The following is a 110,308-nucleotide window of genomic DNA, read 5'->3' on the forward strand; positions in this document are numbered from 1 at the left end:
CGACGCAAACTGGAAAGAACTTCAACAGGCTGTCACGGCAGCAGGTCTGCGCGTTGTGGGTATCAGCGGTTGCAGAGATGAGCGGCAGAAACGCGCAATAACCCGTGCCGGGCTGCCGTTGCTGAACGAAGGCAAAGGCCAAAAGATGGCCACACCGGAACCGGCGCCTGCGCCAGCCCCGGTGGTGGATCCCAACGCCCCCGCCAAGACGCGCATCATCAGTACCCCTGTCCGTTCCGGCCAACAAATTTATGCCCGCAACAGCGATCTGATAGTGACCAGCAGCGTTAGCGCCGGCGCTGAATTAATTGCCGATGGCAACATTCACGTCTACGGCATGATGCGCGGTCGTGCGCTTGCCGGTGCATCAGGTGATACACAGTGCCAGATTTTTTGCACGCACCTGGGTGCTGAGCTAGTCTCTATCGCAGGGCAGTACTGGTTGAGCGACCAAATCCCGTCCGACTATGTCGGGCAGGCAGTACGACTCAGCCTGTTGGATAACGCTTTAACCATACAACCTTTAAATTAAGCCCTTTTGACAAGGAATCCATTTCATGGCACGCATTATTGTTGTTACATCGGGTAAAGGGGGCGTTGGCAAGACCACTTCAAGCGCGGCCATCGCTACCGGTTTAGCCCAAAAAGGAAAGAAAACCGTAGTGATCGATTTCGATATCGGCCTGCGTAATCTTGACCTGATCATGGGCTGCGAACGCCGGGTTGTTTACGATTTCGTTAACGTGATTCAGGGTGATGCCACACTGAATCAGGCGTTGATCAAAGACAAGCGCACCGAAAATCTGTTTATCCTGCCAGCTTCGCAAACGCGTGACAAAGACGCGTTAACCCGCGAAGGCGTTGAGAAGATCCTCAACGACCTGGGCGAAATGGATTTTGATTTTGTGGTTTGTGACTCTCCGGCGGGCATCGAAACCGGCGCACTGATGGCGCTGTATTTTGCTGATGAAGCCATCATCACCACCAACCCGGAAGTCTCCTCAGTACGTGACTCTGACCGTATTCTGGGCATTTTGTCTTCCAAATCTCGCCGTGCCGAGAGAGGCGAATCGCCAATCAAGGAACACCTGCTGCTGACCCGCTACAACCCAGGTCGCGTCAGCCGTGGCGACATGCTGAGCATGGAAGACGTGCTGGAAATTCTGCGCATTCCATTGGTCGGCGTTATCCCGGAAGACCAATCCGTACTGCGTGCATCCAACCAGGGTGAACCGGTGATCCTCGACGCCGAGTCGGATGCCGGCAAAGCCTATGACGATACCGTTAGCCGCCTGTTAGGGGAAGAACGCCCCTTCCGCTTCATTGAAGAAGAGAAGAAGGGTTTCCTGAAACGCCTTTTTGGGGGATAAACCATGGCATTACTAGACTTCTTTCTGTCCCGCAAAAAGCAGACAGCCAATATAGCCAAGGAACGGCTGCAGATTATCGTCGCAGAGCGTCGTCGCGGGGACAGTGAGCCCCCGTATCTGCCTGATTTGAAACGCGATATTCTGGCGGTAATTTGCAAATATATTCAAATCGACCCTGAAATGCTGCACGTGCAGTTTGAGCAGAAAGGGGATGATATTTCGGTACTTGAACTCAACGTGACATTACCGGAATCGGAAGAAGTAACTAAATGAGTGTGACGCACTAATTACCCCCTGTATATTTTCTTGCAGGGGGTAACTGTATGCATAACCAGTTATTGAGATAAAAAGCGCCTAATAATCGTTTTTAGCCTTTGGGATTAATCTCAATTAATCTTGCGCCACTGTTGTTTAAAGTAAATGCTGTCGGTAAGTGTTGTTATGGTTATTTCTAATAAATAATCGGAGCAGCGTTTCCTTACCCTGCCCCAAGTTTTACCACTCGATTAATAATCCTTCAAAATAGCCTGCAGCGGCGCCGCCAATAAATCACCGCGCCAACCGCTGATTAATTCTGGCAGGCTGTCAGCACCCTTCAATTTCCAATGCCAATTCAGCAGTTGGTTAATCTGTCGGCGCGATGCCAGTAATTCACTGCTCAACCCGCTTTGCTCACTGACAATGACGATCGCCGCCTTGATATCCTTGAACACTTTCTTGTAGCCCGGCTGATCGATCAGGTTCGACAACGGTGCCGGCAGTGCAGCCTCATCCAGCTCATTAGCCTCTGCCACCAGCGCCAACAGCGTTTTACCGTGATAACGAATTTCCGGACCGCTCAGGCCCAGGGAGTCCAATTCCCCCAGCGATGTCGGCATATGTCGCGCCACCTGCCAAAGGTTTTCCTCACGTACCACAAAGTTTACCGCCAGATCGCGCTCACGCGCCTGACGCAGGCGCCATTCAGCCAGCTTCTGCAAGCAGCCCAACTGACGCGGACGCAGTTGCCAGGCATTGGTGATTTCACGGTAGGCCAATTCTGGCGCCAGCGTCTCGCTACGGCGTTGGCATAGCAACAGGCATTCGTTGTTAGCGGCAGCCGTCCAACCGGCCTCTTCCGTCTCCTGAACCAGCCGTTTGGCCATCGGCAGCAGATAGAACACGTCAGCCGCCGCATAAACGCACTGTTTTTCCGTCAGCGGGCGCGCCAGCCAGTCGGTACGGGCTTCGCTTTTATCCAACTCCACCTGCATATACTCCGCCACCAGGGTCGCAAAACCGCAAGACAGCGGTCGACCGGTGAAGGCCGCCAGAATTTGGGTGTCCACCATCGGAGTCGGCAGCGTTTTGAACGCGTTGAGGAACACTTCCAGATCCTCACTGCCGGCGTGCAGGAACTTCACAATCTGAGTATTACTCAGCAGCTCGATAAACGGCTGCCATTGCTTGATTGGCAGGGGGTCAATCAGGGAGAGTTGTTCACCGTCGTATAACTGAATCAGGCCTAACTGCGGATAATAGGTGCGCGTTCTGACAAATTCGGTGTCCAGCGCTATCTGGGCATGCTTTTTCGCCTGCTCGCAGACCTGCTGCAATCCGGCATCGGTAGTGATCAACTGATAGTTCAAAACGTCATTCTCTTGGTCGCTTTCATGATTCAAACACAACAACGCCGGCATTCACCGGCGTTGTTGATCTGTAAGGCGTGGATGATAACCTAGGCGGCATCGGCCGCCGCAGGTTTTTTCTGCTCATCACGCAGTTCTCGCCGCAAAATTTTACCGACGTTAGACTTCGGCAACTCGTCACGGAACTCAACAATTTTAGGCACTTTATACCCGGTAAGCTGCCGACGACAATGGGTCAACAGCTCTTCTTTGGTCAGCGAAGCGTCTTTCTTCACCACGCAAATTTTAACCGTCTCACCGGTTACCTCATTCGGCACGCCAATCGCCGCGCATTCCAACACTTTCGGATGCTGACTGACCACGTCTTCAATCTCGTTCGGGTATACGTTAAACCCGGAAACCAGGATCATGTCCTTCTTCCGGTCGACGACGCGGACAAAGCCCATCTCGTCCACTGTAACGATATCACCGGTCGCGAGCCAGCCATCTTTCAATACTTCATCGGTGGCATCCGGCCGCTGCCAGTAGCCTAACATAACTTGCGGTCCTTTGACCCACAGTTCACCCGGCTCACCAACCGGCACGTCCTGACCGTTATCGTCCACCAGCCGAATATCCGTCGAGGGTACAGGCAAACCGATACTGCCGCTGTAGTGTTTCAGATCGTAAGGGTTACCGGAGACCAGCGGCGCGCACTCCGTCAGGCCGTATCCTTCCAGCAAGTGCTTACCGGTGGTTTTCTCCCACTTGTCCGCCACCGATTTCTGTACTGACATGCCGCCGCCGACGGAAAAACGCAGCGTGGAGAAATCCAGCTTGTGGAAGTCCACGTTGTTCAATAGCGCATTGAACAGGGTGTTCACCCCACTCATGGCGGTGAACGGATATTTGCCCAGCTCTTTCACCAGCCCTGGAATGTCGCGTGGGTTGGTGATCAGCAAATTGCGCCCACCCAAATCGATAAACAGCAGGCAGTTCACCGTCAGCGCGAAAATGTGATACAGCGGCAGCGCCGTTACCACCAACTCCTGCCCTTCACGAAACAGCGGCAAATAGGCAGCTTTAGCCTGCTCCAGGTTGGCCTGCATATTACGGTGTGTCAGCATCGCGCCTTTGGCCACGCCGGTAGTCCCACCGGTATACTGCAGGAACGCCAGATCGGTGTTGATAATATCGGGTTTAACATACTGTTGGCGACGCCCGCGCTGGAGCGCACTGCGAAAAGAAACGGCAGCCGGTAGATGATATTTCGGCACTAGCCGCTTGATGTATTTGACGACGAAGTTAACCAGCGTGCCTTTGGCGGCGGAGAGCTGATCGCCCATACGCGTCAGGATCACATGCTTGACCTGGGTGTTGAACACCACTTTTTCCAGCGTATGAGCAAAGTTGGAGACGATCACAATGGCACTTGCGCCACTGTCGTTCAGTTGATGTTCCAATTCACGTGGCGTATACAGCGGGTTAACGTTCACCACCACCATACCCGCACGTAAGATACCAAACAGCGCGATGGGATACTGCAACAGGTTCGGCATCATCAGAGCAACGCGGTCGCCTTTCTGCAGCCCCAGCTCATTTTGCAGGTAAGCCGCGAAAGCCCGACTACGTTCTTCCAGCTTGCGGTAGGTCATCACCTCACCCATGTTAATGAAAGCCGGTTGATCTGCGTAGCGCTGAACCGCATTTTCAAACATTTCGACCAAAGATGAATAACGATCGGCGTCGATCTCTGCCGGAACATCCGCCGGGTAACGTTTTAACCAGACCTTATCCAAGGTATTACTCCTGAAATTATTATTCATTATCATCATCGCAGCCCCCAAATATGCAGCCAAACCATAACAATATTTTAACTCAGCAGACCAGTTTGAGTTTTAAACAATATTCAGGTTGCGATGTACGTCACTAATTGGCGGTCATTCCCTACGCCAAAAGAATAAGGCGGCCGGAGCCGCCCTATTAAAATTTAACAACAAGCAAGCATTACTCGGTAACGATGGTTTGCACCTGCACTGGGCCAGGGTTGTACCAGCCATACCCCACGCCCCAACCGGGGCCCCAGGTACCGCTACGCCAGCCCCAGGGGCCCATCGGCGCCGGTGGCATCATCACCTGTTGAGACAGATGCCAGCGTTTGTAGCCAGTGGCATTCATGGTAACAAATTTGTACGGTGTCATGCCGATCTTGCCGTCTTTCACGCCGGTGATTGGCCCAACTACCGTCACTAACTGGCCCTTAAAATCAACCGGTTCCAGGAAGCCATTAACCGAGGCTATCAGACGACCCCGTGACGGCTCACCCAATATCGGCCGGGCGCCGGAATCGAGCGGCACGGCCGCAATTTCCAGTAGCGTGCGCCCCTGCTCATTGGCAACGTTCACAACGGTACCGCCAAAGCGAGCTTCAGCCCCGACAAACAGGTTCGGCGCATTCTGTACCGAAGACAGCTGCTGCACCGGCGTTGCCGTGCTGCCTTTAATCGCATCAGGCACGGTTACGCAACCTGACAGCGCCAGCACGCTGCCGGCAATAGCCAGCAGCGACATTTTTTTACAAACAGTGCGGGTTAACATCGTCGCAATCTCCTGAAATGGCTGTAACTTTGACATCAATTCACGGAGCAAGTTGCAGATCATTCCTATCCCTATTGCCGCCAAAGCACAATAGGTTGCGGCTATTCGCGCCCCGGCAATTTTTTCCAGGTGACTTCATTACGCAAATAGGTCGGCTCGGCATTTTCTACCGCCACCGCCAAACCCTGTTGCCAGGCATGCAGCGCCAACGGCAGCATATCTTCCGCCTGCGGTAACAGCATTTGCCCATCGCTCAGGGTTAACGTGGAACCGGCAACCAAATCCGGATAGGTTTGCCAGCCGGTGCCGACATGCGCCCAGTGGCCTTGCAGACCTTGCGCGCGCACCAGCGCCTGCGCCGGGGTAAGTACCGCTTCACCTTCACTTTCAAGCCAGTTACCGTCTTGCTGACGTTCAAACTGACCCCAGTAGACTTCGCCCATACGCGCATCTATCGCCGACAGCACACGGTCAGCCCCGGTGAGTCGCCAGGCGCCCTGCGCCATGGTTTGCAGCGTGGAAACGCCCAGCAAGGGCAAGTCTGCGCCCAGCGCCAACCCCTGAGCAATGCCAATGCCGATACGCACGCCGGTAAAGCTGCCTGGCCCACGGCCAAAAGCCAGCGCATCGAGCTGGCCAAGGGTGACCCCGGATTCCGCCAGCACCTGCTGCACCATAGGTAAAATACGTTGCGTATGCTCACGTGGGCACAGCTCAAACAGGGCGTGGATTTCGCCTTGATTCCAGATAGCAACGGAACAGGCTTCCGTCGCTGTATCGATCGCTAAAATTCGCGTGGACATGCCAACCTCAGGCGGGAAAAAAACAGGGTTTTTCATACAGGGCGCGCATTGTAGCACAGCCCTGGGGTCACGCCTATCCGCTAGCGATCTGCCTGCAGGAAGGCAATCGCCTGGGCGATATCGCGGGTACGCGGCGTCGGCGGCAGGCTATTGAGGAAAACTTCGCCATAGGGGCGCATCACCAACCGATTGTCGCAAATCACCAGCACGCCGCGATCGTCGGTATCGCGGATCAGGCGTCCAACCCCCTGTTTCAGGGTAATGACCGCGTCCGGAAGTTGCACATCGTTAAACGGATCGCCACCACGTAATCGGCAGTCTTCAATCCGGGCTTTCAACAACGGATCATCGGGTGCGGTAAACGGCAGTTTGTCGATAATCACGCACGACAATGCATCGCCGCGTACATCTACCCCCTCCCAGAAGCTGCTGGTCGCCACCAACAGGGCATTGCCGGCCTCGACAAACTGAGCCAGCAACTGGCCCTTACTGGTTTCCCCCTGCAACAGCACCGGCAAGGTCATGGTGGCACGGAACTCTTCCGCCAGTTCCCGCATCATCTGGTGCGAAGTACAAAGGAAGAAGCAGCGGCCGTTATTGGCTTCAATCAGCGGCCGTAGCATGCGTGCCAATTGCCGCGCGCCGCCAGGCTGGTTTGGTGAGGGTAAAAAGCGCGGTACACACAGCAAGGCCTGTTTGGCGTAATCGAATGGGCTGGCCAGCAGCAGCGTTTTGGCCTTATTCAACCCCAGACGCTCTGTAAAGTGGCCCATCTGCTCGTTAACCGACAACGTTGCCGAGGTGAAAATCCAGCTGCCCGGTTTTTCATCCAGCAACTCACGGAAACGATCGGCCACCGTCAGCGGCGTCAACGCCAGTACAAAGTGACGCGAGTTGCACTCATACCAATAGCTGAACCCCGGTTCATTGACCTCTTTCAAACGTTTGAGACGGGCACGATATAACGTAGCGCGTTCAAAAGCCGCGTCCAACAAGGCCGAACGGCCAAGGGAAAGTTTGACCACGTCATAGCACAGCTCCAGCGCATCATCGAGCAGCAGCAAGGCACGTTGTACATTGGGCTGGCTCAGCACCTCGCGCAGGTTGCCGCGAAACCCTGGTTCTCCCAACATCAAACGAAAATCCTGCGTGCTTTGGCTGAGGCGGTCGGCGCTTTTTTGCAGCTGTGCGGCATCGCGCACTTCGGTGCGATAGGCAATGGAAATGTCTTTGGCCAGGTCCAGCAGTTGACGGCTGGTCAGTTGCTTACCGAAATATTGGCTGGCGATATCGGGGATCTGATGCGCTTCATCGAAGATCATCACATCGGCCTCAGGGATCAGTTCGGCAAAGCCGCCCTCCTTCACCACCATATCGGCCAGGAACAGATGGTGGTTCACCACCACCACATCGGCATCCATGGCGCGACGACGCGCTTTGACCACAAAGCAATCTTTATACAACGGGCAATCGCTGCCCAGGCAGTTGTCGTTAGTGCTGGTCACCAGCGGCCAAACGAAGCTGTCTTCCGCCACGTCGCTGCAACTGCTGATGTCGCCCTCTTTGGTCATGGACGACCATTTGCGCAGATGGACCAGATCGATCAGCGTTTGCCCGGCCAACTCGCCGCCAGCCATCGACTGTTGCTCCAGACGTTCCAGACACAGGTAATTGGAGCGCCCTTTCAGCAGCGCCATCTTGCCTTTGTACTTCAGTGCCTTGGCCACGGTGGGCAAATCGCGTGCATAAAGCTGATCCTGCAACGCTTTTGAGCCGGTGGAAATAATCACTTTGCGATCGGCCCGCAGTGCCGGCACCAGATAGGCGTAGGTTTTGCCGGTACCGGTACCCGCTTCGACCACCAGTTCCTGCTTGAAATTAATGGCTTCGGTGACCGCTTCCGCCATCTGCCGCTGTGCTTCACGCGGTTTGAAACCCTTGATTGCCTGCGCCAGGGCGCCGTCTGTTGCGAAATCGTCTGCCACGCTATCTCTCTGCCGATGTAATTCAGCGTTAATTATGCCTATCCTGCCGCACGGCTACCACCGACTTTATCGTCACACATTTCTGCCGATGGCTGTGTTACCCTTAACGCGATGATGATATGGAGATAATTGAATGAATATTGAACGAATTGATCCAGACAAACGTTGGTCCGAAGCCGTCGTTCACAACGACACCGTCTATTACACCAGCGTGCCGGAAAACCTGGATGATGACGCTACTGCCCAGACCGCGAACGCCCTGGCAGCAATTGACGTGATCCTGGCGCGCGTTGGGTCAGATAAAAGCCGGGTGCTGGACGCCACCATTTTTCTGGCCGACGATGCCGATTTTGCTGCCATGAACGCCGCCTGGGATGCCTGGGTAGTTGCGGGTAGCGCGCCGGTACGCTGCACCGTGCAAGCCAAATTGATGAATCCGAAGTACAAGGTCGAAATCAAAATTATTGCTGCGGTATAAACGAAAAAACCGCAGACGATAACGCCTGCGGTTTTATTTTTACCTGCTGCTTAAGCCAGCTTGATGATCACCATACCTGCCAGCAACAACACCAAACCAATCCAGCCTTTGGCATTCAGGCGCTGACCGAACAGGATCCAGCCGGCGGCGATTGTCGCGGCAATACCGAAACCGCCCCACAATGCATAAGCCACCGACAGGTCTATCCCCTTCACCGCCTGTGCCAGAGCACTGAACGCCCCCAGCACCGACAGCAATGACAGCAGGCCTAACCAGATTTTACGGAAACCGTCTGACATCTTCAGGAAGATGTTGGCGACAATTTCCAACACAATCGCCAGTCCCAAGAACCCAATGTGGTACAACTCAAGCTGTTGCATGGTTGTCACCTCGCGGGCTGGCCTGTTTTCGTGGTTTGCGGGTACCGGACTTCACCAACAAGATCCCGGCGATCAACGTCACCAGACCCAGCACCTTCAAGGTCGAGATGGGCTCATCGAACCACAATACGCTGAACAAGGTAATAAACAGGATACCGATCCCTTCCCACAGCGCGTAAGCAACGCCAAGGGCAACGCGTTTAATCGCCAATGACAGCATGACGTATGATGCAGTGATCATCACATACATCACAATGTGACCGGTCATGCCGCCGCTCACGCTGGCGTATTTCATGGACAGGGTACCGATAATTTCGGCCACGATGGCCAAGCCTAAAAAGATCCAATAAATCATAATTTCTCTCCCAAACGGCGAATAACGCACGCTAAGGCATATTTATCCCGATTTATCTCGTCAGACAGGCGCAACGAGGCGCTGACGACGCAGAGATCCCTGGGGATAAACTGACCCAAACGTAATAAAGAAGTTTGCCCGGCTACGCGGAATGACGGAGGACTGAGCCTGTCACCAGCACCGGTTAAGGGAGAAAGACGCTATAGCTCGCTGCACCAGTGATGCTCACTGGCAAGGATGGCAGACAGGAAAAGCTGGCAAGTAGAGGTTCTGAGGGTAATTCCATTAGTTGTCATCATAATTATTCTCTATTCTCAGCCGCACATTATCTTGTTACACGGAGTGCGATTTGCCCAATATCCTCATCAAGTAAAATTTTCAACTGCGATAGTTGTACCATAGCCAAAAAAAGAAAGCAAACCGCCGTTTTCACAAAAACGAATAAAAAAAAGTTTAAAAATAAGAAAGTTAAGTAATTTAAAAATAAAAAAAGGCTCAACAAGTCGTTGAGCCTTCGCTTAGCGTGGTGCGGGCAAATAATCGTCAAACCCAGACGCGGCGCGGGTTAGACCGCAGCGCCGCTGACCGCGGTACGTGCCAGTTCGGTGATGCGAGCGTAGTCGCCCTTTTCCAACGCATCGGCCGGAACCAACCAGGAACCGCCGATACACAACACGCTTTTCAGCGCCAGGTAATCACGGTAGTTGTTTGGCGTGATGCCCCCGGTCGGGCAGAAACGCACCTGCGGGAATGGACCGCCGATCGCCTGTAACGCCTTCACGCCACCGTTGGCTTCCGCCGGGAAGAATTTGAACTCACGCAGCCCGTGATCCATACCCAGCATCAGCTCTGAAACAGTGCTAATACCCGGAATCAATGGAATCGTGCCTGCGGTTGCGGCCTTCAGCAGCGCGTCCGTCAGGCCGGGGCTGATAGCGAATTGCGCACCGGCCTCGGTCACTGCCTGCAACTGCTGCGGGTTAATCACCGTACCGGCACCGATAATTGCCTCCGGCACCTCTGCCGCGATAGCGCGGATTGCCTCCATGGCGCAGTCGGTGCGCAATGTGACTTCCAGCACGCGCACACCACCGGCTACCAGCGCCCTGGCCAGCGGCACCGCATGTTCCAGCTTGTTGATCACTATCACCGGAACCACCGGGCCTGCGGTCAGGATCTGTTCTGCGCTGGTTTTCCAGTTTTTCATCGTTACTTCTCCATTACTTACGGGTTATCAATGGCACGCCCCTGCCACAGGGCCCCACGCATTAAAGCGCAGGCGTCCGGCCGTACCCCAAGTGATGTTGCGCCCCGGTACTGCGGGCAAAAAAATGCCGGCAGATAAGCTGCCGGCAGGGTGATTACTCGAACTCGTTCCAGGAACGGCCGTCACGGGTGATCATCGCCACTGAAGCGACCGGGCCCCAGGTGCCGGATTGGTACGGCTTAGGTGCCTCGTTATCCGCTTTCCACGCGTCCATAATGGAGTCAACCCACTTCCAGGCTTCTTCCACTTCGTCGCGGCGCACGAACAGCGCCTGGATGCCACGCATGGTTTCCAGCAACAGACGCTCATAGGCGTCAGCCACATGCTCCTGGTTGAAGGTTTCGGAGAAACTCAGATCCAGCTTGGTGGTTTGCAGACGGTGCTTGTGATCCAGACCCGGCACCTTGTTCAACACCTGAATTTCGATGCCTTCATCCGGCTGCAGACGAATGGTCAGTTTGTTCTGCGGCAACTGCTGGTAAGAATCGCTGAACAGGTTCAATGGCGGGTTCTTGAAGTAGACGACCACTTCAGAACATTTGGTCGGCAGACGCTTACCGGTACGCAGGTAGAATGGCACACCGGCCCACTGCCAGTTGTCGATATCAACGCGGATTGAGACGAAGGTTTCAGTATTGCTGCTTTTATTCGCCCCTTCCTCTTCCAGATAACCCGGCACCTTTTTGCCCTGCACGAAGCCAGCGGTGTACTGACCACGCACCGTGGTTTCACGTACATTGGTCTGATCGATGCGGCGCAGTGAACGCAGTACCTTCACTTTCTCGTCGCGAATACGGTCAGTCGTCAGGTCCGCCGGTGGCGACATGGCAATCATGGTCAGGATTTGCAACAGGTGGTTCTGGATCATGTCGCGCATCTGACCGGCCTGGTCAAAGTAGCCCCAGCGCCCTTCAATACCCACCTCTTCCGCTACAGTGATCTGTACGGAGTCGATGGTGCGGTTATCCCAGTTGGAGGCGAACAACGAGTTGGCGAAACGCAGCGCCAGCAGGTTCAGTACCGTCTCTTTGCCGAGATAATGGTCGATACGATAAACCTGGCTCTCGTTGAAATATTCCGCGACCTGATCGTTGATCACGCGTGAAGAAGCCAGATCGGTGCCCAGCGGTTTTTCCATTACCACGCGCGCCGGCTCGTGGTTCAACTTGGCTTCGCCCAACCCTTTGCAAATCGCGCCAAAGGTGCTTGGCGGCATGGCAAAGTAGTTAATGGTGGTGCGATGTTTCTGGTCCAGCATTTTACCCAATTTGGTAAAATTCTTGCTGTCGTTCACATCCAGGTTGCAGAAATCCAGGCGCGCACTCAGCGTCGCCCAGAGCTCGTCATCCAGTTTTTCTTTCATAAAGGTGCCAAGCGCTTCCTTGACCACCTTGATATAGGCTTCTTTATCCCACTCGGCACGGCCGACGCCGATGATGCGGGTATCCGGATGGATATGACCGGCTTTCTCTAACTGGTACAGGGAAGGCAACAGCTTACGACGCGCCAAATCGCCTTTCGCGCCGAAAATAACCAGGTCACACGCCTGGGCTGTAGAGGTTACCGCCATGTTCATCTCCTCGTTGCAGGATATTTGTAATTTTCTTACATTACTACTGTACTCTCTTTGACTACGGCCAGTAAACCCGGATCAAAAGTAGAAAAAAAGCCCCAGAAAATGCAGTGTTAAGCGCTACCGGCTCTAAACGTAGGTGCCCGAGCCAAAAACTGTAATTTTCTGTCTTTTTTGATGCTCTTTTACCATTATGAAAGTTAGACACAGGTCATGTTCTGATGAAAAAAGCCTGCATACCCTCTGTCGACACTGCCAACGGTTACCAGCACGTAGTATATTTCCATTAAACCGGCATTGATTTCTCCTTTGATTGAAATCGACATACCCTATGGATTTCAAGTTATAGCAACTGCCATCACCCCGCTGTAGCTTGAAATGCGACGGGTATAAACCATGAGTGACCCTCGTTATATGAATACGCTGGAAAAAATCCAGAGTCATCTGGAGCTGCTGAGCAAATCTGAACGGAAAGTCGCTGAGGTGATCCTGGCCTCCCCGCAGACCGCCATCCACTCCAGTATCGCGACGCTGGCCAGAATGGCAGACGTCAGCGAACCCACCGTCAACCGTTTTTGTCGCCGTCTCGATACCAAAGGCTTCCCCGATTTCAAACTGCATCTTGCCCAAAGCCTGGCCAATGGCACTCCGTACGTAAACCGTAACGTGGAGGAAGATGACAGCGTCGATGCCTATACCGGTAAAATATTCGAATCGGTGATGGCCAGTCTGGATACAGTAAAGGCAAATTTGGATATTGCCGCAATCAATCGTGCGGTTGATCTACTTACCCAGGCAAAAAAAATCTCTTTCTTCGGTTTGGGGGCCTCTGCGGCGGTCGCTCACGACGCGATGAACAAATTTTTTCGCTTTAATATCCCGGTGGTCTACTTCGACGATATCGTCATGCAACGTATGGGCTGCATGAATTCCAGCGAAGGGGACGTAGTGGTGTTAATCTCCCACACTGGTCGTACCAAAAACCTGGTGGAAATGGCGCAGCTGGCGCGTGAAAACGACGCCACGGTTATCGCCATCACCTCACGCGATACCCCTCTGGCGCACGAGGCAACCCTGGCGTTGTTGCTTGATGTTCCCGAAGATACCGACGTTTATATGCCGATGGTGTCACGAATTGCGCAATTAACGCTCATAGACGTGCTCGCCACCGGATTTACCTTGCGCAGAGGGGCCAAATTCAGAGATAACTTGAAGCGGGTCAAGGAAGCGTTGAAAGAATCGCGCTTTGATAAGGGTGTCGTTATCCCCAACAATTTCGACTCGTAACCGATGTGAAAAAACCTGTCGTTCAAGATCATCTGGACGGCGGCATTAGAGGCAGTACCCTGTTAAAACGCTCATGCGGGTAACCCAGGTGAAACATCAGTGTAGTAAAATTACATTTCACTCCAGGTTTCGTTATCCGACGTTATCGCAACACCAATAATTTGCTTCACCAGTCAACGGAGTAATACATGTCCAGACGGCTCAGAAGAACCAAAATTGTTACCACCCTGGGTCCGGCTACTGACCGCGACAATAATCTGGAAAAGATCATTGCCGCAGGCGCAAACGTAGTTCGGCTAAACTTTTCCCACGGCACGGCAGAAGATCATCAGGCTCGCGCCGACAAAGTGCGCGAAATCGCTGCCAAGTTGGGACGTCACGTCGCTATTCTGGGTGACCTGCAAGGGCCGAAAATTCGTGTTTCCACCTTTAAGGAAGGCAAAATCTTCCTTAACATCGGTGATAAATTCCTGCTCGATGCCAACATGGCCAAGGGCGAAGGCGATAAAGAAAAGGTCGGTATCGACTATAAAGGCCTGCCTGCCGACGTGGTGCCGGGCGACGTACTGCTGCTGGACGACGGCCGCGTACAGTTGAAAGTGCTCGAAGTTCAGGGCATGAAAGTCTTTACCGAAGTGACCGTTGGCGGCCCGCTGTCCAACAACAAAGGCATTAACAAACTGGGTGGCGGCCTGTCCGCAGAAGCCCTTACCGAGAAAGACAAGGCCGATATCGTCACCGCGGCAAAAATCGGCGTCGATTATCTGGCGGTTTCCTTCCCGCGCACCGGCGAAGATCTGAACTATGCCCGCCGTCTGGCGCGCGATGCTGGCTGTCACGCCAAGATCGTTTCCAAGGTTGAGCGTGCCGAAGCCGTCTGCAGCGACGAAGCCATGGATGACATCATTCTGGCCTCCGACGTAGTGATGGTTGCCCGTGGCGATCTGGGCGTCGAAATCGGCGATCCTGAACTGGTCGGCATCCAGAAAAAGCTGATCCGCCGTGCTCGCACCCTGAACCGTGCCGTGATCACCGCGACCCAGATGATGGAGTCGATGATCACCAACCCGATGCCGACCCGCGCCGAGGTAATGGACGTGGCGAACGCCGTGCTGGACGGCACCGACGCCGTGATGCTGTCTGCCGAAACCGCCGCGGGTCAATACCCGGCCGAAACCGTAGCCGCAATGGCGCGCGTTTGCCTGGGCGCGGAGAAGATCCCAAGCATCAATGTCTCCAAGCACCGCCTGGACGTACAGTTCGACAACATTGAAGAGGCTATCGCCATGTCTTCAATGTACGCAGCCAACCACCTGAAAGGTGTTACCGCGCTGATTGCCATGACCGAATCCGGCCGTACCGCACTGATGATGTCACGCATCAGCTCCGGCTTGCCTATCTTCGCCATGTCGCGCCATGAACACACGCTGAACCTGACCGCACTCTATCGCGGCGTGACCCCGGTGTACTTCGACAGCCATAACGACGGTGTTATCGCCGCCAATGACGCGGTTAACCGCCTGCGTGATAAAGGCTTCCTGGTCTCGGGTGACCTGGTGATCGTCACCCAGGGTGACGTGATGGAAACCGTTGGCACCACCAACACCAGCCGTATTCTGCGCGTCGAGTAATCTGTCCTGCCGCCGGCCGTTAACGCGGTCGGCATTTTTTCCCGCACCGCCCTTTCCCCCTGTTAAACTCGTCGCCTGTCGCCACCATGGCAAACGGAGAGGCTTCGATGCTTCATCAACACCCACAGCAAAACCGCACGGCACAAAGTCTGGATCTGGACGGTCAGGGGCTGGAAAATCTGGACGATACCTGTCTACAAGGCAACTCACTGCTAAAAATCAGTCTGTATAACAATCGGCTTCGGCAATTCCCACGGCAGATTTTGCAGCATGCCGATCTGCAGGTATTGAACATCTCTTGCAACCAACTCAGCGAACTGCCAACTGAAATAGGCCTGTTGAAACAGCTGGCCATGCTCGATTGCGGCCATAACCAGGCCAACCAGATACCGGCCGGGATCGGTGAGCTGCGTGAACTGACTTATTTATACCTCAGCGATAACGCCTTTCGCGATCTGCCCCTCGAACTGGGGCGGTTACATAAACTGCGGTATTTGAATGCGACAGATAACCAACTGAGCGAATTGCCTACGGCAATCGTGCAACTCGGCGCGCTGCAGGAACTGCGGCTTTACAATAACCAGATTGCCTTGTTGCCTGAGACGTTCGGCCAGTTGACCGCCCTGCGGGAACTGCACCTGATGAATAATCGTCTGGTTGCACTACCAGAGCAAATAGCCCAACTCTCTGCGCTGAGGGTGCTGGATGTGGAAAATAACGCTATCAGCCAGCTGCCAACCACTTTGGGTCGGCTGGCCAACCTGACTCACCTCAACCTCAGAACCAACCGCCTGCAACAGCTACCGACGTCTTTTGGTCAGCTTAAGGCACTAACCACGTTGGATCTGCGCGCTAACCGCCTAAGCGCCCTGCCTGACAGCCTGGCCGAGTTAACCCAGTTACAGCGGTTGGATCTGCGCTGGAACAACTTTGCCGAAATGCCTGCCGTGCTGGAGCCGCTGATTGCCCAAGGTTGCCTGGTGCATATTTGAACCGTCAGAAACAGCAAGGGCCAGTCACCCGCAGATGACTGACCCTTGCCTGACGCCAAAACTGAGCTTAGCGGTATAAATCGTCGCGTGAATAGGGTTCGATTTCCCCTTCTTTGCGCGTTTTCAGCAGCTTGAGGATCCAGGTGTACTGTTCCGGGTTGGGACCTACCAGATTCTCCACTTCTTCATTCATCCGGCGGGCAATGGTGCGATCGTCGGCCGTCGCCAGGTCGTCCATCGGCGGACGTATATGGATATCCAGCATGCTGGTTTTACCGTCATAGACCGGGAACAGCGGCACAATGGCCGCACGACAGACCTTCATCAGACGCCCGACCGCAGGCAGCGTAGCTTTATAGGTCGCAAAGAAATCCACGAATTCGCTGTGTTCTGCTCCGTGATCCTGGTCCGGCAGATAATAGCCCCAATACCCCTGACGCACAGAACTGATAAACGGCTTGATGCCGTCATTGCGCGCGTGCATGCGACCGCCGAACTTGCGACGTACGGTGTTCCACAGATAATCGACCAGTGGGTTGCTTTGGTTATGGAACATCGCCGCCATCGGCTGACCACGAGCTGCCATCAGCATCGCCGGAACATCCACCGCCCACCCGTGTGGTACCAGGAAAATCACGTTACGCCCTTCTTCACGGATTTTATCCAGCACCTCTTCACCGTGCCAGCGAACGCGCTTCAACACTTTCTCAGGTTGGGTACAGGCCAGCTCCGCCATCAAGATCATCGATTGCGGTGCGGTGGCGAACATCTCGTCGATGATATGTTCACGCTCGTTTTCGGGCAGCTCAGGCAGGCAGTACAATAGGTTGATGCGCGCACGACGTCGAGCGCCTTTTGCCACCTTGCCGGCCAATTTACCCACGGCGCCGAGCACAGGATCGCGCAGACGTGCAGGCACCAGTGAAATACCGGCCATTAACCCGGTTCCCAGCCAAACGCCCCAGTAGCGCGGATGGTAAAAGGCTTTCTGAAATTGCGGAATGAACTCTAGGTTCGATTTTTTCTCGTTTTGCATGCACAAGCTCTTAACATAGCGGTTCGGCTAATCATAATTGCAAAGGGTGATTTTGCAATTCACAACGGCGAAGCACCAATATAAAACAACATCGGCCCGTAATCAGGCCGATGGAATCACTGGCGCGGTAACGCGCCGGGGCAAAGGGATCAATCCAGCTGCAGCTGAGGCACCACTTCTTTCACCTGCGCCAGATAATCGCTGCGATCTTTACCGCTTAGCCCTTCTGAACGCGGCAGTTTCGCCGTCAGCGGGTTGACCGCCTGCTGGTTGGTCCACATTTCGAAGTGCAGATGCGGGCCGGTTGAGCGCCCGGTGTTACCGGATAGCGCGATGCGATCACCCCGTTTCACCTTCTGGCCTGGCTTAACCAACAGCTTTTTCAGGTGCATATAACGCGTGGTGTACTGGCGACCATGGCGGATGGCCACGTAGTTGCCCGCGGCACCGCTGCGTTTGGCGATCAACACTTCACCGTCGCCCACTGCCAGCACCGGAGTACCGACCGGCATCGCGAAGTCGACGCCTTTGTGCGGCGCAATGCGCCCGGTGACCGGATTCACACGGCGTGGGTTGAAGTTTGAAGAGATGCGGAACTGCTTCATGGTTGGGAAACGCATAAAGCCGCGCGCCAGGCCCGAGCCCTGACGATCGTAGAATTTACCGTCTTCGGCACGGATGGCGTAATAGTCTTTGCCGCCGGTGCGCATACGCACACCCAGCAGCTGACTTTGTGCGCTCTTACCGTCAAAGTGTTCGCGGGACATCAATACCGAGAACTGATCCCCTTTGCGCAGTTTGCGGAAATCCAACTGCCACTGCAGCGCTTTGATCACCGCATTGATTTCAGCACGGCTCAGACCGGCATCGCCGGCGCTGCTGACGAAACTGCCGTTCAGCCGGCCGCTGATCACATTGTTGCGCCATTCGCCCTGCTGCGACTCCTGGGTTTCTTTGAAGTTGTTACCTACGCGGTCATAGGTGCGGGTTTCACGCCGGGAAACTTCCCAGGTCAAACGCTGCAGATCGCCGGCATCGTTCACCGTCCATGACAGCTGCTGGCCAATTTTCAGATTACGCAGATCGCGGTTTTGCGATGCCAACAGCGTGACATCCGACATATCTATGCCGTATTGGGTCAGAATGCTGCCCAGCGTATCACCGGTAGAAACAACATATTCATGCACGCCATCCTCGCCGGCGACCTTTTGGTCCAGCTCATCCTGTGGGATGTCATCATCGGGGGTGGCTTGGTCGAGATCGATCGGTTCGCTGGCTTCTGGCAGCAAGGATCGTAATTGACTGGATTCTAACTCAATGCTTTTAACGATGGGGTTATGTTCTGGGTGATAAACAAAAGGCCGCCAGACGGCAACGGCCAATGTAACCACTGTCAGCGACCCCAGCATGACGCGGTGGGGCCGTGGCAGATTGTTATACGCCAGAGCGATAGTTCGGACTATCTGCTGCACTCGATTTTATCCTCATAATCTTTACTTCAGGCAGCTCACGTACTGGTTTGACAGCTGAGTCAGGAAGTTCCCGTAGCTGTCTTTCCCCAGTGCGATGCCGGTGCCCAGCGGGTCCAGCGTTCCAGAACGCACTTTGGTCCCTTTGGCAACGGCATTGATTACGGCCGGCCTGAATTGTGGCTCAGCAAAAACGCAGACTGCTTTCTGCTCAACCAACTGTGTTCGAATTTGGTGTAAGCGCTGTGCTCCAGGTTGGATTTCGGGATTCACAGTGAAATGGCCCAGCGGGCTCAAACCGAAATGTTTCTCAAAATAGCCGTAAGCATCATGAAAAACAAAATATCCTTTGCCTTGCACAGGCTTGAGCATGTTACCAACATTTTTGTCAGTTTGCGTCAGTAGATTCTCGAACTGGCGCAGGTTTGCGTCTAATTTGTCCTTATTCTGTGGCATAAGTTCCAATAACCTGTCGTGAATCGCGATCGCGGTCACTTTTGCCACTTCCGGAGACAGCCAAACGTGCATGTTATATTCGCCATGATGGTGCCCATCGCCCTCATCGTGATCGGCATGACTATGCGCATCCGTTGCATGATCATGGTCGTGTTCATGCTCATGATCGTCGTCTTCGCCCTTCATCAACAGCGGTTTTACTCCGCTCAGTTCGCTGATGGCCAATTGACGATTGGCCGACACCGGCGTTAGGGATTTGGTCAGAAAAGCTTCCATATCCGGGCCTACCCACACCACCAGATCGGAGGCACGCAGGCGTTGGATATCGGAAGGTCGCAAGGCGAAATCGTGCGGCGAGGCGCCATCCGGCAGCAGCACCTCGGTCGGCGTTACGCCATCGGCGATAGCGGAGGCGATAAAGCCCAGTGGGCGAATGGATGTCACTACCGCCGCAGAGGCGCTGCTCAGTGGTCCGGCCATCATCAGTGCGCTAGCCAGCAACGTGCGCTGCAGCCATTTATTTTTATGTGCCATTATCAGTAATCCCGTCGTTTTCATCAGCGAGGCGTGATATTATAACATTCGGTTAGTTCTGCAAAATGTAATCATGAGATGTCCACACTGACAACGCTAAAAAATATCTCCGTCTCCTTTGGTAACCGTAAGGTGCTGTCGAATATTTCGCTCAGCCTTCAACCGGGCCGTATTCTGACGCTGCTCGGCCCAAACGGCGCGGGCAAATCCACGCTGGTGCGCGTGGTACTCGGGCTGGTTGCGCCAACGGAAGGTACGCTGGAACGCGAACCGGGTCTGCGTATCGGTTACGTGCCGCAAAAACTGCACCTCGACGCCACCCTGCCACTCACCGTAAGCCGCTTTATGCGCCTGAAACCCGGCGTCAAGAAAGCCGATATTCTGCCCGCGCTGAAACGCGTGCACGCAGCGCACCTGCTCGATCAGCCGATGCAGAAACTCTCAGGTGGCGAGAATCAGCGCGTACTGCTCGCGCGGGCGCTGCTGAACAAACCGCAACTGCTGGTGCTGGATGAGCCAACACAAGGAGTTGACGTCAACGGCCAACTGGCGCTGTACGATCTTATCGACCAACTGCGCAAAGAACTGGGTTGCGCGGTTCTGATGGTGTCCCATGACCTGCATCTGGTGATGGCGAAAACCGATGAAGTGCTGTGCCTCAACCAACACATCTGCTGTTCCGGCGCACCGGAAGTGGTCTCGATGCATCCTGAATTTATCGCCATGTTCGGCAACCGCGGTGCGGAGCAATTGGCGGTCTATCGTCACCACCATAATCACCGTCACGACCTGCAAGGACGAATTGTGTTGAAGAAAACCGGGGGCCGTGAGGCATGATCGAACTGTTATTACCCGGCTGGCTGGCCGGGGTGTTATTGGCCGCCGCTGCCGGTCCATTGGGCTCCTTTGTGGTCTGGCGCCGGATGTCCTATTTTGGCGATACCCTGGCACACGCCTCTTTGCTGGGTGTGGCCTTCGGGCTGCTGCTGGACGTGAATCCTTTCTATGCGGTGATTGCCGTGACGCTGGTGCTGGCGCTGGTGCTGGTGTGGCTGGAGCGTCGTCCGCAACTTTCCGTTGACACCCTGCTCGGTATTATGGCGCACAGTGCGCTGTCGCTGGGGTTGGTGGTGGTGGCGCTGATGTCCAACGTGCGGGTCGATCTGATGGCCTATCTGTTTGGCGATCTGCTGTCGGTTACCTTCACCGATATCTGGATGATTGCCATTGGGGTCAGCGTCGTGCTGTTGATCCTGTGGTGGCAGTGGCGCAACCTGCTGTCGATGACCGTCAGCCCAGAGCTGGCACATGTTGACGGGGTCAATCTGGTCCGTGCTCGTACCGTACTGATGCTGGTTACCGCCCTGACCATTGGTCTGGCGATGAAATTCGTCGGCGCGCTGATCATCACCTCACTGCTGATCATTCCGGCCGCTACCGCACGGCGCTTCGCCCGAACTCCTGAGCAAATGGCCGCCTACGCGGTGCTGGTGGGTGTGCTGGCAGTGACCGGTGGATTGGCCTTCTCGGCATTTTACGATACCCCGGCCGGCCCATCGGTGGTACTGAGTGCGGCGGTGCTGTTCGTCCTGAGCTTGTCCAGGAAGCAGCAAGCCTGATCTCCCTCTCGTAGATAGCAAAAGGGCCGCAATTAGCGGCCCTTTTTAATGCGGATTACGGCGTAATATTTACTCTTCGCGCACCATGCCAAAGTGCTTATAGGCATGATTGGTGGCCATGCGCCCGCGCGGCGTGCGCTGGATGAAACCTTGCTGGATCAGAAACGGCTCGATCACGTCCTCGATAGTTTCCCTTTCCTCGCCGATCGCTGCCGCCAGGTTATCCAGGCCCACAGGGCCGCCGGTGAACTTGTCGATTATCGCCAGCAACAGTTTGCGGTCCATGTAATCGAAGCCTTCGGCGTCAACGTTCAACATATCCAGCGCCTGCATCGCCACCTCGCCATTGATCACGCCATTGGCGCGGACTTCAGCAAAATCGCGTACCCGACGCAGCAAACGGTTGGCGATACGCGGTGTACCGCGCGCACGGCGAGCCACTTCATGTGCGCCCTCGTCCGACAGATCCAGCCCCAGACAGTTAGCGCTGCGTGAAACGATGTGCTGCAGATCGGCAACCTGATAAAACTCCAAACGCTGCACAATGCCGAAGCGATCGCGCAGTGGCGAAGTCAGGGAACCGGCGCGGGTGGTTGCCCCCACCAGCGTGAACGGCGGCAAATCGAGTTTGATCGAGCGTGCGGCCGGGCCTTCACCGATCATGATATCCAGTTGATAATCTTCCATCGCCGGATACAGCACTTCTTCCACTACCGGAGACAGACGGTGGATTTCATCGATAAAAAGAACGTCGTGCGGTTCCAGGTTGGTCAGCATCGCCGCCAGATCGCCCGCCTTTTCCAGCACCGGCCCGGAGGTGGTGCGTAGGTTAACGCCCATTTCATTGGCAACGATGTTGGCCAGCGTGGTTTTCCCCAACCCGGGCGGGCCGAAGATCAGCAAATGGTCCAGAGCGTCGCCACGCTGCTTGGCAGCCTGAATAAAGATTTCCATCTGCTCGCGGACATGCGGCTGACCGACATACTCCGTCAGCAGCTTCGGCCGGATGGCGCGATCAAGAATTTCTTCTTCATTGATCGGCTCGGCAGAAATCAGGCGATCGGCTTCAATCATTCTCTACCCCTTATCGGCGCTTACAGCGCGGCACGCAGCGCGTCGCGGATCAGGGTTTCGCAATCTGCACCCGGCTTGGCGATTTTACTGACCATGCGACTGGCCTCCTGCGGTTTGTAGCCCAGCGCCACCAGCGCAGAGGCCGCTTCGGCTTCCGCATCCAGTTCGGCCGCTTTCGCCGCGGTGGCAGGAAGCGTGATTTCGCTGCTGCTGTTAAACAGATCGCCATTAAGCCCTTTGAAGCGGTCTTTCATTTCGACCACCAGGCGCTCTGCGGTTTTCTTGCCTACGCCCGGCAATTTTATCAGCGACGTGATCTCTTCACGCTCAACCGCGCTGACAAACTGCTGCGCTGACATGCCGGACAGAATGGCCAGCGCCAGCTTAGGGCCAACGCCGTTCACTTTAATCAGTTCGCGAAACAGCGCGCGCTCTTGTTTATCGTTGAAGCCATACAGCAGTTGGGCATCTTCGCGCACCACAAATTGGGTAAACACGATAGCCTCTTGCCCCAGCTCGGGCAGTTCATAAAAGCAGGTCATCGGCATATGCACTTCATAGCCCACGCCGTTTGCCTCCAGTAATACCAGTGGCGGTTGCTTTTCCAGAATATAACCTCTGAGACGACCTATCATTTACCCTCCTGCTAAATTCCTGAGCATGACCTTCTGCCATGCCGTGCTGCTAAAGCTTATAACATAAAAAAGGCTGGATGAATATCCAGCCTCGGAACTGATTAAGCGTTACTTTAAACGTCCACGCGCCAGGTTCAATCGCCCTTCGCTCATCCGCAGCACGTTTTGGCTGAGGTGACAGTGGGTAATGGCGATCGCCAGCGCATCGGCAGCATCGGCCTGGGGATTGGCCGACAGCTTAAGCAGCGAGCGCACCATATGCTGCACCTGTGCTTTTTCGGCCGCGCCGGTACCGACCACCGTTTGTTTCACCTGACGTGCCGCATACTCAAACACTTCCAAATTCTGGTTCACGGCAGCAACAATAGCCACGCCGCGCGCCTGCCCAAGTTTGAGCGCCGAATCCGGGTTTTTCGCCATAAACACCTGTTCAATAGCGAAAAAGTCTGGTTTAAACTGGGTAATGATTTCACTGACGCCCGCGTAAATCAGCTTTAAGCGCGTCGGCATGTCATCCACTACGGTACGAATACAACCGCTGGCAATATAGCTCAACTGGCGGCCCTGCTGACGAATCAGGCCGTAACCGGTGACGCGCGATCCGGGATCGATACCGAGTATGATCGTCATCCCTACACCCACCTTGCGTTAAGCATTAACTTCGCCAGGCGCTGCCACAAGACAGCGCCGTACTTCAACCCCATTACAGCGTCGCAGCAACCTCGTCGGAGATCTCACCGTTGTGGTAAACCTCCTGCACGTCGTCGCAGTCTTCCAGCATGTCGATCAGGCGCAGCAGCTTAGGCGCGGTTTCTTCATCCATATCGGCTTTGGTCGATGGGATCATGGAAACTTCTGCCGACTCGGCGGTGAAACCGGCAGCGGTCAGCGCGTCTTTCACTTCACCCAGGTTTTCCCAAGCGGTGAAGACGTCGATAACGCCATCGTCGTAGCTGACGATATCTTCAGCACCGGCTTCCAGCGCAGCTTCCATCACCACGTCTTCATCCAGGCCCGCTGCGTAAGTGATCACGCCCTTCTTGGTGAACAGGTAAGCCACGGAGCCGTCGGTGCCGAGGTTACCGCCACACTTGGTGAAGGCATGACGCACTTCCGCCACGGTACGGTTACGGTTGTCACTCAGGCACTCGATCATGACGGCAGTGCCGCCCGGACCGTAGCCTTCATAAATGATGGTTTCCATATTGGTATCATCATCACCGCCTACCCCACGCGCGATGGCACGGTTCAGGGTGTCGCGCGTCATGTTGTTGGACAGCGCCTTGTCGATCGCCGCACGCAGACGCGGGTTAGCCCCCGGATCGCCACCGCCCAGTTTCGCGGCAGTCACCAGCTCGCGAATAATTTTGGTGAAAATTTTACCGCGCTTGGAATCCTGCGCTGCTTTACGGTGCTTTGTGTTGGCCCACTTACTATGACCTGCCATAAAAAATCTCCGAAAAAAATTACTGGACTGAATTAATCACAAACTCTTCAATCGCCTGCTGATTGCTCCAGGACTTGGTCAACTTCACGGCTTCCGCCGCCTCAAGCCACTGGTAGGCGTGATGCTCGGTAATCACCGGATCGCGCTCTTCAGGCAAAGCCAGACAGAACCAGTGCTCTTTATTGCGCGTGGTTCCCGGGGCATAGCGATGTCGCAAATGGACAAAGAGTTCAAACTCCACACAGCGCTGGCAATCGAACAACGGCAGTTTCTCTGCTTCGATATCGATGCCGACTTCTTCCATGACCTCACGCCGTGCGGCATGCGGCGGCGACTCATCTTCCTCCAGGCTGCCGGTCACCGACTGCCAGAATTCGGTATCATCGCGCCGCTGTAACATCAGCACCCGACCACTGGATTTGGCATAAATCACTACCAGAATAGACTCGGGACGCTTGTAGTTCATTACTGGTTCTCTACATTTGAATCGTCAGTCGCTTTCTTTACCACGCTGATTGCCAGCTCCTGCAACGAAGCCGGGTTCGCGAAGCTTGGTGCTTCGGTCATCAAGCAGGCCGCAGCGGTGGTTTTCGGGAAGGCGATCACGTCACGAATGTTGTCGGTGCCGGTCAGCAGCATCACCAGACGGTCCAGACCGAAAGCCAAACCGGCGTGCGGCGGCGTACCGTACTTCAACGCGTCCAACAGGAAACCGAATTTTTCGCGTTGCTCGTGTTCGTTAATACCCAGAATGCTGAATACCGTCTGCTGCATTTCGCTACGGTGAATACGCACGGAACCGCCACCCACTTCGTAGCCGTTAATCACCATGTCGTAGGCGTTGGCGATGGCATTGATTGGCGTGTTGGCCAGCTCTTCCGGGCTCATATCGCGCGGTGCGGTGAACGGGTGGTGCATCGCTGCCAGACCACCTTCGCCGTCTTCTTCGAACATCGGGAAGTCCACGACCCACAGCGGTGCCCAGCTGTCCAGCTTGGTCAGTTCCAAATCACGGCCCAGCTTCAGACGCAGCGCGCCCATCGCATCGGTGACAATCTTGAAGCTGTCGGCGCCGAAGAACAGAATGTCGCCGCTCTGCGCGTTGGTACGCGCCAGAATTGCTTCCAGCACTTCTGCGCTGAGGAATTTAGCAATCGGGCTCTGTACGCCTTCCATACCGGCGGCGCGGTCATTGACCTTCAGCCAGGCCAGGCCTTTGGCACCATAGATGTTAACGAAAGCGCCGTACTCATCGATCAGCTTACGGGTCAACTGCGCACCACCAGGTACACAGATCGCGGCAACGCGGCCTTTGGCATCGTTAGCCGGGCCGGAGAACACCTTGAATTCCACGTCCTTCACCAGATCGGCAACGTCCACCAACTCCAGTGGGTTACGCAGGTCCGGCTTGTCCGAGCCATAGCGACGCATGGCTTCTTCGAAGGTCATGACCGGGAAATCACCCAGATCTACGCCCTTCACGTCCAGCCACAGTTCACGCGCCAGTTTCTCCATCACTTCACGCACCTGATCGGCGGTCATGAAAGAGGTTTCCACGTCGATCTGGGTAAATTCAGGCTGACGGTCGGCACGCAGGTCTTCGTCGCGGAAGCATTTGACGATTTGGTAGTAGCGGTCGAAACCGGACATCATCAACAGCTGTTTGAACAGCTGCGGAGATTGCGGCAACGCATAGAACTTGCCTTTATGTACGCGGCTCGGGACCAGATAGTCACGGGCGCCTTCCGGCGTGGCTTTGGTCAGCATCGGGGTTTCGATATCGAGGAAACCGTGGCTGTCCATAAAGCGGCGCACAAAGCTGGTGATTTTGGCACGGGTTTTCAGGCGATCGGCCATTTCCGGGCGACGCAAATCCAGGTAGCGGTATTTCAGGCGCGCTTCTTCGGTGTTGACCTGGTTGGAATCCAGCGGCAGTGGCTCGGAGCGGTTGATGATCTCCAGTGCATGGGCGAACACTTCTACTTCACCGGTAGCCATATCTTTATTGATCTGGCTGTCCGGACGGGCACGCACGGTGCCGACGATCTGGATGCAGAATTCATTGCGCAGGTCGTACGCCTTGTCGAACGCGGCCTTCTGGTCCGGATCGAAGAACACCTGCACGATGCCTTCGCGGTCGCGCATATCAATAAAGATCAGGCCGCCCAGATCGCGACGACGGTTGACCCAACCACACAAAGTGACTTCTTGGCCCACGTGAGACAGATTCAACTGCCCGCAATATTCAGTACGCATACGCTATCCTTTTGGCTTAAGCCGATGCCGCGCGGGCTTTTGGCGCCTGCCACGCGGCTGTTTTCTGATGAACTCAATACCCGTCATCTTTCAAGTTGCAGCGTTGTAATCTGCACTCTCTCACCCCAGTGACTTACTCAAGTAGGCGCCAGGGGTGAGATAGCTGGCTGGCTGCTACTCGAAAGCTATAGGGTATATTTACTTGCCCGGTTTGAAGTCGGTTGCATACCAACCGGTACCCTTTAACTGGAAACCGGTGGAAGAAATCAGCTTGGTTAACGCGGGCTGCCTACACGCCGGACAATCCGTCAGCGGCGCATCGGAAAATTTTTGCAACTTCTCTAACCGGTGGCTGCAAGCACCACATGCATATTCATAAATCGGCATAGGTCGTTGGAGTAAAGTGAGCTGAAAAAAGGCGATCATTATAAAGGAAATTCATGCGCCAGATAAGTGCGAACACAGCTTTGTTGCAGCACTAAATGGTGTGTTTTTGCCCGAAGTAACACATTGATTAACAAATTTCTCATTAACCGGTGATGCTTTTTTCACGTAGCCTGAATCGATGCTTGTTTAGCGCGCTATCTAAGCTGCGCGTATTTCATCCACCTTGTCACGAGATATTTCCATGTTGAAACTTGATGCTCACACCACCGCACTGGTGTTAATTGATTTGCAAAACGGCATCCTGCCCTTCGCCGGTGGCCCACACAGCGCCGAAAGCGTGGTGGCCAATGCCGCGCAGTTGGCGGCACATTTCCGTTCGCTGGGGGCACCGGTGATCCTGGTACGCGTCGGCTGGTCCGACTCTTTCGCCGAAGCGCTGAAACAGCCGGTGGACAAGCCGTCTCCCGCCCCTGCCGGCGGATTGCCTGCCAACTGGTGGGAATTCCCGGCATCCCTGGCGGTGAGCGACCGCGACATTCTGGTGACCAAGCGCCAATGGGGTGCGTTTTACGGCACCGATCTTGACTTGCAACTGCGTCGCCGTGGCATTAAATCGGTGGTGCTGGGCGGTATCTCCACCAATATTGGCGTGGAATCCACGGCTCGCGCGGCCTGGGAACACGGCTACGAGTTAGTGATAGCCGAAGATCTCTGCAGTGCGCAAAATGCTGAAATGCACCAGTTTGCTTTCGATAATATCTTCCCGCGGTTGGCACGTGTTCGCAGCACCCGCGAAATTGTTGCCGCACTCGACCAGTAACGCTAACTTGTAGGGGCGCCGCATGCTGCGCCCACCTTTGACTGGCAGGGAAAATTAAGGAAGATGCAAGCTTGATGTATATCGGACTCCCACAGTGGCAACACCCGGCCTGGAATCGTATCGGGCTGCGCGATCTGGCGGATTACAGTCGCTATTTTAACTGCGTGGAAGGCAATACCACCTTCTACGCGTTACCTAAACTGGAAATAGTCCAGCGCTGGCGCGATATGACCACCGATGATTTTCGCTTCTGTTTCAAGTTCCCCGCCACCGTCAGCCATCAGGCTGCACTGCGTAATTGCGCCGCCGATCTGCAGGCATTTTACCACTGCCTGGGTCCGGTGCATCAGCGCATAGGCCAGCTGTGGCTGCAATTGCCAGCGGCGTTCGGCCCGGCGGAATTACCGGCGATGTGGCAGTTCTTCGACGCTTTGCCGAAAGAGTTTACCTATGGCGTGGAAGTGCGGCATCCGGCGTTTTTCGACAAAGGCGAGGAAGAGCTGCTGCTGAATCAGGGGTTACACCAGCGGGGTATCAACCGGGTGATCCTCGACAGCCGGCCGGTGCATCACGCCCTGCCCAACAGCGCCGCCGTGCGCGATGCCCAGCAGAAAAAGCCCAAGCTGCCGGTGCATGCTCTGGTCACCGCCAACAATCCGCTGGTACGTTTCATCGGCGGCGATGTGCTGCAAGATAACCTGCGCTGGTTCGACGCCTGGCAACAGAAATTGCCCGTTTGGCAGCAACAGCACCAACCTTTTCTGTTTATACATACGCCGGATAATGGTGATTCCCCCCAGCAGGCACAGAAAATCTGGCAGCAGCTGTATCAGGCTATTCCGAATTTACCCCCACCGCCGGACTGGCCGGAGCAGGATGCGCTGTTTTGACCGATTAATCTGACCAATTACATCAGATTTTTCCTCGCGACAGTGATTGCAATGGCGGCTATGATGCTGGCTGCCAGTTTTGGTTAGGGAATGGAGTTAAAAATGGTAAGCGCGCTTTATGTAGTGCTCGGCGCATTGTTGTTGATCAAACTCTCTTATGACGTGGTTAGGTTAAGGATGCAATACCGTGTCGCCTACGGGGACGGCGGTTTTTATGAGCTGCAAACTGCAATCCGCGTTCACGGCAATGCCGTAGAATATATTCCTATCGCCGCAGTGCTGTTGGTGATCATGGAGATGAACGGCGCTGAAATATGGATGATCCATATTTGCGGTCTGATGCTGATGGCCGGCCGTTTGGTGCATTACTACGGTCTGCGTAACCGCGAGGTGCGCTGGCGTCGATCGGGCATGGCGGCCACCTACATTTCGCTGGTGTTAATGGTACTGGCCAATATTTTCTATCTGCCATGGGATCTTATTTTTAGCCTGCATTAATCCCCTGTTCGTCCTCAGGCGGCTACGCCGCCTGCTTCCGCTGCGCTTTTTGTCATTATCTGTTAGAATACGCCCCTTCGAATTCTGAACCGATTTTCCGCTATGCCAAACCGCGATACTCTTTTTTCTGCCCCGATCGCCAAATTGGGCGACTGGACCTTCGACGAACGCGTCGCTGAAGTGTTCCCTGACATGATCCAGCGTTCCGTTCCAGGCTATTCCAATATCATTTCCATGATTGGCATGCTGGCCGAGCGTTTCGTGCAGCCCGACAGTCGGGTTTACGACCTGGGATGTTCGCTGGGTGCAGCCACGCTGTCGATGCGGCGGAATATCAAGGTGGCGGGTTGCAACATCATCGCCGTCGACAACTCTCCGGCCATGGTCGAGCGCTGCCGCCGTCATATTGATGCCTTCCGCGCCGACACCCCGGTAGACGTTATCGAAGCCGATATCCTTGATACCAACATCGAAAACGCCTCGATGGTAGTCCTGAACTTTACCCTGCAATTCCTCGAACCCGCCGACCGCCTGCGCCTGCTGGAACAGGTTTACCGCGGTCTGCGCCCTGGCGGCGCACTGGTACTGTCGGAGAAGTTCAGCTTTGAAGATGCCGATGTCGGCGAATTGCTGTTCAACATGCATCACGATTTCAAACGTGCCAACGGTTACAGCGAGTTGGAAATCAGCCAGAAGCGCAGCATGCTGGAAAACGTCATGCTGACTGACTCCGTAGACGCCCACAAAGCCCGTCTGAAACAGGCCGGTTTTGAGCATGCGGAAGTCTGGTTCCAGTGCTTTAACTTCGGTTCACTGATCGCGTTGAAAGCGGGAGCCGCAGCATGATTGAGTTTGGCGATTTTTATCAACGCATCGCGAAAAGCAACCTCAGCCACTGGCTGGATACCCTGCCGGCACAGCTCAGCGCCTGGCAGCGCGAGTCACTACACGGTAAATTCAAACAGTGGTTTAATTCGGTTGAACATTTACCGGCACTGACCCCCACCCAGCTTGATTTGTTGCACGGCGTCCGTGCCGAGATGGAACCCCCTTTGTCGCCGGGCCAGTTGGAAGGCATTGAAAAGATGCTGCGCACCATGATGCCGTGGCGCAAAGGCCCGTTCTCATTGTATGGCATCGATATCGACACCGAATGGCATTCCGATTGGAAGTGGGATCGCGTATTACCGCACATTTCACCGCTGGCTGGACGCACCATTCTCGACGTCGGCTGCGGCAGCGGTTATCACTTGTGGCGCATGGTTGGCGCGGGTGCGCATCTGGCGGTGGGCATAGATCCGATGCAGCTGTTCCTGTGCCAATTCGAAGCGGTGCGTAAGCTGTTGGGCGGCGATCAACGCGCCCACCTGTTGCCGCTCGGTATTGAGCAACTGCCTGAGCTGGCCGCATTCGACACGGTATTTTCAATGGGCGTGCTGTACCATCGCCGCTCGCCGCTGGACCATTTGTATCAGTTGAAAAACCAGCTGGTTTCCGAAGGCGAACTGGTATTGGAAACGCTGGTGGTAGAAGGCGACCGCCATCAGGTTCTGGTACCCGGTGACCGCTACGCGCAAATGCGTAACGTCTACTTTATTCCGTCAGCCGAAGCATTGAAATGCTGGCTGGAGAAGTGCGGTTTCGTCGACGTTAAAATCGCCGACATGTGCGTCACCAGCACCGAAGAGCAACGCCGAACAGATTGGATGACCAGTGAGTCACTGGCCGAATTCCTTGATCCACAAGACCCGAGCAAAACTGTCGAAGGCTACCCCGCGCCCTTGCGTGCCGTACTGGTAGCCAGGAAGCCCTAGAGTGAAAAACGTCATCACCTCGTCCCTATCGGGGTGATGACGTTACGCCCGTTATTTTCGCCAGGCCTCCAGCAAGTCCTTTTCCAGCACGCCGCTGGATTTGCATTCAAAGGGTTTCACTTTGTCATTGCCATCCGCAGCCGTCAGCCCGGCAACCCCGCTAACCTGCACCATGACATGACTTCCCTCCCCGGCGCTATAAATCTGCACCAGTATTCGATATTCCTCCGTCAGATTTGACGGGGTCGCCTGGTCGGTGCAATCCAGATAAAGTCCCGCCAGTTCGGCCTCGCTCCCGGCAGCCCCGATAACGCCAAGGCGACTGTCGGTCAACGTTGGAGTTATCCCTTTCGCACTTAAAATGGCCAGGGTGCGCGTGAACAGCTCATCCGGTTTTCGGTTACCGATCAGGCTGCCGTCATCGGCTGCGGGAGGAACGGATGCATCACCTGTCGTGCCCTCTGCGGGTTGATTACCGGCTTTTGTCGGCCCATACACCGACACGCAACCTGTCAGCATCAGCAATGCAATAGCGGTTAGTCTTCTCATCGTCATTCACCTGTAATACATAGAGGCGCAGGCACTTAAACAACAAATCAGCGATACAATCATCAGATAACGCATGCCACTCTCCTTAGCGGTAATAAGCTGCGACGCAGCCGGACAATGCAAGACAGGCCATCAACAACAAAATCAAATAACACTTCATGACTCCTCCATAACCGTACAAATCCCTGTGTTTTATGCAGCCATGCGAGCTGGCTGACGACAGAGGTTATTGCACTTGTTATGGCGCCGTCATTGGACGCCATCAGTGCCAGCGCTGACAGGACAAGGTCATCGGGGATCATGGAAATAAAAAAGCCCCGGCAGGAAAACCGGGGCTTGCGGGTTAGCAATGCGTTTTAGGCGCTTTGCGCCAGGGGATCAACCAGAGCCAACGAGTTTTTCATCGCCTCTACCATATCGCCGTCTACGCAATAGTGGCTGAACTCGTCAAACTCGCTGTCTGAACACATGGTGACACCGGCTTTGCGATAGCGCATGGTCGAAGGCACCGCGTGGCCGGAGGAGCTGTGCAGCTCCTGAATACCAATATCGACAAACTTGTGCAGATTGCTGAGCCGCACGCCGGCACCGGCCATAATCACCGGTCCCTGGCTGGCCTGCACCAGATCGCGCAGTAAGGGCAATCCCAATTCCGCATTTTGCTGCTGGCCTGAGGTGAGTATCCGCGCCACGCCCAACTGCGTCAGTTGATCGAGCGCCACCAGCGGATTTTGGCACATGTCGAAAGCGCGGTGGAACGTCACCGCCATATTACCGCTCAAACGCATCACTTCTTGCATGCGCGGCAGATCGATATGCCCTTCTTCATCCAGCATGCCCACCACCACACCGGCAAAGCCCATATCGCGGATCTGGGCAATATCATGCTTGATCACGTCAAAATCCACCGCACCGTAGCAAAAATCCCCACCGCGTGGACGAACAATAGGGTGCACCGGCACACCGATCCTGTCGCGTGCCAGACGTAAAGAGCCATAGCTTGGCGTCAAGCCGCCCTCACTTTGGCTGGCGCATAACTCTATACGATCGGCACCTGCCCGCTCGGCCGTCAGCGCGCAATCGACGCTATAGCAGCAAACTTCCAGTTTAATCATTGTCACCCCCAGATGACGGCTAACTTGCGACGGCCATTGTTAATTTTTCAATTTCTCATTTAGGCTCATAGTAAGCATAAGCCAGCTCAGGGTAGTAACTATGGCATTCAATTTTGATCTATGGGTAGACCGCAGTCACAGTGACAGCGTTAAGTGGGATAAATATCGCGGCCGCGACGTTATTCCGCTCTGGGTTGCCGATACCGACTTCCCGTCACCGCCGGCAATTATTGATGCCTTGCAGCAGCGCGTCGCTCATGCCGTATTCGGCTACGGTCATCCCTCCCCTGAGCTGATTGAGGTTTTTACCCGCCGTATGCTAGAGCGCTACGGCTGGCATATCAATCCTGAATGGCTGGTTTTCCTGCCTGGCCTGGTTTGCGGCCTGAATTTATGCGTGCGGGCTTTTACCACTGAGGGAGAAGGCACTCTGGCCCCCTCGCTAATCTACCCGCCGTTTCGTAAAGCAGCGAAATTTGCCGGCCGCACACAGCTACCGGTGCCGTTGACGCTGCAGGACCGGCGCTGGCTATTGGATTTCAGCGCTGTCGAAGCACAGCTCAGCGGTGCAGAGAGATTATTGATGCTGTGCAACCCGCAAAATCCCGGCGGCACCGTCTACCGCAGACAGGAGCTGTTGCAACAGCATGAGTTTGCCAAAAACCATAATCTGATTGTTTGTTCAGATGAAATTCATTGCGATCTGTTGCTTGAACCGGGTTGTGAACACATCCCCTTCGCCACGTTGAATGATGATGCCGCTCAGCGCAGCGTCACGCTGATGTCGCCGTCGAAAACCTTCAATATCGCCGGTCTTGGTGCCTCAATGGCAATTATTCCCAACCCGGAGCTGCGCAAGAAGCTGGTCCGTGCGCGCAGCGGTATTGTGCCGGAGGTGGATGTGCTCGCATTGGTTGCTGCGCAGGCTGCTTACCAGCATGGGCAAGCGTGGCTGGACGAACTGTTGGTTTATCTACGCGCAAACCGTGATTGGGTGATCGAGCGTATTAATGCCATGCCAGGGCTGGCACTGCAGCCCATCGAAGCCACCTATCTGGCCTGGATAGACTGCAGCCAGCTGCCGGTCGATAACCCGCACGCCTTCTTTGAACAGGCCGGCGTAGGATTAAGCCCGGGTCTGGATTTTGGCAACCGGCATTTTGTTCGTTTGAACTTTGGCTGCCGGCGCGAACTGCTCAGCCAGGCGCTAGACCGCATGCTGCTGGCCACCCGCTCGCTGCAGCCCAATTAACCCTGTTCGCTGGCGACAATGTCCCGGATGGAATAAGGATGGAATTTGATCGTCACGGTGCCGTCGGTGATCGCCAGCGTTGGGTTCGGTAAACGTTCGCCTTCTCCCTTTGGTGAGCTTTGTTTCAGTTTGATGCCCGGAGCCAGCAGCGCTTCATCCGGCAAGTGGGCCAACGCACGCGCATAAAGCGTGGCCGGTTCGCCGCTAAGCACCAGCTCTACGTGTTCCCAACCTTCGTGCGGATAGCGCTTGTCTCCGGGATAAGGCAGCTCCACGCAGTCGATCTGCCAAGGCCCCACCTTAAGTGGCTGCTGAAGATCAAACAGGCAAATAGGACGGCCATTGATCATCGCCTCCGACAGCAGCGAACCACACTGCTCTAACCCCAGTCGCCAGCGTTCAGCGGTAGTGTTTTGATGGCAGCGCAGCGAAACGTGGTCTGCAGTGAACTGGGACAGATCCAGCTGCAGTTTTTCAGCAAACTGGCTCAGCGCCAGCTCAAAACGCGGCAGATCCAGCGCTAAATCGTGAAGTTCGGCAATGGCCGGAAAGCTAGTCATAGGGTCCTCGAAACAACAAAAGCGGTTTTCAGGGGGTAATTTACACGCCTGAGACGTTGCTAGCCACAGGGCCAGTCAGGCAAACTGCCTTTTTTTAGCAGAAGATGCCATCGCTGATTAACTTTTCGCTTTAGAAGACGTGAAAACGCACAAAAAATAACTTACCCTGTTCCTATTACTACACGGGTTAGCATTTCCTGAATTTTAATTTCAGATAATGGCTATGGAATTAGTTTATAGTTTTTTCTTATGAACTGAACCATGAGAGTACTACTAACTTATTAAGCCCAAAAACACATCAAAATTGGCGTTAAAAAATGCTTAATAAATAGTTAATCCTCACGTAGTAAAAACCAATGAAAAACTTAATGGAATGAACATCAAAAATACAATGCACTGTTATTATTAAAATTATTATAATAAAAGCATGAGAATCCTCCTAAACGAGGCATCGACAATTGCTTGAAAATATCAATTGAGCTACTTTAGTGAAAATTGAGCCAGAGATAATCATTCATGTTTCTTTTAATAATCTCCCTGTTGCTGGTCGTTATTGCCGTTTACGCGATCTTTCGCCACTTTAAATCGCGCCGCAATAATACGTTGGACGCTGGCCGCCGAAACAAAAAACACTAACCCTGCTATTTTATTTTCCCACAGACATCGTCTTTTTCTCGTTTTTCCCTTCAGCTTTGCCTTCCGCAACATTGGCGCTTTGCGGCGCCAGGCATAATCAAACTGCGACTTTCGCCTTCCCCCGCGCCAACTGCTGACGTCACTCATCAGATCGGTTACAATTGCAGGCTGTTTTGTGGTGGGTCGGCGTGTTGACGCGTGGCCAGTAAAACCACCTTTGAATCCCACAGGGGCATGGCATACGGCCCCTCGTTCGTCATTAAGGTAACCCGGTGAATATTCAGGTTCTTCTTTCAGATAAAGTCAGCCAGGCGCTGATTGCCGCAGGCGCGCCAGCCGATTGCGAAGCGCAGGTCCGTCAGTCCGCCAAAGCGCAGTTCGGCGACTATCAGGCTAATGGCGTGATGTCCGTCGCCAAGAAACTCGGCATGCCGCCGCGCCAATTGGCAGAAAAAGTGGTGCAACTGCTTGATCTCGGCGACGTTGCCAGCAAAGTGGAAATCGCCGGTCCCGGCTTTATCAATATCTTCCTGAACAGCGACTGGGTCGCGCAGCAAACTGATTTGGTGCTTGGCGCGCCAAAACTGGGTATTGCCCCCGTCAAACCGCAAACCATCGTGATTGACTACTCAGCGCCCAACGTGGCGAAAGAAATGCACGTCGGTCACCTGCGCTCCACCATTATCGGTGACGCTGCGGCACGCACTCAGGAATTCCTGGGGCATAAAGTGATCCGCGCCAACCACGTGGGTGACTGGGGTACCCAGTTCGGCATGCTGATTGCCTATCTGGAAAAAATGCAGAACGAAAACGCCAGCGATATGGGCCTGTCCGATCTGGAGCAGTTCTATCGTGAAGCAAAGAAACACTATGATGAAGACGCCGAGTTCGCCGAACGCGCCCGTGCCTACGTGGTAAAACTGCAAGGCGGCGATCAATACTGCCTGAAGATGTGGCGCAAACTGGTCGATATCACCATGGCGCAGAATCAGCTGACCTATAACCGCCTGAACGTCACCCTGACCGAAGACGATGTTATGGGTGAGAGCCTGTACAACGCGATGCTGCCGGGCATCGTGGCCGATCTCAAGGCCAAGGGGCTGGCGGTAGAAAGCGAAGGCGCCACCGTGGTATTCCTCGACGAATACAAGAATAAAGACGGCGAGCCTATGGGCGTCATCATCCAGAAAAAGGATGGCGGCTACCTGTACACCACCACCGACATCGCCTGTGCGAAATACCGCTATGAAACGCTGGGCGCCGACCGCGTGCTCTACTACATCGACTCACGCCAGCATCAACATTTGATGCAGGCCTGGACCATCGTGCGTAAAGCCGGTTATATCCCAGACTCCCTCTCGCTGGAACACCACATGTTCGGCATGATGCTGGGTAAAGACGGCAAGCCGTTCAAAACCCGTTCAGGCGGCACGGTGAAACTGTCCGATCTGCTGGATGAAGCGGTCGATCGTGCAGGTAAACTGATCGCCGAGAAAAACCCGGACATGCCAGCGGAAGAGATGCAAAGCCTGGCCAATGCCGTGGGAATTGGTGCGGTTAAATACGCCGACCTGTCGAAAAGCCGTACCACCGACTATATCTTCGACTGGGACAACATGCTGGCGTTTGAAGGCAATACCGCACCTTACATGCAGTATGCTTACACCCGTGTGGCTTCCGTATTCAAACGTGCCGGTGTCGACGAAAGTAATCTGACCCTGCCGCTGGTGATGACCGAAGAGCGCGAAATTGCGCTGGCGACCCGCCTGCTACAGTTTGAAGAAGTGATCACCACCGTGGCGCGCGAAGGTACCCCGCACGTGATGTGTAGCTACCTGTACGATCTTGCGGGCCTGTTCTCCGGCTTCTACGAACACTGCCAGATCCTGAATGCAGACAGCGAAGAAGCGCGCCAGAGCCGCCTGAAGCTGGCACTGTTAACTGCCAAAACGCTGAAAATCGGTCTGGATACGCTGGGTATCGAAACCGTCGAACGTATGTAAGTCATCACGCTGAATACGAGAAAGGGTCGCCGAGGCGACCCTTTTTATGTTCTGAAAGTGGGAAAGCCCTGTTACGCCACTCGCCGAGCAAAATCGCGCGGACGGAAACCCAAGCCTGCCAATACGCCGAAGTAAGCCACAATACCTGCGACCACAACCACTGCCAGACGCAGCAGGCGTGCCAGCATATTGCCCTGATCCCAGGCAGGCATCAGCCACATCACCCCGACCAGTACTACCGACATCACGATCACCGCAATCACCAGTTTAGTCAGGAACAGAGCCCAACCCGGTTGCGGGTGGAAAATCTTCTGCTTGCGCAACTGCCAATACAACAGCGAAGCGTTAATACAGGCTCCCAGACCAATCGACAGCGAAAGCCCCGCATGCTTTAACGGACCGATAAACATCAGGTTCATCACCTGGGTTAAAATCAACGTGATAATGGCAATCTTAACCGGCGTTTTAATGTCCTGACGCGAATAGAACCCTGGTGCCAACACCTTCACGACGATCAATCCCATCAGTCCCACCGAATAGGCCACCAGCGCACGCTGGGTCATGGCGGCATCGAAGGCGTTGAACTTGCCGTACTGGAACAAAGAGACGGTCAGCGGCTTGGCCAGAATGCCCAGAGCTATGGCGCTCGGCAGCGCCAGCAGGAAGCACAGGCGCAGCCCCCAATCCATCAAACGCGAATATTCATCGTGGTTGCCGCTGGAAAAACTTTTCGCCAGCGACGGCAACAGGATGGTTCCCAGCGCCACGCCCAGCACGCCGGAGGGGAATTCCATCAGACGGTCGGCATAGTACATCCATGACACCGAACCGGAGACCAGGAAGGAGGCGAAAATGGTATTGATGATCAGTGAGATCTGGCTGACCGAGACGCCGAAAATGGCTGGCCCCATCTGACGCATCACTCGCCATACGCCCGCGTCGCCAAGTTTGAGGCGCGGCAGCACCAGCATGCCGATCTTCTTCAGATGCGGGAGCTGGTAGCCCAATTGCAGCACGCCGCCCACGACGACCGCCCAGGCCAGCGCCATCACCGGTGGATTGAAGTAAGGTGCGGCAAACAGCGCGAACCCAATCATGCTGACGTTAAGCAACGTCGGCGCAAACGCCGGGATCGAAAAACGGTTCCAGGTATTAAGGATTGACCCCACCAATGACGCCAGCGAGATCAGCAGAATATACGGAAAGGTCACCCGCAGCAGCGACGAGGTCAATGCGAATTTGTCCGGTGAATCGACAAAGCCCGGCGCGGTAATGTAAATCACCCATGGGGCGGCCAGCATCCCCAACACCGTCACCACGGCCAACACCAGCGTCAGCAGTCCGGAAACGTAAGCGATAAAGGTACGCGTTGCTTCTTCTCCCTGCTGGCTTTTGTATTCGGCCAGGATCGGGACAAAGGCTTGCGAAAAGGCCCCCTCGGCGAAGATGCGCCGCAGCAGGTTAGGCAGTTTGAACGCCACGAAGAAGGCGTCCGTTGCCATACCGGCACCAAATACCCGCGCCACGATGGCGTCACGGGCAAAGCCCAGCACCCGTGAAAACATCGTCATAGAGCTGACGGCTGCCAGTGATTTTAGTAGGTTCATGTGGTTTTTTGATGTGCCCTGTAAATGTCGACGCCTGCATCAGCAGGCGTCAGTAAAACTATCGGCTAAGTTTACCCGTACGTCGCAGAATAGCTACTCTCATATGTTACATGGAGTTATGTTACAAATTGGCGTCTCGCAACAGGCGTTCAATCACCCGCTGGGCAGCGATCGCCTGCTCTCCGGCAGTTTCCGGCAGCGTTTGGTTACTGACGGAGGCCAGGAAATGACGGATCGCGCCGTCAAAACCGCGCTGCGCCAGCGTGGTTTGCCAGCCGGGTGCCGGCTGTTCCAGCACGCCTTGTGAATCTTCCCGCAGCCACTGACGCATATCGTTTACTTGATAGATTGTGCCGTCCGTTACCGCCTGTACGCTTTCGCGCTGGCTGCCGGCCCGACGATGCATACTGGTGGTCACCAGCGTTTCTCCGCATTGAAAATGGTGTTCGGCATAAACCAACTCACCGGCATCGTTAATGCGCAGACTACCGCTAAGCCGTTGCCCAGCGTCGCCGCCCAACCACAGTGCGGTGTCCACCACGTGCAGGTAATCGTCCAGCAGGGTAAAGCGCGCATCGTTGGGTCCGACGCTGTCGGCACGATGTTTATCCATGCGAATCGACGCCGGTTGGTTCATATCCTGCTTCAACTGACGGTACAGCGGTGCAAAGCGACGGTTAAAGCCAACCATCAGCGCCTTGCCCTGTTTTTCAGCCAGGGCCAGTAGCTGTTCGCCCTGTTCCACGGTCTCCGCCAGCGGTTTGTCGACATAAACGTGAACGCCATATCGCAGCAGCTCGCCAATCACCTGAAAATGGCTGGCGGTGCTGCTGTGAACGAACACCGCATCACACTGCTGCGCCAGGCTGTCGAGCCCCGAAAAACAGGCCATGCGATAGCTGTCACAAATGGGCTGTGCCTTTTGCTGATTCGGAGAGAAACCGCCGACTAACGTCCAGTCTGCCGCCTGGCTGAGGATTGGCAGATAAGCCTTTTGAGCAATACCGCCCAACCCCACCACGCCAACGCGTAATTTACTCATGCGATCCCCGCTCCAATAACGCCTGCACTTGCTGTTTAAGCTGCACCACTTCGTTTTCCAGCGTACTCACTCGCTCGTGTAAATCGCTGTCATTGGCCGTTGATGCTTCCGCAGGTGCCTCGTCAATCTGGCCGCTGAACAAATGCATAAACCGGCTTTCACGTTTGCCCGGCTCCCGCGCTAGCCGCACCACAAAGGGGCCATCCTCACGCGCACTCAGCTGTGCCAGCACCTGCTCCACTTCGGTAACATCATTAAATTCATGCATGCGGTTGGTTCGGGTACGCAATTCCCCAGGAGTTTGTGCGCCACGCAGCAGTAAAGTGGCGATCACCGCCAATTCAGCGGCGCTCAGCTTGAGCTGACCAAACTCTGAATTGCAAAAACGCTGTTCATATTTGACCACCCGATTGCCGAAACCGCTCAGGGTGCGCAAAAAGTGTTTCTTTAACAGCAGATCGAGCACCTGCTGAACTTCGTTTTCAGCTAGCTCCATCACCGGTTCACGGTTGGTTTTCTGATTACAGGCCAGGGTGATGGCATTGAGAGAAAGGGGATATTGGTCCGGGGTGGTTACCTGCTTTTCCAGCATGCAGCCAATTACCCTGGCTTCTTTAGCGCTTAATTCATATTTCATTATTTTGCCTCAGCGTGGCGGTAGCCATTCTTTATTGGTTAAAGCTGTCAGTACGTGATCCTGCCACTGCCCGTCGATCAGCAGATAATCCTTGGCATAACCCTCACGTTCGAATCCCAGGCGGGTCAGCAGTGCGCCGCTGCGCTGATTGTGCGGCATATAGTTGGCCATGATGCGGTGCATACGCTGCTGGCGCAGCATATAGCGGATGGAGGACTGCAACGCTTCAAACATCAGCCCCTGGCCCTGCCATTTCTCGGCCAGCGAATACCCGAGGAAACAAGCATGGAATGAGCCGCGCAGCACGTTGCTGAAGTTGGCCACGCCGCGCACTTCATTTTCTTCCGGATCGAGCAGGATAAAATAGTAGGCGCTGCCCTGCTTTTGCATTTCAGTGATCATCCCCAGCCGCGCTTGCCAGCCGGAAGGATAACAGTGGCTTTCATCCCGAACCGGTTCCCAGGGTTTAAGGAAGCTTCGGTTTTCGGCATAGTATTCCGCCAGCCGGTAGGCATCGCGTTCATGCACTAAACGGACAACCAGTCGGTCGGTGGTGAGGCGTACTTTTGGTGATGCAGAGCGGTAGCCAAACATCATTTCCCCCACGGTCAGAACGGTTCGATAAGAAGTATTTATTGGGCGCACGTTTGGACAATAATCCGGCGACGAACCTATTCTGAGCCATTATTTCTCAACCATCGGCGCAGAACCGCACTTACCCTCATTTAATATAACCGCAGCCTGCCCCAGAGGTAAAATCCCGGTAGCTCAGTAAATAAGCGATTAGTCATTTTACGACTATTTTCGTGCCGTTTTGCCGTGCAGGTAACGTATTGACGATAAAAAAATATTATCTATCCCGCCCCTATCGGCAATACGGGATTGGGTACACACTAGAGCGGTTGCACTCCTCTCCCTCTTAATTGCTCGTGGTGAAGCATGTCTCTGGTATCGCAAGCGCGGAGCTTGGGTAAATATTTTCTATTACTCGATAATCTGTTGGTGGTTTTAGGCTTTTTTGTGGTCTTCCCGCTTATTTCGATTCGCTTTGTCGATCAGCTTGGCTGGGCGGCGGTGGTGGTCGGCGCAGCGCTGGGTTTACGCCAGTTGATCCAGCAAGGCCTGGGGATCTTTGGGGGCGCGATAGCCGACCGATTCGGCGCCAAACCGATGATTGTCACCGGCATGCTGATGCGCGCAGCAGGCTTCGCCACCATGGCGATGGCCGACCAACCCTGGATACTGTGGTTCTCCTGTGCCCTATCCGCCCTCGGCGGCACGCTGTTTGATCCGCCGCGTACCGCATTGGTGATTAAGCTTACCCGCCCGCATGAACGCGGCCGTTTTTACTCGCTGCTGATGATGCAAGACAGCGCCGGTGCGGTCATCGGCGCCCTGATCGGCAGTTGGTTGCTGCAGTATGATTTCCACTTTGTCTGCTGGGTCGGCGCGGGCATTTTTGTGCTAGCGGCGGGCTGGAATGCCTGGTTGCTGCCGGCATACCGAATATCCACCATTCGCGCGCCCATGAAGGAAGGCATGATGCGTGTCCTGCGCGATCGCCGCTTCCTGACCTATGTACTGACCCTGACCGGTTACTACATGCTGTCGGTACAGGTGATGTTGATGCTGCCGATCGTCGTCAATGAAATCGCTGGTTCACCGACGGCGGTGAAATGGATGTATGCCATTGAGGCCGCACTGTCGCTGTCACTGCTCTACCCGATAGCGCGCTGGAGCGAAAAACGTTTCCGTCTGGAGCAGCGGCTGATGGCCGGGCTGTTGCTGATGACCCTCAGCCTGATCCCGGTCGGGCTGGCTACCAGTCTTCAGGGTGTATTTACCCTGATTTGCTGTTTCTATCTCGGCTCCATCATCGCCGAACCAGCGCGTGAAACCCTCAGTGCTTCGCTAGCGGATCCGCGCGCACGCGGCAGTTATATGGGATTCAGCCGCCTGGGCCTGGCGTTGGGTGGCGCGCTGGGTTATACCGGCGGCGGCTGGATGTACGACACCGGCCATGCGGTTGGCATGCCGGAACTGCCCTGGATACTGCTGGGCATCGTGGGAATGATTACCCTGCTGGCCCTTTATTGGCAGTTCAATCCACGCAGCATCGCATCGGAAGCGCTGCCCGGCGGCTGAGATTTTTCTCTAAGTTGCCAGAAAATCAGCCGAATTACCCACAGCTGCTATCCTGATAGTAAAAACATAAACGGGAGAAGTTGGCGATGAGTGAAGAAGACAAATTACCGCAGCTGTTGGAACACATGGTACTGAACCTGCGCATGATCTACGCGCGGTCAACATTGGTAGAAAAAGCGCTGGCCCACGTCATCGCTGACAATGCCACTTTAAAGAGCGACATCATCAAACAGCTGCAGATAGTCAACGCCAGCAACGAGCGTGATAAAATCGATTTGGAAGAAGCACGCATGCATTTGATAGAAGTGATTAATTCCGTTCCGACAAAAAAATAATCCCTGCTTTGGCCCGCGCAGTCTGTACGGGCCAAACACCAATTACGCACCTTCCAACAATAACTTTTCGCGACAGCCTCAGTATGCTGTGATAACTATTGCTGTTAAAACCTGACAACCGGAGCAAGCATGAAACTGTTTATCTACGATCATTGCCCATTCTGCGTTAAAGCCCGCATGATTTTCGGCCTGAAAAACCTGCCCGTCCGCCTGGTCACCCTGCTCAACGACGATGAAGCGACGCCTGTCGGCATGATTGGCAAAAAAATGGCGCCGATTTTACAAAAGGATGACGGCAGCTATCTTCCTGAAAGCATGGATATCGTGCATTACGTTGATAACCTCGACGGCAAGCCGCTGCTGACCGGTAAAACCAACCCGGCGATCGCCGACTGGCTGCAACGGGTCAGTGGTTATAGCATCAATCTACTGCTGCCGCGCTTTGCCAATGCCGACTTCGAAGAGTTCGCCACTGACAGTGCACGCCAGTACTTTAGCGACAAAAAGCAGGCCTCGATCGGGGATTTTTCCGAGCACCTTGCTGACAGTGCCGATCTGATTGCCCAACTGGAGGACGACTTGCAAACACTTTCCGGCCTGGTAGTCTCCGCAGACGCGGTGAATGGCACGTTGTCGGAAGATGATATCCACCTGTTCCCCCTGCTGCGTTCGCTGTCGATCGTCGCCGGACTTACGCTGCCGGAAAACGTAGAAACTTATCGCAACCGTATGGCGCAACGCAGTGACGTCCCACTGCTGTTCGATATGGAACAGTAACCCCCGCGATAAGGATATAGCGCGCAAATGTTGAAAATGGTGCTGGTCACTGCCCGCGATCGGGCACGGCTGAAAGAAATCTCCACCGTGCTGATCCGTTATGGATTGCAGGATGTGATTCGTCTGCTGGGTCTGAGCAATCTGTTAAGCGGTGCTGAAGGCAGCAGTGAAAGGCAAGACGGTCAAACATTGCCGCAGCGCCTGCGTGCGGCGCTGGAAGCCTTGGGGCCGACCTTTGTTAAGTTCGGCCAGATCCTGGCTACCCGTTCAGATCTGTTGGACGCAAGCTGGACCGACGAACTTGACCGTCTGCACAGTCAGGCAAGCACCCTTTCGTGGGAGCAACTGGCACCACAGATCCGGGCAGACTTGAAGGGTGACCCGCACAGCCTGTTCGCCGAATTTGACGAAACCCCGCTGGCCGCTGCCTCGATGGCGCAAATTTACCGCGCCCGCCTGCACAGCGGCGAAGCGGTGGTGATTAAGGTGTTACGTCCCGGCCTGGCAAAAACCATTCAAGCCGACTTGCGCCTGCTGACCTATCTTGCGGAAACCGTGGAGCAACAGAGCCCGGCGCTGGCCCGTTATCGTCCGCGGCAGATGGTCAGAGCCCTGGCAACCGCGCTGACGCATGAACTGGACCTGACTCACGAGGGTAACAACTGCGAACGGGTCGCTCAACAGTTTGCCCAGCAGCCCAACGTGGTCATTCCGAAGATTTACTGGCAATGGTCGTCTCAGCGCCTGCTGGTGCAGGAATTTCTACCGGGTATCGCACCGGAAAATCCGCAGCAACTGACGGCGGCAGGATTAGATGGCCCATTACTCGCTCAGCGCGGCGCACAGGCCTTTATGAAAATGGTGCTGGAGCACCGTCTTTATCATGCCGATCCGCATCCGGGTAACGTAATGGCGTTAGCGGATAATCGCGTCGGTTTTATCGATTTCGGTATGGTCGGGCAGCTTTCCGAACGGCGACGTAATCAATTGCTGCTGTTGCTGCAGGCCATCGCCGAACGAGAATCCGCCGGCATCGTCAACACCTTGATCGCCTGGTCGGACAGCGATCCTTTGGATCTGCTGGATCTGGAGTTGGCGGCGCAAAACTTTCTCGATAAACAGGCCTCTGCCACTCTCACACTGGGCAAGGCGCTGACCGATTTGTTGGTGATGGTGCGTGAGCATCAGTTGGCACTGCCGCCAGACCTGGTGTTGCTGTTCAAGGCGTTAATCACGGCCGACGGCGTGCTGCATCGGCTGGATCCCCATTTCGATATCATCGCCACCCTGAAACCTATGCTGCAACAGGTGATGCTGCAGCGTTATACCCCGGAGGCGGTACGTCGGCGCATGCTGGCATTGGGCGGCGAGGCATTGGACGCCAGTGAAGAGTTGCCGCAAACCTTGCGGCTGCTGATGCGCCGTCTCAAAGGCGGGAAAATCAGCGCCGATATCAACGTCAAGAATATTGATCAATTGAGCAAGGCACTGGAGCGAGCCGCCATCACCCTGGCCATTGCTATTGTCACCGCCGCCTTCGCGTTGGGTCTGGCGCCCTATCTGATGCACTCTTCCCTGCGGTTGTGGGGTATTCCACTGTTTCCGGCGCTGGGCGCGCTGGCCTGCCTGGGTGGTGTCTTGCTGCTGGTACTGCGTCTGCGGCGCTGAACAGTTTCAGCGTTATCCGATAGGTAGCCAGGCATTTCACGCGCACTATCACCCTGCTCGCTGACATCAACGGTTTCCTTCGCAGACAGCGAGCGTTTATAATGACAAATCAATAATCTGCAGCATTTTCGTTGGCAGTAGCTATGAGGCACACATGAAAAAGATCCTGATGGGCGCAGCCGCCCTGCTGTTCGCCGGCGCATTGGTCGGCTGCAATCAGCTGACCCAGTACACGCTCAGCGAGCAGGAAGTGAATGATTACCTGCAAAAGCACAACGATTACCAGAAGCAGATCGGCGTGCCAGGGCTCTTGGACGCCAATATCGTGCTGACTCAGCTAAAGAGCCAAATTGGGCGTAGCGAACCGGGCAAGGTTACCCTTTCCGGCGATGCGAAAGTGAATATCACTTCCATTCTGGGCCCGCAGACCGCGGACCTGAAGCTGACGCTGAAGGCGCAGCCGGTGTATGACCGCGAGCAAGGCGCGGTGTTCCTCAAAGACATGGAGTTAACCGACTACAGCGTGCAGCCGGAGAAAATGCAGACGGTGATGAAGGCCCTGACCCCTTATCTGAATCAATCGCTGAAATCCTATTTCGATCAAAAGCCGGCCTATGTGCTGAACCCGGATAACAGTAAAACAGAAGCCATGGCCAAGAAACTGGCTAAAGGGTTGGAAGTGAAGCCGGGTGAACTGGTTATTCCATTTACCGACTGACGCTGACACTAAAAAAACAAAAAGCCCGCTGTTAACGCGGGCTTGATATTTTTCAGACGTTAATACGCCGGAAAACGGTGAGATTATTGCGGTTCGCTGTAGGTGATTTTACCGGCGTTGCAGTCGAGGGTAACATTGTAGGTTTTATCCATTTTGGTGCCCCGTACCGTTAACGGCACCTGCCATACCGCGTCCTTGCCGGTAATCGCCTCCGGACTGATCCAGGCTATCGGGGTAGCGGTACCCAGCAGCTTTTTATCCGACTCCCAGCGCGTAATGCGGTTCTGCAGGTAATCGCGTTTCACCTGAGCGGCGACGTCTGTCGGTTGCAGACCCGCGCATTGTGCCACCTTCGCGCTGCGTTGTTCCTGCGCCTGCACCGTGGTGGTAAAACCTACCGTGGCCAACAGTGCTACGGCCAAACTCAGTCCCGTTGCTTTCATATTCCCTCCAGTTGTGATTTACGCTACCCGCGGGCGCCTGCCCTTGGCTCACAACTGGTCTGGCAAAAGATCAGCGTTTGGCGAAGGTGATGACGAACAGCTCATCGAGCCCCGGATAGATTTCCTTGATCACCTGCTTCAGTTCGCTGAGCGACATGTTTTCTTGCTGGGCGTGCTGCTCGGTTAACGCATCCAAACGCACCGGCGTAACCGACAGCACTTCAATCATGCAGAAGAAAACACCGTCTTCATTGCGGCTAACGCGTAAAACCTCACCGGGTTGAAAGTGAGACTCACTGGCGTCCCGAATGGTAATGGTCTTGCGCCCGGCCAAAATGTCTTGCTCAAAGCGAGTGAAGAAAGTTATTTCACGGCTCATTCTAGATCCTTTTTCATCACATTACCGCAACATAAGTCATTATGCTGCCTGCTTTTCTGACGCAGATCCCTCTTTTGGGGTAGCAGCAGGTTTTTCCGTTTTCACTTTAGCAGCTTTCTTCGGTGCTTCAGTCGGCGTCGCGCCGCGCAAAATCTGCCCCAGCGCATCTTTATTTTCCGCCAGGAAGAAGCTCAGGCCTTCTCGCTGTTCGTCATCCAGCTCAAGCGGAGCCTGCTGCAGCCACTCACCCAGGCTGTCGGCCAGATCCAGCATTTTGTCGTAAGCGTCGGCTTCTTTCTTGGTCGCGAAAGTCATCTTTTCCTCACCGTTTCTCACCACCACATATTTAACTTCAACCGCCATGTGTGCATTCCTCAAAGGTTAGAATACTGTATTTATAACCAGTATAAGGTGATTATACGCAGGGATGCAAGCGCACCCCTGACGCGACTTATTTCAACAACCGCACCTTGCAGTTCTTACCCTTGATTTTGCCTTGCTGCAGCTGCTGCAGCGCCTTACGCGCGCTGGCCTTGCGGATCGCCACGTAGGCATGCACCGGGAATATGTCGATTTTACCCACTTCCGCCGCCGTCAACCCGGCCTCGCCGGTCAGTGCGCCGAGAATATCGCCAGGACGGATCTTGGCTTTACGCCCGCCGTCGATGCACAGGGTGACCATTTCGGCTTCCAGCGTGGTGTTCCCCGCACCGCTTAACTCGGACACCGGGGCCCAGTTAACTCTGATCTGAAGATACTCTTCAATCGCATGCGCACGCGTCATTTCCTGTGGCGTACACAGGCTGATCGCCAGGCCGCTCAAGCCGGCACGGCCGGTACGGCCGATGCGGTGCACGTGCACTTCCGGATCGAACGCCAGCTCGTAGTTGACCACCAACTCCAGCTCTTTAATATCCAGACCGCGCGCAGCAACGTCAGTTGCTACCAGCACACGGCAGCTGCGGTTGGCAAAACGCACCAGCACCTGATCGCGATCGCGCTGTTCCAGATCGCCATGCAGCGCCAGGACATTAATGCCTCGCGCTTCCAGCGCTTCGTACACGCTCTGGCAATCGCGTTTGGTGTTGCAGAACACTACGCAAGAAGAAGGTTGGTAATGACGAATCGCCGACACTAATACCGCCGGGCGTTGATCGCGCGTCGTTTCGTAGAAACGTTGTTCGATGGTGGTTTGCTCTTCACCGTCGTCCACTTCCACATTCAACGGCTCGCGCTGCACGCGAGCGCTGATGCGTTCGATCCCGCTCGGATAGGTTGCGGAGAACAGCAGCGTCTGACGTTGCGGCGGCGTGTAGCTGATCACATCGTCGATATCGTCGGCAAAGCCCATGTCCAGCATGCGGTCGGCTTCGTCCAGCACCAGCACCTTCAGTTCATCCAGCACCAGCGTTTTCTTGCGCAGGTGTTCCTGAATACGCCCCGGCGTGCCCACCACGATATGCGGCGCGTGTACCAGCGAATCGAGCTGCGGCCCCATCGGTTGGCCCCCGCACAGGGTCAGAATTTTGATGTTCTGAGTGAAGCGCGCCAGACGACGCAATTCTTTGCTCACCTGGTCCGCCAGCTCACGCGTCGGGCACAGGATCAGTGCCTGAGCGGCCACTTGGGAAACGTTGATTTTGTCCAGCAGGCCAATGCCGAACGCCGCCGTTTTACCGCTGCCGGTTTTTGCTTTGGCACGTACGTCCTGCCCTTTCAGGATGGCGGGCAATGCGGCAGCCTGCACCGGCGTCATTTCGGCATACCCCAGTTCGTTGAGGTTGGCCAACTGTTCGGCTGGCAGCGGCAGGGAAGAAAAAGAAACTGTGCTCACGGCGATAACTCTTATATGGCAAATGGAATGGCGGCGCGCCCACGGCAGCACCGAATCAACCGCAGATGATAACAGAGATAGTCAGGATTACGGATTTCACGCATAAAAAAAGCCATCAGTCGGGGTTTTACCTCAGAAACCGACAACGCGTGTGCCACCGGCTGCACACGCAAACGTTTTCGTATATACTGCTCGCCCACAATCAGACCGCATTACTCTCCACAGATCCAGGTACGAGACTATGTTAACTATTGGAACCGCCCTGCGCCCCTCCGCCACCCGCGTTATGCTGCTCGGCTCCGGCGAGCTGGGAAAAGAAGTTGCCATCGAATGCCAGCGTTTGGGGCTGGAAGTGATTGCCGTAGATCGTTACGCCAATGCCCCGGCCATGCACGTCGCCCATCGCAGCCACGTTATTAACATGCTGGACGGCAACGCGCTGAAAGCCGTGATTGAACAGGAACGTCCTGACTACATCGTGCCGGAGATCGAAGCTATCGCCACCGGCATGCTGGTTGAACTGGAGCAGCAAGGCCACCGTGTGGTGCCGTGCGCAGAAGCGACTCGCCTGACCATGAACCGCGAAGGCATCCGTCGCCTGGCGGCAGAAACGCTCGGCCTGCCGACCTCCAGCTACCGTTTTGCCGACGGTGAAGAAGCCTTCCGTCAGGCCGTCGACGAAATCGGCTACCCATGCATCATCAAACCTGTCATGAGCTCTTCCGGTAAGGGCCAAAGCCTGATCCGCAGCCCAGAACAGCTGAAAACCGCCTGGGATTACGCCCAACAGGGTGGCCGTGCCGGCGGGGGACGAGTGATTGTCGAAGGCCTGGTGAAGTTCGATTTTGAAATCACTCTGCTGACCATCAGCGCCGTCGATGGCGTACATTTCTGCGCACCGATCGGACACCGTCAGGAAGACGGGGATTACCGTGAGTCCTGGCAGCCGCAGCAGATGAGCGAACTGGCGCTCAGCCGCGCGCAGGCCATTGCGGAAAACGTGGTGAAGGCACTGGGTGGATTTGGACTGTTCGGCGTCGAGCTGTTTGTCTGTCGCGACGAAGTGATTTTCAGCGAGGTTTCACCGCGCCCACACGATACCGGCATGGTGACCCTGATTTCACAAGACCTGTCTGAATTTGCACTGCACGTGCGTGCTTTCCTCGGTTTGCCGATTGGCGCAATCCGTCAGTTCGGCCCTTCTGCCTCGGCGGTGATCCTGCCACAGCTTACCAGTAGCGACCTGCGTTTCAGCGGGCTGGATCGTGCGCTGACCGGCCACAATCAGCTGCGTTTGTTCGGCAAGCCGGAAATTGAAGGTCAACGTCGGATGGGCGTCGCGTTGGCGACAGCTGAAAATATCGAGTTGGCGGTAGAGTCGGCCAAGCAGGCTGCTGCTGCGGTGGTCATTGAAGGTTAAGGCTTTGGGGCCGGCTTGCCGGCCCCTGCAACATCAATAGTTTTCGTCTTCTTCCGAGTCATCATCACCCTGATCGTCCGGGCGTTCCTGATACTCTTCATCGTCATCTTCGTCATCGAACATAACGCTAACCTGGTCACCCTGATGTTTTTCACGGATTTCCTGCGCAACCCGTGCGATGGCTTCACCACTGCTCATGCCTTGTTCCATCAACTGATGGATACGATCCGCAGCTTCCTGCTGCTCTAGATGGCTTAACGACGGCATACCTGCAAGCATGTGTTTCTCTCCGGTAAAATGGAGGGCGAGTATACCCCTTAAACCGGCGGATCCCAACGCCTGTTATTCAGCGGCCGGTTGTGAGCAATGATCGCCGTGTCGCCACTGTTTCAGGCGATGCAACCAGAGCATAACGTGCCAGCCCTGCTTAAGGCCGCGCGCGTTGGTGGACATCGCTCGATCGATACCGCGCTGGTAGAACTCATCGGTGATCCGGCACTGGGCAGCCAGTTCAGGTTCACGGCGAATGCTGTGACAGATCCCCAAGGCTTCACGGGTGATCTGCCAGTGAAAAGCAGGACGGATACTGATTTTCCGCGCATAGCGCTGGTTCAACGCCACCAGCATCTCCACTATTTTCATATAATGGCGTTGATATTCAACGTTGGCCTGGCCTGTCCGCCGACGGTTGCTGATCGATTTATCGTGCACTCGCTGGCGATACAACGTTTTACTGAGATATTTCACCCGCTTCGCATTAAACATCACCTCGGTGGTCCAGGGAATATCCTGGTGGTGTAAACCCGGTTCAAAATACAACCGATGCTGTTTAATAAAATCAAGGCGATATACCGCCAGCCAGACCACATGAATAAATTTTCTCGATTTGAGCGCGCGTTCCAACCATTTCACTCCGCTAATAACGCCGGTGTCGCCCAAGCGGTTTTGCGGAATAATCGGTTGCAGTTCATCTTGGTCGGTGAAATAACGTTCACCGTTGCACTGCATGACATCCAATTGATTTTCTTCAGCCATTTCAATCAGAGTTGCATACATTTCCGGCGCCAGTAAATCATCCGCGTCGGGGAATGCCACATATTTTCCGCGTGCTACAGCCAACCCGGCATTGCGCGCACAGGATACGCCCGCATTGAGCTGGTCAATAACGGTAATATGAGGATGCCGTTGGGCATAGCGGTGGGCGATATCACCAGAGCCATCGGTGGATCCGTCGTTGACGATGATCACCTCCAGGCGCCGCTCCTGTTGGGCTAACAGCGAGGCCAAAAACGGCTCAAACAGTTCACCCACGTTATGTAACGGGACGATGACACTCAGCATTAGGGGCATAGGCAGCTCTTCGCAAAAAGTAACGAATGAATATCTCTATTTTTTAAAAATATCAGGGTGCAATTAAATTAGAACGCAGTGCCCGGCGATAAAACGGGTCTAAATGCGTCTTGTTACTGTTTATAGTTTTATACGAAACGTGCTCTTTTTAGGTATTTATCGTCCAGGAACCGGTATTATCAGGCAATGTCATAAGTTCGCCTGATATTTTTGTGATCTCAATCAAAAGTAATAACGCAATAAAACTAATTACGAGTATTTAATTTATAAAACCCGATTCCAATGGATAAGATATATCCGAGTCATTAATTGATAACGCAGTTTTTAACATATTGGATTATAGTTGAAGTCGCAAAAAATGCTTCATTTGCAAATTTGTTGATTCATTGTTTATGTGAAGTGTGCTTTGTCCACACATGCTAGGACATGCGCCTATCGGCCGAATATGGCAGAATAGCCATCATAAACAGCCGCCCCGTCAGTCAGGTTTATTGAGGCCCATGAGCGCAACCGCACCCAATCTAAAATCTTTGCCCTACACCCCCACCGCCCTGCTGGAGCTGTTTGCTCCTCTTGCTCAACAACCTTGGGCCATGTTGCTGCATTCCGGCTTTGCCGAACATTCGCATAACCGTTTCGATATCCTGGTTGCAGCGCCCACCGTTACCTTGACCACCCGAGGGCAAATCACAGAGCTCTGTCACGGCTCGGAGGTACGGCAATCGAAGGAAGATCCCTTCCAGTTGCTGCAACAGCAGTTGGAACAACAAAACCAACATCCGGCAGCAAATACCGACTTGCCATTCCAGGGCGGCGCTCTGGGGCTATTCGGTTACGATCTGGGCCGCAGAGTGGAAAAACTGCCGCAAATGGCACAGGCGGATATCACCTTGCCGGACATGGCGGTTGGCATTTACGACTGGGCGCTGATTGCCGATCACCACAGGAAGACGCTGACGCTGCTCAGCTATGAGGACGTTGAACAACGCTGGCAGTGGTTATGCAGCCAGCAATCTGAACCTCAGCAAGACTTCACCTTGACCAGCCGCTGGCAAGCCAACATGACACGGCAGCAATATGGTGAAAAATTCCAGCGCATCCAGCAGTATTTGCGTAGCGGCGATTGCTACCAAATCAATCTGGCTCAACGCTTTTCCGCAGATTATCAGGGCGATGAATGGCAAGCCTTTCAGCAACTGAACGCCAGCAATCGAGCCCCCTTCTCTGCCTTTTTACGACTGCCGGACAACGCCGTACTGAGCGTTTCGCCCGAGCGTTTTTTGTGGCTGGAGAACCAGCAGATCCAAACCCGCCCTATCAAGGGCACGCTGCCGCGGCTGGCCGATGCCGAGCAAGATGCGCAGCAGGCGCAACGGTTAGCGAATTCCGCCAAAGATCGCGCGGAAAACCTGATGATTGTCGATCTGCTTCGCAACGATATCGGCCGCGTCGCCGAACCGGGCAGCGTCAAAGTTCCCGAACTGTTCGTGGTAGAGCCTTTCCCGGCGGTACATCATCTGGTCAGCACCATTACCGCCCTCCTGCCCGAACGCACGCCGGCAACTGAGCTGTTGCGCGCCTGCTTCCCGGGCGGATCTATTACCGGCGCACCCAAGGTACGGGCGATGGAAATTATCGAAGAGCTGGAGCCACAGCGGCGTAATGCCTACTGCGGCAGTATCGGCTATATCAGCGCCTGTGGCACCATGGACACCAACATCACCATCCGCACTTTGATCACCGAAAGCGGCCGCATTTACTGTTCGGCCGGTGGCGGCATCGTAGCCGACAGCCAGGAACAGGCGGAATATCAGGAAACCTTCGATAAAGTCGACCGCATCCTACCGCAACTGGGGGAGTTTATCGCTTCGTGAGCCAACCGACTTATCCGACTTCGCTGGCGGCATTTATCAGTCGCTTCCAGCTGCAATTGCCGCAGGCGTCACAGATTTCGCATAACGTTCGCCCTGCGGCGGTGCTGATACCCATTATCTGCCGGCCCGAGCCCACGCTGCTGCTCACCCGCCGTGCCGACTCACTACGAAAACATCCGGGCCAGGTGGCATTTCCCGGCGGTAAAACCGATGCCGAAGACAGCTCAGCGATTATTACCGCCCTGCGTGAGGCCCAGGAGGAAGTGGCAATCCCGCCCCAGGCGGTGACCATCCTTGGCCAACTGGCCCCGCTCGACAGCAGCACCGGTTTCCAGGTCACTCCGGTTGTCGGCCTGATCTCACCCGACGTGCAATTTAGCGCCAATGAAGATGAAGTGGCCGACGTTTTCGAAATACCTTTGCACGAAGCGCTGACCCTCTCACGCTATTACCCGCTGGATATTCAGCGCGCCGGTCATTCGCACCGTATTTATCTCTCCTGGTATCAGAGTCAATTTGTCTGGGGATTGACCGCGGCAATCATTCGCCGCTTGGCGCAACAGGTCAGCATCTAGCCCCAATTCCGTGACGCCGATCACAAGCCAAACGGTTACCTGCACCAGCGGCACGGGTAAAGCGATCGGCATCACTTCATTTGTTTGCTTTTTCAACTACCGTTCTGGCTATCAGAGTTTTAAAAAAACTGTAAACCCTCTCTTCAACCTTACGAAATACCTGTAAAATACCGCCGTCCGGAATAAACCACTATTTCAGCAGGGTTTAAGCCGGCCGCGTTCAGCAGTGGAAGCTGGCGCGATTGCCATTAACCGAGTTTAGGTGGCGGCTGTTCTACGACTGGCCGAGCGCCTGCGGCAATCATAAACAGGACTGACACCAAGGATTATTTTATTTCATGCGAAAAAGGCAACCGAACCCGTACGGCCCTTTTACAATATCGCTGTTCCCTGCACGGTTTTTAACCGATGCAGCCATAACAATATGCCTCTAAGGAGTTTTAGCGTGATTAGCGTTTTCGACATGTTTAAGATCGGCATCGGCCCGTCCAGCTCTCATACGGTTGGACCGATGAAAGCCGGCAAACAGTTTGTCGACGATCTGGTAAATAAAGGCCTGATGCCTTCTATCACGCGTGTTGCCGTAGACGTTTACGGCTCACTCTCATTGACCGGTAAAGGTCACCATACCGATATCGCTATCATCCTCGGCCTGGCAGGCAACATGCCGGATACCGTTGATATCGATAGCATCCCGGGTTTTATTCGCGATGTAGAACAACGTCAAAGACTGATGCTGGCCAGCGGCCTGCATGAGGTAGATTTCCCGCGTGACGGCGGCATGGTGTTCCGCAGCGATAACCTGCCGCTGCATGAGAACGGCATGCAAATCCACGCCTTCGCCGGGGATAAACAAGTTTACAGCAAGACTTACTATTCTATCGGCGGTGGTTTTATCGTCGATGAAGAGAATTTCGGCAAAACCGATGCGCATGAATTGAGCGTTCCTTACCCGTTCAATTTTGCGCGTGAAATGCTGGAGCATTGCCGTGAAACCGGACTGTCGCTGTCCGGCATGGTGATGCAGAACGAACTGGCGCTGCACAGCAAGCAGGAGATCGAAACCTACTTCGGCAATATCTGGCAGACCATGCGCGCCTGTATCGACCGTGGCCTTAACACCGAAGGCGTGCTGCCTGGTCCGCTGCGCGTACCGCGTCGTGCTTCCGCATTACGTCGCCTGCTGGTCTCTTCCGACAAATTGTCCAGCGATCCGATGAACGTCATTGACTGGGTCAATATGTTCGCGCTGGCGGTCAACGAAGAGAACGCCGCCGGTGGCCGCGTGGTCACCGCCCCGACCAACGGCGCCTGCGGCATCGTACCGGCCGTGCTGGCTTACTATGACCACTTTATCGAATCCGTCAGCCCGGATATTTACATCCGTTACTTTATGGCAGCGGGCGCGGTCGGTGCTCTGTACAAAATGAACGCGTCTATCTCTGGCGCCGAAGTGGGCTGCCAGGGCGAAGTCGGCGTGGCCTGTTCCATGGCAGCGGCCGGTTTGGCCGAACTGCTGGGCGGCAGCCCAGAGCAGGTTTGCATCGCGGCGGAAATCGGCATGGAGCACAACCTGGGGCTGACCTGTGACCCGGTTGCCGGTCAGGTTCAGGTGCCTTGCATCGAGCGTAATGCCATTGCTTCGGTGAAGGCGATCAACTCGGCGCGCATGGCGCTGCGCCGTACCAGTGAGCCTCGCGTGTCACTGGATAAGGTGATCGAGACCATGTATGAAACCGGTAAAGACATGAACGCTAAATACCGCGAAACCTCGCGTGGCGGTCTGGCAATAAAAGTGCAGTGCGATTAACCCCAAACCCCGCCTTTATGGCGGGGTTTTTCTTGCCAGAATTTGTTGATAATCAAATCGCTAACGCCAATTAAGTGACAATGTCACAGTAAAATATGTCGGCAACGTCACATCGATCCTGCGGTTAACCCACAATTTCCCCCTCTGTTTCGCCAAATTTAAATAATTTACTGGGTTACCATCACTCTTGTATAACGACAGGCTAGAATTAGCCGAGTATCATTTTGGACTGTTTGGCCTGACGGTGATTCTGGGCTGGCTTACCGAACAAGGATTTAGCGATGTTGATGACCCAACTTACCGTGACCAAATACCGCTATTACCGTTGGCTGCTAGCCGGGGCGGTCGGGTTGGCTATTCTGCTGTTGTCGCTTTACACCCGTTATTATCAGGAAATCGGCACCATCGAACACAATCGACAGGTGCTTGCCAATCGCACCGTCGCCAAGATCAACAATCTGCTCCTGCCGGCTGAGCAACAGGCCAAACGCTCCATGCCCCTGCTGACCTCCACTTGTGAAACCGTCATGCCCACACTGCGCTTTCGCGCCGCGCAAAACCAGGCGCTTCGGGCAATGCTGCTGGTCAAGGATGGTGTTATTTACTGTTCTAGCCTGTTTGGTTCCCGCAAGTATGTTTTTAGCGCTATTTTGCCCGCAATAGCAAACGATGGCGCGAAGCTGGCGCTGCGCCCTTCGCTGTCGGTCGCCAAAGGCGTCCCCACCCTGATCATGTGGACGCCAGAGGCGGATAATGATCGCCGTAACGGCGTCTTGCACGTCTTCAATATTGAACTGCTGGCAAACTTTCTGCTCGAGCCTCAGGAACCCTATGCGCAGCGGGTGGTGCTGAACGTCGGAGATTACAGTTTGGAATACGGTCGCCGCGAAATCCTGCGCAGCGATAGCCTGACAACCGATTTGCGCTATACCGCGAAATCTACGCAATACCCTTTCTCTGTCTCGCTGTTCGGTCCTCAGGCCGGCATGCTGGCGCTTGCGGCACTGCCGCGCCATGTTCCGCTGTCGTTGTTGATCAGCCTGCTGGCAGCCTACGTGGTGTACCTGCTCACCGCGAATCGCATGAGCCTTTCGTACCATATAGGACATGCCATTTCTCATCGCGAATTCCGCGTTTACTGTCAGCCGATCATCAACGCTGAAACCGGTCGCTGCGTTGGGGTTGAAACCCTGCTGCGCTGGAAAAACAAACGCCAGGGCTGGATCTCCCCCGACGTGTTCATCCCGTTGGCGGAACAGCATGGGTTAATCATTCCCCTGACCCGTTACCTGATAAGCACCGTAGTGGAAAATCTGCAGTTATTCCCGCCGCGTCCGTCGTTTTATATCAGCATCAACGTCGCCGCCGAGCATTTCAACGCGGTGACCATCATCGATGATATTCGCCGTCTGTGGCTGCCTGCCGAACCGATGCCGTCGCTGATGCTGGAGCTGACCGAACGCACCGCGCTGTCAGAAATTCAGTATGAGCAAATCAAAACGCTGAAGGAGATGGGCATTATGCTGGCGATCGATGACTTTGGCACCGGGCACAGCTCGCTCAGCTACCTGAAAAAGCTCAGCCCGGACGTATTGAAGATCGATCGCGGTTTTACCGCCGCCATCGGCACCGATGCCATTAACGCCACGGTCACCGATACCATTATTACGTTGGCACAGCGTCTGAAATTAAAACTGGTGGCTGAAGGGGTAGAAACCGCCGAACAGGTTGAATATTTGCGCTCGCACGACGTGAATGCCCTGCAAGGCTTCTACTTTGCCAAGCCAATGCCAATCCATGTTTTCCCGCTGTGGCTACAGCAGTACGAATCGCGGTTACGGACGGGGAATCAGCGGGAAGAACAAAAAGCAGGGCTGGAAAAAAAACCGGAGGCATGATGCCTCCGGCTTGTGTGTTACTGATGTTCCTCGTCGTGAGGATCCACTTTGGTGATGCGCACCAGCTCAATGCGGTACTCTGACACCTCAATGACTTCGAAGCGCAGCCGGTTAAGCTCCACCACGTCCCCCACCACCGGCATTTGGCCGTAATGGGCCAGCAGGAACCCAGCCAAGGTGGCGTAATCTGCCGTCGGGCTAACCAGATCTTCGCAGTTTAGCGCCTGCTCCAGCGAGTGCATATCGGCACCGCCTTTTACCAGCCAGCTGTCGGCTTCCACCACGATATCCGGCGTCTCGTCCTCATCGGGGAACTCACCGGCAATGGCTTCCAGCACGTCCAAAGGCGTCACCAGCCCCTGGACGACGCCGAACTCATTGGTGACCACCACCAGTCGCCCCTTGGCGCGACGCAGCACTGCCAACAGATTAATCACGTCCATGGTTTCCGGCACCACGATCGGCGGTGTACGCGCGGCAAACTCGGCGATGTCTTCGCCCCGTTCTACCGCCACCAGCAGATCCTTGGCGCGCACCACGCCGATAATTTCATCCAACGAGTCACGACAAACCGGGAACAGGCTGTGTGGAGTATCCAACAGCTGTTCGCGCACCTCTTCGCGGGAACGATCGCAATCCACCCATGAAATTTCGGTACGCGGCGTCATCACGCTACGCAGTGAACGCGAGGCCAGCGTCAACACGCCGCTGATCATATAGCGTTCTTCTTCCGCAAAAGTTTCATTTACCGGCAACGGTGCCGCTTCATCCGTCTGCTGCGCACGCTGTTGCCCCATCAGACGCATAATCGCCTCGGCGGTGCGTTCACGCATCGGGCGATGGGCCTGGTGCTTGATAAAGTTACGTCGCGCGATTTGGTTAAACAACTCAATCAGGATGGAGAAGCCAATCGCAGCATACAGATAGCCTTTCGGAATATGCATGCCAAAGCCTTCGGCGATCAGGCTCAAGCCGATCATCAACAGGAAGCTCAGACACAGCACCACGATAGTCGGGTGCGCATTCACGAAGTTAGTCAGCGGTTTAGAGGCCACCAACATCACCACCATAGCGATAACCACGGCGGTCATCATCACCGGCAGGTCGTTCACCATCCCCACGGCGGTAATCACCGCGTCGAGCGAGAACACTGCGTCAAGGATCACAATTTGCACCACCACCGCCCAGAACTTGGCGTAACCGCGGTTGGCACCATCCTGATGCGTCTGCCCTTCCAGCCGTTCGTGCAATTCCATGGTGGCCTTGAACAACAGGAAAACACCACCGAACAGCAGGATCAGATCGCGGCCGGAGAAGCTGAAGTCCGCGACGCTAAACAGTGGCGTGGTCAGCGTAACCATCCAGGAAATTACCGACAACAGGCCCAGACGCATAAACAGCGCCAGCGACAATCCGAGGATACGCGCTTTATCACGCTGCTTCGGCGGCAGCTTATCGGCCAAAATGGCGATAAACACCAGGTTGTCGATACCCAGTACAATTTCCAACACGACAAGTGTCAGTAACCCAGCCCAAATTGAGGGGTCCATTAAAAATTCCATATCAGACTCCGAAAAAAAGACAGGATTGCCGAGCTGTGCTCAGGCGTGAGAAAGCCGACGCAGGATTAGCGCTGACAACAACAGCAAGATAACGGGATTGTAGTACCGGGGAATGGCCGAGCGGCCGTGTGATGTTTGCAACGCCAGCAGGTGGCGGGTGGAACCTTGAAAAACAGTAACTTCGGTGACAGTCCATAGGGTGGGCTGAGGCCCTTCACTCCTAAATATGAAAGAGGAAATACTCTAGCAGGAAATTTTTAGCCGGCAAAGAAGCTTTTTTACCTTCTGCATTCTCTTGTAACAGCTCTGTTGTTTAATTCCTCAAACGCTGCGTTAGGACTTATCCGAGCGCTCAATAACAGAGCAACGTCACAAAATTTATTTTTTCACTCACTAAAATAAATGGCGCTAACGTGGAACAACGCGCACAGGCATTTGAAACTGCGCGAGAAATGTTAAGAGCGGGTTTCCAGATTTCTACCATAATGTATCTGAACCGCGGAAGTGACTGCCAGGAAGCAAATGAACTAAAGACCGACACAATCCGTGCACGAAGTTCAATGAGGAGGTAGCGAGTGGCAATAGCTATTATCATCGGCACACACGGGACCGCAGCGGAACAATTGCTGAAAACGACGGAGATGCTATTGGGCGAACAGGACAACGTCGCTTTTATAGATTTCGTCCCCGGAGAAAATGCCGAAACGTTAATCGAGAAATACAACGGGAAAATCAGCGGACTCGACACCAGCGGTGGCGTCCTGTTCCTGGTCGATACCTGGGGCGGCAGCCCGTTCAATGCGGCCAGCCGCATCGCCGTCGATAAAGAAAATTATGAGGTCGTCACCGGGGTTAACATTCCCATGCTGGTGGAAACCTTCATGGCACGAGACGACAACCCCAGCTTCGACGAATTGGTCGCCTTGGCGTTGGAAACCGGCCGTGAGGGCGTGAAAGCGCTGAAAAAACCGGCAGAAGAGAGTGTTAAGCCCGCGGCACCGCAGAATTCTCCCGCCGCCAAACCCGCAGCCCCACAAGCGCCGTTGGGGCCCAATGACCATATGAAAATCGGCCTGGCCCGTATCGATGACCGCCTGATCCACGGCCAGGTAGCGACCCGCTGGACCAAGGAAACCGACGTCAGCCGCATTATCGTGGTCAGCGACGAAGTTGCCGCCGACCACGTTCGCAAAACCTTGCTGACCCAGGTTGCCCCGCCGGGCGTCACCGCACACGTGGTTGACGTAGCGAAAGCCATTCGCGTGTGGAACAACCCGAAATACGCTGGCGATCGCGTCATGTTGCTGTTTACCAATCCGACCGACGTCTGGCGCCTGGTGGAAGCCGGTGTGGATATCAAGTCGGTGAATATCGGTGGCATGGCGTTCCGCCAGGGCAAAACGCAGGTGAACAATGCCGTGTCGGTTGACGAAAAAGATATCGAAGCGTTTAAGAAATTAAACGAGCGCGGTATTGAATTGGAAGTGCGTAAAGTCTCGTCCGACAGCCGGTTAAAAATGATGGACCTGATTAACAAACTCAATTAATGGCGACAGCCAGTAATTATTTTACTCAGAGATCTTTGGTCATAGGAGAAGTGCAATGGAGATTACCACTCTTCAGATTGTACTGATATTTATCGTTGCCTGTATCGCCGGGATGGGTTCCGTTCTCGACGAGTTTCAATTTCACCGTCCGCTGGTCGCCTGTACCCTGATCGGTTTTATCCTCGGTGACATGAAAACCGGTATCATCATCGGCGGTACGCTGGAGATGATCGCCCTGGGCTGGATGAACATCGGTGCGGCGGTTGCGCCAGATGCGGCATTGGCGTCCATCATTTCCACCATTTTGGTTATTGCCGGCGGACAAAGCGTCGGTGCCGGTATCGCCCTGGCCATCCCACTGGCGGCAGCCGGACAAGTTCTGACCATCATCGTGCGTACCCTGACCGTCGCCTTCCAGCACGCAGCGGACAGCGCGGCAGAACGCGGCAGTTTACGCGCCATCACCTGGTTGCATATTTCCGCCCTTCTGTTGCAGGCGATGCGTATCGCTATCCCAGCGGTTATCGTCGCTATCTCGGTCGGCACCTCTGGCGTTCACGCGCTGCTTAACTCTATCCCGGAAGTCGTCACCAGCGGCCTGAATATCGCCGGCGGGATGATCGTGGTGGTCGGTTACGCCATGGTGATCAACATGATGCGTGCCGGTTATCTGATGCCATTCTTCTACCTCGGCTTCGTTACCGCCGCCTTCACCAACTTTAACCTGGTCGCGCTCGGCGTTATCGGCGTGGTGATGGCCGTGCTGTATATCCAGCTCAGCCCGAAATACAACAAGTCACAAGTTGTGCAAGCCGGCCCGGCTAACGCCAACGACCTCGATAACGAACTGGACTAGGAATAGGTGAGAGAAATGGTTGATACAACAGCTCAAAAGAAACTCACGCCAGCCGATATTCGCGGTGTGTTTATGCGTTCGAACCTGTTCCAGGGTTCATGGAACTTCGAACGTATGCAGGCGCTGGGTTTTTGCTTCTCCATGGTGCCGGTGATCCGTCGCCTGTACCCGGAAAATAACGACGATCGCAAACAAGCGATTAAACGCCATCTGGAGTTCTTCAACACCCACCCTTACGTGGCGGCGCCGGTACTTGGCGTGACCATGGCAATGGAAGAGCAACGCGCTAACGGCGCGCCGATCGACGATGCGGCAATCAACGGCATCAAGGTCGGCTTGATGGGGCCTCTGGCCGGCGTAGGCGACCCGATTTTCTGGGGGACCGTTCGTCCGGTATTCGCCGCGCTTGGTGCCGGTATCGCCATGAGCGGCAGCCTGCTGGGTCCGATTTTATTCTTCGTCCTGTTCAACCTGGTGCGCCTGTTGACCCGCTATTACGGCGTGGCCTACGGCTATCGCAAAGGGGTGGATATCGTTAACGACATGGGCGGCGGCTTCCTGCAAAAACTGACGGAAGGAGCGTCGATTCTCGGCCTGTTTGTCATGGGGGCATTGGTTAACAAGTGGACGCACGTGAATATCCCGTTGGTGGTGTCTAAAATCACCGACCAGACCGGGCATACCACGGTGACCACGGTGCAGACTATCCTCGACCAGTTGATGCCGGGCCTGGTGCCGTTACTGCTGACCTTTGGCTGTATGTGGCTGCTGCGCAGGAAAGTGAATGCGCTGTGGATTATCATCGGCTTCTTCGCCATCGGTATCTTTGGTTACTGGGTTGGCCTGCTGGGCCTGTAAGACGATTATCAGCCGGGGGGAAACCCCCGGTTTTTTTATTTGTGGAGTTGAAAGATGTCGCTGACCGATGGCGTATTACTGATTTTCACCGCGCTGATGCTGGTGTATGCGATTTACGACGAATTCGGGATGAACCTGCTGAAGGGCAAAACGCTGCTCAAAGTACAGCTAAAACGACGTAACCGGATTGATTGTCTGATCTTTGTCGGTCTGATTGCCATTCTGATTTATCGTAATGTCACGACACAGGGTGCTGCATTAACCACCTATCTGCTTATTTCTTTAGCACTGATCGCCGTCTACATATCCTATATTCGCTGGCCCAAGATGTTGTTTAAAGCGCAGGGTTTCTTTTATGCCAATGCGTTTATCGAATATAACCGCATTAAGGCCATGAATTTATCCGAGGATGGCATTCTGGTCATCGATCTGGAGCGGCGCAGACTGCTGATTCAGGTCACGCAATTAGACGACCTGGAAAAAATATATCACTTTTTTGTTGAAAATCAGTAACTAAAAATAACCTTAACAGAACCTCTGTTCTCGCCATGCGCTGAATGTGGATAATTAATCACCAGCGCATAAGGCTACCTGATTATTATTTATGCAACATTATTGCACTCGCCTACATTATATTCCGTCTTGCATATTTCATTAATGAAAATAATTATCAATTCCAAATAAATATCCATGGGGAATAAGGGTTGTTGCCAACGGAAATAATATGGTATGGTTGCGCCGTCATTGGGGAGTAGCCGGTTTCTGGACAATTAAACGCCAGAGACGCCCGTATCAACATACTCGTTTTAATCATTAAAACGTGGTGCGGGCAGCCAGGTAAGGTTGGCGAGACCATAGACACGTAACTCCGTCGTATGGTTGGGGGTGGGTTACGTGTATATGGAGCCACCCGGCCGAGGCTATTTTACATGAACTTGTCAGCTACTCTCATTCTCGCTTTTGGCATGTCTATGGATGCGTTTGCCGCATCGATCGGCAAAGGTGCCAGCCTGCATCAGCCCCGTTTTCGTGAAGCGCTACGCACCGGACTCATCTTCGGCGTGGTTGAAGCCATTACGCCGATTATCGGTTGGGGCATCGGCCTGTTCGCCAGTCAATACATCATGGAGTGGGATCACTGGGTCGCCTTCTCGCTGCTGTTTATTCTCGGTATGCGCATGATTGTCGAAGGCGTCAGAAACCGCCCTGAAGAAGAAGAGAAAGTGAAGCGTCACGGATTCTGGCTGCTGGTGGCCACGGCTATCGCCACCAGTCTGGATGCTATGGCTATCGGCGTTGGCCTGGCCTTCCTACAGGTGAACATTGTGCACACCGCCATGGCGATCGGCATGGCCACCATGATTATGGCGACGCTGGGCATGATGATTGGCCGCTTTATTGGGCCATTACTCGGTAAACGTGCCGAGATCCTTGGCGGCGTGGTGCTGATCGCCATCGGCGTCAATATTCTGCTGGAGCATTTGGGCTACCTCGCCTGAACCGACAGCACCCAAAGAAAACCTGCCAACGGCAGGTTTTTTTGTTTCTGCCCCTCTTAGTCGGTACGGTCATCGCCGCCCGCAGCAAAGCTGAACCACTCTGTCGGGCGGTATTAAGCATGCCGGCGGCGATAGAGCGCAATAACGAAATCTGTTTCGCAAGGAAAGGTCTCACTGGCGCTCAGGCGCTGCTGGACCTCCAGAGAGGCCCGCCAGGCAAAAGGCGTCATCTGCAGCAGATTGGCCGCCTGCTCGCCCGGCAGCGTCATCGGGTAGGCCAGCGATTCGACCCGCTCACAGTCAAAGCCTGCGAACTGCTCATTCTGTTCAGCATGCAGTTGCACCTGCTGATAAACCTGCTCTTTTAACTGATACAGATGGCGTGGACCAGGCGATACCGTCACCACGACGCCACCGGGTTTCACCACCCGGGCCAGTTCTTCCGCCTTGCAGGGCGCATAAATACGCAGAATGGCGTCTAAAGAGGCGTCGGCGAACGGCAGACGATGGCTCGACGCTACGCAGAATGACACCGCAGGATAACGCTTGGCCGCATAGCGGATTGCCACCTTGGCGACATCCAGCCCATACAGGGTCATATTGCGTTGTTGCGTCAATTGGGCAGCCACTTCCGCCGTGTAGTACCCCTCGCCGCAGCCGATATCCAGCAGCGCCTGTGCGTCGGGTGCCAGCGCCTCATCCAACAGCTCGGCTACCCGCTGCTGCAAAGGCCGATAAAAACCGCCATCCAGGAACGCGCGCCGCGCCTGCATCATTTCCGTACTGTCGCCGGGTTGCTTCGAACGCTTGTGCTGTACCGGCAGCAGGTTGACGTAGCCCTCTTTGGCGCAGTCAAACTGATGGTTAGCGTCGCAACGCCATTGCGGTGAGGAAAAATGAAGCGGCTGATGGCACAGAGGGCACTGATAAGACATGGCTTGGGTTCCAGAGAGATACGGCGCGGCTAGTCTAAAGAAGGCTTCTGTGTGATGCAAGGCGCATCCCATGGGGGCTAGCCAAGCAGGAAAAAAACTGACTACACTGACGCTAAGTTTTCTGACGCAGGTAAAGACGTTTATGACCGACTATTCCCCGCTTCTCAACCGCGTTCCCGCTATTCGACACGGTTTCGGCAACAAGAGCGCGTTGCTGCCTGGGCATCTGCAGCCCTATCGCGCCACCTTGCCGGAAAAAAAAACAGGTACACGGCACGCGCATTGTCGACGTAACGCAGGCAGCACAGGCGTGTGGTGAGGCCGATGGGTTCTATACCAGCCAACCGGGCATTCTGCTCAGCGTGTTAACGGCAGACTGCCTGCCGGTGATTTTCAGCCGCCATGACGGCTCGGCCATTGCAGCCGTGCATGCCGGCTGGCGTGGGCTGCTGGATGGCGTTCTGGAGCAACTGGCGGCGCGTATCGCACAAGATGACTCAACCACCAACTGGGTCGCATCCATCGGCCCTGCGGCCGGCCCATGCTGTTATGAGGTGAACGAAGAGCTGGTCGAACGGTTCAAACAGCAGTTGCCGCTGCCCGCCAGCTTAATCAGCCCCCACTATCGTCACCTGGATCTGGCCGCAATCGCCGAATCCAAACTTCGCGAGCTGGGGTTCGCCGCCGTTGACCGTGCCGGCAGCTGCACTATCTGCACGCCAAATACCGACCCGCTCCAGCCACAGCGCTTTAAATACACCAGCTATCGGCGCAACAGTCACCGTCGCGAACAGGATCCCACCCACCCGGGCATCACCGGACGCAATCAGTACGCGGCCATTATTATCACCGGCGAATAACAGAAACGAAAAAACCCGCACCAAGGCGGGTTTTTTGTACAGCTGACGCTGATTAGATTGCAGTAACGTTTACTGCAGATGGGCCTTTCTGGCCATCTTGGATTTCGAACTCAACGTTCTGGCCTTCAGCCAGGGTTTTGAAGCCGTTACCCTGGATTGCAGAGAAGTGTACGAACACGTCTTTGCTGCCGTCAGCTGGAGTGATGAAACCGAAACCTTTAGATTCGTTGAACCACTTAACTTGACCTTTGATCTTTGCCATCTTGAGTATTTCCTTTGGATTGTTTAAACCGCCCGTAGGCGTTACATAGACAAACTAGAGTCGTTACTGCTTGAGGCACTAAGATAAGGATCGGCAGAGAAGCGGTATTCAACGCTAACGTTTTTACTCAGAACTTCTTTACTGAAAATGCCACACATATACAGAACTGTACCTCGTTTTACCCAGATGCGTTATCACATACTCTGTATTCGATGGCAAGCCATTTTTAATCACTGATGGAGCTGTCGCACATATTTGAAACGGTCGAGAGCAATATAAGCTTAAATAGGCTAAAAGATGTTGAAGCCTTAGCTATTTTCTGCTTAACACTTACACCGCGCTACACTCCGCATCCTGACTGAATTTTAACAATTCTTTCATCCGATTGACTCATGAATGTTGCAACATATAACCCCAGCCAGACGCTTAGAACGTTAAAAAATTTGAATCTTTATGGAATTTCTTATACGACATTTGAATATCGATGAACGGGCGTATTGGAGACCGTCTGATCCGACCATTGGGTTGCCATCCGGACGGCTCAACGCTGGCATAGCCCACTCTTCGGCAATCCCTCCGCTTGTGACAGCACAATAATACCAGGGTAAGTTATTGCCACGCTCGCCAACTGACCATAATTCATGCAACCCACGCCCTACCATGAAAATCAAATAGCGTGCCACTTTTGGGTGCATAAGCATGCAAAATCAGAATTTACGCACCGTGGTCGTGCATCCACAGAGAAATACATCCTCCGTAACGCCGTTAAATAACGCCAATAACCTTGAGGTCAGTGCGAACCTATAGCGAAATTAAATCTTAAAAACTGAACGGGTATTTATGCGATCAAGAGCAATTGCGAGTTGACGTATTTATTTTATCTTTTGTCACGCGCCTACCCTATTCAAGTCAACCGGTTAGGCCAGGATGTGGATATTGCCGTCTGGCAAGCTGCCCACATCGCTACAACCTGCGGTGGGACTGGCTTGCGGACGGCTACGGGGGCGACGCCAGCCCCGCTTGCCACGAATTAACGCTTAAGAGTTAGGTTCAAGCAGAATGCGCTCACCAATTTTAATTGGACGGAACCGGTGTTGCTCTATCCCGGCCGAACTCAACGCCAGTTTTAATTGCTGCGGCGGCTCATCCAATGACTCATCGGCTAATTCAAAAACCCCCCAATGGATTGGAATGACCTGCGGCGCATTTAATTGCTGATACAGCGTCACCGACTGTTGCGGATCCATATGTTGTTCCTGCATGAACCAACGTGGTGCATAAGCGCCTATCGGCAACGCCGCCACGTCGAAGGGCCCTAAACGCGCGCCAATGTCCGCCAGCCGCTCCGAATAGCCGCTGTCGCCCGAAAAATAGAATCGAAGTGCCGGATGATGAATCACCCAACCGCACCATAAAGAGCGATTGCGGTCCCACAGGGTGCGCATACTCCAGTGGCGCGCCGGCGTACTGTGAAACGTCAGGTCACCCAACTGCAGGCTATCCCACCAGTCCAGTTCCTCGACCCGCTGCAGGCGATAGCGCCGGAACCAACTTTTCAGCCCCAATGGGACGATAAAGGTCGCGTGCGGAAAACGACGCGCCAACTGCCTGATGGTGCGCCGATCGAGATGGTCATAATGGTTATGCGAGATCAATACCACGTCCACCGTCGGTAATTGCTGCACCGTCAGCGGCGTTGGGGTCTTGCGCTTTGGGCCATAAAAACTCAACGGCGATGCTCGCTGCGACAACACCGGGTCAATCAGAATGTAACGCCCTTCAAGACGCAGCAGCATTGAGGCATGCCCCAACCACCAGATACCGTTGTCGCTGCCGCTGAGGTCTGCCTGCTGCCACCAGCGTTGGGTAAACTGTTGGTACCCCATTTGCGGTGGCTTGGGCAGGCCCTGCTGCTTGCGCTCATCCTGCCAGCGCTTCAAATCCCCTTCCCGGCGCAGAGTAGGCTCCGGGTTACGAAACCCTTGCGGCGTATGGTGCGCTTTGCCGGCATCATAGTAACGATTGGTTATCTTCAAGTTGCTCTCCCGACCACTGCGGACACCCTGCACGGGCAGTTTCGATAACATAACAAAATAGACGATTGGTGCGCTTTGTGAACTGTGCTCACCTCAGGGGGGACCTTTTCGCCCATTGTGGTGTCACAATCCCTGTGAGAATGCCAGGGCCGCCTAGAGCCTGTTAAGCATCTCTTAAGATCCTTGTGTTTTACTTATAGGACATTCAGAAAAGGAGAAGTTATGAGCCGTTCTACATCACGCAAATCACGTGTTCGCATGGGCCGTATCCGTAGCGCGATGCTGGCACAGATGCAGTATTGGAAAATGTATGTCGCGATGAAACTGCGCCGCGTACGCGTGCCGGCACCCCTGGTGCTGTTGTTTGGCGCGATGGTGAGTTTTTTCATGCTGGCCGTATTGATGCTTAGCGTGGTCGCTATCGATGTCATCACCACGGTATTCCTGCTGTGCAGGAAGCTGTTGGGGTTGGGCCGCTCCGCACCGGGCAATGCCTTTATGCCACGCGGCTAAATGAAAATGGGAGGCGCAAAACGCGCCTCCGTTAAACCTTAACGCCGAACGTTAGCGCCCTTGCGGCGCGTCAGCCTGAACCCTACCCATAACAGCAAGATCCACACCGGCATCAGCAACACCGAGATACGGATCCCCTCGCTGAAATACATGATGACCAGGATTAGACTGAGGAACACCAGGCACAAATAGTTGCCAAACGGGTACCACAACGCCTTGAAGCTCGGGATCACGCCCTGACGGTTTTTCGCCGCGCGGAAGCGTAAATGCGCCAGGCAAATCATCACCCAGTTGATCACCAGCGTGGACACCACCAGCGCCATCAGCAATTCAAACGCCTTGCCGGGCATCACATAGTTGATCAGTACACCGACAGAGGTCACCAGCGCCGACAGCGCAATCGACAGCACCGGCACGCCGCGCTTGTTCACCCGCGTCAACGCCTTGGGCGCATTGCCCTGCGTAGCCAGGCCGAACAGCATGCGGCTGTTGGCATAGACGCCGCTGTTGTACACCGACAGCGCCGCCGTCAGGACCACCACGTTAAGCAGGGTCGCCACCAGGCTGCTGTCCAACGCATGGAAAATCATCACAAACGGGCTACCGCCTTCCACCACTTTGTCCCACGGATAAAGCGACAGCAGGACCGTTAGCGAACCGATATAAAAAATCAGGATGCGGTACACCACCTGATTGGTGGCCTTGGGGATGCTGCGGCGCGGATCGGCGGCTTCGGCCGCGGTAATACCGACCATCTCCAGGCCGCCGAACGAGAACATGATCACCGCCATCGCCATCACCAGCCCGCTGATGCCGTGCGGCATAAAGCCCCCCTGCTCCCACAGGTTGTTGAGGCTGGCTTGCGGACCGCCGTTGCCGCTGGCCAACAGCCAGGCACCAAACAGGATCATACCGACGATCGCCACCACCTTGATGATGGCAAACCAAAACTCGGTCTCGCCATACAGTCGGACATTAACCAGGTTGATCAAATTAATCAGGACAAAAAATACCGCAGCGGAAACCCAGGTTGGGATGTCCGGCCACCAGTACTGAATATAAATACCGACGGCGGTCAGTTCGGCCATGCCGACCAAAATGAACATCGCCCAGTAGTTCCAGCCGGAAAGAAAACCGGCGAAATCGCCCCAATATTTATATGCGAAGTGGCTGAACGACCCGGCAACCGGCTCCTCGACCACCATCTCCCCCAGTTGGCGCATGATCAGGAAGGCAATAAATCCGCCTATGGCATAGCCCAGCAATACCGATGGGCCGGCCATTTTAATGGTCTGCGCAATGCCGAGAAACAGGCCGGTGCCAATAGCGCCGCCCAGGGCGATAAGTTGTATGTGTCTGTTTTTTAAACCGCGTTTTAGCGGGGTATCCTGCTGCTGACCGCCCATCTTATCCTCATATGGCGTGGGAACCTGGCGCTATTGCACAAGATTTCGCCATTCAATAAATGTATCTGCGGGCGGCTTTTTAACACTTAACCCCGTGAGCATCAAGGAGTAGCACCCCGGCGACGTCGGCCAAGGCGCTATTTTATGCTGGAATTAACGGCAGTAAGGGCAGGTTTTTAGCTGGACAGACCGCAAAGTTTGGTCAGGTTGCGGGCACCAATCATCAGCGTGGCGACGTAGGACTGGCGGCGTGTTACCACCTCTACCGCCACGCGATCGTTTTGATATTTTATCAGGTAGGTTGACGGCCAGCCCTGTCGGCGCTGACCAAAGCTTTCGGCATGACGATCGATTGCCGCATGGGCAATCACCAGATGAGACAAGTTTTTATCACCTTTAATAATGCGCTTCATAAACAGGCTCCGCCAGAGACAGTTCTGTTGTCATAAAAAGGGAAAAATCATCAGTAATTCTGGTGTTTCAACGGACCATTTCGTTGGTTTGCTGACTCAGCAGGAAGCAGATCATTGCCGCACGCAGCGGGCTGCTGCTGTCCGCCTGCCATTCGCCGCGTTGAGTGATCATACGCGCCTGCCACTGCGGGTTGTCGCCCTGGCTGTCGGCATTCAGGCTGATTTTATTGGCACAGATAATCGGCCAGGCATCGGAGGGATTCTTGCAATAGTCTTTACCTTTCACACCGCCGTAGGGATACCATTTGTCCGGATTTTCTCCGGTGATCAGCGCAATGCTGCGGTTCACCTCGGCGTCGCTTTCTTCATACCATTTAATCATCGGCTTTATCCATCTTTCGTAGAGTTGGCGCTACATTACGATGCCAATACGACAGATTTATGACAACGCGAGGGCTTTCCACATTATCTCCACTAATGTTTTTTCGGCTTTATCTTTTCCTGGGCGCTGATTACACTTTTTCCCTGTTTTGTTGCGCAGGAATACCGGCATGTTAACTGGCCTCAACCATCTGACGCTTGCAGTCCGCGACGTCAACCGCAGCTTCGATTTTTATAGCAACCTGTTGGGTTTTGTCCCACATGCTCGCTGGCAAACTGGCGCCTACCTGTCTCTGGGGGAGCTGTGGCTGTGTTTGTCATGGGACGACGCGCGAGCCGTAAATTCAGCGAAGGATTACACCCATTACGCGTTCAGCGTGGCACCGGCAGATTTCGCCAAGGTTGCTTCGCGGCTGCGCCAGGCTGGGGTTGATGAGTGGAAAACTAACCGTAGCGAGGGGGAATCGCTGTACTTTCTTGACCCGGACGGACACCAATTGGAAATTCACGGCGGCGACCTGGCCAGTCGGTTGGCGGCGTGCCGCGCAGCGCCCTATCAGGGAATGGAGTTTTTCTAAGCGATGCGGGTGGCGCAAACTTGGGCACGCCACCCGGCAGAAAGTTTGATTAACGCTCGGGGATAAAACCTTTGAAATCCAGCGCCGGGCTGAGATCGTCATCGTCGATTACGCTATCGCCACGCGCGCTTTGCGCCAGGCTTTTCAATAATGCAGTCTGCTGACGCTGCTGCTCGGCAATTTCCTGCAGCAGACGGACCTGTTCATTGGCACGCACACTGGCACGATTCACCAGGAACCAGACCCATAATCCCACCAACAGCGCCAGCGCCGCGAGGGCCAGCGAAAGCAGGCTATTCGAACCAAAACCTAAATCGTACATGGACAACCCTATCTACTGCTAAAAACAGGCGCACATCTTAACACTCCGGGTGCGGGCACGAACATCTTGATAGTAAATTGTTATGCACCGCTGCGCATCTCACCAGGGAATGAAACGAGTAACGGAACACACCCCCAACGCAAAGGAGCCTCCCTCATCGCAGTAGCTATCCAGCGCCAGCAGGTAAAAAAACAGACAGGCCGCAAGGAACGCCACTATCACGAGGACTTTTTTTCGCAACAAATTTAGCAGCCTCATTGTTATCTTGATAATCTGTTCGTCATGCTACCACAGCTAACTTAAACGAAGTTTAACCTGTCGTTTAGAAACCGTTTTGACGATGACTTTTCAGATTGTTACCGTTGCAGCCTGCGTCGGCGCGTGGCTATATCGCAACGACGATAAATAAACGGGAGTTATAATGAGTAAGCTGATTAAGGGGTTACTGCTACTGGCAGTGGTGTATGGCGTATTTTTGTTTTCGGGATACGGCGTATTGGTCGGCAGCAACAAGAACGTGGCTGGCCTGGGGTTGCAGTGTAAATATATGACCGCACGCAATGTGGTGATTGCTCAGTATCTGCACGGGGACAACGGCGTCATTGGCGTGGCCGACTGTCCGCTGTTCAAAAAAGTCGAAACGGTGGTGGATTGATCACCACCGCCCGAAACCGTCGCCAGGCGGCGGTTTCCCCCATCAGTTGCGGGTAAACTTCATCTCAATCAGCGCAATCGCTTTTTCGATCGCCCTGCGGGTCACGGGATCGGCACCGGCAGGATGAGTGGAGAAATCGATGCTTTTCAGCTGGCTTGCCATCTTGTCACGCACCTCGGTCGGCGCGATAACGTCGATAACATCCAGAATCTGTTTGATCACCAGTTGGCAGGCAACCAGGTCGGAGGCCAATTCCTGATCGTTGCTCAGCATGTCTGACATAATTACTTTCCTTCTTGATTCAGTCGCCGCACAGAATAGCATGTCACCTGGCGCTTTGCCGCCCCCAGGCCGTTTGCCGCTGAATTTCAACGTTATTGCGCATCGGGTGCCAAAATGCCTGGCCGTATTGGCCTATACTTAAGGTTTAAGCGACGCGCTTACAGGCGCATCCTTCAGCCACACCCCAACAGGAGAAAGTTATGGCAAACCACAATGTGAAATCCTGGGCAACCGTACGTGAAACCTCGGTCGAGATCGCGGAGGCAATTTTTGAGCTGGCAAAAAACGATGAGGTTCTGGCACAAAAAATCTGGGAGGAAGGCAGCGACGAAGCGTTGCAAATGGCTTTCGCCAAAACCAGTGCCGACCAGCTGTACTGGGGCGAAGAAACCGTAGAGCGAAAAAACGTCTAATCCACGCAACTCAGCAATAAAAAGCCCGGGTCACTGCTGCGCCCAGGCTTTTTCGGTTTTCGGTCAACCCCGACTTGGGGTCATGTTGTTCCCTGAAATCACGGCTCTTCACCTCCCACACCTTCCGCATTATTCATTCTCATCACCGGCGTCACCATAAAAGCGGCAACGCCCACAATCACAACCAGAGTAATAATCACTGTCATTAACATGCGATCACCCCTTCAACGCTGAATTGTCACGGCTGACTCTGCTTTGGCGGTTATTTTTTGCGACCAGAACCACTGCGATATCAGCGGTAGCGGGCAACCTCAGATTAGCCGGTTTTCCTTCCGCCTGACAAGCTGCCTGACGATGGTTTTTCCGAATAATTTCGCCTGGGTGACGGCGGTCTTTTTGTCCAGGGCGGCAAGTTGTGTATACTTCAGCGCTATGTAGATCTCACACAGACGCACTGATGATACAAGAACACCACCTCTCATTAGTCTGCGCCCTCAGTAAATGGGTCGAAACTCACCTTGGAAGAGTGATCCATCTTGAAGAGCTGGCCGAATATTCCGGCTACTCCCTGTGGCACATGCAGAAGCTGTTCAAAGAAGCGACCGGGATTTCGCTGGGTAAGTATATTCGCGAACGCAGGTTGGCCGGGGCGGTTTACCAGTTGCGCACCAGTGACGCCTCCATCTTCGACATCGCTCTGGATTTCGGTTTTGGCTCGCAGTCGCATTTCACTTATATGTTCAGAAAGCGCTTCAACATCACGCCTTATGATTTCCGTCAGGATTTAAGCGTCGACCTGCATATCGCCCCGCCGCTGCACGTCATTCATCAAAAAACCGCCTGACTCTCTTTCCCGCCGCCGCTAACGGCGGGCTAATGTGCCCACAGCACCACTAAAATAGCGACCAGCGCGGGCAGCGCCTGTACACGGAGAATCTTGCGGCTCACGGTCAGCCCACCAAACACGCCCGCCACCAGCACACACCCAAGAAAGAACAGTTGCACCGCCGGCTCCTCACGCCAGACGCCCCAGGCTAATCCCGCCGCCAGAAAACCGTTGTATAACCCTTGATTGGCCGCCAGCACCCGCGTGGCGGCAGCAAACTCCGCGGTGGTGGCGAACACTCGCCTGCCGGTAGGCTTCTGCCATAGGAACATTTCCAGGATCAGGATATACAAATGGATCGCTGCAATAAGCAACACCACTATATTAGAAAGAATTATCATTGTTATTAGCAAGGTTAATCAGATGTTGGGTTTTATAAGTATAACCTCACTGAGAATATTGCGAATATATCGACATAAAAAAACCCGCCGTAGCGGGTTTATTGCATAATCATTCAGAGTTAGCTCAGAACAACAACCAGCATGGCTGCGATAGAGATCCAGAACGCCGCCGTTGCAATAACAACATGGGATAATCTTGCACGATAGAGTACTTGGCTCATATTAACCTCACAGGCTTCTGACTAGCGGTAGATAACATCACTTCTTGAAAGTTATCTTAATCCACTGCTCCGACCATTTATTTGCGCAAGATCACTATTTACCAGATAAACTATATCGATGCGAAAACATGGAATTTCGATCACATTAATTTAACGTTAATAGAGCGAAATGAATAAAAATATCCCGTTGTTATAGCACGAAGGTATCAATCATCGCTCCAGGGCAGGCGTGGCGCGGTCATGCGCGGACCGCAATAGCCGACGACATCGGGAAAACGTGAATTCCCCTGCTCCCAATCACGCTGCGCACGGCTAATCTCTTGTTTGCTGTGGCCGACAAAATTCCACCAAATGAGAATCTCTTCGGTTAATGGCAAGCCACCGATTAATAATGCACGACTTCCTTTCTTGGCATGTAACTCGATACGGTTAAGATTTATACCTAAATAGGCGAATTCATCAGGTGAAAATTTTTCATCATTAACCTCAAATGCACCAATAAGGGGCAATAAACCTATTTCAAATTCTTTTCGCAGAGGTAATTGCAAATAACCATCAGCCTGCCATTCCAAATCCATGGCGATTAACGGTGAAAAAGTCGACACCGGTGAACGATATTGTTCGAACTCCCCTACCAGCAAAGTATGCTTCACTTCGTCGTGCAGCCAGCACGGCAAGTCGGGATAATGATCGAAGCGCGGCGCCGTATCGGCATGTTCTGCGGGCAAGGCAATCCACAATTGTGCAGCATGCAGACGCCGTTGCTCACCGGTGGACTGTTCGGTATGCGCTATACCGCGTCCTGCGGTCATCAGATTGACCTGTCCGGGCCGTATCACCTGTTCGCTGCCCAGGCTATCCCGGTGCAGAACTTCCCCTTCAATCATCCAGGTAAAGGTTTGCAGACCGATATGCGGATGTGGGCCAACGTCCATCCCCTGCGAGGAACCGCTGAATACCGACGGGCCTGCATGGTCGAGAAAGCACCATGCGCCCAGCGTACGCCGTTCACGGGTGGGCAAGGCACGGCTTATCGGGATACCACCAACTTCGGCGTTACGTACGGCAATACGTTGGATCTGACGGATGCCGTCAACCACAGGACAATCACGGGAAGAGGATGAATAGGTTGGGCGGGAATTGCTCATGATTAACGCCTCCAGAACGACACACGGGTTGAGTGAGTAGCTGGACGCCAGCTTATCATGAGCAAGCGACCAGAACGCAACCCGGGAGGCAGAAGGCTACGACGCCTTTATATAGCAGCCTTTGATGTCGACCTCATCGCGCGCATGCTTGAGATCGGAAAAGTAAGTCACACCAAAAAGAATCGATACCACTAACAACACGGAAACCAGTAAACCGATAACGGCCAACAGCTTGGTTTCATCGTGGAGATTGTGCTCCATTTTATCTCCTGTATTGAACGACATCACGTCAGCCATAGCGTGACTGAAAGCGTAAAAATGATCAGGGAACAGGACGCTATCGCCAGCACAATGACAGCGAATTGCACGTCTCCCAAAGTTTCACGGTAGTTTTTATCTTGTGAGGTATTACGTTGTTGTTTCACAGAATCTATCTTAACTCATCACGCGTTAACGTTTTTGTGAAGGGTGATTGATAAAAGCCCGCCATTGCGGGTTTGTCAGATTCCGCGCCCAATGCCACTCAGACCTCAAGAGTGGCAAGACGCTATCAACTTTCCTCACCAGGGTCAACACTCCCCCAGAACTGAGATGACCAAGATTACGATGCATTCAAAAGTCTTATTAAGACAATAAAATAATTAGGCTAACTTATGCAAGTAAACATAAAAAAAGCCCGATAACAGATCGGGCCAGGCAGTGTCGTGCTGCTGTGGGTGTTACTGCGGAATACGCAGCACCTGCCCCGGATAGATTTTGTCCGGGCTGGACAGCATTGGCTTGTTCGCTTCGAAAATCTTGTTATACAGATTTGCGTTGCCATACACTTCTTTCGAGACCGCACTCAGGGTGTCGCCCTTCTTCACGGTATAGAAACGGCTTTCCGCGGCGGCTTGTTCAACCGCTACTTTGTCTTCCACGCCGCTGATACCTGCCACGTTACCGATGGCCACCAGGATCTTCTCTTTCAGCTCCTGACTGACCGCATCCCCGGTTACTACGGCTTTACCGTCAACCACCTGCACATCAACCTTATCGATACCCGGCAAGCCGGTTTTATTGAGATGGTCCTTCAGTTTGGCGCTTTGATCTTCGGCTGTCGCATTGCCGGTCACTGTGTCCCACAGTTTCTCGCCCGCTTCTTTGACGAAGTTAAACAAACCCATATTCACTCCTTTCGATGGTTAGCATGTTGCATTGACTTAAGACTTATTAAGCTTAGCACCGCAAGAGGGATATTCAATTGGTCCAACAGTATTAAGCGGTTAGAGTAATCCGAAAGTGCCAACTTTCATTGCCAATCTGTCCTTTTGTGCAGCACCTGACATGAAACAATCGCTGAAATTACCTACAATAAGAGCATGGAAGGATTAGGAGGAAGGATATAAGAAGCGATGTACGCCTTGGTGATGTTTGTCTGTTATCTGGACGGCGGCTGCGCCGATATCGTGGTTGACGTGCTGCGTGACGAACGCCAGTGCCTGATCAGTATGAAAGAACAAAACCTGCGCCACGCCGGCTGCTTCCCGTTTGAAGATTTTATCGATGGCTTTTGGCTACCCGCCAACGAATATGCGCCGATGTAAATCGCCAAAAGACTTTTATACTACTTTCCTCTGAGGAATTTCTGAATTCACCGGAAAGCCGGTATGCCGACGATGCTTTATGCCACTATTTTGCTAAATTGCCTCACCCGAACGATATGGAGATGGCGCGATGCCCGTTTCTACCTTCTCAAACGAACACTACGAAGCCCTGTTACGCGACGTCAGCCTGGTGGTCGGCGGCGCGGTCATTCAACTGATCAATCTCAACAAAAAAGTTTCCGGCAATAATATTCTGGCCCATTTGGTTAACGAGATTGAACATGAAACCAATCAGCAACGCTTTGCTACATTGCGTTCCGCCATCGAAGTGATGGGGCAAGCCCCCAAAGGTTAACAACCCAATAAAAAAGGCAGAGCTTTCGCTCTGCCTGATTACCGTTTTATCCCGACACAGGAAGAGCGCATTATTGTAATTATTGTTATATATCAATACTATGAATATTGACTTGCCCCATAAAATCCATTTAGTGGACATGAGGGTGGACGTATTACTCTTTTTACCACTTACATGCCTATCACCCTAAAACAACCTTACCCCAAGTTTGTCCCACCCTATCTACCATTACTTCATGACCATCCCCGGAGTGACATAATGCCCACATCCAAATCCCATAGTTAACTAACCTAGTTCATCTGTAATGATGTATTCTGTTAAATGTTAATTCCAACACTTGAGTAGTACGCTCTTAACCAGGTAATAATCGATGACTTTTCTGTCGATGTTAAGGTTCTGTTGTAAATCGCCCAATATGCAATGTCGCACACGCCAGTATACGATACAGGATTTGCTGGACCACCAATGGCAAACGGTCTAGTTGATCTGGCTGAAGCAGTGCCAGCTGTATACGGGGCCTCTATATTAGCAGTCGCGCCAGTGATGTCGTTGATAGTTATCCCGGTCGTTGATTGATCTAAAATAAACAATCTAAATGATGAAAAATCAACCTGATCTATCTGCTGCGTCTTTGCAGTAGCATTGGCTGGTGTTGCTGTTGGGTAAGCACCTGAAATTGCAGTAAGCTTGCCTTTTGGCGCTGGGAATCCTGAGTTAGCAACATACATCGATAGCCCTTGTGTGGAATACACCGGGTAATCCACGTTCTGCCCGCTAAATGTCGAAATGAACATAGGCTGGTGTGCGGCATCTGCAAAAGTAGATGACGACCTAGCCACACAGATAAGAGTATGCTGTGGTTGCTGCATTAAAGCAGACTGCATATACGCGGTAGTGCCGGTAAATGACACATAATTACTGCTAATTGTCGGACTTCCGACGACAGATAGATCGCCCGCACCTCTCAATCCATTTTTTTTTGATTGAGCTAGTGTTCCTCCAAGGATATTGTGACCCATCAGGCCATTCATCACAGGCGAGATAATAAAGTCACTATCTACGATAGTGGCGTTTTGATCTACTAGCAATAAAGCCATTTTAAGCCTCTGTTGAGTTAATTTGATATGCAACTGACCAATTTCTTAGGTCATATTTTTTGCCAACTAGATCTGGAATATTTGCGCTAGCATACATCCCAGACCCTGGAAGATATTCATAATCATTAAGGCTTAACCCATTGCTGGAGTCACATACCATCCCATTACCATTGTGATATGTTTTATCAGCGTATCTGATAATCAAGTCACCAACAGGCTCCCTTGACAATTCAATGTGCACAGTAGAAAGGCCAACTAACCTAACTGAATTTATGCTAATTACGGTATCTGTCCCTGAAATTCTGTCAATTGCAGTAAATCCATAATCAGAATAATTTGTTGCAGTATTTATAACGTATGGATCAGCTATCCTCAGGGGAGGTTCGGGAACATGCATGGCTATAAGTACATCAGTACCTCTATACACGGAAGTTAACGCCTGGAGTGGTTTGAAATCCTGTCTAAGGAATATTACTCTAAACATTATTTCAGCAATTTTCTCACCTAACCACCTATAACCATTTGAGTCTAAATGTCCATTCTTGTCGGTATATGGGTAATAACCTCCAACTAGGAATACATGGTCCAATTCATTAGCCATTTCAATTTGTGCCATGCCTATTGCCATGTCATGCGTATCGACAGTAAAAGAAGCTCCAGTTTGAACCATGAAAATACCAGACAGGCGGTCATCTCCTGGAATAGTAATTCTATCTGACTGCATATCTTCAAATAGTGACTCGGTACTAGCCTTAAAAACACTCTTAGTATTGAATGGGTAATCGTTTTCTCCCTGAATGTAAATAAATGCCCCCACCTGGTAAGAATTCCCTGCCGAAGATGCTATAGAGCTAACGCCTGACTCAGCATCAATATATCGTTGATATATATTAGGTGATGCACCTTTGCTAAGCTGAGCAACGTTCCTACCACCAACGCCTGCCGCACTAGCAATGAAAATCTTACTTGGATCAGAGCTTTTTATAACGTAATCAAGATACCTCCGGCGCAATGAATTTAAAGCAGACTCCCCAGGAGTTTCACCATAAGCGATAGTACCCGGAGCTAATGATGATACTTGCGATGCTGTTAGCGTTGCCCCTGAAGCATCGCAACACGTTGCAATGAGAGGATTTAAAGTTGAGCCGCCACGCGGGGTAAATGTTGCGGCGGTCGGTGAGGCTGGCATCACAGAATCACCAAACATTTTGTTATCGAATGGTTGCGTAATACTGATTGCTGGCCATCCCTCAGTGCCATTTTGAAGCGATTGCCCATAAAGAATTACGTGAATCAACTCAGCCAAAAAGGAAATTACGTTTACCGATCTAGAGTTAACGAAAGATCTGCTTTGAGCACCAACAACTTCCATTTCTTGTGATGTCGTAGAAATCCAATTTTCCTGACCTGGGTCTGATGGTGTTGATATCTCCTTGCAGCGACCATACTTGTCTGCATAAAAAACACCATCGTCTCCTGGTACGGTTTGAGATTCTATTGCTACTGCTTGCGTAGAAATATTACCATTTTGCAATACTGGCACATCGCTCTTTCTTGCAACCTCAACGCTTCTACCAAATTTATCAGAAACGCTTAGGACACCGTCATCGAGCCGCATGACTCTAAATGCCGAGGTGGTTAACTCGCCATCAGTAATATCTACAGATGGCTGTCCTTTTTCATTAACAACCGCAAAATCAACTTTTGCAGTATTGCTTTTAACCAATCCGGTTACTTGATTAACTGCATCATTTATTGCTTCTGTTGACGGGTAGCTTTTACCAGTGTAAGTGGCAACTCCAGCTTCGTTTTTATACTGGTCTACAAAATCAATGTTTGTAGATCCTGTGACATTGAACAGTGCATCCAGCGGAATTGTACCGGCTGTTATGGCTGCCTGAGCTGCATCAACAGATGGATACACATTAGAGGCAATGCTGGCGTTATGCGCTGATTCTGCTGCACTACTGGCTGATAATCCAGCCGCTAATTCAGAGCTGGCAGCATTTGCTGCTGACTCTACTGAAGCATTCTTATTCTCGTTGGCAGACAAGGCTGATTGTGCAGCTTCTTCAGCACTCGATTTTGCCTGTTCTGAAAAATCCTCGGCTTGCTTTGTATACTCCGCGAAACCCTTGGCTTCTGCGGCAGCAACCTCAGCCATGGAGGCATATTTTTTGGCGCTTGCGGTTTCTGATGCTGACATATTTTGATTTATCCAAAATAAAAAAGGCGCTTTTGCGCCTTGTTGATTATTGTTTTTTTCACCACTCTATGATTACAACACCTGCCTTGCCGCTGCCTCCTGCATATATGGTGTTGGTGAAGGCTGAATCATATGCACCTCCTCCTCCAGCTCCATAAGAACGGGCAGATATACCACCACCCGAGCCTGCGCGACCTCCTCCGCCAAAATAAGATGAGCCACCGTTGCCGGTCAGCCTTGCAGTTGCGTTTTGTCCGTCACTGCCATCACCACCGAATATGTTAATATTCCCTCCGGTTGCGGCCCCTCCACCGCCGCCAGCCGTGTTAACTGAACTGGCAAACCCACCGCCAGAGCCTCCAGTAGCCTGACAGAAAGCCCCAAATGATGATGCCCCCCCGTTCATTCCCACTGTTGGCCCATTAACTCCAGCCCCTCCTGCGCCAATCGTAATGGGTATTACTGAGCCAGGAATAACTGTATACACGCCAATTGCCGTTCCCCCCGCGCCTCCACCTGATCCTGAAAATGTATCTGATGTTGTTGCTGCCTGGCAGCCGACCCCCCCGCCTCCACCTGCAGTGCATGTCACTTTCACTGATGTGACATTTTGAGGTACCAAAAACGATCCTGAAGACGTATAGGTTGCCATTCCGCTGGAGGGCGAATAGCTGCTCATATTCGTGCCATCGCAGTGAATCTGGATCACTGATTTTGGGTAAGAGGGTACGCCGACCGCGCCGACTGCTGTTGTTGTACAGACAACGCTAAATGCGCCAGCAGTCTTGTTATCAATAATCCAGTCTTTCAGCCACGGAGGGAAATACAGATATAAGTTCGAGGTCAGAGTCCCACTGATAACAATTCGGTCTTTCGACGCCTGCAGCGTCGTCAGGGTGGTATTCGCTGAATTCATGGTAATGGATGTATCACCATACCCAGCCAAAGGTACCCAACCCGTTGCAGTTGCTGTAGACACCTCTGGATTATTAATATTAGCTTCCGTGAGGTTTATCCACACACCGCTGTATGTACTATTAGGGATTATTGCACCCTTTGGATATCCAGTAATAGATGTAGAGAATGCGGAGTTATATGGATAACTCATCCCCGCATCCTGCCACTGCTGCTTTTGAGTAATGGCATAAAGAATGCCATTCATATCCTTTCCTTTAGGTGGCTTACCACCTGCACTAATCGGGGTCATAGTTAATGGAGGGAATCCACTATCAAAAGTAGCGTCACCATCGGCTAGCGTAGTTCCTGTGGAATCTACAGGAATGCTATTTTTATTACCATTAACAGAGAATGCCTTTGTCGTGCGAGAAGGGATGTCTGAGGAATTCATTTTATACCTGCTGTTCAATGTTTACGGTGACACCGGCCGGGAATGGCAATGCTCCAGAGCTTTGGACAATTGCCAATTCTACCGTTGAAAGTTGAAACTCAAAAACATAAGTCATCACCATATCTCCGTCATTTCGGACATATGCCTTTCCGCTACTTCCAAACATATACATCAGCATCCTATTCATGCTTGGAATGGTGCAATCAGTAATATTTGCCATTGCCTTGAGCATTATTAACTTTCTGTATGCATCATTTGTCAGGGAAACGGTGGATGTTTGTTGCTCCCCGGTATAAAACGGAGCCTGGTCGAAGGGTTGAGGGTCATCGATTACTGGGGTGATGTTAGTTGCTTCATCATAGCCAAAAAACTTTTCACTAGGGGTTACTGTTAGTAATCTACTGACAACAACGATTTTTCCCCAGACATCCAACCCATATGTATCGGCGGTTTCTATATTCCATATAACATCGTAGAAATCATCTAAAAACTTACCTGTATCCATCGTCGTGTTGAATGTTTCGATTATGCTTCTAAGCTTCGGACTTCCTGCGTATTGAGCAAGGATTGTATCTGCTGGACTATCCATCATGCCACCAACTCAACATCTATATTTGTTGCGTCAATTGTGGGTATTTGGTCAATTCCGAATTCGACGGAAGAAGTGTATGTAGTTCCATCCTTGGATATAGTGATGCCTAGTATGTTTATGTTTGATTGGTCGATAGACTGAACGCCAGAATAGTACCTACCGGCAAATATCTTTGACCCTATCCTGGCCCTAGTACCACCATCATCACCGTTGAATGAGTTGATTATTGCTTGCTGTACTAACGCAGAGATATTTGACGGTAGCGAATCGTTACTTTCTATTTCAACTTTGAAATGTACGCTTACGGCTGTTGGTGTAACCCACTTAATTGTGTATTCGGGGTATGGATAAACATAGTTTTCGTCGTCCTGAACAACAAAGGTGGTTGTTCCATTCATGTTGACGCCAGGAGGGGCGGAGTTGAATATTGCAGTCCCTACTCCGCTAGCCGAACCGCCGTACACCGCTACGTAAATTGAATGGGCTAATACACTGTAGTTTGTTACGCCCTTATTCACTGCAGATCCGGTCTTATTGTCGGTAACGTAAGCATCTGACACGCCATCCACAGCCAGAACAGCGGCATATACTGAAGCCAAGGTATTCCTTGCGTTCTTTGCCACCGACTGTTTGCGGCGATATTCAAAATTAGCCCGCCCCTCCACGTCATTTCCTAACACCCCGGCCGCCAGGTTGGTAATGCTAGACCACCCAATCACGGCTCTGTAGATGGTGTTTAATGCACCGATTGGGCATGCAACGGGACCTTCAGTTTGATTCTGGAAGACAATATCTATCGACCCTGATGCCGGTATCGTTGCAGGCGCTAGTGAGTAGTAGAGGTACCCGTTAGAATCTTGTGCGATGCTGTTGGCCGGTATAATTGCCCCCACCTGTCCCTCACAGGTACCGGTGACAAGTGTTCCAGTTGCAGCAATACGGTCGATAAAATAGATCCGCGCGATACCATCTTGGTAGCGACCGTAGGTGTAATCTGGGTTAATTAGGTTTGTTATCTTTGCCAGCTCATCATTCTTTGCTGCAATGATGGCCGTGTCACTCATCGCAATCTGCCCTTGAGGCGTGGTCAGACTGGTGCTCATGCCGCCGCCCATTGCTGTATCCAGATCGCTCAAGCGGCCATTAAGTATGTCCAGCTCATCGGGAATGGCTAAGCCGGTTTCGGTGATCGTCACCGCAGGTACGGCGGTTGTTACTACTACTGAATCAGCCATGAGTGCCTCAGAGTTGAATGGTGCTTTCTACGTTATTCGTATCGGTGATGACCATGACGCCAGAAGCCTTGCGGTCTGACTGGCCAATAACAATTGAGCAGGTTGCTGATTGGACGTATGGGAGCTTTTTGGCTTCGGTTTGCAGCTTGGTGTTCACGTACTGAGTGCCAGGCCAGTGGCCAAGAATCTTCTCGTAGTACGGTAGTCCGAGTGTAGTGTCATACCAGCATTCACCTGAAAAGGTGCTGCAGGTTGTGGCTACGTCTTGCGCCACCGCGTAGGGGTTTTCTGTCTGCGCAATGTTGCCAAAGTCGTCAAGCTGCAAATCCCAGGTGTCAGTGTTCAGAAGCATCGACTTCGTGATCATGTTTTCTCCGGGCATAAAAAAACCCGCCGAAGCGGGTTGGTTGTGAGGTATAAAATGCAGCGGGACTGATCAAACATCAGGGTTCACAGTGCACCTAATCTGTTGCATCATTTCGTGCCCAAACAAGCGGATTTTCTTTATGGCATCCATAAGCACGGAAGAAAGATTAATCATAGAAAATATGTTCCCCAAAAACACCTGTGCGGAAGACTTCTCAATCATCAATAAAACCATCTTAGAGGCTAAGGGGAAAAGGGGGATTTACCGTGAAGTTGTCAAGCACGGGCCTAACCTGCATGCATTAAAAAGTTTCATTATCGATGCCACTGGACTTAACCAGAAATCTTCAGGAATTCTGGCAAGTATACTGTGGAGTCTTGTTAGGCCAGTTATTGAAAGAGATAGGCAATCAAGTATAGGCATCATTACTGGAACGTGGTTATACGAAAGCTTCCTGTGCAAACATCCAAACCACGCAAATTACACTGGTAAGGTGTTCCACATTAAAAAGGGCATGAAAACTGGCTGGTTCGGAAGAATCCACCCTGGTCAGCTAGTAGGATGTAGTTGCCACACAAAGCCAGTTTTCGCATTTTAAACCAACCAAAGGGTGGATTGTCTCAATTCAATTTTCCTGCACTTTCCAATCTTGAGTATGATGGGATGAACTTTTTCGGATTTATGGTGCAGTCATTTAACATCGCGTCCGGAGTTACTGGGGATGAATAGAACCTTGCGTCATCTTGGTTTTCATAGAAGTACCTAACATACCCAGTTATTTCTTTCTTGCTTAATAGAAGTGCAACACCAAATTTAGACGCATTCTCCACCATCCTGTCATATGCCGAGGTGTCTGTTGTGTATCTCCCTGTCTTAGCCAGAACCTCTTCAGGTGGTATGGATGGGTCTATATACAAAGTTCCGGCACTAGCCGCATACATCAAAAATGCACCCTGGTTGTAGCATGCTGAATACACCTTATCTTGCGGCGGCAGGTGATTTACCTTGCTTTCTTGGGAGTGAGCAAGGATCGGTATAGAGCTAATAATTAACGAAGCAATAAATACACGCGCGTTGTTCATTTCTACTCCGGAGTAGATGTTGTGTCTCCACCTGATTCTACACCACCATGAACATGCGTATCCACGATAACCCCAGTCACTAGCTCCAGACGACCATCTGGATGAATAGTAACGCCATTTAGATTTATACCTGAAGGGGAAATGATGTTGATTTTATCTGCAAATTCAACGTACTGAGTTGGAGTGCCATTGAGAACTCCACCCAAATAAATTGCATCCGCATAACTATGCGCCCGGTTAGAGTTAGGGAGTGCTGGTGATTTTGTGCTTTTCACGGTGCTGATGTCGCGATCGCACATAGCAATTAATCCAATATCACCGATCACAGGCTTCATGATAACAGCACTATTTCCTCGCTGTAGTCTCCATACCGGTGCGCCAAATATGGTTCCCCTCTCAATCTTTTCGCCGCCACCACTAAATCCATGGAGCATCGGCTGAACATCAACAGAACTGCCAGACTCAGAAACTCCTAAAACCAGGCCAAGGCTTATAAATGCATGTTTCATGAGAAACTGTCTCATTATGAAGTCTTGCGAGTTTGCTTCTGTGAGCATGTCCTGAGGGCGGACAGTAAATAGATTTTTCATTATTGTCTCACCGTATCTAACTCTCCCATGGCGGCATGAACTATTGTCATCCAAGGGCCACCTTCAGTCCAAGATGATAGATAATGAACCGCACCAACAACTACATATGAACCGCTAGCATTTGGGATTGAGGTTTTCAGCTTAACCCTGCGGCCTCTAGTTATAAGGTTGCTATAGACGCACTGGAAGGTAACTCCATAATTGTTAAATATAGGGTATCCAATCAATCCATTTTCAGGTGAGACATATGGAACTACAGCATCAACATCTCCATTTTGCGGCCAGATATAGATAATCCCAAGCCTTATATCAATTTCAATACCAGCATCTTGAGCGCATTTGGTTATCTGCTCAATGGCATTCCCGGAGTAAAATGGATTTTCAACAGTATCCATTACCCCTGAATCAACAACCGTATAATCTATTGATTTAGATATTGATTTAATAACATCCGAAACCAGTACCACTCCCTTCACAAAGAAATCCTTGCACCTGACGGACTGATCGAAACCGGTAGCATTGGCACTAATCATGAGTGGAGCATCTGGCATCTGGTTCATGTCTGCATAGCAACTCATGATTGCACCAAAGAAAATAGGCTTATCATCTGCCCATATCTTTACCATGTTTTGTGCGGGGCCATTTATTTGAATCCCCTTGTAGCTTAGGAGGGCCATTTTCTCTTCGCTAAGTCCGTAAACGCGCGCCTCAAGCGTTGTGCCAGAAACTCCACCAAAAGCACCAACTTCAATTTCAGCCTTGATGTTATCTATGGTTAAAATATCATTCCCATTTTCATCAAATTTCCCGCTTTTTAGCGTAAACTGAAATTTTAGGCTCCGCTTTTTGTACGTCATTGTGCAGACTCCATTTCTTCTTTTGTAGCATAAAAGAGCCGGAACCTCGTACCTAGTTCGTCGAATGCCGGATCTGCATCTCCTACTGTGTCAGCAAAGAACAGCTCCCCCTGTAGTCCGAGGTGCGCGTACCTAACTAACTTATTGCAGTTCAAACAGATCACGCCTTGAACAATCCAGAGGCCATTCAAAGCTACGTCTATAAACAAACCTGTGGTTCTCTGCACTAAGCGGATCTGGCAAGACTGCCCCCCAATGGTGGCATTAACCTGCTGGGCCTTTATAGGTTTTAGGGTGATCTCCTGCATTATGATAACCCCTTAACAAGCTCTGCAACCGCATCTGATAGTTTATTAATGGATGATGTGGCAGCACCATTTACAGCCCCAGTGACGCCACTGGTAGCCCCGGCAACAGCTGAACTGACTGATGATGCCACTTTAGTTGCAGCGCTAGATATTGATCCTTTCAATCCAGACAGTGCGCCCTTCACATCCGACAGCGTCACACCAGAAGCAGATGAGTTTCCTACAATAGTTCTGCCATTTGCGCTACGCACATCAAAAATAGGAACTTCTCCTGGGTTATTCCCTGTGGCGCTAGTTAGGACTACTTCGGACTCTTGTAGAATTGCTTGGAATATCGCCTCTACAGTGAGTAGCGTCACAGCCTTTTCTGATGTTTGATAGTTAAACCTGATTAGGTCATAGCTTTCATACGTTGTGTCAGGGGTCTCTATGTCATACAACTGAGCGCTGCTCACCATTTCATCTAGCGCAGCGAGCATGTCAGACCTGCTCGTAAGTGAAAAGTTTGTCAAGTTTGGTAGGCCGCCACTGAACCCAGACCATCCCTCAAGGGTGAAAACCACCCGAATAACTGGCGGCCGCTTTACTTTGTTGTACGAGCTATATGACCCTTTCTCTATGGGTGCGGATACAACAGAAGCATCCGCGCCATACTCGATGCCAATAAATGACGATGGGTTTAGCGCCCGCAATACTCCACCAGAGGTATAAATCCCATACCCTGGAGAAAGAGTGCCATTCAGGATAGAAAGAAGTCCGCCGCCATTGATGGCACTTAATAGGGTTGTTTCATTAAGAGAGAACGACATGATCACCCCTGTCCTGATAAAGATGGTGTCAACCTACTATTTCTGCCGACGCTACGCTGTACATCTTGAGCAAGGGCCTGCTGATTATTTGCCGATGTTACAAACTCTGCCTTTGCAATATGGATATCTGTTTTATTGGCAGGGACGCCGCCATAGCTGCCAGAATTGCGCTGCATGGTGGCCCTAGAACCAACTTGTATCCCTCGCATAATCTCATCATCACTGACATATCCTTTTCCGTTCTCATGGCTAATAATTCCCTTCAACAAGCTGAATATCGTCGACATGTCAGAGCTTGCCAATGACTCATGAGCGCCTTTCCCGGTAGCTTTAACGAGGGAGTTGATGTATGCCATCACATTATTATTGTCGCTGGCGGGAGCGTATTTATTGACAATTTCTGAAATGGTGTCTGTGCCGCGCTGGAAGTAGAGCTGGATCTGTTTATAGAGGGCTGAGACTCCTTCAGTCATGGAGTTGAAAACAGCAAATCTACCATTTGGTCCAGACTCCTTCGTTGCGCCGCTTTGTTTGGCATAGTTGAGGTTGCCAGGGTTATTATTTCTAATGCCTCGAGGTGCGTTTGAAGACTGTGCTCGCTGCTCTACCTCATCATCCTGCCCATAACCATCAGCTCTAGGCAGGTTTATTCCAATTTTTTCCTTCACCCAATCATGAAACATCTTTCCGTAACTATCAGCACCCTCCATTCCAGGAAGGTTATTCAAGGTGTTTGCAACAGGGTTATCGGTAAGCCACGCATATTTCTTCTCAAGAACTTCTGCGTACTTTTGCAGCTCAACCAACCCAGCAATGAGACTGACTCTCGACAGAGCTATCAGCGCACCTTTCACGCCACCAATTGCGGATATCATGCCAAGTAGCCACTTACCGCCAATGAATATCAACAGACCTTCCATGACGTTCTGCCAGCCTCCTGCCGCCTCAGCTACCTTGTTTATGGTGTCAGCTGTATCTCTGAAAAATCTTTCAATTTCTGGTCCATGTGTGGTTATCCACACACCAAAACTTTCTATGAGAGGAATCAGTTTTTCTATGTAAGGAATTAACGCCTCAAACAACACCTGTGCGGCGGCAGAAAAATTCTGCTTCATCTCAACGAGTCTACGGTTGAATTTCGATGCCTTATCAGTAGCTTCTTCACTAGCCTTGGATATTTTTGCAAACCGGTCAGCGTCCGATACTAAGTTGCCATTAGAAAGCGCTAACTGAGTGGAGTTATCGAACCCAAACATGCTTGCATATCTACGCTTTAAGTCATCATTTTTCAATCGCCCCCAGTTCTGGGCAATCTTGCGCATTATGGATTCTGAATTGTCGTTCTTATAATCAAAGCTTGTACCGGTTGCTCCTGAAAAAGCACTCAAGGCTATCATTAGCGGGTTATCTTTCCCCCCGCCAGTTCTAACCTCTGTCAGCATCCCTTGAAACCCTGCCAAGGTTCCCTGCATCTTCTCTGCACTTGAACCTGCAGCCTCTGCAGCTCGGCTCCAACCGTCCAGCGACTTGGCCGACATATCCAGTGCTTTAGAGTTAATGCCAAGCTGCTGCAGGCTATTAGCCGTACTCGTGATAAAGTTTTTAATGCCATTAGCCGAAAGCGTTACGCCAACCAGCGCCAGCAATTCAGTGCGGATTGAACCAAAGAAAGAGGCCGCTCTTTTACCTGCGGCCTCCATATCCTTTGCTGTCTGCTCTGAGTTTTTACGGGTCTTATCGAGGCTCTCTTTGGTCTCTTCCTGCCCTTTTTTAAATCCTGATGCATCCAGGCCAAGAGTGACCACCAAAGCATCAATAATAGTCGCCATTAGCGCTCACTCCGCTTGTTAATGAGGTATTGGTTGTAGTTATGGACTGTGATCACCTCTAGAAATTTCCACAGGTCTTCAAGCCCATAAATCGTGTCCAGCTCATAGAGTTTCGCCAGCCCAAGATCACTGGATATAACCGTGAATATGGTCTTGGGTATGTTCACGCTTTCAACTAGCGTGTCGCCGCCCTCTGGCATTATTGTGGGAAGGTCTAACGGGCGACGTTTTGCAAAAAATCCACATGTAGCTTGAACACTTCCGCCCTTAGCTTAAGTCGAGTCATAACCTCTTCAGTGTCAGTCTCGATAAGTGGCCGCTCCACCTTCTTGTCTGCAGGGTTAGGCACTGACTGCACGCAAGCCATCAGTTCCTCCAACAATGGCTTTGCTTCCTCTGCTGGAATTTTAGCAACCAGACTTAGTCCGGTTGTTGCCATTGCCGCCATGCCCATATCAGAGAAGTTTTCAGGCAACTCTACTCCGTTTCGCGCCATTGCCAATCCTGCACGGATAGCCCACCATTCAGCCTGGGAAGCTGACATTTCAAGGATGTGGTACATCTTCCCTTCATCGCGCCCTTTGGTGCCAGAGACGGTGTAATAGATTTCTTTACGGGCCATGGTAATCCTTAAGAACTAAATGGTTCAGCTGTGACGTTTTCCCAGTCGATCTGGAATGTAATGGCTTGCAGAACACGCTGCGCATCTGGCATCGCCTTACTTCTCACCAACACCCCATTAGATAGTGTGAATTTAGCCTGCATCCCTGGGATGATGATCGTCGCGTTGCACCGAAAAACAGCAATTGCCGTGCGGGATGTCTTCATCCATGTTTGGACCATGTCGTAACTATCACTGTCTGGCATGATGGTTACCGTTTGCAGATATTGCCCAAACACGAAACCAGCTGATAGCTTCCCGTCCGCACCACGAACAGTCTGTGCAAATTCGGTGTCACCCATTGCGAACATGGCGTCAGCAGCATATCCCTGCAAGTTCTGAGCTGTAGGGAACAGGTTTGTTACTGAAAGTGCGAATGTGGAGTCGGCACTTGTAATAGTCTTTGCCATTTTCTATAGCTCCTATTGCACTTCAATTGATGCAAGGGTGAGTTTCTGCAGGCTGCCGCCGTCACAGTAGTAGAAGGTCATGCTCGGTGATTTCCGCGCCGCTCGCTGCTCTGGTGTCGCATCTGCGATAAACAGATACCAACCCTTAGCCTGGAGAGTCGAAGAAATATCCACGCCAACAGCGTTCTGAATTTGCGACTTCTGAGAACCAGATAGAGTGATACCGGTGCGAATACCGCCGAATGCAACGCCCTGCGCGATGGTGTCGGCAAAGGAAGCCTCTACTGCAGCCTTCATGGCGTTGTTGTATGGATATGAACGGTTAGCCTGGAACATCTCGATCGCGTCTTGCATCAGGTTGGCGTTCAGCCAAATCTGGAAGCAGAATGAATCAAGCCACTTGAAATCGCCGGTTATAGTGCCATCAGCCCAGTATTTAGTGCTGTAGTTGTTCGCGCTGTACGCGCCATAGAAGTTGTAACCATTGGCGATTAGTACATCATAGGTGCTTGAGTCACTTACCTGAGCCAGCAATCCATCCAGCGAACGGAATTTAAATGGCACGCGGCCTTCAGCTCTGTCGAAATCAAGCGAGGCTGCGTAGCCCAGCACTGATGCAGCATGGACCTGATAGCCGTAAACCGGCACTGTTTGCCCGTAACTGTAAGTGGTTATCAGCGCATAAGTCAGGTTGTCCGTGCTGTCCTGTACAATCGCATTAGCGCTAAGGTCATGGGCGACATAACCGAAACGATAGTTCTGAGCGCTTGCCCATGCTGCAAAGGCAAGATGCTGTGGCTGATCGCAAGTGAATGTGGTGGTGAAGAGTGCGAAGCTTTGATTAACTGCAAGAATTGCCTGCATTACATCGGAAGCCACCGCAGTATCAGAGCCCTGTGATAATACAGCCCCTGAAGCAGCGGTTAGTCTGAGCCCAGCGGAAAGAGTGCCGGTAGCGTAGGTAATGGTGCTGCTATCACCATCTGTAGCAGATGAGATGATGAAAGCCTTGGTGTTGGTATCCCAAACTACGTTCACGCTAGAGCCAATGCCTGTTTTGATCAGCGTTGCGGCATTGTCGAAACTAGTTGCTGCACTAAGAGAAATACTTGTAGATGTTACCGGGGTTCCGTCTACGGTCAGGATTATTGTGCCGGTCAGCAACTTCAGTTGTGCCAGGGTTACATCGGCCATTGAAGCAGAACGCAGGAAGGCGGAAATGTCTTCCGTGTTGAACTGTGAATACAGCAAATTTCCGGGCTGCTTGGTTGAGCCCTTATAGCCCGCAAAGTAGATGGTCGCCATTGCTGCTTCCTGTGATGCGCTACCAAAATATTTGGCCACGTCTTCATCAGAGGAAAATGATAAAACCGATCCAACCGGTGCATAAGCGCTGTCGGTCAAAATCAGCCCGTTCAAATCAAGCGCCGTGCCGCCTGCTGCAAGCACGCCCGGATTGATACGAACGTCTTTGGTAATAGGAATTGCCATTTATGCATTCTCCGGTGGGAATTTTGTGTCGACCTCTACAAGGCCGATGTCGATGATGTCCATGAATTGCATTGGTGTGGTGATTGCGGCGTTAACCTGAGCTGAGAAATCTAACGTCCAGCGCGATTCATATTGCTGTTCTCCGTTGATCATCGTTGTCTGGTGAGGTTCGCCGGAGTAAAGCGGCCTAATGTCATAGCCCATGGTTTTAAATTGCTCTACTGCGAATTCAGAGCGGACCATGGTTGCGACGATAAGCGAGTTTGATTGAGCTGTTTCACCGTAGAAGTCGAGTTGGCAGCGCCACACGTTAGTGCGCGTTGTTTGCTGGGTCCCGCCAGTGACCGTCCCTGGATCGGTGTATGAATATCGGTTGGTCGACAGTCCATTCACTCCCAACGGAGTCATTGTGCAGAAATCACCGCCTGGCATCGGCACTCGGTTTTCTTGCGCCAGCACCACTTCAGTGCTTATTAAGGACAATAAAAAACCGCGCAAGGCGGTTGTGATGTCGTCATCTGAAATGCTGATAGAGGCAGCCATTATGTTTGCCTCTGCAGGTTAACCACGAACTTGCACCAGTCTGGCCACTCTTCAAGCGGTTGGACAATCAGCCACTCTTCGCCGTTGACGATTAGCAGATCGCCGCCCTGCTGTTTAGGCCGGTTGACGCCATTGAAGTTTCCGTTAACGTAGGCGGCCTTTACGACACCCTGAAGGTTTAACCCATCGATATGCATCAGGTCTTTGTAACTGAGAGCCTGCAGCTGCACAGAGACGTCTGTGACTGAATAAGAAGGTTCCCGCTTGCCAGACGGCAATGTGGTGCTTCCAGTGCTGATTTTTATCTGCGCCGGTACGAATGGGTTAACCGTGCCGATTGCTCCGCTCACAATTCCGTGTAGGTTCATTATTTGACCTCGTAATTCACATCTCCGATCATAACCTTGGTGTCTACGAGCGGCTTGGTTGAGTTATTTGGTCTTTCTTTTCTTGTCCGGCGAGATTGAATGGTGGCATCAGAAAGCTTGGGTTCCATCAGTGTTGCGATTGATTCCTGGATATCACCTTTAATCTTTGCACCAACAGCCTCTAGAACTTCCGCTGCAGAAAGACCGGCAGCCAGCCCGCGAGCAATATCCCCCCCCCACTCAGCACTATTATCCGCGATTGCAGTGCGGAAGAACGGCCTTGGTGGTTGGTTATGTCCCGGATCACCATACTCATTCCTTGCGGCTACCATTGCCACTGGGGTGCCATCAGGGTATGTCGATCCCTCAAGAAAACCGGCGCGAACCTCTGTCGCATTCAGCTTTTCTTCCATATTTTTTAGATACGCTTCAAGTCCGCCAGCCATTTAGCACCCCGGATAATAGTTTGCCATTCTGTATACTTTCGTAGCCTGCCAGAAATCCAATCCGTAAGGGCTCTGGGCATACCAGGCAAATCTAAACTCAACCTGACCGACATCGGTAGAAACAGAAACGCTACCTTCTGACGCAGAATTAATGCGCCCCACCAGTCCAGACCCGCCGTTACCTTTGTTATTCCCGAACCTCAGATATGCCAAATGAGCCACAAGCAAGTAGAGCAATCTCTCTCGCTTATCGACGTCATCTACCAATGAGAATTCAGTATTATTCAGATAATCGGTGGCTTGGCTGAAAAGGTAGGGCAATTGAGTATCAGTAACGTTAGAGAACTCGGGGTACATGGCGCGGAACGTTGGTATATCCAAAGTCACTACGCCCATGGTTTATTCCTCTTTGTCTGGCTCCACGCCTGCACTTTTCGGCGACGCCTGCTCAAGTCCGGTCTTCACCGCTGAGCGCTCAAGACTTGCATCCTGAGCTGAGATTTCATCTGAAACAGCAAAAACCACGCCGTTGCGAATGAATTTAGAGTCTTTATGCACGAGGGCAAAGGACTCCCAGGCATCGGCGGGTACGTTTTTGGTTAAACCAAAACCATTAACCAGAGCGGAAGAATTCGCCCCTGCCAGAACGATCTTCATGCCATTGTGAGTGAATGAAAGACCGTTTGGCAGCTTGCAGCCGATTACATATGTTGAAGGCTTAGCCATCGATTAAACCCCTAACATTTGCGCGAACAGGAATGGTTGAGTTAACACTGCACCATAAGTGGTGCCTGAGTGCTTCTGCTTCCAGCTTGAAGTCATGGTGATCACTGGGTGGGCACGCAGTTTCTCGCTGTAGGCGCAATATCCTGCATTCTGACCTTGAGCTGTTTCTACGAACATTTGTACCAGCTCGCCAGCATCAGTGTCGTACTGCGGTGCGACTTCGATGCGAAGATTAGGGAAGGTTTCTTTAACCATCTTCTCAACGGAGTTACCGATCACTTCGTTGGCGCGCTTGAAATAAACAGAACTTGTCGGTGACATCGCAAGGACCAGAGGTGACGCCATGTCAATTCCATCACCAACTGCACCATTGGTACGCGCGATCAGGTCCGCATACAAACCAAGCACAATATCGTTGTAGATATCGACAACCTGCTTGTCTTTCCAGAGCACTTTGCCATCTACCGTGGCTGGGGTGATTGGCGTTGGCAGATCTGGGTCATTCAGAATGCCGTAGTTCAGCAGACCACTCACGCCATAGAAGTAAAACTTATTCTGCGCTTGGTTAAGAGTCCATGCGGCGGCACGCTGTTTTTCCGCAACGTATGGCAGCATTGCCAGGCCGTAGCGCTCTTGCTCCAGTTCTCCATAGGTGACCATCGTCTGGTAGCGATACACCTGCCGGTTTTCCCAGCGTGAAGTTACTTGGTTTGCGCCTTGCTCACTGTAGTCATCATATGCGACGACATCGCCAGATTGTTCAACGCGCTGGATCATCATGGTGTCTTGCGCCCATGATCCCTTCTTCTTCTCGCCGAGAATATCCACCGCCTTTTGTTTGGCGAAGATTGTGCGGACGATTTCCGGATCGATAAAGGTGGATACAATTGCAGGGATGCCGCCGTTAGGTGCCATGGTCGGCTGCACATCAGCATCCATAGCGAACTTTGTTACGGATGATGGCAGGAAAATACCCCGCGATTCAGCTTCCGCTTTAAAGGCAGCGAAATCAGCCTGAGTCAGTTGAGGCATTATGCTTTGCTCCATGTAGAAATAACGAGTACATCACCGATTGCTGCAGGGCTAGCCACAAACCAATCAGTTTCCACTGCGCCTGAAATAGTTGCGCCAGCAGCGCCAGTTTTCAGCGTTCCATCTGCCAGAACGGCAAACACCTTCTGTCCAACGGTCGCAGCAGTCGCAGAAATAGCCCAGAAGTCGCCACCAACAATCGGGGATGCTTCACGGCCTGACGGGATGGTCATGCTGTTACCCTGGAGGTAACCAATGGTGGCGTTAGCGTTGTTTTGTACAAAACCAACGGGTTTGCCAGTGCCGGTGTTATCCAGCAACAATGGGTTGGTTGCATTACGCCACGCGAAACGAGCCATAATCAGACCGCTGGTGCCAGCCTGGAATGCGCCGGGGCCTCCTGCCGCTGCAATAATCGGAGAGTTTGACGCTGGCTGACCTGCTTGGCCAACGCCGGAATAAACACTAACGCTCTTTTGGAATGACATGTTATTTACCCTCGAAGAAGTCTTTCACGGCTGTGCGCGAGGTGTGATTGATGGGCGCTGAGTCATTTGCCATCACCGGACGGGAATAAGCTTTGAATACCGATTGAAGCGCGGCAGATGGTAGCGTTGCGTGGTCAGCGCACCCCATTTGCTTCAGAGCTGTGCGGTAGACTTCATCGGCACTGTCGCATGCCAGATCACCAACAACAGGGCGAACATCACGTTCAGCCTGACGAAGAGCTGCAAAGCGCTGTTCAACACCTTTGATCGCTGAGTCCATGGCTAATTTGCTGTCGTTTGCCATTTTCTCTTTATCGGCCTTGTCAGCTTTATCAGCCTCATCTTTCGCCAGTTTGTCTTTCTCGTCTTTTTCGGATTCGTCTTTGGCTAACTTTTCTTTTTCTTCTTCGGTCATTTCGTCCTTCGCCGTTTTAGGGTCTTTCTCATCGTCTTTGATGAGCTTTTCCACGTCTTCTTCGGCTTTTTTTACAGCCTCTGGATCAGCATCGTTAGCCATCAGGGGCTTTAAGATGCTCATGAGTTGTTTGATTTTTGACATCAGTTTGAGTCCTGTTGGTTTAGAGTCGTATACAAAAACATCCGGGCCAGCCCGGCCACTTGGCACGATTGCCACATGGTTACAAACGATGTCACGCATGACGCCATCGTATGCTTCGCCCCCATACACGCCCGGAGTCATGTCTAGCCGGTAGCGATATGAGGATGAGAGTTCACGCTGCTGCTCGTTTTCAACGCCGATGATCGAATTGACGTCCCAGATAACCAGCGAGTTTTTCAGATAACCATCTTCGAATACGGCATTACTGCCAGTAGCGCCGATGATTGATTCCTTTGGAGGGTCGATTACGGATACAGCGATGTGTGTATTGAGAAGTGGCTGATTGTTGAAGCTGCTGACAGCCTTCTTTAGCTCTTCAGGGTCACGAAGCAGCCTGTAAGCTTTGTCAGGCTCTAACCCTGCATCTTCCCATCCAGGTATCTCTTTCCCGTAATAAACACACACATTGGCTTTGCTGATTGGCGTTAGCTCAACATGAAGCTTCCCATCAGCGTCATAGCGGCGAACGCTTGCCTTATCGAAGGCAAACTTCACATCTTTCATTTGCTTTCCTGTTTTTCAGGCAATAAAAAAGGCCACCAAAGTGACCTGTTTAGAATGGAAGGATTGGCTTCCATGAGCACCCGCATCCGGGCTCTTCGCCTGGCAATACATACTGACCCTTATCGCCAATAGGAAGCCCCTTATCGAGGTCAAACTCGCGTCCATTCGCATGCACATGCTTTGGCCTTGGCTCATTACCACCACCACTGTGTAGCCATATGCCACGCTTTATTCCTGCAGCCTGCTGTCTTGCATTGGATAGGTCACTGGTCGCTTTCCTCACTTGGTCCCGTGCTATGAATTCTGCTCGGCGCCGAGTGATTCCATGGCGCTTACCAAAGTTGGCCTTTATCTCATCAGCCAGCCCTTTTCTATCGCCACCTTTCGCTACAGAACGGAATACCATCGATTCAATATCTGTAAAGTATTTCTCAGGTATCGATCGGATTAGCGCGACGTTCTCTGATATGATCGCCTCCCGCTTTTGCAACATGGCTTCCGTCCACTGCATGTTGATGGTCATGGAGTCCTTGCGAGCAGAGGCCAGTAGAGATCTGTCCACAGCATCTCCGGTCTTGCTGATGATACTTTCTGCAGTAGGTAACGCTTTGGTTATGAACCGGTCTACCCATTTCTTTGCCAGCGCCCTCAGCGCACTGCGAAGCAATTGAACCGGATTAGCGTCCATGGCTAGATGGCTATCCACGAAGATTGGTACAATCTGGCCTTTTGCGTCGTCGCTCATCTCTCTAATGAGAGCCAAAAGCTCATTGCGATACCAGATAATGTTCCCAGCGTTATAATTCACCGCCTTCAGGCTCTTTCTCTTCTTCCGGTTCATAATCGCCACTCAGGTTTTCGAATCCAGCACCCTCAATACTTTTCAGTGCATCACGCGCCTCTTCGGAACTAATCAGCATGCTGTCCGCAGCAATTGCCACCGTCTCAACACGCGTCTTGTTGGTGTTGGCACGGTCATCATCACCCACTTCATCAAGCGGCCTGAACTCGAAGTAAAGTTCTGGCTTTAGAGCACCAAACTCCGAAAGCTGAATAATTTTGAAAATGTTTTCGATTGCACGGCGATAGTCCAGTTCTTGAGAGCCAGATATCGTTTCGTGCCATGTTTCAATCTCAGCATCACCGCTGGCGTTCAAACCGGCCGGAGCGTTGCCGAACATTTTCAGGTTTGTAGTGCGTGACGGGATGCATAGCTGTTCCTGGTAGTTAGAAAGCAGATTTGACAGCTCGCTGAGCGAAGTCTGCATATGAATCAGATCTTCCTCATTATCCAGAGCCCAAATACCCGAGTTGTCCTGGTACTTGGTAAACAGCGCTATTCGCTTATCGAACTGACCTGGCTCTTGCAAACGAGCGTCCATATCGGTCTTCAGCGCACGCATGCGAAGCGACTTAATAACCTTGATTATGTTCTTCTTGGCGTCACGCCAGTCGATTACATAATCCTCCATCAACTGTGTCAGCGATAATCCACCGAAGTTATAAGATGGCTTCAGGATATCTGGCACCGGACGGCTCACGATGTCGATGAAGCGCGACTCATGCACCGTATCGCCCATCACAAACCACGCTTGTGGCTTGTAGAAATCAGCTTTTAGGGGCTTGCTTGTGTTGTACATTGCCGGATAAACCCAGTTCGGGTCTACGCACCGGAATCCCTTGAGTGAGCCTTTGGTGATTTTTCGGTGATCTAGAAAGAGGGGCTTCCCGAGCTCAATGTCGTCAGCACCAACATCGATAAAAATGTGTGCCACGCCGTATTCAGAGTCTTGTCTGACTGCCTCATGGATAAGCCGCTTGATATCGTATTTAGTCAGCGCCAAGTCCATTAGATCAATGTCAGGATCGCCTTCCTTGGTGCTCTTTACCTCTATCCAGTTGCGTGTCATTTCATCAGCCATGATGGTATGCATGTTTGCATATTCAACCTGCTGGGACATCGCGGCTAGGATTGGATATCCTCTAAAGCCAGAATATTCCATCCCAATAGACATGCTGTTAATCACGTCGTATGGAGTGGTATCCATGGCTAGAGCCGCGTTTTTTTGCGCGGATGGAATTACGCCGGGAAGTGGCTCATAGCGCTTAAACTCTGCAAAAGTTTTTTCGTCATTATCTGCCGAAGCACTATCGAGGTGCGCCTGGGTAATTTTTGCCACTTCCCGGCGAGGCGCTTGCGCAGCCTTGGTGCGTCTTGTCATTGCAATATCTCGTCAGGAATGTGGAACAGGATGCCTGATTTACCCTTCATCTCAGTGATGGCGTCCATCATTGGGTCAAGCTGGTCATCGTGTGTGTTGAACTCTGGATTGATAGCTTCCATTTCTACAAGGAAGTCGTTGATGAATGTGCCATCGGCTGGCAATTTAATATACCCAGACTCGATAAACCCTTGCGTATCCATCAGGCGAGTGTATTTATCCTTGTCACGCTGAATTGCTCTCACGGGGCATAAGGCGTCTTTCCTGATGCTTTGTATTAGCCCGGTTCCGGATGCTTTGTCCTCTATTGCCATGTGCCTTAGCGGGCCGTTGCGGAGTAACTTGCACTTACCCCAAAATGCGGTTGCGCGACGCTTTAATTCGTCCGACTCCCACTTACCTCGAATCATGTCGATGAGGTACATATAGCCATCAACCCCCAACCCCCAGTGCTCGAATACCGAAAAGTCGTTAACCTCTTTTGTTTTTTGCGCAGTGTCGCCGTAGACAGCTCTCCACTTAAGTACAGGCAGTTCTTTGTACTCGCCAAACCAGTGCGACTTGATAAGGCCGCCACCTTTAGCTGTTGGTCTTTGTTGGTATAGAGCGTTCCAGACCAGCGAGCCAAGCTGTTTAGCTTTTTCTACGAAGGCGCGCGGCATGCGTTCAGGGAAAAGTATTTCTCCAGGTTTGCGCAGTGCATACCGCTTACCGTTTAGCTCATGAAACTCTTCCTTCTCTGCCTCCATCGGGAAACTGACCACGCGCCATTTTTCACCGCCCTCTTCAGCAAGCTTAAGTAGCTGACCAGCAAGGTCATTCTGATGCCAACGGGTGAGGATGATGATGATTCCGTTTATCTTCGGGTCGACACGTGTAAAGAAAGTAGTGTTGTACCAGTCGATTACTGCCTCTTGGTATGTAGGTGACGAGGCTGTTTTATAATCCTTGGCTGGGTCGTCAATTATTCCGATGTTCATGCCCTGACCGGTGATACCGCCATTAACGCCAGCAGCACGATATGACCCACCATGAAGATGCCCATCATTTGCTAGCGTCTCCCATAGTTCAGCAGTTCGTATGGCCCCGCCAGCTACAGTTCTGATGTTGGTCCCATTGAGGTGGACGTCCGGGAATACTTCTTTGTAACGCTCAGCATCAATGATTCGCTGAGTATCACGCGACATGCGGTTAGCAAGATCTGAAGAATAAGAGCATGCAATTACATTCCAGTTTGGATGCTTGCCTAAAACATAAGCGGGGAATCGACGTGATGCCTTTTCACTTTTACCGGAGCGTGGGGGCGCAAATATCATCAAGCGAGGCATCTTCCCAGCTTCAACTTCAGCAAGGAAATGGTCTAACTCCGCTGATAGCAACTCATTGAACCAACCAGTTTCATAGAGAGGGTTCGTATAGAGCGTGAAACCCATGAGGGAATTTCTGGCCTCTGCGATTGCTCTGCGACGGAACGCCTCAAGAGTCTGCCTGTTTCTCAGAGAGCTGTGATCTGTGTCTGCCATGACCAAGCTCCTTCAAGCGTTCTTCTAATTCTTCTTCGGTTATGTCGGTGTACTGAATCGGGCCGCCGCCTGGGCCTGAATGCTCGGCCTTGATGTTGGTCTTGAAGGCCTGCACAGTGATGTGCTCGCCAACAAGTTTCAGAGCAGCAGCAGCTCCTTTTGCATCGAAGCCGTATATCGTTCTGCCCTGAACATCTTTTACTTCGTCGCCGCGCCTATCAGTAAGAGGCTCGATCTCCTGCATGCATCGCTCATGAAGTTTTACCGCCTGTCGGAGAACGTAATCAGCATCAACTTGAACACGCTCCAGGCGCCCCTGATTCAATTCTGCGATGCGGTGCAAAATGTCATCATTTGCCATCATCCTCGCGCCTTGGTTGCGGGATGACTTCTCGCTGTATCCCGCCCTAATGGCCGCCTGAGTGGCGTTGAGGTCTTTTATGAACTCACGGGCAAACAGCTCTTGTTTGTCGGTGAGCTTTGCCATTTTGGAATAATCCACTTTTCAATCTCGGAGGATTTTTAACCCAGCGAGATATTATTCTTCATTACATCATTCCGGCAGTGCGTGCTTTTGCCAGGAACGCATTGAAGTCAGCCAGCAGTCCAGCGACATCAGTTGCTGTTGAGTCTGCTTGAGCAACCATTTTCTTTACGCCACCATTCGCCGCTGTTGTGGCTGCAGGGAGTGTGTATGGAGCGCCTGCCCCGATCGCAGTTCGAGCGGCTGCTGCATCTGCTGCGGTTAACACAGACTTACCTACAGTGGTTGCGTCTGTAATTTGGCTTGATGTGATGTTTCCGCCGCCTGCAATATCACTCATATCGGCCACTTCAACTGATGCGCCTGATTGCGCAATAACACGTTTTGGCATTGGGTATTCCTCAATGAATTGTTTGGGCAAGGTCTGCCAGAGCATAAAAGGCTTCATTACCAACGTTCCCGCCTATGTAGACTTCTCCACACTCCAGCCATACGTCAGTAACGTGAATTTTTATATCTGCGGAAGCAATCCACATGTCGCGTCCTATCAGTGGATGAGTTTCGAAATATCGGACTCCTTCGTCATATTCATCCATAGGCACCTCTTTGATTGGTTTCGCAGCGTTGCCACGCTTTCCAGAGTTGCTAGGCCACTTGCGGCTTACCCGCCAGCAAGACGTGATCACCTCCTGCAGGGTTACACAGTCTTATTCCTTGTCGGGGGAATTCGTTACCGGGACAGCGTTCACTTTCATGCTGAAGCATTTTTTCGTCAGCCAATCCCATTTGGTTAAATAAGCAATAACCAGCACAGGAGTTGCCCAGCGGCGTATCCTGACCTCACATACCAGATTGCAAATCATTTTGACCTCTCAGCTTCAATCTTGCGGATGGCTGCCTTGTCGCGGTTGCAGTTATCAATCACGTCTAGCAGCTGGTCAGAGTAAGTAACCGCGCCGCCGTAGGTTAATGGCTGCTCTGGTAGCGGAGGAATGCAGTTAGCGGTCAGGTTTGCCGGTATTGGCATTGCCGGGACCGCTACGTACTTTACTGGCGTGGTCGTACAGGCCGTTAGAGATATCGCTATTAACAGGAACGACAGTGCAGGGAGAGCTTGCCATCTTGGTTTTGTACACCAAGCGGATTTTGTCGCCGGTGTCAGTGGTCTGTTGCTTTTCACTTTCGACTCCTGCGGCAATGGTGTTGAACTGTTGGGCTTGCTGTATCTGCTTGGTGGTAATGGCTTGCTGGCTGGTTACCTGAGCTGATAATTCTTTGGCATCCTTTGTGAGCTGCAGTGTTTTGGCGTGGTAGTGACTGGCAAGCCAACATACTGCGAGAAACGTGGACACCAAGACAGCCAGGGAAAACTGCTTCCAGTAGGCGCGAATAAACATGATGGCGCTCATGACAAGAACAACTTACGTTCTGCTTCCCGGCGCTTAACCAATCCATTCAACCGGACACCACCGGCATTTACCCATTTACCGAACTCATCTGCAGCCCCCTGCTTATCGCCAGCATTGAGCTTGCGGAGCAAGGTGGAAGTGCTGAGGGAGCGCAAGCCGAGGTTATAGGCAAAGCTCACTAGTGCGTCGAACTGTCCTTGGGTGATGATCACCTTCACTAGTTGGTTTACTCCCTGCTCGTATTGAACAAGGCCACACTTAAGCAAGCGCTCGGCTCTAGCCTGGTCAATTACCATTCCCGGGCCAATTTTTCTGCCATCAGCAGGTTGAGTCCAACCATAGCCAATCGTCCATACACCAACACTGTCTTGGTAGGCTTTTAGCCTGCAGCCTTCAAACTCTTTGATCAGGGAAATGCCAGCGTTGCTTATTTGCATTTTGTTTACCTATTCACTTCACGATGCGGCACATCTTTGTAGCCAGGGCCGGGCCGCCGATCGCCTCGACGCGCTCAATGGACTTTGCACAGAGAACTCGTAAAGCCCCAATCTGCGCACCCCACTCATCACGCTTCCACCGCTCAACCAGTGTTAATACTTCGTCGTCGGTTTTGGCACTAATTAGCCCATAGGACACAACCGCTGATGGATAGGCATAAGCCGCGTCATCTGCACGCTGCATAATCTGAGCGATCAGCCAGCCTGCGATGAGGATTGCCATCACGTAAGGTGCGGACACAGAACAAGCACCGATTACTCTTTGCTTAATCATTCTTTTCACCATCGATGCCAGTTTTCTTGTTCATGAAGCGCAGGGCATACTCGCGAACCTTTTCGACACCGATGAAGCCAATAGCACCACCGATAAACACGTCTGAGCCTTCAGGTAGGTTTAGTATCGCTGCGCCTTTGTAAACGCAAAAAGCCAGGAGCCCACAGAGAACGCATTCAATCCATTTATTCTTTCTATGCACACCATCGTGAATTAGCCTGGCGTAACATACAGCGCCCGCAATAAGTGATCCCCCTACTGCTGGCCAGATGGCTTTTAAAGCAGCCCAAATGCCTGGCCATAAATCCGGGTTATCTTTCATCTTCATATTCCACCCCCTATTACGGGGATCTATCAGATTAGTTACGTTGATATCTGAACAAATCCCGTTACACTCAATCAGTCTGTGCAGACTTGATGGGCCTTGGTTTTGTTCGTGATTCGAAGCATGAGCAAGATGGCCGGTTGATATTCCACTATCATCCGGCCGCCCATTTTCACGATGAACCCGCCATGTGCGGGTTTCTTGCTTTTAGGGGATAGCCGTCACGCCGTAGTCACTCAACGATAAGAGGGTGTTTGAAGTGATTGACTGTTTTGGCGTGGGGCTAAATGCAAAAAGGCCACGCAGTTAGCGCAGCCCTGAAATAGAAAAGCCCAGGCGGTAATAGCCAGGGCTTATTTGTTTGTTGGCAGTGCTTCAGCTCAAGGCTTATCGGAGCATAGCCCCCATGATAACCAGTGTGCGCTGTTTACTTAAATCCTCGTCACTGCCGCTCTTCGCTTTACGCTCCCGAGCATAGCTGAAAATATATACTCCAATTTCCCGTTTTGCAACTTTATTTTCATTTATGCTGCGATATGGAGAAATTCCTTCTCCATTTCACGCTTAATGGCATAAAACATTTCTTCTTCGAGTATTTCCTCACACCAAATCACTCGCTTTCTCGACGCCTGTATATCAGCGCCAGTTTCTCGTTCAATCATTCTCGCAATGTCTTGCGGGCATTTGCGATCACAATATCGTTTAATGGCTACAGAGCGAATCGGGCTATCTCGTTTAATGGCCTTGCTCATCACAGATTCAACAAAATCGGCATCATCAGATTCTTTGGCGAGAGCGATGATACTGCTTGCGGAAGTCCCAGGAATTACCAGTTCGCGTGACCGCTTAAAGAGCTCTTCCCCACGATATCCTTGTGAGTGCAGAGCTTCGACCACTTCAACAATTCGGTTGGATTGCCCCTCACTCCATTCTGTGCGAATCATCAGCCGGCCAATGACATTTACACAGCCAGCTGGCGAGTCGTCACCGCCGAGATGCCGCCCCCACAACGTGAGCATATAACGGGTCCATACGCGCTGTGCTGGGGTGATCGTTTTCCTTCCTCGACACCAAACGCGGCGCAAATCAGATTGCTTGGCGACAATGGGGAGGAAATAAATCGCGTCCGTTTTTCTCATGCAGCCACCTCGTCAGTGTTAACAGTGCCATGCTTGTCGTACCTGGTCGTGAACATCGGCATTATTCCGCTATAGGCTGGCTTCACTTTCATCACGTTTGTGCATTGAAATACGCCGTAGTCCCGGTGATATTTCTCACGCATAAATCGAGCCTCTTCGATTGCTGATTGGAGATCGGTAAACACAGTTGCCATCATGAGACCCTCGCATCGCCATGGTTGCAAAATTCACCATGTAGTTTCTCTCTAAGCCTCTCGCTTGCGGTAATGGCCTCGTGAATGCTGTCGAAATATCCTGCGCTATAAGGCTTGCGGAAAACCAAAACTAACCCTGTCCATTTCTTTTTTGCCTCAACCCAAAAGACTCCCTTACATCCACTTTTGTTATTAATTTGCCTTTTCCTATTAAAGGCATTCTGCTGTGCCGTTGCCGTTCTTAAGTTACATATTCTGTCATCAGATCTAATTCCATTTACGTGATCGATCTGCATGCTCCCAGCATCTCCGAAATGCATTGCCCAGACAATCCGATGCCGCCTATACCACTTACCGTATATTTTTATCTTCCAGTAACCATCATCGTCTATGCCGCCAGCCTCTTTCCCTGCATACCTTTTGTTAAACCCATATGAATCTGGAATTCTTTTCTTCCAAAACAACCTCCCATCTTTGTACGTAAATCTCTCACACAAATACTCACTAGAAAGTGGAGTTGGTTTTTGTTTCATGCCACTTCCTCCAGTTGTCTCTTGCGGAGTTTCTCGTAATGCTTCGCCCGGCGTGTGAATATGGATTTCACCCGCTTCAGGTAAGCGATATCGAATTTCCGTGGTGTGTTGTCGTGCTCGATTCGTTCAACGCGGAATGCGCTGATTTTCTCGATGAGGTTTATTCGGTAGGGGATCAGGTTTCCTGATAGGTCTCGGTTGCAATGAACGCACCCGGCATGATTATTGAAAACGTTGAAGCGAAGATGCGGCGCTGCTCCCCTAGAACGATAATGACTGGCATCTACTGCCCCTCCACGTACGCCGTAGTTAAGCGGTCTGCCACAGGCGATGCATGGCTTCCCATAGTCGCGCCAAAATACAAAGCGATTTACCGCTGCCTGAGCCTCTCTGTTCCATTCTGATTTTGTCTTTAACCTTTCCCTTCGCTGCCGTAGTTCATCGCGCTGTAGACGCTCCTGCTTGCGTTTTTCACGCATAGCAATCTCTTCATCGCGCTTCTTGTTGAAGGCAATGGCGCATTTGTAGTTATGGCAGACTTTCTGGAGTGAACTTCGGGGAATGTATTCAGTGGCGCAGATTGGACATTTCTTCGGCTTCGGCACTTTGCCTTTAGCCATCGTCATTCTCTCCCGTCACTGATTCGATGAACTTGCGTTGCTCCTGGTCGCAGGAGTCGCAAACATAAATTTCATCTTCCTGCAGTTCCTTTCCGCAATCGGCGCAGATCATCGCACACACCTCATCAGCAGAAACGCGACGACATTGCCGGGCCACGCCAAACTGAGTAACAGGTTTTTTATGGCCGGTACCGGTGGATACCCTTTGCTGTAAAACTCGTAGCACTGACCAGCGACGAAGCAGTAAGCGCAGGCTAATATGGCTATGATAAGCATTTATCCGCCTCCTTTATCATTAGGAAAACAATCATTGCCAGCCTTAAAGGTTGATAAGGATGAGTTTTCCAAGATTCATAATTAACTTCAGATAGGGCTGAGTGCGCTTCCCATGAGATTCCGTCAAAGAAGATGCTGATGTAGTTAGCCTCGATTATTGGCCACGCATCTGATGGTCTGTTGCATGGGTCAAATGATGAAGATATTTTTTCTCCATCGACCATAACCAGCTGCTGACCGTTAACTGGGTCTGCTACTTTTTCTCCTAATGCTATCGCTACCATCTCGTTAATTTGCTGGTCACTCATTGCGCTATAATCGATCATGTCTATTACTCCCATAACTTGCTTAAGAATTTAATCCATCCCAAGAAAGCAATCCCGCCACCTACGAATCCGAACCCGGCGACCGTGCTGCTTATGAAAATTACCATTAGCGCCTCAATAAACTTCTTCATGGCTTTCTCCGTGCGCGACGACGCAGCCACATACTGTCAGCGAGGGTCGCGGTATAATTTAGGGTTTTAACTTCGGTAGGTGCTGGTTGCTTCTTGCGGGGAGTGCGGGTCGTTGATTTGAATATCAGCTTCTCTTCTAGTCTGTCCCAGACTGATTTACGCCTTCGAGTCATTACGCCACCTGTTTCTGTTTGTTTGCCTCACCCCAACGCTGCGCCCACTCTATGCGCTCGCGGGACTCATCACTGAACTTAACGCCCTGCTCAGTACCGAACCAGTAGATTGCCTCGATGACATCAACCATTTGCCCTACCCGCATCTTGCTAGTGCGCTGACCGAACATCACAACGCCGCCGCCAATTCCTGGTGCGGTTCGCTGCTCCTGTTTCTGGGCCTTGGCGACAAGCGCGGTGATCATGTCCTTCCAGTCGTCTTCGTCGTATCGCTCTCCATACCAAACGACTTGCAGCGCAAGGTCATGCAGCAGCGGCCACATCTTGCGGTTCTGTGAAAGCGTTCGTTTAGGTGGGGATACTTCGACTTCGATTGGTTTTGACTGGTCTAGCGGTAGGTTTTTTAGGTGCTCTATCAGGTTCTGGCGTATCTGTGGGCTTCTTAGGTAGAAGACCTGCTTGTCCATAGTTACTCCCCTAAAAGTTGTTTCATCCTTGCATAAGTTTTTGGTGCTCGATTCCCAACGGCCCATTCCTGCTTAACCATTTCGACCAACTCATCCCAGTGATCAAGAATTGGTGCGAACTTCTTGCATCGCTTTCCTATTGTTTGGAAGTGGTCACGGATTTCTGGGATGCATTCGACCAGCTTCATGCAGCGGGTTAAGTCGGCCGGGTCCCATGGAGGGCTGAATTGATCGCCATAGAATGGTTTTTTTAGCCCCAGAGCAATCGAAGCCATTGTTGCGGAGCTGACGCCAACTCGCCCCGATGATTGCCATTTCAATACCTTCATCGCTAAATCACGCATTCAGACTCCCCTTTGATTGATAGTCCGATAGAGCGGAGTACCTTGGCGGACTCTTCGATTCCGTCATCGACACCTGATGCATAATCACCCATGTAGCCAAGATCTAGAGCCTCTCTGGTAGTCAGTCCATTTGGCAACTCAACCACGATGCTTGCTCGGCTGGCCTGCCAATATTTCCACATTTTTTGCACCACAGGATTCTTGTACTCGCCTGTCAATGGCCCGCGCTTGAAAACTTCTAACTCTGATCGATCATTTGCTGCTACTTCTTCAAACTGCTTGCGGCTATCTTCGTGTAGCTTATCCATGGTTAACCTCAGGTAAAATTGGGTTCTCACAAACGCGGGTGTATACGCAGTCGTAGACAAACGGGATGAATACAGCGAAGAACTTACGCCAGCTGTCTTCAGCGTAGCCAGTTGATTTATCTATCATCGCTTCAATTGGATTCCGTGGCTGTCGTGGCATTTCCACCTCGTACAAGCGGCAGAAATTAGTCACTAATTCTTCTGTTGCCAGGCATTCTTTTAGGCATTTATTAAAACGAAGGTCGAACATCAGCGTGATCAGGATTCGCTCCGGCAATTCGCTTTTCCGGCTATCCATGGTTATCTCCTTTGCTCTCATCACCGTTTGCTATGATGTCGACACAAACCACAATGCACTCGTTGCAGATACAGGCAAACTCACCTGCAATTAATTTTTTTACCTGATCCCGTGTTTTAGTACAGAAGTGACAGCGCATAACTGGGTTACCTTTTTTCATCAGAAACCGCCCTTCTGTTTCGATGACCGGCGTTCAGTTTCTGCCATTCTGGCTTTAGCCTGGTCTTGGTTGCAGTCGTAAATCGCACCATGGCGCTGCTCAACGAACACAACGCCAGACTGACCATGCCGATTTAGTCTGAGTAGCAGCTCAGTGTCTTGTTGGTTCGCGTTCTCGTCATAGGCACCTTCTCGGTAAATTCCAAGCCAGTAATCGCAGTCCTGCTCGATTTGCCCGGTATCGCGGGAGTCACTCGGGAGTGGCCGCTTATTGGTTCGCTTCTCAAGGTCGCGATTAAGTTGAGTAAGCAGAACGACGACGCAGTTAAGTTCCTTGGCGAGGTTCTTCAGACCCTTGGTGATCATGCCGTAAGCCAGATCGTTTCGTTCCGCCTTCTCAGCCTTCATGAGCGTCAGGTAGTCAACGAGTATCATCCCTACACAACCGCGCTCACGCTTAATCCTGCGGCTTTCAGCAACGATGTGAGCCAGAGACAGGCCGGGAGTGTCATCGATGTACAGGTTTCCGCTCTGCGCGATTTCCAGCCCTTTCGCTGATGCCAGCGCGAACCGGTTGTCGTCGTAGCCGTCGAGATAGAAATTTGACGAACTGACACCTGATGCTTGAGACAACGAGCGTTCGACGAGTTGCTCCTGTGGCATTTCTAGGCTGAAGGCGATCGCCGGTTTGTTCTCTTCCAATGCGCAGTTCAACGCCATTTTCATGTAGAGCGTGGTCTTGCCCATCTTCGGCCGCGCACCCACTACCAGCAGTGAACCATTGACTAGGCCTTTCGGGGCCAAGATGTCATCAAGCGATGGAATGCCTGTTGAAATCCCGACTGCGGTCGGATCATTACCGAGGCGCTTCTCGACAATTCCCACCCAAGAATCGAAAGCCTCAGCAAATGGCACCGCACCGCGAACCGAGCCTACGCGTGACTTGTCTGCGGTATGCATGGCCAGGGATTGCATGGCTTCAAGTTTTTCAGAAGTGGACAGCGTTGACGGGGTATAGAACACCTCGAGCATCTTGTTTGCCTGCTCGATTGCGAAACGCTCCATGGCGGAATCCTTAACCCGGTTTGCGTAGGCGATCACGTTTGCTGCGCTTGGCGTGTTTTTCGAAAGCTCAGCCAGGTATGCGAATCCACCAACGCCCTCCAGTTCACCTGACGCTTCCATTCGGTCTGCC

132 protein-coding genes, 1 pseudogene and 1 riboswitch (2 of these 134 only partly in view) are annotated in these 110,308 nt (G+C 52.5%); of the genes and pseudogenes, 40 read left to right on the plus strand and 93 right to left on the minus strand.

What is annotated here, in order from left to right:
- The 3 genes in view from minC to minE are tightly spaced (at most 25 nt apart) and all read left to right on the plus strand, a layout consistent with a single transcriptional unit that may run on beyond the window.
- Window positions 1-532: the 3' portion of a septum site-determining protein MinC gene (gene minC / locus M495_RS13600; protein WP_020827241.1), read on the plus strand. 170 nt of this gene lie to the left of the window's left edge; 532 of the gene's 702 nt are visible here — the last part of the coding sequence; its start codon lies beyond the left edge, outside the window; its stop codon occupies window positions 530-532.
- 25 nt (window positions 533-557) lie between these two features.
- Window positions 558-1,370, plus strand: a complete 813-nt coding sequence (gene minD, locus M495_RS13605; protein WP_020827242.1) for a septum site-determining protein MinD — start codon at window positions 558-560, stop codon at window positions 1,368-1,370.
- Between the two features lie 3 nt (window positions 1,371-1,373).
- A complete protein-coding gene (gene minE, locus M495_RS13610) occupies window positions 1,374-1,643 on the plus strand; it encodes a cell division topological specificity factor MinE (RefSeq protein WP_012145482.1) in 270 nt (89 codons plus the stop codon).
- A gap of 233 nt (window positions 1,644-1,876) precedes the next feature.
- On the opposite strand, the gene rnd is transcribed toward minE, so the two are convergent.
- The 5 genes from rnd to M495_RS13635 form a co-directional block, all read right to left on the minus strand.
- A complete protein-coding gene (gene rnd / locus M495_RS13615) occupies window positions 1,877-2,998 on the minus strand; it encodes a ribonuclease D (RefSeq protein ID WP_041415435.1) in 1,122 nt (373 codons plus the stop codon).
- Window positions 2,999-3,087: 89 nt separating this feature from the next.
- Window positions 3,088-4,776: a long-chain-fatty-acid--CoA ligase FadD gene (gene fadD / locus M495_RS13620; protein ID WP_020827244.1), complete on the minus strand. Its 1,689-nt coding sequence runs from the start codon at window positions 4,774-4,776 to the stop codon at window positions 3,088-3,090.
- 208 nt (window positions 4,777-4,984) lie between these two features.
- Window positions 4,985-5,575: a Slp family lipoprotein gene (locus tag M495_RS13625; protein ID WP_041415437.1), complete on the minus strand. Its 591-nt coding sequence runs from the start codon at window positions 5,573-5,575 to the stop codon at window positions 4,985-4,987.
- Window positions 5,576-5,676: 101 nt separating this feature from the next.
- A complete protein-coding gene (gene tsaB, locus M495_RS13630; protein ID WP_041415440.1) occupies window positions 5,677-6,378 on the minus strand; it encodes a tRNA (adenosine(37)-N6)-threonylcarbamoyltransferase complex dimerization subunit type 1 TsaB in 702 nt (233 codons plus the stop codon).
- 80 nt (window positions 6,379-6,458) lie between these two features.
- Entirely contained in the window at window positions 6,459-8,363 is a 1,905-nt protein-coding gene (locus M495_RS13635) for an ATP-dependent DNA helicase (protein ID WP_020827247.1), read from the minus strand.
- Window positions 8,364-8,496: 133 nt separating this feature from the next.
- Here M495_RS13635 and M495_RS13640 point away from each other — a divergent pair, with 133 nt between their 5' ends.
- Window positions 8,497-8,841, plus strand: a complete 345-nt coding sequence (locus tag M495_RS13640; RefSeq protein WP_020827248.1) for a RidA family protein — start codon at window positions 8,497-8,499, stop codon at window positions 8,839-8,841.
- A 50-nt stretch (window positions 8,842-8,891) separates the two neighbouring features.
- Here M495_RS13640 and mdtI read toward each other — a convergent pair whose 3' ends face one another.
- The 4 genes from mdtI to zwf form a co-directional block, all read right to left on the minus strand.
- A complete protein-coding gene (mdtI, locus tag M495_RS13645) occupies window positions 8,892-9,221 on the minus strand; it encodes a multidrug/spermidine efflux SMR transporter subunit MdtI (RefSeq protein ID WP_020827249.1) in 330 nt (109 codons plus the stop codon).
- The gene (gene mdtJ, locus M495_RS13650; RefSeq protein ID WP_020827250.1) at window positions 9,208-9,576 is read right to left on the minus strand and encodes a multidrug/spermidine efflux SMR transporter subunit MdtJ; all 369 of its coding nucleotides are present in this window, start codon (window positions 9,574-9,576) and stop codon (window positions 9,208-9,210) included. Before mdtJ ends, mdtI begins: the two co-directional genes overlap by 14 nt.
- Before the next feature lie 565 nt (window positions 9,577-10,141).
- Window positions 10,142-10,783, minus strand: coding sequence for a bifunctional 4-hydroxy-2-oxoglutarate aldolase/2-dehydro-3-deoxy-phosphogluconate aldolase (locus tag M495_RS13655; protein WP_020827251.1), 642 nt, complete (start codon window positions 10,781-10,783; stop codon window positions 10,142-10,144).
- Window positions 10,784-10,937: 154 nt separating this feature from the next.
- The gene (gene zwf / locus M495_RS13660; RefSeq protein WP_020827252.1) at window positions 10,938-12,413 is read right to left on the minus strand and encodes a glucose-6-phosphate dehydrogenase; all 1,476 of its coding nucleotides are present in this window, start codon (window positions 12,411-12,413) and stop codon (window positions 10,938-10,940) included.
- A 417-nt stretch (window positions 12,414-12,830) separates the two neighbouring features.
- On the opposite strand from zwf, the gene M495_RS13665 reads away from it, so the two are divergent.
- The 3 genes from M495_RS13665 (at window position 12,831) to M495_RS13675 (ending at window position 16,326) form a co-directional block, all read left to right on the plus strand.
- On the plus strand, window positions 12,831-13,703 hold the full coding sequence (locus tag M495_RS13665; RefSeq protein ID WP_020827253.1) for a MurR/RpiR family transcriptional regulator: 873 nt from the start codon (window positions 12,831-12,833) through the stop codon (window positions 13,701-13,703).
- A gap of 188 nt (window positions 13,704-13,891) precedes the next feature.
- A complete protein-coding gene (pyk, locus tag M495_RS13670) occupies window positions 13,892-15,334 on the plus strand; it encodes a pyruvate kinase (RefSeq protein ID WP_020827254.1) in 1,443 nt (480 codons plus the stop codon).
- 107 nt (window positions 15,335-15,441) lie between these two features.
- Window positions 15,442-16,326 (plus strand): leucine-rich repeat domain-containing protein, encoded by an 885-nt coding sequence (locus M495_RS13675; RefSeq protein WP_020827255.1) that lies wholly within the window; start codon window positions 15,442-15,444, stop codon window positions 16,324-16,326.
- 67 nt (window positions 16,327-16,393) lie between these two features.
- Here the strand turns inward: M495_RS13675 and lpxM are convergent, their stop codons facing one another.
- The 3 genes from lpxM to znuA all read right to left on the minus strand — a co-directional run bounded on the left by lpxM (window position 16,394) and on the right by znuA (window position 19,821).
- On the minus strand, window positions 16,394-17,362 hold the full coding sequence (gene lpxM / locus M495_RS13680; RefSeq protein WP_020827256.1) for a lauroyl-Kdo(2)-lipid IV(A) myristoyltransferase: 969 nt from the start codon (window positions 17,360-17,362) through the stop codon (window positions 16,394-16,396).
- 149 nt (window positions 17,363-17,511) lie between these two features.
- On the minus strand, window positions 17,512-18,834 hold the full coding sequence (gene mepM, locus M495_RS13685) for a murein DD-endopeptidase MepM (protein WP_041414635.1): 1,323 nt from the start codon (window positions 18,832-18,834) through the stop codon (window positions 17,512-17,514).
- Between the two features lie 21 nt (window positions 18,835-18,855).
- Window positions 18,856-19,821, minus strand: coding sequence for a zinc ABC transporter substrate-binding protein ZnuA (gene znuA, locus M495_RS13690; protein ID WP_020827258.1), 966 nt, complete (start codon window positions 19,819-19,821; stop codon window positions 18,856-18,858).
- 78 nt (window positions 19,822-19,899) lie between these two features.
- Between znuA and znuC the strand changes: the two genes are divergently transcribed.
- On the plus strand, window positions 19,900-20,658 hold the full coding sequence (gene znuC, locus M495_RS13695) for a zinc ABC transporter ATP-binding protein ZnuC (RefSeq protein WP_020827259.1): 759 nt from the start codon (window positions 19,900-19,902) through the stop codon (window positions 20,656-20,658).
- Window positions 20,655-21,440: a zinc ABC transporter permease subunit ZnuB gene (gene znuB, locus M495_RS13700; protein ID WP_020827260.1), complete on the plus strand. Its 786-nt coding sequence runs from the start codon at window positions 20,655-20,657 to the stop codon at window positions 21,438-21,440. Before znuC ends, znuB begins: the two co-directional genes overlap by 4 nt.
- A 69-nt stretch (window positions 21,441-21,509) precedes the next feature.
- Here znuB and ruvB read toward each other — a convergent pair whose 3' ends face one another.
- The 7 genes from ruvB to M495_RS13735 form a co-directional block, all read right to left on the minus strand.
- The gene (gene ruvB / locus M495_RS13705; RefSeq protein ID WP_020827261.1) at window positions 21,510-22,514 is read right to left on the minus strand and encodes a Holliday junction branch migration DNA helicase RuvB; all 1,005 of its coding nucleotides are present in this window, start codon (window positions 22,512-22,514) and stop codon (window positions 21,510-21,512) included.
- Window positions 22,515-22,534: 20 nt separating this feature from the next.
- On the minus strand, window positions 22,535-23,149 hold the full coding sequence (gene ruvA / locus M495_RS13710; protein ID WP_020827262.1) for a Holliday junction branch migration protein RuvA: 615 nt from the start codon (window positions 23,147-23,149) through the stop codon (window positions 22,535-22,537).
- A 108-nt stretch (window positions 23,150-23,257) separates the two neighbouring features.
- Entirely contained in the window at window positions 23,258-23,779 is a 522-nt protein-coding gene (gene ruvC, locus M495_RS13715) for a crossover junction endodeoxyribonuclease RuvC (protein ID WP_020827263.1), read from the minus strand.
- Window positions 23,780-23,852: 73 nt separating this feature from the next.
- Window positions 23,853-24,596, minus strand: a complete 744-nt coding sequence (locus tag M495_RS13720; protein WP_020827264.1) for a YebC/PmpR family DNA-binding transcriptional regulator — start codon at window positions 24,594-24,596, stop codon at window positions 23,853-23,855.
- A 19-nt stretch (window positions 24,597-24,615) separates the two neighbouring features.
- Window positions 24,616-25,062, minus strand: a complete 447-nt coding sequence (nudB, locus tag M495_RS13725; RefSeq protein WP_020827265.1) for a dihydroneopterin triphosphate diphosphatase — start codon at window positions 25,060-25,062, stop codon at window positions 24,616-24,618.
- Window positions 25,062-26,852 carry an aspartate--tRNA ligase gene (aspS, locus tag M495_RS13730; protein ID WP_020827266.1) on the minus strand — a complete coding sequence of 597 codons (1,791 nt, stop codon included), beginning with the start codon at window positions 26,850-26,852 and terminating at the stop codon, window positions 25,062-25,064. The genes nudB and aspS overlap by 1 nt, the downstream gene beginning before the upstream one ends.
- Window positions 26,853-27,050: 198 nt before the next feature.
- Window positions 27,051-27,278, minus strand: coding sequence for an FmdB family zinc ribbon protein (locus M495_RS13735; protein ID WP_020827267.1), 228 nt, complete (start codon window positions 27,276-27,278; stop codon window positions 27,051-27,053).
- Between the two features lie 202 nt (window positions 27,279-27,480).
- On the opposite strand from M495_RS13735, the gene M495_RS13740 reads away from it, so the two are divergent.
- From M495_RS13740 to cmoB, 5 genes are all read left to right on the plus strand, one after another.
- Window positions 27,481-28,059: a hydrolase gene (locus tag M495_RS13740; protein WP_020827268.1), complete on the plus strand. Its 579-nt coding sequence runs from the start codon at window positions 27,481-27,483 to the stop codon at window positions 28,057-28,059.
- Window positions 28,060-28,133: 74 nt separating this feature from the next.
- A complete protein-coding gene (locus tag M495_RS13745) occupies window positions 28,134-28,949 on the plus strand; it encodes a DUF72 domain-containing protein (RefSeq protein WP_020827269.1) in 816 nt (271 codons plus the stop codon).
- Window positions 28,950-29,051: 102 nt separating this feature from the next.
- Window positions 29,052-29,447 (plus strand): MAPEG family protein, encoded by a 396-nt coding sequence (locus M495_RS13750; protein ID WP_020827270.1) that lies wholly within the window; start codon window positions 29,052-29,054, stop codon window positions 29,445-29,447.
- A gap of 102 nt (window positions 29,448-29,549) precedes the next feature.
- On the plus strand, window positions 29,550-30,293 hold the full coding sequence (cmoA, locus tag M495_RS13755) for a carboxy-S-adenosyl-L-methionine synthase CmoA (RefSeq protein WP_020827271.1): 744 nt from the start codon (window positions 29,550-29,552) through the stop codon (window positions 30,291-30,293).
- Window positions 30,290-31,261 carry a tRNA 5-methoxyuridine(34)/uridine 5-oxyacetic acid(34) synthase CmoB gene (gene cmoB, locus M495_RS13760; protein WP_020827272.1) on the plus strand — a complete coding sequence of 324 codons (972 nt, stop codon included), beginning with the start codon at window positions 30,290-30,292 and terminating at the stop codon, window positions 31,259-31,261. Before cmoA ends, cmoB begins: the two co-directional genes overlap by 4 nt.
- 51 nt (window positions 31,262-31,312) lie before the next feature.
- Here the strand turns inward: cmoB and M495_RS13765 are convergent, their stop codons facing one another.
- Together M495_RS13765 and cutC are read right to left on the minus strand one after the other, a co-directional pair.
- On the minus strand, window positions 31,313-31,810 hold the full coding sequence (locus M495_RS13765; protein ID WP_020827273.1) for a hypothetical protein: 498 nt from the start codon (window positions 31,808-31,810) through the stop codon (window positions 31,313-31,315).
- 356 nt (window positions 31,811-32,166) lie between these two features.
- Entirely contained in the window at window positions 32,167-32,925 is a 759-nt protein-coding gene (gene cutC / locus M495_RS13770) for a copper homeostasis protein CutC (RefSeq protein WP_020827274.1), read from the minus strand.
- 100 nt (window positions 32,926-33,025) lie between these two features.
- Here cutC and M495_RS13775 point away from each other — a divergent pair, with 100 nt between their 5' ends.
- Window positions 33,026-34,177, plus strand: a complete 1,152-nt coding sequence (locus M495_RS13775; protein ID WP_020827275.1) for a MalY/PatB family protein — start codon at window positions 33,026-33,028, stop codon at window positions 34,175-34,177.
- On the opposite strand, the gene M495_RS13780 is transcribed toward M495_RS13775, so the two are convergent.
- Complete coding sequence (locus tag M495_RS13780) at window positions 34,174-34,737, minus strand: VOC family protein (protein WP_020827276.1); 564 nt, start codon at window positions 34,735-34,737, stop codon at window positions 34,174-34,176. The two genes, M495_RS13775 and M495_RS13780, sit on opposite strands and share 4 nt — an antisense overlap.
- Window positions 34,738-35,262: 525 nt before the next feature.
- On the minus strand, window positions 35,263-35,520 hold the full coding sequence (locus tag M495_RS25825; RefSeq protein ID WP_158499683.1) for a hypothetical protein: 258 nt from the start codon (window positions 35,518-35,520) through the stop codon (window positions 35,263-35,265).
- Between the two features lie 125 nt (window positions 35,521-35,645).
- Here M495_RS25825 and argS point away from each other — a divergent pair, with 125 nt between their 5' ends.
- Window positions 35,646-37,376 carry an arginine--tRNA ligase gene (gene argS, locus M495_RS13785; RefSeq protein WP_020827278.1) on the plus strand — a complete coding sequence of 577 codons (1,731 nt, stop codon included), beginning with the start codon at window positions 35,646-35,648 and terminating at the stop codon, window positions 37,374-37,376.
- A 71-nt stretch (window positions 37,377-37,447) separates the two neighbouring features.
- Here the strand turns inward: argS and murJ are convergent, their stop codons facing one another.
- The 4 genes from murJ to rimJ form a co-directional block, all read right to left on the minus strand.
- Entirely contained in the window at window positions 37,448-38,983 is a 1,536-nt protein-coding gene (gene murJ, locus M495_RS13790; protein WP_041414637.1) for a murein biosynthesis integral membrane protein MurJ, read from the minus strand.
- A 121-nt stretch (window positions 38,984-39,104) separates the two neighbouring features.
- The gene (locus M495_RS13795; protein ID WP_020827280.1) at window positions 39,105-40,025 is read right to left on the minus strand and encodes a Gfo/Idh/MocA family protein; all 921 of its coding nucleotides are present in this window, start codon (window positions 40,023-40,025) and stop codon (window positions 39,105-39,107) included.
- Complete coding sequence (locus M495_RS13800) at window positions 40,018-40,662, minus strand: YceH family protein (protein WP_020827281.1); 645 nt, start codon at window positions 40,660-40,662, stop codon at window positions 40,018-40,020. Before M495_RS13800 ends, M495_RS13795 begins: the two co-directional genes overlap by 8 nt.
- Window positions 40,663-40,671: 9 nt before the next feature.
- Window positions 40,672-41,256, minus strand: a complete 585-nt coding sequence (gene rimJ / locus M495_RS13805) for a ribosomal protein S5-alanine N-acetyltransferase (RefSeq protein WP_020827282.1) — start codon at window positions 41,254-41,256, stop codon at window positions 40,672-40,674.
- 345 nt (window positions 41,257-41,601) lie between these two features.
- On the opposite strand from rimJ, the gene mdtH reads away from it, so the two are divergent.
- From mdtH to M495_RS13830, 5 genes are all read left to right on the plus strand, one after another.
- On the plus strand, window positions 41,602-42,807 hold the full coding sequence (mdtH, locus tag M495_RS13810; RefSeq protein ID WP_020827283.1) for a multidrug efflux MFS transporter MdtH: 1,206 nt from the start codon (window positions 41,602-41,604) through the stop codon (window positions 42,805-42,807).
- Between the two features lie 86 nt (window positions 42,808-42,893).
- Window positions 42,894-43,142: a hypothetical protein gene (locus tag M495_RS13815; RefSeq protein ID WP_020827284.1), complete on the plus strand. Its 249-nt coding sequence runs from the start codon at window positions 42,894-42,896 to the stop codon at window positions 43,140-43,142.
- 129 nt (window positions 43,143-43,271) lie between these two features.
- Window positions 43,272-43,919 carry a glutaredoxin 2 gene (gene grxB, locus M495_RS13820; protein ID WP_020827285.1) on the plus strand — a complete coding sequence of 216 codons (648 nt, stop codon included), beginning with the start codon at window positions 43,272-43,274 and terminating at the stop codon, window positions 43,917-43,919.
- Between the two features lie 27 nt (window positions 43,920-43,946).
- Complete coding sequence (locus M495_RS13825; protein ID WP_020827286.1) at window positions 43,947-45,587, plus strand: ABC1 kinase family protein; 1,641 nt, start codon at window positions 43,947-43,949, stop codon at window positions 45,585-45,587.
- 154 nt (window positions 45,588-45,741) lie between these two features.
- Window positions 45,742-46,305 (plus strand): lipoprotein, encoded by a 564-nt coding sequence (locus M495_RS13830; RefSeq protein ID WP_020827287.1) that lies wholly within the window; start codon window positions 45,742-45,744, stop codon window positions 46,303-46,305.
- An 83-nt stretch (window positions 46,306-46,388) separates the two neighbouring features.
- On the opposite strand, the gene yebF is transcribed toward M495_RS13830, so the two are convergent.
- From yebF to dbpA, 4 genes are all read right to left on the minus strand, one after another.
- Entirely contained in the window at window positions 46,389-46,748 is a 360-nt protein-coding gene (yebF, locus tag M495_RS13835) for a protein YebF (protein WP_020827288.1), read from the minus strand.
- A 70-nt stretch (window positions 46,749-46,818) separates the two neighbouring features.
- Window positions 46,819-47,127 carry a N(4)-acetylcytidine aminohydrolase gene (yqfB, locus tag M495_RS13840; protein WP_020827289.1) on the minus strand — a complete coding sequence of 103 codons (309 nt, stop codon included), beginning with the start codon at window positions 47,125-47,127 and terminating at the stop codon, window positions 46,819-46,821.
- A gap of 39 nt (window positions 47,128-47,166) precedes the next feature.
- Window positions 47,167-47,490, minus strand: coding sequence for a YebG family protein (locus tag M495_RS13845; protein WP_020827290.1), 324 nt, complete (start codon window positions 47,488-47,490; stop codon window positions 47,167-47,169).
- A gap of 88 nt (window positions 47,491-47,578) precedes the next feature.
- Window positions 47,579-48,961 carry an ATP-dependent RNA helicase DbpA gene (gene dbpA, locus M495_RS13850; RefSeq protein WP_020827291.1) on the minus strand — a complete coding sequence of 461 codons (1,383 nt, stop codon included), beginning with the start codon at window positions 48,959-48,961 and terminating at the stop codon, window positions 47,579-47,581.
- 241 nt (window positions 48,962-49,202) lie between these two features.
- Between dbpA and purT the strand changes: the two genes are divergently transcribed.
- Window positions 49,203-50,381, plus strand: coding sequence for a formate-dependent phosphoribosylglycinamide formyltransferase (purT, locus tag M495_RS13855; protein ID WP_020827292.1), 1,179 nt, complete (start codon window positions 49,203-49,205; stop codon window positions 50,379-50,381).
- A gap of 33 nt (window positions 50,382-50,414) precedes the next feature.
- Here purT and M495_RS13860 read toward each other — a convergent pair whose 3' ends face one another.
- Both M495_RS13860 and M495_RS13865 read right to left on the minus strand, forming a co-directional pair.
- The gene (locus tag M495_RS13860) at window positions 50,415-50,660 is read right to left on the minus strand and encodes a YoaH family protein (protein WP_020827293.1); all 246 of its coding nucleotides are present in this window, start codon (window positions 50,658-50,660) and stop codon (window positions 50,415-50,417) included.
- A gap of 63 nt (window positions 50,661-50,723) precedes the next feature.
- A complete protein-coding gene (locus M495_RS13865; protein ID WP_041414642.1) occupies window positions 50,724-51,731 on the minus strand; it encodes a glycosyltransferase in 1,008 nt (335 codons plus the stop codon).
- 500 nt (window positions 51,732-52,231) lie between these two features.
- On the opposite strand from M495_RS13865, the gene pabB reads away from it, so the two are divergent.
- The 4 genes from pabB (at window position 52,232) to M495_RS13885 (ending at window position 57,888) form a co-directional block, all read left to right on the plus strand.
- Window positions 52,232-53,605: an aminodeoxychorismate synthase component 1 gene (pabB, locus tag M495_RS13870; RefSeq protein ID WP_041414644.1), complete on the plus strand. Its 1,374-nt coding sequence runs from the start codon at window positions 52,232-52,234 to the stop codon at window positions 53,603-53,605.
- Complete coding sequence (locus M495_RS13875) at window positions 53,602-54,180, plus strand: CoA pyrophosphatase (protein WP_020827296.1); 579 nt, start codon at window positions 53,602-53,604, stop codon at window positions 54,178-54,180. Before pabB ends, M495_RS13875 begins: the two co-directional genes overlap by 4 nt.
- A 445-nt stretch (window positions 54,181-54,625) precedes the next feature.
- The gene (gene sdaA, locus M495_RS13880) at window positions 54,626-55,990 is read left to right on the plus strand and encodes an L-serine ammonia-lyase (RefSeq protein ID WP_041414647.1); all 1,365 of its coding nucleotides are present in this window, start codon (window positions 54,626-54,628) and stop codon (window positions 55,988-55,990) included.
- 281 nt (window positions 55,991-56,271) lie between these two features.
- Complete coding sequence (locus M495_RS13885) at window positions 56,272-57,888, plus strand: EAL domain-containing protein (RefSeq protein WP_020827298.1); 1,617 nt, start codon at window positions 56,272-56,274, stop codon at window positions 57,886-57,888.
- Window positions 57,889-57,905: 17 nt separating this feature from the next.
- On the opposite strand, the gene M495_RS13890 is transcribed toward M495_RS13885, so the two are convergent.
- Complete coding sequence (locus tag M495_RS13890) at window positions 57,906-59,450, minus strand: TerC family protein (protein ID WP_041414649.1); 1,545 nt, start codon at window positions 59,448-59,450, stop codon at window positions 57,906-57,908.
- Window positions 59,451-60,025: 575 nt separating this feature from the next.
- Here M495_RS13890 and manX point away from each other — a divergent pair.
- From manX to mntP, 5 genes are all read left to right on the plus strand, one after another.
- Complete coding sequence (gene manX / locus M495_RS13895) at window positions 60,026-60,997, plus strand: PTS mannose transporter subunit IIAB (RefSeq protein ID WP_020827300.1); 972 nt, start codon at window positions 60,026-60,028, stop codon at window positions 60,995-60,997.
- 55 nt (window positions 60,998-61,052) lie between these two features.
- Window positions 61,053-61,853: a PTS mannose/fructose/sorbose transporter subunit IIC gene (locus M495_RS13900; RefSeq protein WP_017893113.1), complete on the plus strand. Its 801-nt coding sequence runs from the start codon at window positions 61,053-61,055 to the stop codon at window positions 61,851-61,853.
- A 15-nt stretch (window positions 61,854-61,868) separates the two neighbouring features.
- On the plus strand, window positions 61,869-62,711 hold the full coding sequence (locus M495_RS13905; RefSeq protein WP_012145539.1) for a PTS mannose transporter subunit IID: 843 nt from the start codon (window positions 61,869-61,871) through the stop codon (window positions 62,709-62,711).
- A 54-nt stretch (window positions 62,712-62,765) separates the two neighbouring features.
- Window positions 62,766-63,224 carry a DUF986 family protein gene (locus tag M495_RS13910; RefSeq protein ID WP_020827301.1) on the plus strand — a complete coding sequence of 153 codons (459 nt, stop codon included), beginning with the start codon at window positions 62,766-62,768 and terminating at the stop codon, window positions 63,222-63,224.
- 221 nt (window positions 63,225-63,445) lie between these two features.
- Window positions 63,446-63,629, plus strand: a riboswitch (yybP-ykoY riboswitch).
- 11 nt (window positions 63,630-63,640) lie between these two features.
- Window positions 63,641-64,210, plus strand: a complete 570-nt coding sequence (gene mntP, locus M495_RS13915) for a manganese efflux pump MntP (protein WP_041414651.1) — start codon at window positions 63,641-63,643, stop codon at window positions 64,208-64,210.
- A 113-nt stretch (window positions 64,211-64,323) separates the two neighbouring features.
- On the opposite strand, the gene rlmA is transcribed toward mntP, so the two are convergent.
- Window positions 64,324-65,145 carry a 23S rRNA (guanine(745)-N(1))-methyltransferase gene (rlmA, locus tag M495_RS13920; protein ID WP_020827303.1) on the minus strand — a complete coding sequence of 274 codons (822 nt, stop codon included), beginning with the start codon at window positions 65,143-65,145 and terminating at the stop codon, window positions 64,324-64,326.
- A gap of 142 nt (window positions 65,146-65,287) precedes the next feature.
- On the opposite strand from rlmA, the pseudogene pgeF reads away from it, so the two are divergent.
- Window positions 65,288-66,005: pseudogene (gene pgeF / locus M495_RS13925) on the plus strand (peptidoglycan editing factor PgeF).
- Window positions 66,006-66,057: 52 nt separating this feature from the next.
- On the opposite strand, the gene cspE reads toward pgeF, so the two are convergent.
- The 3 genes from cspE to M495_RS13935 form a co-directional block, all read right to left on the minus strand.
- Window positions 66,058-66,267, minus strand: a complete 210-nt coding sequence (cspE, locus tag M495_RS13930; RefSeq protein WP_002221949.1) for a transcription antiterminator/RNA stability regulator CspE — start codon at window positions 66,265-66,267, stop codon at window positions 66,058-66,060.
- 41 nt (window positions 66,268-66,308) lie between these two features.
- A complete protein-coding gene (locus M495_RS25035) occupies window positions 66,309-66,425 on the minus strand; it encodes a DUF2627 domain-containing protein (protein WP_071593021.1) in 117 nt (38 codons plus the stop codon).
- A gap of 879 nt (window positions 66,426-67,304) precedes the next feature.
- Entirely contained in the window at window positions 67,305-68,303 is a 999-nt protein-coding gene (locus tag M495_RS13935) for an MBL fold metallo-hydrolase (RefSeq protein ID WP_020827305.1), read from the minus strand.
- Between the two features lie 222 nt (window positions 68,304-68,525).
- Here M495_RS13935 and M495_RS13940 point away from each other — a divergent pair, with 222 nt between their 5' ends.
- Window positions 68,526-68,816 (plus strand): hypothetical protein, encoded by a 291-nt coding sequence (locus M495_RS13940; protein ID WP_020827306.1) that lies wholly within the window; start codon window positions 68,526-68,528, stop codon window positions 68,814-68,816.
- A gap of 38 nt (window positions 68,817-68,854) precedes the next feature.
- Here M495_RS13940 and M495_RS13945 read toward each other — a convergent pair whose 3' ends face one another.
- The 3 genes from M495_RS13945 to M495_RS13955 all read right to left on the minus strand — a co-directional run bounded on the left by M495_RS13945 (window position 68,855) and on the right by M495_RS13955 (window position 71,017).
- Window positions 68,855-70,222, minus strand: a complete 1,368-nt coding sequence (locus M495_RS13945; RefSeq protein ID WP_020827307.1) for an amino acid permease — start codon at window positions 70,220-70,222, stop codon at window positions 68,855-68,857.
- 176 nt (window positions 70,223-70,398) lie between these two features.
- On the minus strand, window positions 70,399-70,635 hold the full coding sequence (locus M495_RS13950) for a DUF4060 family protein (RefSeq protein WP_020827308.1): 237 nt from the start codon (window positions 70,633-70,635) through the stop codon (window positions 70,399-70,401).
- A 67-nt stretch (window positions 70,636-70,702) separates the two neighbouring features.
- A complete protein-coding gene (locus M495_RS13955) occupies window positions 70,703-71,017 on the minus strand; it encodes a phage protein NinX family protein (protein WP_020827309.1) in 315 nt (104 codons plus the stop codon).
- Between the two features lie 169 nt (window positions 71,018-71,186).
- Between M495_RS13955 and fos the strand changes: the two genes are divergently transcribed.
- A complete protein-coding gene (gene fos, locus M495_RS13960) occupies window positions 71,187-71,594 on the plus strand; it encodes a fosfomycin resistance glutathione transferase (protein WP_020827310.1) in 408 nt (135 codons plus the stop codon).
- 49 nt (window positions 71,595-71,643) lie between these two features.
- Here fos and M495_RS13965 read toward each other — a convergent pair whose 3' ends face one another.
- Window positions 71,644-71,916, minus strand: a complete 273-nt coding sequence (locus M495_RS13965; RefSeq protein ID WP_020827311.1) for a YebO family protein — start codon at window positions 71,914-71,916, stop codon at window positions 71,644-71,646.
- A 99-nt stretch (window positions 71,917-72,015) separates the two neighbouring features.
- A complete protein-coding gene (locus tag M495_RS25040) occupies window positions 72,016-72,174 on the minus strand; it encodes a PhoP/PhoQ regulator MgrB (protein ID WP_044551945.1) in 159 nt (52 codons plus the stop codon).
- A 163-nt stretch (window positions 72,175-72,337) separates the two neighbouring features.
- Between M495_RS25040 and M495_RS13970 the strand changes: the two genes are divergently transcribed.
- The gene (locus M495_RS13970) at window positions 72,338-72,571 is read left to right on the plus strand and encodes a YobH family protein (protein ID WP_020827312.1); all 234 of its coding nucleotides are present in this window, start codon (window positions 72,338-72,340) and stop codon (window positions 72,569-72,571) included.
- 42 nt (window positions 72,572-72,613) lie between these two features.
- On the opposite strand, the gene M495_RS13975 is transcribed toward M495_RS13970, so the two are convergent.
- A complete protein-coding gene (locus M495_RS13975; protein ID WP_004945684.1) occupies window positions 72,614-72,853 on the minus strand; it encodes a DUF2766 family protein in 240 nt (79 codons plus the stop codon).
- A 200-nt stretch (window positions 72,854-73,053) separates the two neighbouring features.
- On the opposite strand from M495_RS13975, the gene M495_RS13980 reads away from it, so the two are divergent.
- Entirely contained in the window at window positions 73,054-73,266 is a 213-nt protein-coding gene (locus tag M495_RS13980) for a YccJ family protein (RefSeq protein ID WP_012145555.1), read from the plus strand.
- A 457-nt stretch (window positions 73,267-73,723) separates the two neighbouring features.
- A complete protein-coding gene (locus tag M495_RS13990) occupies window positions 73,724-74,110 on the plus strand; it encodes a helix-turn-helix domain-containing protein (RefSeq protein WP_041414657.1) in 387 nt (128 codons plus the stop codon).
- Between the two features lie 29 nt (window positions 74,111-74,139).
- Here M495_RS13990 and M495_RS13995 read toward each other — a convergent pair whose 3' ends face one another.
- From M495_RS13995 to lysM, 4 genes are all read right to left on the minus strand, one after another.
- Window positions 74,140-74,493: a DUF1304 domain-containing protein gene (locus M495_RS13995; protein WP_041414659.1), complete on the minus strand. Its 354-nt coding sequence runs from the start codon at window positions 74,491-74,493 to the stop codon at window positions 74,140-74,142.
- Between the two features lie 427 nt (window positions 74,494-74,920).
- Window positions 74,921-75,862 carry a pirin family protein gene (locus M495_RS14000; RefSeq protein WP_020827316.1) on the minus strand — a complete coding sequence of 314 codons (942 nt, stop codon included), beginning with the start codon at window positions 75,860-75,862 and terminating at the stop codon, window positions 74,921-74,923.
- Window positions 75,863-75,958: 96 nt separating this feature from the next.
- Complete coding sequence (locus M495_RS25830; protein ID WP_020827317.1) at window positions 75,959-76,123, minus strand: hypothetical protein; 165 nt, start codon at window positions 76,121-76,123, stop codon at window positions 75,959-75,961.
- A gap of 458 nt (window positions 76,124-76,581) precedes the next feature.
- A complete protein-coding gene (lysM, locus tag M495_RS14005) occupies window positions 76,582-77,028 on the minus strand; it encodes a peptidoglycan-binding protein LysM (protein ID WP_020827318.1) in 447 nt (148 codons plus the stop codon).
- A gap of 228 nt (window positions 77,029-77,256) precedes the next feature.
- Here lysM and M495_RS14010 point away from each other — a divergent pair, with 228 nt between their 5' ends.
- Together M495_RS14010 and M495_RS14015 are read left to right on the plus strand one after the other, a co-directional pair.
- Window positions 77,257-77,448 (plus strand): YdfD/YebW family protein, encoded by a 192-nt coding sequence (locus tag M495_RS14010; protein WP_012145560.1) that lies wholly within the window; start codon window positions 77,257-77,259, stop codon window positions 77,446-77,448.
- Window positions 77,449-77,578: 130 nt separating this feature from the next.
- The gene (locus M495_RS14015; protein ID WP_020827319.1) at window positions 77,579-77,803 is read left to right on the plus strand and encodes a biofilm development regulator YmgB/AriR family protein; all 225 of its coding nucleotides are present in this window, start codon (window positions 77,579-77,581) and stop codon (window positions 77,801-77,803) included.
- 317 nt (window positions 77,804-78,120) lie between these two features.
- On the opposite strand, the gene M495_RS14020 is transcribed toward M495_RS14015, so the two are convergent.
- Genes M495_RS14020 through M495_RS14045 form a run of 6 tightly spaced genes read right to left on the minus strand, consistent with a single transcriptional unit; the run spans window position 78,121 to window position 84,648 of the window.
- Window positions 78,121-78,900 (minus strand): hypothetical protein, encoded by a 780-nt coding sequence (locus M495_RS14020; RefSeq protein WP_041414661.1) that lies wholly within the window; start codon window positions 78,898-78,900, stop codon window positions 78,121-78,123.
- 1 nt (window position 78,901) lies between these two features.
- Window positions 78,902-81,106 carry a hypothetical protein gene (locus M495_RS24675; RefSeq protein ID WP_144079316.1) on the minus strand — a complete coding sequence of 735 codons (2,205 nt, stop codon included), beginning with the start codon at window positions 81,104-81,106 and terminating at the stop codon, window positions 78,902-78,904.
- Window positions 81,107-81,164: 58 nt separating this feature from the next.
- Window positions 81,165-82,454 carry a glycine-rich domain-containing protein gene (locus M495_RS25045; RefSeq protein WP_041414663.1) on the minus strand — a complete coding sequence of 430 codons (1,290 nt, stop codon included), beginning with the start codon at window positions 82,452-82,454 and terminating at the stop codon, window positions 81,165-81,167.
- Window position 82,455: 1 nt separating this feature from the next.
- Window positions 82,456-83,043: a DUF2612 domain-containing protein gene (locus tag M495_RS14035; protein ID WP_041415446.1), complete on the minus strand. Its 588-nt coding sequence runs from the start codon at window positions 83,041-83,043 to the stop codon at window positions 82,456-82,458.
- Window positions 83,043-84,281, minus strand: a complete 1,239-nt coding sequence (locus M495_RS14040; RefSeq protein WP_020827323.1) for a baseplate J/gp47 family protein — start codon at window positions 84,279-84,281, stop codon at window positions 83,043-83,045. The genes M495_RS14035 and M495_RS14040 overlap by 1 nt, the downstream gene beginning before the upstream one ends.
- A gap of 7 nt (window positions 84,282-84,288) precedes the next feature.
- A complete protein-coding gene (locus tag M495_RS14045) occupies window positions 84,289-84,648 on the minus strand; it encodes a hypothetical protein (protein WP_020827324.1) in 360 nt (119 codons plus the stop codon).
- Window positions 84,649-84,787: 139 nt separating this feature from the next.
- Here M495_RS14045 and M495_RS14050 point away from each other — a divergent pair, with 139 nt between their 5' ends.
- Entirely contained in the window at window positions 84,788-85,246 is a 459-nt protein-coding gene (locus tag M495_RS14050; protein WP_020827325.1) for a hypothetical protein, read from the plus strand.
- Window positions 85,247-85,268: 22 nt separating this feature from the next.
- Here M495_RS14050 and M495_RS14055 read toward each other — a convergent pair whose 3' ends face one another.
- The 39 genes from M495_RS14055 to M495_RS14235 form a co-directional block, all read right to left on the minus strand.
- A complete protein-coding gene (locus M495_RS14055) occupies window positions 85,269-85,730 on the minus strand; it encodes a hypothetical protein (RefSeq protein WP_020827326.1) in 462 nt (153 codons plus the stop codon).
- 2 nt (window positions 85,731-85,732) lie between these two features.
- Entirely contained in the window at window positions 85,733-86,320 is a 588-nt protein-coding gene (locus M495_RS14060; RefSeq protein WP_020827327.1) for a hypothetical protein, read from the minus strand.
- Complete coding sequence (locus tag M495_RS14065; protein WP_020827328.1) at window positions 86,320-87,177, minus strand: baseplate hub protein; 858 nt, start codon at window positions 87,175-87,177, stop codon at window positions 86,320-86,322. Before M495_RS14065 ends, M495_RS14060 begins: the two co-directional genes overlap by 1 nt.
- Window positions 87,174-87,485 carry a phage baseplate plug family protein gene (locus M495_RS14070; RefSeq protein ID WP_020827329.1) on the minus strand — a complete coding sequence of 104 codons (312 nt, stop codon included), beginning with the start codon at window positions 87,483-87,485 and terminating at the stop codon, window positions 87,174-87,176. The genes M495_RS14065 and M495_RS14070 overlap by 4 nt, the downstream gene beginning before the upstream one ends.
- Window positions 87,485-88,294 (minus strand): hypothetical protein, encoded by an 810-nt coding sequence (locus M495_RS14075; RefSeq protein WP_020827330.1) that lies wholly within the window; start codon window positions 88,292-88,294, stop codon window positions 87,485-87,487. The genes M495_RS14070 and M495_RS14075 overlap by 1 nt, the downstream gene beginning before the upstream one ends.
- Before the next feature lie 2 nt (window positions 88,295-88,296).
- A complete protein-coding gene (locus M495_RS14080) occupies window positions 88,297-90,123 on the minus strand; it encodes a hypothetical protein (protein WP_020827331.1) in 1,827 nt (608 codons plus the stop codon).
- A 214-nt stretch (window positions 90,124-90,337) separates the two neighbouring features.
- Window positions 90,338-90,745, minus strand: a complete 408-nt coding sequence (locus M495_RS14090; RefSeq protein WP_020827333.1) for a hypothetical protein — start codon at window positions 90,743-90,745, stop codon at window positions 90,338-90,340.
- Between the two features lie 8 nt (window positions 90,746-90,753).
- Window positions 90,754-91,194 carry a phage tail fiber protein gene (locus M495_RS14095; protein WP_020827334.1) on the minus strand — a complete coding sequence of 147 codons (441 nt, stop codon included), beginning with the start codon at window positions 91,192-91,194 and terminating at the stop codon, window positions 90,754-90,756.
- A gap of 12 nt (window positions 91,195-91,206) precedes the next feature.
- Window positions 91,207-92,685, minus strand: a complete 1,479-nt coding sequence (locus M495_RS14100) for a DUF3383 domain-containing protein (protein ID WP_020827335.1) — start codon at window positions 92,683-92,685, stop codon at window positions 91,207-91,209.
- Entirely contained in the window at window positions 92,686-93,228 is a 543-nt protein-coding gene (locus M495_RS14105; protein ID WP_020827336.1) for a phage neck terminator protein, read from the minus strand. It lies immediately after the preceding gene.
- Complete coding sequence (locus M495_RS26040) at window positions 93,228-93,458, minus strand: hypothetical protein (RefSeq protein WP_236615012.1); 231 nt, start codon at window positions 93,456-93,458, stop codon at window positions 93,228-93,230. Before M495_RS26040 ends, M495_RS14105 begins: the two co-directional genes overlap by 1 nt.
- Window positions 93,459-93,595: 137 nt before the next feature.
- A complete protein-coding gene (locus tag M495_RS14115; RefSeq protein WP_020827338.1) occupies window positions 93,596-94,042 on the minus strand; it encodes a hypothetical protein in 447 nt (148 codons plus the stop codon).
- Window positions 94,043-94,438, minus strand: coding sequence for a DUF4054 domain-containing protein (locus M495_RS14120; RefSeq protein WP_020827339.1), 396 nt, complete (start codon window positions 94,436-94,438; stop codon window positions 94,043-94,045). It lies immediately after the preceding gene.
- Between the two features lie 3 nt (window positions 94,439-94,441).
- The gene (locus tag M495_RS14125) at window positions 94,442-94,768 is read right to left on the minus strand and encodes a hypothetical protein (protein WP_020827340.1); all 327 of its coding nucleotides are present in this window, start codon (window positions 94,766-94,768) and stop codon (window positions 94,442-94,444) included.
- Between the two features lie 3 nt (window positions 94,769-94,771).
- On the minus strand, window positions 94,772-95,800 hold the full coding sequence (locus M495_RS14130) for a hypothetical protein (RefSeq protein ID WP_020827341.1): 1,029 nt from the start codon (window positions 95,798-95,800) through the stop codon (window positions 94,772-94,774).
- Window positions 95,800-96,288, minus strand: coding sequence for a structural cement protein Gp24 (locus M495_RS14135; protein ID WP_020827342.1), 489 nt, complete (start codon window positions 96,286-96,288; stop codon window positions 95,800-95,802). The genes M495_RS14130 and M495_RS14135 overlap by 1 nt, the downstream gene beginning before the upstream one ends.
- A gap of 1 nt (window position 96,289) precedes the next feature.
- The gene (locus M495_RS14140) at window positions 96,290-97,411 is read right to left on the minus strand and encodes a DUF2213 domain-containing protein (RefSeq protein ID WP_020827343.1); all 1,122 of its coding nucleotides are present in this window, start codon (window positions 97,409-97,411) and stop codon (window positions 96,290-96,292) included.
- Window positions 97,412-97,460: 49 nt separating this feature from the next.
- Window positions 97,461-98,252: a phage minor head protein gene (locus M495_RS14145; protein WP_020827344.1), complete on the minus strand. Its 792-nt coding sequence runs from the start codon at window positions 98,250-98,252 to the stop codon at window positions 97,461-97,463.
- The gene (locus M495_RS14150) at window positions 98,209-99,633 is read right to left on the minus strand and encodes a phage portal protein (RefSeq protein WP_020827345.1); all 1,425 of its coding nucleotides are present in this window, start codon (window positions 99,631-99,633) and stop codon (window positions 98,209-98,211) included. The genes M495_RS14145 and M495_RS14150 overlap by 44 nt, the downstream gene beginning before the upstream one ends.
- A complete protein-coding gene (gene terL, locus M495_RS14155) occupies window positions 99,630-101,156 on the minus strand; it encodes a phage terminase large subunit (protein WP_020827346.1) in 1,527 nt (508 codons plus the stop codon). The genes M495_RS14150 and terL overlap by 4 nt, the downstream gene beginning before the upstream one ends.
- A complete protein-coding gene (locus M495_RS14160; protein WP_020827347.1) occupies window positions 101,110-101,643 on the minus strand; it encodes a terminase small subunit in 534 nt (177 codons plus the stop codon). Before M495_RS14160 ends, terL begins: the two co-directional genes overlap by 47 nt.
- A 61-nt stretch (window positions 101,644-101,704) precedes the next feature.
- Window positions 101,705-102,088, minus strand: a complete 384-nt coding sequence (locus M495_RS24680; protein ID WP_020827348.1) for a head fiber protein — start codon at window positions 102,086-102,088, stop codon at window positions 101,705-101,707.
- Between the two features lie 411 nt (window positions 102,089-102,499).
- A complete protein-coding gene (lysC, locus tag M495_RS26270) occupies window positions 102,500-102,667 on the minus strand; it encodes an Rz1-like lysis system protein LysC (protein ID WP_456154262.1) in 168 nt (55 codons plus the stop codon).
- The gene (locus M495_RS25835; protein ID WP_169534193.1) at window positions 102,639-103,037 is read right to left on the minus strand and encodes a hypothetical protein; all 399 of its coding nucleotides are present in this window, start codon (window positions 103,035-103,037) and stop codon (window positions 102,639-102,641) included. Before M495_RS25835 ends, lysC begins: the two co-directional genes overlap by 29 nt.
- An 8-nt stretch (window positions 103,038-103,045) precedes the next feature.
- A complete protein-coding gene (locus tag M495_RS14175) occupies window positions 103,046-103,486 on the minus strand; it encodes a lysozyme (RefSeq protein ID WP_020827350.1) in 441 nt (146 codons plus the stop codon).
- A gap of 13 nt (window positions 103,487-103,499) precedes the next feature.
- Window positions 103,500-103,820 carry a hypothetical protein gene (locus tag M495_RS14180; protein ID WP_020827351.1) on the minus strand — a complete coding sequence of 107 codons (321 nt, stop codon included), beginning with the start codon at window positions 103,818-103,820 and terminating at the stop codon, window positions 103,500-103,502.
- Entirely contained in the window at window positions 103,813-104,148 is a 336-nt protein-coding gene (locus M495_RS14185) for a phage holin, lambda family (RefSeq protein ID WP_020827352.1), read from the minus strand. Before M495_RS14185 ends, M495_RS14180 begins: the two co-directional genes overlap by 8 nt.
- A 521-nt stretch (window positions 104,149-104,669) precedes the next feature.
- On the minus strand, window positions 104,670-105,284 hold the full coding sequence (locus tag M495_RS14190; RefSeq protein WP_020827354.1) for a hypothetical protein: 615 nt from the start codon (window positions 105,282-105,284) through the stop codon (window positions 104,670-104,672).
- Between the two features lie 193 nt (window positions 105,285-105,477).
- Complete coding sequence (locus M495_RS14200) at window positions 105,478-106,011, minus strand: HNH endonuclease (RefSeq protein WP_020827356.1); 534 nt, start codon at window positions 106,009-106,011, stop codon at window positions 105,478-105,480.
- On the minus strand, window positions 106,008-106,631 hold the full coding sequence (locus M495_RS14205) for a recombination protein NinG (RefSeq protein WP_041415459.1): 624 nt from the start codon (window positions 106,629-106,631) through the stop codon (window positions 106,008-106,010). Before M495_RS14205 ends, M495_RS14200 begins: the two co-directional genes overlap by 4 nt.
- Window positions 106,624-106,743 (minus strand): protein NinF, encoded by a 120-nt coding sequence (locus M495_RS26275; RefSeq protein ID WP_020827358.1) that lies wholly within the window; start codon window positions 106,741-106,743, stop codon window positions 106,624-106,626. Before M495_RS26275 ends, M495_RS14205 begins: the two co-directional genes overlap by 8 nt.
- Window positions 106,744-106,894: 151 nt before the next feature.
- Window positions 106,895-107,233 (minus strand): phage protein NinX family protein, encoded by a 339-nt coding sequence (locus tag M495_RS14210; RefSeq protein WP_041415461.1) that lies wholly within the window; start codon window positions 107,231-107,233, stop codon window positions 106,895-106,897.
- A gap of 127 nt (window positions 107,234-107,360) precedes the next feature.
- Window positions 107,361-107,537: a NinE family protein gene (locus tag M495_RS25590; protein ID WP_020827362.1), complete on the minus strand. Its 177-nt coding sequence runs from the start codon at window positions 107,535-107,537 to the stop codon at window positions 107,361-107,363.
- Window positions 107,537-108,004, minus strand: coding sequence for a recombination protein NinB (locus M495_RS14215; RefSeq protein WP_020827363.1), 468 nt, complete (start codon window positions 108,002-108,004; stop codon window positions 107,537-107,539). Before M495_RS14215 ends, M495_RS25590 begins: the two co-directional genes overlap by 1 nt.
- A gap of 2 nt (window positions 108,005-108,006) precedes the next feature.
- Window positions 108,007-108,348: a hypothetical protein gene (locus tag M495_RS14220; protein WP_020827364.1), complete on the minus strand. Its 342-nt coding sequence runs from the start codon at window positions 108,346-108,348 to the stop codon at window positions 108,007-108,009.
- A complete protein-coding gene (locus M495_RS14225) occupies window positions 108,336-108,656 on the minus strand; it encodes a hypothetical protein (protein ID WP_020827365.1) in 321 nt (106 codons plus the stop codon). Before M495_RS14225 ends, M495_RS14220 begins: the two co-directional genes overlap by 13 nt.
- Window positions 108,649-108,954 carry a hypothetical protein gene (locus tag M495_RS14230; protein ID WP_020827366.1) on the minus strand — a complete coding sequence of 102 codons (306 nt, stop codon included), beginning with the start codon at window positions 108,952-108,954 and terminating at the stop codon, window positions 108,649-108,651. The genes M495_RS14225 and M495_RS14230 overlap by 8 nt, the downstream gene beginning before the upstream one ends.
- On the minus strand, window positions 108,947-109,114 hold the full coding sequence (locus M495_RS25055; RefSeq protein ID WP_081667704.1) for a ClpX C4-type zinc finger protein: 168 nt from the start codon (window positions 109,112-109,114) through the stop codon (window positions 108,947-108,949). Before M495_RS25055 ends, M495_RS14230 begins: the two co-directional genes overlap by 8 nt.
- Window positions 109,114-110,308, minus strand: partial view of a DnaB-like helicase C-terminal domain-containing protein gene (locus tag M495_RS14235; RefSeq protein ID WP_020827367.1) — the 3' portion only. It continues 209 nt past the right edge of the window; the window shows 1,195 of its 1,404 coding nt (coding positions 210-1,404); its start codon lies off the right edge, out of view — the gene reads right to left on this strand; it ends in the stop codon at window positions 109,114-109,116. The genes M495_RS25055 and M495_RS14235 overlap by 1 nt, the downstream gene beginning before the upstream one ends.

Origin of the sequence: Serratia liquefaciens ATCC 27592 (genome assembly GCF_000422085.1) — a bacterium.
GTDB lineage: Bacteria > Pseudomonadota > Gammaproteobacteria > Enterobacterales > Enterobacteriaceae > Serratia > Serratia liquefaciens.

Bases quoted from the DNA above. Each gene is read 5' to 3' on its own strand.
- minD (WP_020827242.1), top strand. From the start codon at position 558: ATGGCACGCATTATTGTTGTTACATCGGGTAAAGGGGGCGTTGGCAAG.
- minE (WP_012145482.1), top strand. From the start codon at position 1,374: ATGGCATTACTAGACTTCTTTCTGTCCCGCAAAAAGCAGACAGCCAAT.
- M495_RS13625 (WP_041415437.1), bottom strand. From the start codon at position 5,575: ATGTTAACCCGCACTGTTTGTAAAAAAATGTCGCTGCTGGCTATTGCC.
- tsaB (WP_041415440.1), bottom strand. From the start codon at position 6,378: ATGTCCACGCGAATTTTAGCGATCGATACAGCGACGGAAGCCTGTTCC.
- M495_RS13640 (WP_020827248.1), top strand. From the start codon at position 8,497: ATGAATATTGAACGAATTGATCCAGACAAACGTTGGTCCGAAGCCGTC.
- mdtI (WP_020827249.1), bottom strand. From the start codon at position 9,221: ATGCAACAGCTTGAGTTGTACCACATTGGGTTCTTGGGACTGGCGATT.
- mdtJ (WP_020827250.1), bottom strand. From the start codon at position 9,576: ATGATTTATTGGATCTTTTTAGGCTTGGCCATCGTGGCCGAAATTATC.
- M495_RS13655 (WP_020827251.1), bottom strand. From the start codon at position 10,783: ATGAAAAACTGGAAAACCAGCGCAGAACAGATCCTGACCGCAGGCCCG.
- zwf (WP_020827252.1), bottom strand. From the start codon at position 12,413: ATGGCGGTAACCTCTACAGCCCAGGCGTGTGACCTGGTTATTTTCGGC.
- M495_RS13665 (WP_020827253.1), top strand. From the start codon at position 12,831: ATGAATACGCTGGAAAAAATCCAGAGTCATCTGGAGCTGCTGAGCAAA.
- pyk (WP_020827254.1), top strand. From the start codon at position 13,892: ATGTCCAGACGGCTCAGAAGAACCAAAATTGTTACCACCCTGGGTCCG.
- M495_RS13675 (WP_020827255.1), top strand. From the start codon at position 15,442: ATGCTTCATCAACACCCACAGCAAAACCGCACGGCACAAAGTCTGGAT.
- lpxM (WP_020827256.1), bottom strand. From the start codon at position 17,362: ATGCAAAACGAGAAAAAATCGAACCTAGAGTTCATTCCGCAATTTCAG.
- znuA (WP_020827258.1), bottom strand. From the start codon at position 19,821: ATGGCACATAAAAATAAATGGCTGCAGCGCACGTTGCTGGCTAGCGCA.
- znuC (WP_020827259.1), top strand. From the start codon at position 19,900: ATGTCCACACTGACAACGCTAAAAAATATCTCCGTCTCCTTTGGTAAC.
- znuB (WP_020827260.1), top strand. From the start codon at position 20,655: ATGATCGAACTGTTATTACCCGGCTGGCTGGCCGGGGTGTTATTGGCC.
- ruvB (WP_020827261.1), bottom strand. From the start codon at position 22,514: ATGATTGAAGCCGATCGCCTGATTTCTGCCGAGCCGATCAATGAAGAA.
- ruvA (WP_020827262.1), bottom strand. From the start codon at position 23,149: ATGATAGGTCGTCTCAGAGGTTATATTCTGGAAAAGCAACCGCCACTG.
- ruvC (WP_020827263.1), bottom strand. From the start codon at position 23,779: ATGACGATCATACTCGGTATCGATCCCGGATCGCGCGTCACCGGTTAC.
- M495_RS13720 (WP_020827264.1), bottom strand. From the start codon at position 24,596: ATGGCAGGTCATAGTAAGTGGGCCAACACAAAGCACCGTAAAGCAGCG.
- nudB (WP_020827265.1), bottom strand. From the start codon at position 25,062: ATGAACTACAAGCGTCCCGAGTCTATTCTGGTAGTGATTTATGCCAAA.
- aspS (WP_020827266.1), bottom strand. From the start codon at position 26,852: ATGCGTACTGAATATTGCGGGCAGTTGAATCTGTCTCACGTGGGCCAA.
- M495_RS13735 (WP_020827267.1), bottom strand. From the start codon at position 27,278: ATGATCGCCTTTTTTCAGCTCACTTTACTCCAACGACCTATGCCGATT.
- M495_RS13740 (WP_020827268.1), top strand. From the start codon at position 27,481: ATGTTGAAACTTGATGCTCACACCACCGCACTGGTGTTAATTGATTTG.
- M495_RS13745 (WP_020827269.1), top strand. From the start codon at position 28,134: ATGTATATCGGACTCCCACAGTGGCAACACCCGGCCTGGAATCGTATC.
- M495_RS13750 (WP_020827270.1), top strand. From the start codon at position 29,052: ATGGTAAGCGCGCTTTATGTAGTGCTCGGCGCATTGTTGTTGATCAAA.
- cmoA (WP_020827271.1), top strand. From the start codon at position 29,550: ATGCCAAACCGCGATACTCTTTTTTCTGCCCCGATCGCCAAATTGGGC.
- cmoB (WP_020827272.1), top strand. From the start codon at position 30,290: ATGATTGAGTTTGGCGATTTTTATCAACGCATCGCGAAAAGCAACCTC.
- M495_RS13765 (WP_020827273.1), bottom strand. From the start codon at position 31,810: ATGAGAAGACTAACCGCTATTGCATTGCTGATGCTGACAGGTTGCGTG.
- cutC (WP_020827274.1), bottom strand. From the start codon at position 32,925: ATGATTAAACTGGAAGTTTGCTGCTATAGCGTCGATTGCGCGCTGACG.
- M495_RS13775 (WP_020827275.1), top strand. From the start codon at position 33,026: ATGGCATTCAATTTTGATCTATGGGTAGACCGCAGTCACAGTGACAGC.
- M495_RS13780 (WP_020827276.1), bottom strand. From the start codon at position 34,737: ATGACTAGCTTTCCGGCCATTGCCGAACTTCACGATTTAGCGCTGGAT.
- M495_RS25825 (WP_158499683.1), bottom strand. From the start codon at position 35,520: ATGAGTGACGTCAGCAGTTGGCGCGGGGGAAGGCGAAAGTCGCAGTTT.
- murJ (WP_041414637.1), bottom strand. From the start codon at position 38,983: ATGAACCTACTAAAATCACTGGCAGCCGTCAGCTCTATGACGATGTTT.
- M495_RS13795 (WP_020827280.1), bottom strand. From the start codon at position 40,025: ATGAGTAAATTACGCGTTGGCGTGGTGGGGTTGGGCGGTATTGCTCAA.
- M495_RS13800 (WP_020827281.1), bottom strand. From the start codon at position 40,662: ATGAAATATGAATTAAGCGCTAAAGAAGCCAGGGTAATTGGCTGCATG.
- rimJ (WP_020827282.1), bottom strand. From the start codon at position 41,256: ATGTTTGGCTACCGCTCTGCATCACCAAAAGTACGCCTCACCACCGAC.
- mdtH (WP_020827283.1), top strand. From the start codon at position 41,602: ATGTCTCTGGTATCGCAAGCGCGGAGCTTGGGTAAATATTTTCTATTA.
- M495_RS13815 (WP_020827284.1), top strand. From the start codon at position 42,894: ATGAGTGAAGAAGACAAATTACCGCAGCTGTTGGAACACATGGTACTG.
- grxB (WP_020827285.1), top strand. From the start codon at position 43,272: ATGAAACTGTTTATCTACGATCATTGCCCATTCTGCGTTAAAGCCCGC.
- M495_RS13825 (WP_020827286.1), top strand. From the start codon at position 43,947: ATGTTGAAAATGGTGCTGGTCACTGCCCGCGATCGGGCACGGCTGAAA.
- M495_RS13830 (WP_020827287.1), top strand. From the start codon at position 45,742: ATGAAAAAGATCCTGATGGGCGCAGCCGCCCTGCTGTTCGCCGGCGCA.
- yebF (WP_020827288.1), bottom strand. From the start codon at position 46,748: ATGAAAGCAACGGGACTGAGTTTGGCCGTAGCACTGTTGGCCACGGTA.
- yqfB (WP_020827289.1), bottom strand. From the start codon at position 47,127: ATGAGCCGTGAAATAACTTTCTTCACTCGCTTTGAGCAAGACATTTTG.
- M495_RS13845 (WP_020827290.1), bottom strand. From the start codon at position 47,490: ATGGCGGTTGAAGTTAAATATGTGGTGGTGAGAAACGGTGAGGAAAAG.
- purT (WP_020827292.1), top strand. From the start codon at position 49,203: ATGTTAACTATTGGAACCGCCCTGCGCCCCTCCGCCACCCGCGTTATG.
- M495_RS13860 (WP_020827293.1), bottom strand. From the start codon at position 50,660: ATGCTTGCAGGTATGCCGTCGTTAAGCCATCTAGAGCAGCAGGAAGCT.
- M495_RS13865 (WP_041414642.1), bottom strand. From the start codon at position 51,731: ATGCCCCTAATGCTGAGTGTCATCGTCCCGTTACATAACGTGGGTGAA.
- pabB (WP_041414644.1), top strand. From the start codon at position 52,232: ATGAGCGCAACCGCACCCAATCTAAAATCTTTGCCCTACACCCCCACC.
- M495_RS13885 (WP_020827298.1), top strand. From the start codon at position 56,272: ATGTTGATGACCCAACTTACCGTGACCAAATACCGCTATTACCGTTGG.
- M495_RS13890 (WP_041414649.1), bottom strand. From the start codon at position 59,450: ATGGAATTTTTAATGGACCCCTCAATTTGGGCTGGGTTACTGACACTT.
- M495_RS13900 (WP_017893113.1), top strand. From the start codon at position 61,053: ATGGAGATTACCACTCTTCAGATTGTACTGATATTTATCGTTGCCTGT.
- M495_RS13905 (WP_012145539.1), top strand. From the start codon at position 61,869: ATGGTTGATACAACAGCTCAAAAGAAACTCACGCCAGCCGATATTCGC.
- M495_RS13910 (WP_020827301.1), top strand. From the start codon at position 62,766: ATGTCGCTGACCGATGGCGTATTACTGATTTTCACCGCGCTGATGCTG.
- mntP (WP_041414651.1), top strand. From the start codon at position 63,641: ATGAACTTGTCAGCTACTCTCATTCTCGCTTTTGGCATGTCTATGGAT.
- rlmA (WP_020827303.1), bottom strand. From the start codon at position 65,145: ATGTCTTATCAGTGCCCTCTGTGCCATCAGCCGCTTCATTTTTCCTCA.
- cspE (WP_002221949.1), bottom strand. From the start codon at position 66,267: ATGGCAAAGATCAAAGGTCAAGTTAAGTGGTTCAACGAATCTAAAGGT.
- M495_RS25035 (WP_071593021.1), bottom strand. From the start codon at position 66,425: ATGTGTGGCATTTTCAGTAAAGAAGTTCTGAGTAAAAACGTTAGCGTT.
- M495_RS13940 (WP_020827306.1), top strand. From the start codon at position 68,526: ATGAGCCGTTCTACATCACGCAAATCACGTGTTCGCATGGGCCGTATC.
- M495_RS13945 (WP_020827307.1), bottom strand. From the start codon at position 70,222: ATGGGCGGTCAGCAGCAGGATACCCCGCTAAAACGCGGTTTAAAAAAC.
- M495_RS13950 (WP_020827308.1), bottom strand. From the start codon at position 70,635: ATGAAGCGCATTATTAAAGGTGATAAAAACTTGTCTCATCTGGTGATT.
- M495_RS13955 (WP_020827309.1), bottom strand. From the start codon at position 71,017: ATGATTAAATGGTATGAAGAAAGCGACGCCGAGGTGAACCGCAGCATT.
- fos (WP_020827310.1), top strand. From the start codon at position 71,187: ATGTTAACTGGCCTCAACCATCTGACGCTTGCAGTCCGCGACGTCAAC.
- M495_RS13965 (WP_020827311.1), bottom strand. From the start codon at position 71,916: ATGTACGATTTAGGTTTTGGTTCGAATAGCCTGCTTTCGCTGGCCCTC.
- M495_RS25040 (WP_044551945.1), bottom strand. From the start codon at position 72,174: ATGAGGCTGCTAAATTTGTTGCGAAAAAAAGTCCTCGTGATAGTGGCG.
- M495_RS13970 (WP_020827312.1), top strand. From the start codon at position 72,338: ATGAGTAAGCTGATTAAGGGGTTACTGCTACTGGCAGTGGTGTATGGC.
- M495_RS13975 (WP_004945684.1), bottom strand. From the start codon at position 72,853: ATGTCAGACATGCTGAGCAACGATCAGGAATTGGCCTCCGACCTGGTT.
- M495_RS13980 (WP_012145555.1), top strand. From the start codon at position 73,054: ATGGCAAACCACAATGTGAAATCCTGGGCAACCGTACGTGAAACCTCG.
- M495_RS13990 (WP_041414657.1), top strand. From the start codon at position 73,724: ATGATACAAGAACACCACCTCTCATTAGTCTGCGCCCTCAGTAAATGG.
- M495_RS13995 (WP_041414659.1), bottom strand. From the start codon at position 74,493: ATGATAATTCTTTCTAATATAGTGGTGTTGCTTATTGCAGCGATCCAT.
- M495_RS14000 (WP_020827316.1), bottom strand. From the start codon at position 75,862: ATGAGCAATTCCCGCCCAACCTATTCATCCTCTTCCCGTGATTGTCCT.
- M495_RS25830 (WP_020827317.1), bottom strand. From the start codon at position 76,123: ATGGAGCACAATCTCCACGATGAAACCAAGCTGTTGGCCGTTATCGGT.
- lysM (WP_020827318.1), bottom strand. From the start codon at position 77,028: ATGGGTTTGTTTAACTTCGTCAAAGAAGCGGGCGAGAAACTGTGGGAC.
- M495_RS14010 (WP_012145560.1), top strand. From the start codon at position 77,257: ATGTACGCCTTGGTGATGTTTGTCTGTTATCTGGACGGCGGCTGCGCC.
- M495_RS14015 (WP_020827319.1), top strand. From the start codon at position 77,579: ATGCCCGTTTCTACCTTCTCAAACGAACACTACGAAGCCCTGTTACGC.
- M495_RS14020 (WP_041414661.1), bottom strand. From the start codon at position 78,900: ATGGCTTTATTGCTAGTAGATCAAAACGCCACTATCGTAGATAGTGAC.
- M495_RS24675 (WP_144079316.1), bottom strand. From the start codon at position 81,106: ATGTCAGCATCAGAAACCGCAAGCGCCAAAAAATATGCCTCCATGGCT.
- M495_RS25045 (WP_041414663.1), bottom strand. From the start codon at position 82,454: ATGAATTCCTCAGACATCCCTTCTCGCACGACAAAGGCATTCTCTGTT.
- M495_RS14035 (WP_041415446.1), bottom strand. From the start codon at position 83,043: ATGGATAGTCCAGCAGATACAATCCTTGCTCAATACGCAGGAAGTCCG.
- M495_RS14040 (WP_020827323.1), bottom strand. From the start codon at position 84,281: ATGGCTGATTCAGTAGTAGTAACAACCGCCGTACCTGCGGTGACGATC.
- M495_RS14045 (WP_020827324.1), bottom strand. From the start codon at position 84,648: ATGATCACGAAGTCGATGCTTCTGAACACTGACACCTGGGATTTGCAG.
- M495_RS14050 (WP_020827325.1), top strand. From the start codon at position 84,788: ATGGCATCCATAAGCACGGAAGAAAGATTAATCATAGAAAATATGTTC.
- M495_RS14055 (WP_020827326.1), bottom strand. From the start codon at position 85,730: ATGAACAACGCGCGTGTATTTATTGCTTCGTTAATTATTAGCTCTATA.
- M495_RS14060 (WP_020827327.1), bottom strand. From the start codon at position 86,320: ATGAAAAATCTATTTACTGTCCGCCCTCAGGACATGCTCACAGAAGCA.
- M495_RS14065 (WP_020827328.1), bottom strand. From the start codon at position 87,177: ATGACGTACAAAAAGCGGAGCCTAAAATTTCAGTTTACGCTAAAAAGC.
- M495_RS14070 (WP_020827329.1), bottom strand. From the start codon at position 87,485: ATGCAGGAGATCACCCTAAAACCTATAAAGGCCCAGCAGGTTAATGCC.
- M495_RS14075 (WP_020827330.1), bottom strand. From the start codon at position 88,294: ATGTCGTTCTCTCTTAATGAAACAACCCTATTAAGTGCCATCAATGGC.
- M495_RS14080 (WP_020827331.1), bottom strand. From the start codon at position 90,123: ATGGCGACTATTATTGATGCTTTGGTGGTCACTCTTGGCCTGGATGCA.
- M495_RS14090 (WP_020827333.1), bottom strand. From the start codon at position 90,745: ATGGCCCGTAAAGAAATCTATTACACCGTCTCTGGCACCAAAGGGCGC.
- M495_RS14095 (WP_020827334.1), bottom strand. From the start codon at position 91,194: ATGGCAAAGACTATTACAAGTGCCGACTCCACATTCGCACTTTCAGTA.
- M495_RS14100 (WP_020827335.1), bottom strand. From the start codon at position 92,685: ATGGCAATTCCTATTACCAAAGACGTTCGTATCAATCCGGGCGTGCTT.
- M495_RS14105 (WP_020827336.1), bottom strand. From the start codon at position 93,228: ATGGCTGCCTCTATCAGCATTTCAGATGACGACATCACAACCGCCTTG.
- M495_RS14115 (WP_020827338.1), bottom strand. From the start codon at position 94,042: ATGGCTGGCGGACTTGAAGCGTATCTAAAAAATATGGAAGAAAAGCTG.
- M495_RS14120 (WP_020827339.1), bottom strand. From the start codon at position 94,438: ATGGGCGTAGTGACTTTGGATATACCAACGTTCCGCGCCATGTACCCC.
- M495_RS14125 (WP_020827340.1), bottom strand. From the start codon at position 94,768: ATGGCTAAGCCTTCAACATATGTAATCGGCTGCAAGCTGCCAAACGGT.
- M495_RS14130 (WP_020827341.1), bottom strand. From the start codon at position 95,800: ATGCCTCAACTGACTCAGGCTGATTTCGCTGCCTTTAAAGCGGAAGCT.
- M495_RS14135 (WP_020827342.1), bottom strand. From the start codon at position 96,288: ATGTCATTCCAAAAGAGCGTTAGTGTTTATTCCGGCGTTGGCCAAGCA.
- M495_RS14140 (WP_020827343.1), bottom strand. From the start codon at position 97,411: ATGAAAGATGTGAAGTTTGCCTTCGATAAGGCAAGCGTTCGCCGCTAT.
- M495_RS14145 (WP_020827344.1), bottom strand. From the start codon at position 98,252: ATGAACCGGAAGAAGAGAAAGAGCCTGAAGGCGGTGAATTATAACGCT.
- M495_RS14150 (WP_020827345.1), bottom strand. From the start codon at position 99,633: ATGACAAGACGCACCAAGGCTGCGCAAGCGCCTCGCCGGGAAGTGGCA.
- terL (WP_020827346.1), bottom strand. From the start codon at position 101,156: ATGGCAGACACAGATCACAGCTCTCTGAGAAACAGGCAGACTCTTGAG.
- M495_RS14160 (WP_020827347.1), bottom strand. From the start codon at position 101,643: ATGGCAAAGCTCACCGACAAACAAGAGCTGTTTGCCCGTGAGTTCATA.
- M495_RS24680 (WP_020827348.1), bottom strand. From the start codon at position 102,088: ATGAAGCCTTTTATGCTCTGGCAGACCTTGCCCAAACAATTCATTGAG.
- lysC (WP_456154262.1), bottom strand. From the start codon at position 102,667: ATGCCAATACCGGCAAACCTGACCGCTAACTGCATTCCTCCGCTACCA.
- M495_RS25835 (WP_169534193.1), bottom strand. From the start codon at position 103,037: ATGTTTATTCGCGCCTACTGGAAGCAGTTTTCCCTGGCTGTCTTGGTG.
- M495_RS14175 (WP_020827350.1), bottom strand. From the start codon at position 103,486: ATGCAAATAAGCAACGCTGGCATTTCCCTGATCAAAGAGTTTGAAGGC.
- M495_RS14180 (WP_020827351.1), bottom strand. From the start codon at position 103,820: ATGATTAAGCAAAGAGTAATCGGTGCTTGTTCTGTGTCCGCACCTTAC.
- M495_RS14185 (WP_020827352.1), bottom strand. From the start codon at position 104,148: ATGAAGATGAAAGATAACCCGGATTTATGGCCAGGCATTTGGGCTGCT.
- M495_RS14190 (WP_020827354.1), bottom strand. From the start codon at position 105,284: ATGAGAAAAACGGACGCGATTTATTTCCTCCCCATTGTCGCCAAGCAA.
- M495_RS14200 (WP_020827356.1), bottom strand. From the start codon at position 106,011: ATGAAACAAAAACCAACTCCACTTTCTAGTGAGTATTTGTGTGAGAGA.
- M495_RS14205 (WP_041415459.1), bottom strand. From the start codon at position 106,631: ATGGCTAAAGGCAAAGTGCCGAAGCCGAAGAAATGTCCAATCTGCGCC.
- M495_RS26275 (WP_020827358.1), bottom strand. From the start codon at position 106,743: ATGATCTGCGCCGATTGCGGAAAGGAACTGCAGGAAGATGAAATTTAT.
- M495_RS14210 (WP_041415461.1), bottom strand. From the start codon at position 107,233: ATGATCGATTATAGCGCAATGAGTGACCAGCAAATTAACGAGATGGTA.
- M495_RS25590 (WP_020827362.1), bottom strand. From the start codon at position 107,537: ATGACTCGAAGGCGTAAATCAGTCTGGGACAGACTAGAAGAGAAGCTG.
- M495_RS14215 (WP_020827363.1), bottom strand. From the start codon at position 108,004: ATGGACAAGCAGGTCTTCTACCTAAGAAGCCCACAGATACGCCAGAAC.
- M495_RS14220 (WP_020827364.1), bottom strand. From the start codon at position 108,348: ATGCGTGATTTAGCGATGAAGGTATTGAAATGGCAATCATCGGGGCGA.
- M495_RS14225 (WP_020827365.1), bottom strand. From the start codon at position 108,656: ATGGATAAGCTACACGAAGATAGCCGCAAGCAGTTTGAAGAAGTAGCA.
- M495_RS14230 (WP_020827366.1), bottom strand. From the start codon at position 108,954: ATGGATAGCCGGAAAAGCGAATTGCCGGAGCGAATCCTGATCACGCTG.
- M495_RS25055 (WP_081667704.1), bottom strand. From the start codon at position 109,114: ATGAAAAAAGGTAACCCAGTTATGCGCTGTCACTTCTGTACTAAAACA.